This is a genomic window from Paenibacillus sp. JNUCC 35 (genome assembly GCF_058269095.1).
Genome location: NZ_CM177771.1, coordinates 3,907,912 through 4,023,254 on the forward strand (window position 1 = coordinate 3,907,912; position 115,343 = coordinate 4,023,254).

At 51.7% G+C, this 115,343-nt stretch carries 107 protein-coding genes and 3 pseudogenes (2 of these 110 only partly in view); 30 read left to right on the forward strand and 80 right to left on the reverse strand.

Features of this window, described 5'->3' with window-relative positions; genetic code table 11:
• The 5 genes from AC2TF6_RS17415 to AC2TF6_RS17435 form a co-directional block, all read right to left on the reverse strand.
• On the reverse strand, positions 1-787 hold the beginning of the coding sequence (locus AC2TF6_RS17415; protein ID WP_491307829.1) for a permuted SH3 domain-containing protein. The gene continues 941 nt to the left of window position 1, outside the view; the window shows 787 of its 1,728 coding nt (coding positions 1-787); the start codon lies at positions 785-787; the stop codon falls past the left edge of the window.
• A gap of 3 nt (positions 788-790) precedes the next feature.
• Positions 791-1,477 carry a hypothetical protein gene (locus tag AC2TF6_RS17420; RefSeq protein WP_491307830.1) on the reverse strand — a complete coding sequence of 229 codons (687 nt, stop codon included), beginning with the start codon at positions 1,475-1,477 and terminating at the stop codon, positions 791-793.
• 164 nt (positions 1,478-1,641) lie between these two features.
• Entirely contained in the window at positions 1,642-3,171 is a 1,530-nt protein-coding gene (locus AC2TF6_RS17425; RefSeq protein WP_491307831.1) for a sensor histidine kinase, read from the reverse strand.
• On the reverse strand, positions 3,158-3,886 hold the full coding sequence (locus tag AC2TF6_RS17430; protein WP_491307832.1) for a response regulator transcription factor: 729 nt from the start codon (positions 3,884-3,886) through the stop codon (positions 3,158-3,160). The genes AC2TF6_RS17425 and AC2TF6_RS17430 overlap by 14 nt, the downstream gene beginning before the upstream one ends.
• Positions 3,883-4,425 carry a DUF309 domain-containing protein gene (locus AC2TF6_RS17435; RefSeq protein WP_491307833.1) on the reverse strand — a complete coding sequence of 181 codons (543 nt, stop codon included), beginning with the start codon at positions 4,423-4,425 and terminating at the stop codon, positions 3,883-3,885. Before AC2TF6_RS17435 ends, AC2TF6_RS17430 begins: the two co-directional genes overlap by 4 nt.
• Before the next feature lie 233 nt (positions 4,426-4,658).
• Here AC2TF6_RS17435 and AC2TF6_RS17440 point away from each other — a divergent pair, with 233 nt between their 5' ends.
• The 6 genes and pseudogenes from AC2TF6_RS17440 to AC2TF6_RS17465 form a co-directional block, all read left to right on the forward strand.
• Positions 4,659-4,820 (forward strand): DUF1540 domain-containing protein, encoded by a 162-nt coding sequence (locus tag AC2TF6_RS17440; protein ID WP_218229964.1) that lies wholly within the window; start codon positions 4,659-4,661, stop codon positions 4,818-4,820.
• 214 nt (positions 4,821-5,034) lie between these two features.
• Positions 5,035-5,466 (forward strand): hypothetical protein, encoded by a 432-nt coding sequence (locus AC2TF6_RS17445; protein ID WP_326055684.1) that lies wholly within the window; start codon positions 5,035-5,037, stop codon positions 5,464-5,466.
• Positions 5,463-5,738 carry a DUF2653 family protein gene (locus AC2TF6_RS17450; RefSeq protein WP_009674362.1) on the forward strand — a complete coding sequence of 92 codons (276 nt, stop codon included), beginning with the start codon at positions 5,463-5,465 and terminating at the stop codon, positions 5,736-5,738. Before AC2TF6_RS17445 ends, AC2TF6_RS17450 begins: the two co-directional genes overlap by 4 nt.
• A gap of 132 nt (positions 5,739-5,870) precedes the next feature.
• The gene (locus AC2TF6_RS17455; protein ID WP_491307834.1) at positions 5,871-7,772 is read left to right on the forward strand and encodes a glycosyl hydrolase family 18 protein; all 1,902 of its coding nucleotides are present in this window, start codon (positions 5,871-5,873) and stop codon (positions 7,770-7,772) included.
• Between the two features lie 344 nt (positions 7,773-8,116).
• Positions 8,117-8,404, forward strand: a complete 288-nt coding sequence (locus AC2TF6_RS17460) for an IS3 family transposase (protein WP_491307835.1) — start codon at positions 8,117-8,119, stop codon at positions 8,402-8,404.
• Between the two features lie 69 nt (positions 8,405-8,473).
• Positions 8,474-8,932 (forward strand): annotated as a pseudogene (locus AC2TF6_RS17465) (IS3 family transposase); the annotation flags it as partial.
• A 320-nt stretch (positions 8,933-9,252) separates the two neighbouring features.
• Here the strand turns inward: AC2TF6_RS17465 and AC2TF6_RS17470 are convergent.
• Together AC2TF6_RS17470 and AC2TF6_RS17475 are read right to left on the reverse strand one after the other, a co-directional pair.
• Positions 9,253-10,230, reverse strand: coding sequence for an alpha/beta hydrolase (locus AC2TF6_RS17470; protein WP_491307836.1), 978 nt, complete (start codon positions 10,228-10,230; stop codon positions 9,253-9,255).
• Entirely contained in the window at positions 10,227-10,859 is a 633-nt protein-coding gene (locus AC2TF6_RS17475) for a TetR/AcrR family transcriptional regulator (protein ID WP_491307837.1), read from the reverse strand. Before AC2TF6_RS17475 ends, AC2TF6_RS17470 begins: the two co-directional genes overlap by 4 nt.
• Before the next feature lie 692 nt (positions 10,860-11,551).
• On the opposite strand from AC2TF6_RS17475, the gene AC2TF6_RS17480 reads away from it, so the two are divergent.
• Positions 11,552-12,253, forward strand: a complete 702-nt coding sequence (locus tag AC2TF6_RS17480) for a response regulator transcription factor (RefSeq protein WP_491307838.1) — start codon at positions 11,552-11,554, stop codon at positions 12,251-12,253.
• 6 nt (positions 12,254-12,259) lie between these two features.
• Positions 12,260-13,702 carry a sensor histidine kinase gene (locus AC2TF6_RS17485; RefSeq protein ID WP_491307839.1) on the forward strand — a complete coding sequence of 481 codons (1,443 nt, stop codon included), beginning with the start codon at positions 12,260-12,262 and terminating at the stop codon, positions 13,700-13,702.
• Between the two features lie 74 nt (positions 13,703-13,776).
• Here AC2TF6_RS17485 and AC2TF6_RS17490 read toward each other — a convergent pair whose 3' ends face one another.
• From AC2TF6_RS17490 to AC2TF6_RS17565, 16 genes and pseudogenes are all read right to left on the reverse strand, one after another.
• Entirely contained in the window at positions 13,777-14,130 is a 354-nt protein-coding gene (locus tag AC2TF6_RS17490) for a YxeA family protein (protein WP_491307840.1), read from the reverse strand.
• Positions 14,131-14,135: 5 nt separating this feature from the next.
• On the reverse strand, positions 14,136-16,055 hold the full coding sequence (locus AC2TF6_RS17495) for an FtsX-like permease family protein (RefSeq protein WP_491307841.1): 1,920 nt from the start codon (positions 16,053-16,055) through the stop codon (positions 14,136-14,138).
• Positions 16,042-16,809 carry an ABC transporter ATP-binding protein gene (locus AC2TF6_RS17500; protein ID WP_042228182.1) on the reverse strand — a complete coding sequence of 256 codons (768 nt, stop codon included), beginning with the start codon at positions 16,807-16,809 and terminating at the stop codon, positions 16,042-16,044. Before AC2TF6_RS17500 ends, AC2TF6_RS17495 begins: the two co-directional genes overlap by 14 nt.
• A 240-nt stretch (positions 16,810-17,049) precedes the next feature.
• The gene (locus AC2TF6_RS17505) at positions 17,050-18,198 is read right to left on the reverse strand and encodes a VanZ family protein (protein ID WP_491307842.1); all 1,149 of its coding nucleotides are present in this window, start codon (positions 18,196-18,198) and stop codon (positions 17,050-17,052) included.
• Between the two features lie 121 nt (positions 18,199-18,319).
• Entirely contained in the window at positions 18,320-19,246 is a 927-nt protein-coding gene (locus tag AC2TF6_RS17510; protein ID WP_491311680.1) for an MATE family efflux transporter, read from the reverse strand.
• Positions 19,220-19,735, reverse strand: a pseudogene (locus AC2TF6_RS17515) (MATE family efflux transporter); the annotation flags it as partial. The pseudogene AC2TF6_RS17515 and the gene AC2TF6_RS17510, both read right to left, overlap by 27 nt.
• A 36-nt stretch (positions 19,736-19,771) precedes the next feature.
• Complete coding sequence (locus AC2TF6_RS17520; RefSeq protein WP_491307843.1) at positions 19,772-21,511, reverse strand: ABC transporter ATP-binding protein; 1,740 nt, start codon at positions 21,509-21,511, stop codon at positions 19,772-19,774.
• Positions 21,511-23,349 (reverse strand): ABC transporter ATP-binding protein, encoded by a 1,839-nt coding sequence (locus tag AC2TF6_RS17525; RefSeq protein ID WP_491307844.1) that lies wholly within the window; start codon positions 23,347-23,349, stop codon positions 21,511-21,513. The genes AC2TF6_RS17520 and AC2TF6_RS17525 overlap by 1 nt, the downstream gene beginning before the upstream one ends.
• 102 nt (positions 23,350-23,451) lie before the next feature.
• Positions 23,452-24,399 carry an ABC transporter substrate-binding protein gene (locus AC2TF6_RS17530; protein ID WP_491307845.1) on the reverse strand — a complete coding sequence of 316 codons (948 nt, stop codon included), beginning with the start codon at positions 24,397-24,399 and terminating at the stop codon, positions 23,452-23,454.
• Positions 24,400-24,570: 171 nt separating this feature from the next.
• Complete coding sequence (locus AC2TF6_RS17535; protein ID WP_491307846.1) at positions 24,571-25,569, reverse strand: helix-turn-helix domain-containing protein; 999 nt, start codon at positions 25,567-25,569, stop codon at positions 24,571-24,573.
• Positions 25,570-26,257: 688 nt separating this feature from the next.
• Positions 26,258-26,617 carry a GIY-YIG nuclease family protein gene (locus AC2TF6_RS17540; protein WP_491307847.1) on the reverse strand — a complete coding sequence of 120 codons (360 nt, stop codon included), beginning with the start codon at positions 26,615-26,617 and terminating at the stop codon, positions 26,258-26,260.
• 39 nt (positions 26,618-26,656) lie between these two features.
• Positions 26,657-27,532: a vWA domain-containing protein gene (locus tag AC2TF6_RS17545; protein ID WP_491307848.1), complete on the reverse strand. Its 876-nt coding sequence runs from the start codon at positions 27,530-27,532 to the stop codon at positions 26,657-26,659.
• 230 nt (positions 27,533-27,762) lie between these two features.
• On the reverse strand, positions 27,763-28,866 hold the full coding sequence (locus AC2TF6_RS17550) for an AAA family ATPase (RefSeq protein ID WP_491307849.1): 1,104 nt from the start codon (positions 28,864-28,866) through the stop codon (positions 27,763-27,765).
• A gap of 24 nt (positions 28,867-28,890) precedes the next feature.
• Positions 28,891-29,370: a DUF6530 family protein gene (locus AC2TF6_RS17555; RefSeq protein ID WP_042228856.1), complete on the reverse strand. Its 480-nt coding sequence runs from the start codon at positions 29,368-29,370 to the stop codon at positions 28,891-28,893.
• 616 nt (positions 29,371-29,986) lie between these two features.
• Positions 29,987-30,781, reverse strand: coding sequence for a hypothetical protein (locus tag AC2TF6_RS17560; RefSeq protein WP_491307850.1), 795 nt, complete (start codon positions 30,779-30,781; stop codon positions 29,987-29,989).
• A gap of 153 nt (positions 30,782-30,934) precedes the next feature.
• Positions 30,935-31,345, reverse strand: a complete 411-nt coding sequence (locus AC2TF6_RS17565; RefSeq protein ID WP_491307851.1) for a GNAT family N-acetyltransferase — start codon at positions 31,343-31,345, stop codon at positions 30,935-30,937.
• A gap of 80 nt (positions 31,346-31,425) precedes the next feature.
• Between AC2TF6_RS17565 and AC2TF6_RS17570 the strand changes: the two genes are divergently transcribed.
• Together AC2TF6_RS17570 and AC2TF6_RS17575 are read left to right on the forward strand one after the other, a co-directional pair.
• Entirely contained in the window at positions 31,426-31,881 is a 456-nt protein-coding gene (locus AC2TF6_RS17570; protein ID WP_491307852.1) for an SMI1/KNR4 family protein, read from the forward strand.
• Between the two features lie 270 nt (positions 31,882-32,151).
• Positions 32,152-33,027, forward strand: a complete 876-nt coding sequence (locus tag AC2TF6_RS17575) for a deoxyribonuclease IV (protein WP_491307853.1) — start codon at positions 32,152-32,154, stop codon at positions 33,025-33,027.
• A 134-nt stretch (positions 33,028-33,161) separates the two neighbouring features.
• On the opposite strand, the gene AC2TF6_RS17580 is transcribed toward AC2TF6_RS17575, so the two are convergent.
• The 19 genes from AC2TF6_RS17580 to AC2TF6_RS17670 all read right to left on the reverse strand — a co-directional run bounded on the left by AC2TF6_RS17580 (position 33,162) and on the right by AC2TF6_RS17670 (position 52,222).
• Positions 33,162-34,982 carry a helix-turn-helix domain-containing protein gene (locus AC2TF6_RS17580; protein WP_491307854.1) on the reverse strand — a complete coding sequence of 607 codons (1,821 nt, stop codon included), beginning with the start codon at positions 34,980-34,982 and terminating at the stop codon, positions 33,162-33,164.
• 441 nt (positions 34,983-35,423) lie between these two features.
• Positions 35,424-35,837, reverse strand: a complete 414-nt coding sequence (locus AC2TF6_RS17585; RefSeq protein WP_491307855.1) for a hypothetical protein — start codon at positions 35,835-35,837, stop codon at positions 35,424-35,426.
• A complete protein-coding gene (locus AC2TF6_RS17590) occupies positions 35,812-36,345 on the reverse strand; it encodes a MauE/DoxX family redox-associated membrane protein (RefSeq protein ID WP_491307856.1) in 534 nt (177 codons plus the stop codon). Before AC2TF6_RS17590 ends, AC2TF6_RS17585 begins: the two co-directional genes overlap by 26 nt.
• Positions 36,346-36,391: 46 nt before the next feature.
• The gene (locus AC2TF6_RS17595; RefSeq protein WP_491307857.1) at positions 36,392-36,787 is read right to left on the reverse strand and encodes a hypothetical protein; all 396 of its coding nucleotides are present in this window, start codon (positions 36,785-36,787) and stop codon (positions 36,392-36,394) included.
• A 305-nt stretch (positions 36,788-37,092) separates the two neighbouring features.
• Positions 37,093-37,548 (reverse strand): TlpA family protein disulfide reductase, encoded by a 456-nt coding sequence (locus AC2TF6_RS17600; RefSeq protein WP_491307858.1) that lies wholly within the window; start codon positions 37,546-37,548, stop codon positions 37,093-37,095.
• A 25-nt stretch (positions 37,549-37,573) separates the two neighbouring features.
• Positions 37,574-39,292: an ATP-binding cassette domain-containing protein gene (locus tag AC2TF6_RS17605; RefSeq protein WP_491307859.1), complete on the reverse strand. Its 1,719-nt coding sequence runs from the start codon at positions 39,290-39,292 to the stop codon at positions 37,574-37,576.
• Positions 39,293-39,339: 47 nt separating this feature from the next.
• Positions 39,340-39,834: a hypothetical protein gene (locus AC2TF6_RS17610; RefSeq protein ID WP_491307860.1), complete on the reverse strand. Its 495-nt coding sequence runs from the start codon at positions 39,832-39,834 to the stop codon at positions 39,340-39,342.
• Between the two features lie 247 nt (positions 39,835-40,081).
• A complete protein-coding gene (locus AC2TF6_RS17615) occupies positions 40,082-40,282 on the reverse strand; it encodes a hypothetical protein (protein WP_491307861.1) in 201 nt (66 codons plus the stop codon).
• 222 nt (positions 40,283-40,504) lie between these two features.
• Entirely contained in the window at positions 40,505-41,503 is a 999-nt protein-coding gene (locus AC2TF6_RS17620; protein WP_491307862.1) for a phage lytic cycle repressor MrpR family protein, read from the reverse strand.
• Positions 41,504-41,508: 5 nt separating this feature from the next.
• Positions 41,509-42,813 carry a DNA sulfur modification protein DndB gene (locus tag AC2TF6_RS17625; RefSeq protein WP_491307863.1) on the reverse strand — a complete coding sequence of 435 codons (1,305 nt, stop codon included), beginning with the start codon at positions 42,811-42,813 and terminating at the stop codon, positions 41,509-41,511.
• A 251-nt stretch (positions 42,814-43,064) separates the two neighbouring features.
• Positions 43,065-43,649: a hypothetical protein gene (locus tag AC2TF6_RS17630; protein WP_491307864.1), complete on the reverse strand. Its 585-nt coding sequence runs from the start codon at positions 43,647-43,649 to the stop codon at positions 43,065-43,067.
• A gap of 362 nt (positions 43,650-44,011) precedes the next feature.
• Positions 44,012-44,980: a GNAT family N-acetyltransferase gene (locus AC2TF6_RS17635; protein ID WP_491307865.1), complete on the reverse strand. Its 969-nt coding sequence runs from the start codon at positions 44,978-44,980 to the stop codon at positions 44,012-44,014.
• 286 nt (positions 44,981-45,266) lie between these two features.
• The gene (locus tag AC2TF6_RS17640; RefSeq protein ID WP_491307866.1) at positions 45,267-46,127 is read right to left on the reverse strand and encodes a carbohydrate ABC transporter permease; all 861 of its coding nucleotides are present in this window, start codon (positions 46,125-46,127) and stop codon (positions 45,267-45,269) included.
• A gap of 18 nt (positions 46,128-46,145) precedes the next feature.
• The gene (locus AC2TF6_RS17645) at positions 46,146-47,048 is read right to left on the reverse strand and encodes a carbohydrate ABC transporter permease (RefSeq protein WP_016424014.1); all 903 of its coding nucleotides are present in this window, start codon (positions 47,046-47,048) and stop codon (positions 46,146-46,148) included.
• An 87-nt stretch (positions 47,049-47,135) separates the two neighbouring features.
• Positions 47,136-48,557 (reverse strand): ABC transporter substrate-binding protein, encoded by a 1,422-nt coding sequence (locus tag AC2TF6_RS17650; RefSeq protein WP_491307867.1) that lies wholly within the window; start codon positions 48,555-48,557, stop codon positions 47,136-47,138.
• Positions 48,558-48,589: 32 nt separating this feature from the next.
• Positions 48,590-49,504, reverse strand: coding sequence for an N-acetylmuramic acid 6-phosphate etherase (gene murQ, locus AC2TF6_RS17655; protein ID WP_491307868.1), 915 nt, complete (start codon positions 49,502-49,504; stop codon positions 48,590-48,592).
• 390 nt (positions 49,505-49,894) lie between these two features.
• A complete protein-coding gene (locus AC2TF6_RS17660; RefSeq protein ID WP_491307869.1) occupies positions 49,895-50,758 on the reverse strand; it encodes a MurR/RpiR family transcriptional regulator in 864 nt (287 codons plus the stop codon).
• 448 nt (positions 50,759-51,206) lie between these two features.
• Positions 51,207-51,713 carry a pantetheine-phosphate adenylyltransferase gene (gene coaD / locus AC2TF6_RS17665; RefSeq protein WP_491307870.1) on the reverse strand — a complete coding sequence of 169 codons (507 nt, stop codon included), beginning with the start codon at positions 51,711-51,713 and terminating at the stop codon, positions 51,207-51,209.
• Positions 51,710-52,222 carry a metallophosphoesterase gene (locus AC2TF6_RS17670; protein ID WP_491307871.1) on the reverse strand — a complete coding sequence of 171 codons (513 nt, stop codon included), beginning with the start codon at positions 52,220-52,222 and terminating at the stop codon, positions 51,710-51,712. The genes coaD and AC2TF6_RS17670 overlap by 4 nt, the downstream gene beginning before the upstream one ends.
• Before the next feature lie 469 nt (positions 52,223-52,691).
• Between AC2TF6_RS17670 and AC2TF6_RS17675 the strand changes: the two genes are divergently transcribed.
• From AC2TF6_RS17675 to AC2TF6_RS17685, 3 genes are read left to right on the forward strand one after another with little or no spacing between them, the layout of a single operon-like run.
• Positions 52,692-52,946, forward strand: a complete 255-nt coding sequence (locus AC2TF6_RS17675; RefSeq protein WP_491307872.1) for a FeoA family protein — start codon at positions 52,692-52,694, stop codon at positions 52,944-52,946.
• Entirely contained in the window at positions 52,943-53,674 is a 732-nt protein-coding gene (locus AC2TF6_RS17680) for a FeoB small GTPase domain-containing protein (protein WP_491307873.1), read from the forward strand. The genes AC2TF6_RS17675 and AC2TF6_RS17680 overlap by 4 nt, the downstream gene beginning before the upstream one ends.
• A complete protein-coding gene (locus AC2TF6_RS17685; RefSeq protein WP_491307874.1) occupies positions 53,652-55,058 on the forward strand; it encodes a nucleoside recognition domain-containing protein in 1,407 nt (468 codons plus the stop codon). The genes AC2TF6_RS17680 and AC2TF6_RS17685 overlap by 23 nt, the downstream gene beginning before the upstream one ends.
• 428 nt (positions 55,059-55,486) lie before the next feature.
• Here AC2TF6_RS17685 and AC2TF6_RS17690 read toward each other — a convergent pair whose 3' ends face one another.
• From AC2TF6_RS17690 to AC2TF6_RS17700, 3 genes are all read right to left on the reverse strand, one after another.
• The gene (locus AC2TF6_RS17690) at positions 55,487-56,671 is read right to left on the reverse strand and encodes an anhydro-N-acetylmuramic acid kinase (RefSeq protein WP_491307875.1); all 1,185 of its coding nucleotides are present in this window, start codon (positions 56,669-56,671) and stop codon (positions 55,487-55,489) included.
• Positions 56,672-56,887: 216 nt separating this feature from the next.
• The gene (locus tag AC2TF6_RS17695) at positions 56,888-58,327 is read right to left on the reverse strand and encodes an amino acid permease (protein WP_491307876.1); all 1,440 of its coding nucleotides are present in this window, start codon (positions 58,325-58,327) and stop codon (positions 56,888-56,890) included.
• A gap of 537 nt (positions 58,328-58,864) precedes the next feature.
• Positions 58,865-59,398 carry a hypothetical protein gene (locus tag AC2TF6_RS17700; RefSeq protein WP_491307877.1) on the reverse strand — a complete coding sequence of 178 codons (534 nt, stop codon included), beginning with the start codon at positions 59,396-59,398 and terminating at the stop codon, positions 58,865-58,867.
• A 172-nt stretch (positions 59,399-59,570) separates the two neighbouring features.
• Here AC2TF6_RS17700 and AC2TF6_RS17705 point away from each other — a divergent pair, with 172 nt between their 5' ends.
• Both AC2TF6_RS17705 and AC2TF6_RS17710 read left to right on the forward strand, forming a co-directional pair.
• Positions 59,571-60,035, forward strand: a complete 465-nt coding sequence (locus AC2TF6_RS17705) for a MarR family winged helix-turn-helix transcriptional regulator (RefSeq protein ID WP_491307878.1) — start codon at positions 59,571-59,573, stop codon at positions 60,033-60,035.
• A gap of 13 nt (positions 60,036-60,048) precedes the next feature.
• The gene (locus tag AC2TF6_RS17710) at positions 60,049-61,350 is read left to right on the forward strand and encodes an MFS transporter (RefSeq protein ID WP_491307879.1); all 1,302 of its coding nucleotides are present in this window, start codon (positions 60,049-60,051) and stop codon (positions 61,348-61,350) included.
• Between the two features lie 143 nt (positions 61,351-61,493).
• Here AC2TF6_RS17710 and AC2TF6_RS17715 read toward each other — a convergent pair whose 3' ends face one another.
• Positions 61,494-61,946 (reverse strand): NUDIX hydrolase, encoded by a 453-nt coding sequence (locus AC2TF6_RS17715; protein ID WP_491307880.1) that lies wholly within the window; start codon positions 61,944-61,946, stop codon positions 61,494-61,496.
• A 301-nt stretch (positions 61,947-62,247) separates the two neighbouring features.
• Here AC2TF6_RS17715 and AC2TF6_RS17720 point away from each other — a divergent pair, with 301 nt between their 5' ends.
• Complete coding sequence (locus tag AC2TF6_RS17720) at positions 62,248-62,475, forward strand: hypothetical protein (protein WP_009675610.1); 228 nt, start codon at positions 62,248-62,250, stop codon at positions 62,473-62,475.
• Between the two features lie 106 nt (positions 62,476-62,581).
• Here AC2TF6_RS17720 and AC2TF6_RS17725 read toward each other — a convergent pair whose 3' ends face one another.
• On the reverse strand, positions 62,582-62,737 hold the full coding sequence (locus AC2TF6_RS17725; protein ID WP_491307881.1) for a hypothetical protein: 156 nt from the start codon (positions 62,735-62,737) through the stop codon (positions 62,582-62,584).
• A 244-nt stretch (positions 62,738-62,981) separates the two neighbouring features.
• Between AC2TF6_RS17725 and AC2TF6_RS17730 the strand changes: the two genes are divergently transcribed.
• Entirely contained in the window at positions 62,982-64,466 is a 1,485-nt protein-coding gene (locus AC2TF6_RS17730) for an aldehyde dehydrogenase family protein (protein WP_491307882.1), read from the forward strand.
• 188 nt (positions 64,467-64,654) lie between these two features.
• Positions 64,655-65,125: a DinB family protein gene (locus AC2TF6_RS17735; protein ID WP_491307883.1), complete on the forward strand. Its 471-nt coding sequence runs from the start codon at positions 64,655-64,657 to the stop codon at positions 65,123-65,125.
• A gap of 355 nt (positions 65,126-65,480) precedes the next feature.
• Here AC2TF6_RS17735 and AC2TF6_RS17740 read toward each other — a convergent pair whose 3' ends face one another.
• Positions 65,481-66,395: an NADP-dependent oxidoreductase gene (locus AC2TF6_RS17740; protein ID WP_491307884.1), complete on the reverse strand. Its 915-nt coding sequence runs from the start codon at positions 66,393-66,395 to the stop codon at positions 65,481-65,483.
• Between the two features lie 174 nt (positions 66,396-66,569).
• Here AC2TF6_RS17740 and AC2TF6_RS17745 point away from each other — a divergent pair, with 174 nt between their 5' ends.
• The gene (locus AC2TF6_RS17745) at positions 66,570-67,466 is read left to right on the forward strand and encodes a LysR family transcriptional regulator (protein WP_491307885.1); all 897 of its coding nucleotides are present in this window, start codon (positions 66,570-66,572) and stop codon (positions 67,464-67,466) included.
• Between the two features lie 266 nt (positions 67,467-67,732).
• Positions 67,733-69,031, forward strand: a complete 1,299-nt coding sequence (locus tag AC2TF6_RS17750; protein ID WP_491311681.1) for an NCS2 family permease — start codon at positions 67,733-67,735, stop codon at positions 69,029-69,031.
• Positions 69,032-69,171: 140 nt separating this feature from the next.
• Here the strand turns inward: AC2TF6_RS17750 and AC2TF6_RS17755 are convergent, their stop codons facing one another.
• Positions 69,172-69,372, reverse strand: coding sequence for a hypothetical protein (locus AC2TF6_RS17755; protein WP_009675561.1), 201 nt, complete (start codon positions 69,370-69,372; stop codon positions 69,172-69,174).
• Between the two features lie 133 nt (positions 69,373-69,505).
• Between AC2TF6_RS17755 and AC2TF6_RS17760 the strand changes: the two genes are divergently transcribed.
• Positions 69,506-70,003 carry a Crp/Fnr family transcriptional regulator gene (locus AC2TF6_RS17760; RefSeq protein WP_491307886.1) on the forward strand — a complete coding sequence of 166 codons (498 nt, stop codon included), beginning with the start codon at positions 69,506-69,508 and terminating at the stop codon, positions 70,001-70,003.
• 42 nt (positions 70,004-70,045) lie between these two features.
• On the opposite strand, the gene hmpA is transcribed toward AC2TF6_RS17760, so the two are convergent.
• Positions 70,046-71,275 (reverse strand): NO-inducible flavohemoprotein, encoded by a 1,230-nt coding sequence (hmpA, locus tag AC2TF6_RS17765; protein WP_491307887.1) that lies wholly within the window; start codon positions 71,273-71,275, stop codon positions 70,046-70,048.
• A 193-nt stretch (positions 71,276-71,468) separates the two neighbouring features.
• Here hmpA and AC2TF6_RS17770 point away from each other — a divergent pair, with 193 nt between their 5' ends.
• Complete coding sequence (locus AC2TF6_RS17770) at positions 71,469-73,103, forward strand: glycoside hydrolase family 10-like protein (RefSeq protein WP_491307888.1); 1,635 nt, start codon at positions 71,469-71,471, stop codon at positions 73,101-73,103.
• A 121-nt stretch (positions 73,104-73,224) separates the two neighbouring features.
• On the opposite strand, the gene AC2TF6_RS17775 is transcribed toward AC2TF6_RS17770, so the two are convergent.
• The 3 genes from AC2TF6_RS17775 to AC2TF6_RS17785 all read right to left on the reverse strand — a co-directional run bounded on the left by AC2TF6_RS17775 (position 73,225) and on the right by AC2TF6_RS17785 (position 76,808).
• Complete coding sequence (locus AC2TF6_RS17775; protein WP_491307889.1) at positions 73,225-73,752, reverse strand: GNAT family N-acetyltransferase; 528 nt, start codon at positions 73,750-73,752, stop codon at positions 73,225-73,227.
• A gap of 430 nt (positions 73,753-74,182) precedes the next feature.
• A complete protein-coding gene (locus tag AC2TF6_RS17780) occupies positions 74,183-74,890 on the reverse strand; it encodes a DNA alkylation repair protein (RefSeq protein ID WP_491307890.1) in 708 nt (235 codons plus the stop codon).
• 559 nt (positions 74,891-75,449) lie between these two features.
• Entirely contained in the window at positions 75,450-76,808 is a 1,359-nt protein-coding gene (locus tag AC2TF6_RS17785) for an MFS transporter (protein WP_491307891.1), read from the reverse strand.
• Positions 76,809-76,974: 166 nt separating this feature from the next.
• Here AC2TF6_RS17785 and AC2TF6_RS17790 point away from each other — a divergent pair, with 166 nt between their 5' ends.
• Positions 76,975-77,634, forward strand: coding sequence for a helix-turn-helix transcriptional regulator (locus AC2TF6_RS17790; protein WP_491307892.1), 660 nt, complete (start codon positions 76,975-76,977; stop codon positions 77,632-77,634).
• Positions 77,635-77,736: 102 nt separating this feature from the next.
• Here AC2TF6_RS17790 and AC2TF6_RS17795 read toward each other — a convergent pair whose 3' ends face one another.
• The 5 genes from AC2TF6_RS17795 to AC2TF6_RS17815 all read right to left on the reverse strand — a co-directional run bounded on the left by AC2TF6_RS17795 (position 77,737) and on the right by AC2TF6_RS17815 (position 82,302).
• Positions 77,737-79,215 carry an Lsa family ABC-F type ribosomal protection protein gene (locus tag AC2TF6_RS17795; RefSeq protein ID WP_491307893.1) on the reverse strand — a complete coding sequence of 493 codons (1,479 nt, stop codon included), beginning with the start codon at positions 79,213-79,215 and terminating at the stop codon, positions 77,737-77,739.
• 345 nt (positions 79,216-79,560) lie between these two features.
• On the reverse strand, positions 79,561-80,217 hold the full coding sequence (locus AC2TF6_RS17800; protein ID WP_491311682.1) for a formylglycine-generating enzyme family protein: 657 nt from the start codon (positions 80,215-80,217) through the stop codon (positions 79,561-79,563).
• A gap of 370 nt (positions 80,218-80,587) precedes the next feature.
• Positions 80,588-81,001: a hypothetical protein gene (locus AC2TF6_RS17805; protein WP_491307894.1), complete on the reverse strand. Its 414-nt coding sequence runs from the start codon at positions 80,999-81,001 to the stop codon at positions 80,588-80,590.
• Positions 81,002-81,217 carry a hypothetical protein gene (locus AC2TF6_RS17810; protein WP_009675574.1) on the reverse strand — a complete coding sequence of 72 codons (216 nt, stop codon included), beginning with the start codon at positions 81,215-81,217 and terminating at the stop codon, positions 81,002-81,004. It abuts the gene before it with no gap.
• Positions 81,218-81,333: 116 nt separating this feature from the next.
• Positions 81,334-82,302: a helix-turn-helix transcriptional regulator gene (locus tag AC2TF6_RS17815; protein ID WP_491307895.1), complete on the reverse strand. Its 969-nt coding sequence runs from the start codon at positions 82,300-82,302 to the stop codon at positions 81,334-81,336.
• A gap of 253 nt (positions 82,303-82,555) precedes the next feature.
• On the opposite strand from AC2TF6_RS17815, the gene AC2TF6_RS17820 reads away from it, so the two are divergent.
• A complete protein-coding gene (locus tag AC2TF6_RS17820; RefSeq protein WP_491307896.1) occupies positions 82,556-83,431 on the forward strand; it encodes an SDR family oxidoreductase in 876 nt (291 codons plus the stop codon).
• 95 nt (positions 83,432-83,526) lie between these two features.
• Here AC2TF6_RS17820 and cysK read toward each other — a convergent pair whose 3' ends face one another.
• The 5 genes from cysK to AC2TF6_RS17845 all read right to left on the reverse strand — a co-directional run bounded on the left by cysK (position 83,527) and on the right by AC2TF6_RS17845 (position 89,011).
• Entirely contained in the window at positions 83,527-84,462 is a 936-nt protein-coding gene (cysK, locus tag AC2TF6_RS17825; RefSeq protein ID WP_491307897.1) for a cysteine synthase A, read from the reverse strand.
• 104 nt (positions 84,463-84,566) lie between these two features.
• Positions 84,567-85,340 (reverse strand): ankyrin repeat domain-containing protein, encoded by a 774-nt coding sequence (locus AC2TF6_RS17830; RefSeq protein WP_491307898.1) that lies wholly within the window; start codon positions 85,338-85,340, stop codon positions 84,567-84,569.
• Between the two features lie 65 nt (positions 85,341-85,405).
• Positions 85,406-86,719, reverse strand: coding sequence for a hypothetical protein (locus AC2TF6_RS17835; RefSeq protein WP_491307899.1), 1,314 nt, complete (start codon positions 86,717-86,719; stop codon positions 85,406-85,408).
• 113 nt (positions 86,720-86,832) lie between these two features.
• Complete coding sequence (locus tag AC2TF6_RS17840; RefSeq protein WP_491307900.1) at positions 86,833-87,522, reverse strand: response regulator transcription factor; 690 nt, start codon at positions 87,520-87,522, stop codon at positions 86,833-86,835.
• Complete coding sequence (locus tag AC2TF6_RS17845; RefSeq protein WP_491307901.1) at positions 87,500-89,011, reverse strand: sensor histidine kinase; 1,512 nt, start codon at positions 89,009-89,011, stop codon at positions 87,500-87,502. The genes AC2TF6_RS17840 and AC2TF6_RS17845 overlap by 23 nt, the downstream gene beginning before the upstream one ends.
• Positions 89,012-89,292: 281 nt before the next feature.
• On the opposite strand from AC2TF6_RS17845, the gene AC2TF6_RS17850 reads away from it, so the two are divergent.
• A complete protein-coding gene (locus tag AC2TF6_RS17850) occupies positions 89,293-91,188 on the forward strand; it encodes a sensor histidine kinase (protein ID WP_491307902.1) in 1,896 nt (631 codons plus the stop codon).
• A 67-nt stretch (positions 91,189-91,255) separates the two neighbouring features.
• Here AC2TF6_RS17850 and AC2TF6_RS17855 read toward each other — a convergent pair whose 3' ends face one another.
• Complete coding sequence (locus AC2TF6_RS17855) at positions 91,256-92,008, reverse strand: L,D-transpeptidase family protein (protein ID WP_491307903.1); 753 nt, start codon at positions 92,006-92,008, stop codon at positions 91,256-91,258.
• A 4-nt stretch (positions 92,009-92,012) separates the two neighbouring features.
• Positions 92,013-93,194, reverse strand: coding sequence for a hypothetical protein (locus tag AC2TF6_RS17860; RefSeq protein ID WP_491307904.1), 1,182 nt, complete (start codon positions 93,192-93,194; stop codon positions 92,013-92,015).
• A 246-nt stretch (positions 93,195-93,440) separates the two neighbouring features.
• Between AC2TF6_RS17860 and AC2TF6_RS17865 the strand changes: the two genes are divergently transcribed.
• Together AC2TF6_RS17865 and map are read left to right on the forward strand one after the other, a co-directional pair.
• Positions 93,441-94,199 (forward strand): TetR/AcrR family transcriptional regulator, encoded by a 759-nt coding sequence (locus AC2TF6_RS17865; RefSeq protein ID WP_491307905.1) that lies wholly within the window; start codon positions 93,441-93,443, stop codon positions 94,197-94,199.
• A 26-nt stretch (positions 94,200-94,225) separates the two neighbouring features.
• Entirely contained in the window at positions 94,226-94,972 is a 747-nt protein-coding gene (map, locus tag AC2TF6_RS17870; RefSeq protein WP_491307906.1) for a type I methionyl aminopeptidase, read from the forward strand.
• Positions 94,973-95,377: 405 nt separating this feature from the next.
• Here the strand turns inward: map and AC2TF6_RS17875 are convergent, their stop codons facing one another.
• The 8 genes and pseudogenes from AC2TF6_RS17875 to glgB form a co-directional block, all read right to left on the reverse strand.
• Complete coding sequence (locus tag AC2TF6_RS17875) at positions 95,378-95,527, reverse strand: hypothetical protein (RefSeq protein ID WP_491307907.1); 150 nt, start codon at positions 95,525-95,527, stop codon at positions 95,378-95,380.
• A 97-nt stretch (positions 95,528-95,624) separates the two neighbouring features.
• The gene (locus AC2TF6_RS17880) at positions 95,625-96,242 is read right to left on the reverse strand and encodes an NUDIX hydrolase (RefSeq protein WP_491307908.1); all 618 of its coding nucleotides are present in this window, start codon (positions 96,240-96,242) and stop codon (positions 95,625-95,627) included.
• A 129-nt stretch (positions 96,243-96,371) separates the two neighbouring features.
• Positions 96,372-97,625 carry a hypothetical protein gene (locus AC2TF6_RS17885; RefSeq protein WP_491307909.1) on the reverse strand — a complete coding sequence of 418 codons (1,254 nt, stop codon included), beginning with the start codon at positions 97,623-97,625 and terminating at the stop codon, positions 96,372-96,374.
• Positions 97,626-97,904: 279 nt separating this feature from the next.
• Positions 97,905-99,560 carry a glycoside hydrolase family 13 protein gene (locus tag AC2TF6_RS17890; protein ID WP_491311683.1) on the reverse strand — a complete coding sequence of 552 codons (1,656 nt, stop codon included), beginning with the start codon at positions 99,558-99,560 and terminating at the stop codon, positions 97,905-97,907.
• A 312-nt stretch (positions 99,561-99,872) separates the two neighbouring features.
• Positions 99,873-101,246 (reverse strand): annotated as a pseudogene (gene glgA, locus AC2TF6_RS17895) (glycogen synthase GlgA); the annotation flags it as partial.
• A gap of 109 nt (positions 101,247-101,355) precedes the next feature.
• Positions 101,356-102,465: a glucose-1-phosphate adenylyltransferase subunit GlgD gene (gene glgD / locus AC2TF6_RS17900; protein ID WP_491307910.1), complete on the reverse strand. Its 1,110-nt coding sequence runs from the start codon at positions 102,463-102,465 to the stop codon at positions 101,356-101,358.
• A gap of 7 nt (positions 102,466-102,472) precedes the next feature.
• Positions 102,473-103,621, reverse strand: coding sequence for a glucose-1-phosphate adenylyltransferase (locus tag AC2TF6_RS17905; RefSeq protein ID WP_491307911.1), 1,149 nt, complete (start codon positions 103,619-103,621; stop codon positions 102,473-102,475).
• Complete coding sequence (gene glgB / locus AC2TF6_RS17910) at positions 103,611-105,560, reverse strand: 1,4-alpha-glucan branching protein GlgB (protein ID WP_491311684.1); 1,950 nt, start codon at positions 105,558-105,560, stop codon at positions 103,611-103,613. Before glgB ends, AC2TF6_RS17905 begins: the two co-directional genes overlap by 11 nt.
• Positions 105,561-105,811: 251 nt before the next feature.
• On the opposite strand from glgB, the gene AC2TF6_RS17915 reads away from it, so the two are divergent.
• Both AC2TF6_RS17915 and AC2TF6_RS17920 read left to right on the forward strand, forming a co-directional pair.
• Positions 105,812-106,678 (forward strand): class I SAM-dependent methyltransferase, encoded by an 867-nt coding sequence (locus AC2TF6_RS17915; protein WP_491307912.1) that lies wholly within the window; start codon positions 105,812-105,814, stop codon positions 106,676-106,678.
• A gap of 3 nt (positions 106,679-106,681) precedes the next feature.
• Complete coding sequence (locus AC2TF6_RS17920) at positions 106,682-107,419, forward strand: RluA family pseudouridine synthase (protein ID WP_491307913.1); 738 nt, start codon at positions 106,682-106,684, stop codon at positions 107,417-107,419.
• Here AC2TF6_RS17920 and AC2TF6_RS17925 read toward each other — a convergent pair.
• Positions 107,384-107,788, reverse strand: a complete 405-nt coding sequence (locus tag AC2TF6_RS17925) for a MarR family winged helix-turn-helix transcriptional regulator (protein WP_009675620.1) — start codon at positions 107,786-107,788, stop codon at positions 107,384-107,386. The genes AC2TF6_RS17920 and AC2TF6_RS17925 overlap by 36 nt on opposite strands.
• Before the next feature lie 303 nt (positions 107,789-108,091).
• Complete coding sequence (locus tag AC2TF6_RS17930) at positions 108,092-108,235, reverse strand: hypothetical protein (protein ID WP_491307914.1); 144 nt, start codon at positions 108,233-108,235, stop codon at positions 108,092-108,094.
• Between the two features lie 124 nt (positions 108,236-108,359).
• Between AC2TF6_RS17930 and AC2TF6_RS17935 the strand changes: the two genes are divergently transcribed.
• Entirely contained in the window at positions 108,360-108,527 is a 168-nt protein-coding gene (locus tag AC2TF6_RS17935; protein ID WP_009675479.1) for a hypothetical protein, read from the forward strand.
• An 18-nt stretch (positions 108,528-108,545) separates the two neighbouring features.
• Here AC2TF6_RS17935 and gyrA read toward each other — a convergent pair whose 3' ends face one another.
• The 5 genes in view from gyrA to AC2TF6_RS17960 are tightly spaced (at most 48 nt apart) and all read right to left on the reverse strand, a layout consistent with a single transcriptional unit that may run on beyond the window.
• A complete protein-coding gene (gene gyrA / locus AC2TF6_RS17940) occupies positions 108,546-111,008 on the reverse strand; it encodes a DNA gyrase subunit A (protein ID WP_491307915.1) in 2,463 nt (820 codons plus the stop codon).
• Positions 111,009-111,032: 24 nt separating this feature from the next.
• Complete coding sequence (gene parE / locus AC2TF6_RS17945) at positions 111,033-113,006, reverse strand: DNA topoisomerase IV subunit B (RefSeq protein ID WP_491307916.1); 1,974 nt, start codon at positions 113,004-113,006, stop codon at positions 111,033-111,035.
• Between the two features lie 48 nt (positions 113,007-113,054).
• Complete coding sequence (locus tag AC2TF6_RS17950; protein ID WP_009675515.1) at positions 113,055-114,047, reverse strand: ABC transporter permease; 993 nt, start codon at positions 114,045-114,047, stop codon at positions 113,055-113,057.
• Positions 114,040-115,029, reverse strand: coding sequence for an ABC transporter ATP-binding protein (locus AC2TF6_RS17955; RefSeq protein WP_491307917.1), 990 nt, complete (start codon positions 115,027-115,029; stop codon positions 114,040-114,042). The genes AC2TF6_RS17950 and AC2TF6_RS17955 overlap by 8 nt, the downstream gene beginning before the upstream one ends.
• A 15-nt stretch (positions 115,030-115,044) precedes the next feature.
• On the reverse strand, positions 115,045-115,343 hold the 3' end of the coding sequence (locus tag AC2TF6_RS17960; RefSeq protein WP_326054922.1) for a GDSL-type esterase/lipase family protein. The gene runs 511 nt beyond the window's last position; only the last 299 of its 810 coding nucleotides appear in the window; its start codon lies beyond the right edge, outside the window — the gene reads right to left on this strand; the stop codon is at positions 115,045-115,047.

A 115,343-nucleotide genomic window follows, 5' to 3' on the forward strand; every position in this document is an offset into this window, starting at 1 on the left:
CCGGCGCCGATTTGGCATATTCCAGCGAGCTCTCGGCCACCGCATCCATAGAAACATTTCCGATCCTTGCGGATGCCTTCACTTTCAGTCCGGCATCGAGCGTGCCGTCGTTTTGGATACGGATCTGCACTTCAAGCGCTTTTCCGCCTTTCCCATCGGACTTGGCTGTCTTGTTCACAGCGTCCACCCTGCCTGTTTTGGTTATCGAAAATCCGTCGACGGCCAGGTCGATTTCTTCTCCGCTGCGGAGCTGCAAAGCTTCCTCGTACGGGAAAAGCGCCGAAGCCAGCAGATTGGTCGTATCGTTGACCGTCGCGATTTTTGTATTTTTATTGACGTTCGAGCCGACTTCAATATTGGGAGCGAGCACAAGCTGTCCGCCGATTGGAGCGGAAGTTCCCATATTGGCCTGCTGCCGCCGCAGCTCGGCGATCTGTTTCTCGATGTCCGCCTGGGTCATCAGCGCCTTTTGTAAATTATTTTCCAGTGTCGGACTGCTCAGCTCTACAAGCACGTCCCCCGCTTTAACGGGCATATTCCTCGTAAGATGCATCACTTTAATCGTGGCGTCCGCAGGAGAGACGATCGTCTGTTTTTCTTTCGGCTCGAATTGGGCCGTCCCCGAAACCGTGGAGCGGATATCCCCTTTCTTGACGGCAACCACGACCTCTTGAGCGGCGGCGCCCGCCATCGGCTTTTTAACGGCTCCGAAAGCAAAATAGCCTCCGGCTCCGACCAGCAGAACGCCGGCCAAGCTCATTCCGATTACTTTACCTGACCATTTCATCGTCTATTTGTTCCTCCCTGTGATGGCCGCTGATTTTTGGCGGTTCAACATATGCAGTGTCTGCTGCTCCAGATTTAGTTCCGGCTCGTCCTTAAGCGGCCCGCATTCCGTAGGCCGGAAAGCCGAAGATTCCTCGGCCGGATCTGTCCCTCCGTTAGGAACGCTGTCGTAAAAATAGGGAGCGGTATCGCCGCAGTGCTCCCGGTTTCCTCCGGTTTCGAGGGCGCGCCCCTGTAAACTTCGTTTGGCGTCGTCCGCAAAAACTTTCTCAAACATATCCCTCTGCTTTCCCGTAAGCAGGCGCTTGGCTTCCTCACTCTCCTCCTGCGTCATTTCACCGCGGCCGATGCTGCGCTGAAGGATCCCGGCAAGCTGTTCCGCCTGCGCGGGGGTAAGTGAAAAGCCCGGTTCTTTCCCGACCTCGAGCAGCGTTGCGCAAAACAAAACCAGAAGGCGTTCCCTGCTCGTCTGTATGGCAGGTTCCGTATTCTCCGGGCGGTTCCCGGTTTGAAAGGCGGCAGCCCCGTTTGCTTCATAAGCGGGCTGTGAAGCGGATAATGCTGCCGCCGGTTCAAGCGTACCCGTATGAGGAGACCGGCTGCCCGCAAACGCAAACGTGAACGCAAATGCAAGAGGCAGCAGGCAGGCCGCCCCTATCCAGCGCGAATGAAGCTTTCGGCGAAAACTCATGGCCCCCTCCCCCAACGCAAAAAATCCTGCCCCGAAGGGCAGGATTGGTTTGACGACGGTCCGGCACTTGCTTTGCCTTGCCGCCAATCTCAACCTGTCCCTATGAACAGGATAAGAAAAGGCTTTGATGAAAAGATGCTCGATTTGTAAAAGAAATGTGAAAATCATCCAACAGAGGAATCCGAATCGCCCGGTTTTCCGCCCGGATGCCCGCCGCTTCCGCTTACACGCGCAAACTCCACGTAAAAAGCAGTGCCTTCACCGGGCCGGCTCTGTACGGTAATCCGGCCGTTCATGGCCTCAACCAAATGCTTCACAATCGTCAGACCGAGTCCGACGCCTTCCGTCGTACCTCCGCGGGTGCGGTCGACTTTGTGGAACTTCTCCCAGATCCGCTGGGTTTCCTCCGTCGTCATCCCGATCCCCGTATCGCTCACGGTGAGAACCGCTTTGTCCGCTTTCCGCTCCAGTCGGACCTTAACCGCACCGCCTTCGGGCGTGAATTGAACCGCGTTGTACAGCAAATTGTGCACAATTTGCGCATAGCGGTCGGCGTCGAGGCTGGCGAACAGTCCTTCCCCGGCGGGCACGTCGACCCGCTCGGCCAGCACGAGCCGCTTGCGGGCGAAAATCTCCCGCATCACGTCCAGCACTTCCCCGGTCTGGGCCACCATGTCCACCGGCTTCAGCTCGCGCAGTCCGGCTCCGTTCTGGATGCGGGCCAGATCGAGCAGTTCCTGGACGAGCCGCTCCAGACGACGGACCTCCGACTCGCAGATCCGGAAGTAGTGGCCGTACTTGTCCGGCTCGATGATCCCGTCCCGCATGGCGGAGATCAGCCCTCTGAGCGAGGTCAGCGGGGAGCGCAGCTCGTGGGAAACCTGGGCCAGGAACTCCTGGCGCGTGCCTTCCCACTCCTGGAGCCGGTCGACCACGCGGTTGAAGCTCTCCGCCAGCTCGCCTACCTCGTCCTTCGAGGTGACAGGCACACGCAGGGACAAGTCTCCCTGCTCGATGGCCGAGGCGAGCTCGTTCATCTGCTTCAGCGGGGCCGTCATCCGGCGCGAAATGAAATAAAGCAGCAGTCCGACGGCCAGCAGCGAGAACAGGAGCGGCAGCAGGATGATCAGCCGGATGACCGAGATCGTCTGCCGTATTTCCGCCACGGGTACCTGCAGGAAGACGACGATCGTTTCGCCGCCGATCTGGGCCGGCGCATAGTACGTCAGCAGCGTGTCCATCGGGCGCTTGTCGCCCAGCCGCCTCTCGCTCGGCGGCTCATCGAAGAAGAAGCCCGACTTGCCTTCCAGGCCGCTGCCCAGCGATTTTTCCAAGGTCGGCGGCAGCTTGAACGTCTCGTATTCGGTGGACCCGTTCAGAATAACTCCTTTGCCGTCCACGAGAAAAATCCGCCCGTTCACTCCGCGTGCGACGATGCGTGTCGCCATCCGCAGCTCCCGGGTGGACAGGGTTCCTTCCTGGAATGGAGCCAGCAGCTTGGTTACCTCCACGTAGCCCTTCTTCAGAAATTCCTGCTTGTCTTTGTAAAAGAAATTTTGGAAATACATGTTCCAGAACAAGGCCAGTCCCATGAAAAACAGCACGCACACGGCAAGGAACAATAGAAAGACCCGCAGGTACAAACTGCCGAACCGCCCCCGCCAAAACTCCAGAAGGCGCTCAGCCCTTCTCATGCGCCGTCACCTCGAACGAATAGCCGATCCCCCAAAGCGTTTCGATCCGCCATTCGGGTTGGCTGCCCAGCTTCTTGCGCAAATTTTTGACGTGGGCATCCACCGTTCTCGTGCCGCCCGGAAAATCAAACGCCCAGACGCCGGCGAGCAGATCGTCCCGTGAAAACACCCTCCCCGACCTGCTGGCGAGGAAATAGAGAAGCTCCGTCTCCTTCGGCGTCAAATCGATCCGGCTCCCGTCCAGCTCGACCCGGTAACGGGCGAAGTCGATGGTCAGGGTACCGATGCGGATCGGCTGGGGCAGCGACGGATCGACGGGCGCGGCGGCCGTTTCTTCCGGTTTGCTGCGCCGGAGAACCGCTTTGACGCGCGCGATCAGCTCGCTGGGATCGAAGGGCTTCACGAGATAGTCGTCCGCTCCGACATTGAAGCCCTCCAGCTTGTCGAACGCTTCGCCGCGCGCGGTCAGCATAATGACCGGGACGTCGCAGAGCGGCTTGCTCATGGAGCGGATCGAGCGGCACACGTCGAAGCCGGACCCGTCCGGCAGCATCACGTCGAGGATCACGAGCGACGGATTGTGCTCGCGCAGCAGAGGGAGCACCTCCGACGCGTGATCCACGATCAGCGGCTGGTACCCGGCATGCTCCAGATAGAGGCGGGCCACTTCGGCAATGTGCGGCTCGTCGTCGACGACCGCGATTTTGTCCTTCATCGGTCCTCGCCTCCCTTCCGGCGCAGCTTCCTGGCTTCCAGCTGGCGCGCTCTTTCCTCCACGACATCGCTGCGGTCCCGCAGCTTGTGGCGGTCGATCAGCATGAGATTGCCCGCGTCGCTCGCCGTTCCCCAACCGAATCCGCGCAGAGCGCACTCACGCTTGCACGCTTCCAGCAAGGAAGGATCTACTACGGGAAGATCCAGATCCGCGTACGGCACCGCATCAAGCTCCGCTTCCCGCACTCTTTGCCGCACCCGGGCAACCAGGTCTTCCCCCGCCATGCCGAGACCTTTCAAATCTTCCTCTTTCAGATAAGCAAGAGAACTGCCCAGCATTTTAACGGCCCCCGCCTTGTTCCCTCTCCGTTGATGGTAGAGGCCGACGGCCACCTGGATTAAACCGACCAAAGTTTCCGCATACGGAAGGCCCGGATTTTCTTTCCAGTATTCTTCCAAAATCTCGTGACATTCAAAAAAATCACGGTCCCCGTGAAAATGAACCAAATAATCCAGTACCTCTTTCGGATAATGCTCCATAGTCCGTTTCCCCTCATCCCAAGTAATCGCCGACATCATGCTTTCAATTCCATGTTAACCAAAATACGCGGCATCGTCCAACGTCGCTTTAGACGGATATCCTCAGAGACCGGAACATCGCTAAAAAAACTTGCCGGATGCTCGCAAAATTTAAAATTTTATTGACCGGGCACGTATAAAACCATGCCGAATACGCCCACCCTAATAAAGCTGGAAAAGGGAGGTGAATCCGCATGGCTAAAGATGTTCTGTGTGAAGTAAATTCCTGCAAACACTGGTCCAACGGAAACAAATGCGCGGCCGAATCGATTTATGTCGTGAGCCACCACGGCGGCAATCAGGCTCGTCATTCCGAAGAAACCGACTGCAAAACCTTCGAAACGAAATTGTCCTGATGCTTTCCGGAAAAGAGAGGCCTTTCACAGGCCTCTTTTTTTGTTTTCCTAAAGCCATTGTAACCAATAATGATAATTATTATCAGTGATTGTCGAAATTTTGAGCCTTCCGCGAAAATTTTTATAAAAAAGTGAAACCGTCTACCGCTCCGGCACGTATAGCATGTTTGCAGACGAACATCGTTCGCATAATTATTTAAGGGGGACATATATTTTGAAGAAATGGTTGCTTTTAGTTATGGCCTGCATGCTTACGTTTTCGGTGACTATGCCTGGAACCGTCGAGGCCAAGAAGTCGTACAGCTCCACCAAAAAATCGTATACACCGTCTACAACCAATAAATCCAACGATACAAGCGTGAACAAATCGACACCAAGCAATTCGTCCAAAACGACGTCTACCGCTCCGACTCAAAAACGCGGATTTTTCAGCGGCGGTCTGATGAAAGGCCTTCTAATCGGCGGTCTGGCCGGCATGCTCTTCGGAGGATTGTTCGGCGGCATGGGAATGCTCGGCAACGTACTCGGCTTCATGGTCAACATGCTTGCCATCCTGCTCATCGTAATGGTAATCCGCCGCATTGTCGTCTACTTCATGGACAAGCGTAAAGCCGATAAGCTGAAGGAGAAGCACAACCTGACATGAAACTGACCGAACAGGAAATCACGAACGCATTATGCGTCAACATGGCGCAGCGCAAACAGCTCCACCCTTCCCAAGTCGAGGTTGTCCTCATGTGGGACGAGGATCTCGGATTCTCGGCGGAAGTATTTGCGGAAGGCCGCAATCAGATTCTGATCGAGGCTAACATTTATGAGGCCATCATGCAGTATCTGAGCCAGCAGCAAATCCGCGTTTTCCGCGATCAGATCCAGCTCGATCTCGAAGACGAAATCGTCGCTTATATCCACGAATAGACGAAGAGATTGAAAAAAGCCTTTTCCGGCAGAAGCCGGGGAGGCTTTTTCTTTTTTTATCCCGAAAAACGCAACTAAACGGCCCGGCCGAACGTCAAATAGTAGGAAGATTGATAGAAAGAGGCGTGATAAATGAAAGCAGTGCGTTGGATACTAACAGGAGCCGTCGTCGTCAGTCTTTGCTCCCCCCTGCAGGCTCAGGCGGCGGACAAAACCACGAAATACCGGGTTTACCAGAACAACAAAATCGTAACGGAGCTCTCCGACTACAGTCAGGCCGAGGCCTACGCCAAGCAGTTCAAAAATTCCCACGTCGAAGAAATCTCCACACGCAAGTGGCTTTGGAACAACTTTCCCCGTTATCAGGTGTTTCAATATGATTTTACACAGCCTCAGTGGACGTTTCCTACCCTGGACGCGGCCGTTGCCGAAGCTAAGCGCTGGGGGCATGCAAGCGTAAGAGATTTGCAGAGCGGCGGCTGGGTTTGGAACAACTACCCCAGATACCGTGTTTATCAAGGGGACAGCACGCAGACATCGTGGGAATTCACGACGCTGGCCGACGCAACGGAGGAAGCCCGTAAGTGGAGGCACGCTCATATCATCGACCTGAGCACGAACAAGTGGGTCTGGGACAACATCAGTGCCGCCGACAAAAGCTCGCTCCGTTCCGGAACGCCTGTTTACCGGGTCTATCAGGATACATATTCGGCGCCTGCCTGGAGCTTCGCTTATTTGGAAGACGCCGTTAACGAATCTCTCAAATGGGGAGGTTCCAAAGTCGTCAGAACGACCGACAATGCGGTTGTGCATACGAACGAGGCTTCCTACAAAGTGTATCAGAGCGACAATTTTCTGAGTGAATTCCAGTCGCTGGACGCGGCTGCGGCATACGCTTCCCGCTGGGCACACAGCGAAATCTCTTACAACGGCAAAATTATCTGGAGCAATTATCCGTATTATCAGGTTTTGCAGAACAATACGCTGATCGGAGATTTTAACACCATTCCCCAGGCGCTGGAGTACGCATCCAAATATTCGAACAGCACGATCCGCACCCTGGACCGCAACGTCATCTGGGATAACCTCCGCAAAATGCAGTACTGGGGCTGGACGGGCTCTTCCGCGGCCTCGACCATCCAAGCGCAAGCATCCGGCACCGTCGGACTTGATGTGGTATCGCCTACCTACTTCCAGCTTGCGGATGCGAGCGGCAAAGTCGACGACAAGTCCGAAGCGGCTACGGTCGACTGGCTCAAAAAGCAGGGATTTACCGTGTATCCCCTGATCAACAATCAGTTTAATGCGGAAATGACCTCGGCTTTCCTGGCGAATCCCGCTGCGCAAACCGCCTTCATCCGCCAGATCGTCGACAAAGCCGCCGCTTTGAAAGTGGACGGGCTCAATCTCGACTTTGAAAGTCTGAGCGCCAAAGACCGGGCGAGCTACACTGCTTTCGTCAAGCAGTTTGCGGATGCCGCTCATCAGAAAAAACTGAACGTTTCGATCGATCTGCCGCGGGGAAGCATCAAATGGAACGACAAAACCGCTTATGATCATGAGAAGCTCGCTTCGTACGTGGATTACATCGCCATCATGGCCTACGACCAATATTGGAAAGGCAGCACGGAGCCGGGCTCCGTATCCGGTCTTCCCTGGGCCGAGCAGGGCGTGATCGAATTCCTGAGCTACGGGATTCCGCGGGACAAGCTGATCATGGGCATCCCCTACTATGTCCGTGACTGGACCCTGGATGCCGCAGGCAAGCCTGTAGAGAACAAGGCGATTCTGCTCAAAGACATCCCCGCGCTCATCACGGCCAAGAAAGCCGCTAAAACGTGGGACAACGAGTTCAAGCAGTACCGGGTCGACTATACCGAAGACGGCAAAAAGCACGTGTTCTGGCTGGAAGACAACGACACGGTCAAGCAGCGCCTGGCTATCGCGCGCAAGTACGACCTTGCCGGCGTCGCCGCCTGGCGTCTCGGCTACGACACCCCGCAGTTGTGGGAAATGATGCTGCAGGAGAAATAAAAAAAGGCTGGCACCTTTGATATTATCCCCTTTAAGTAGACAGTGTGTGAAAAGCGCACTATGGTTTACTTGGAGGGGATTTTTCATGGGAGAAATACGGAAGACGTATGACATAGATTTGCCCATTACGAGCGTGAAGGCATTGACGGGCTCAAGGAAAAGAGAGGTACGGTGAGCGGCCCGAGAAAGGGGAAACCGAAGAAGACCCTGACACTGGAGGAAGAAGTTCTGCGGCTACGAGCAGAGAATGCACTGCTAAAAAAGATACGGGAGTTGCAAAGGGGGGAAAAGCAAACCGACGTCAAAGCTACCAAGCCATCGAAGCATTAGCCGGGGAATATCCAGTGAGCTTGCTCTGTCAACTGACAGGGATCGCCCGAAGCAGCTACTACAAGTGGGCGGCCAGGAAGCGAACACCATCGCGTAAGCAGATTGAGGATCAGGCATTGAAAGAGAAGATTCTGGAGTGTCATACGCGGCTTTACGGGATCTATGGGTACCAGCGTGTTCGTGTGTGGCTGAAGAGAACCTACGGGCTGAACGTGAACCACAAACGCGTGTACCGGCTCATGAAAGAAACTGGGGATACGATCACGGATCAGCCGCAGGAAGCCGTATTTCGGCCGGCGTGAAACGACCGTGTTTCGACCAATGTACTAAACCGGGAATTTTGTGCGGCTGCACCGAATAAGAAATGGGTCACGGATGTGACCTACCTGCCGATTGGTGCTCACTTCCTGTACCTGTCGGTCATCTTCGACCTGTACAACAACGAGGTAGTTGCCTTCCGGATCGGCCGGCACAACAACCTGAAGCTCGTCCTGGACACTGTCAAAGTGGCCGTACATAGACGCAAAGTCACGAAGCTCTTGCTCCATAGTGACCAAGGTTTTCAGTATACCCATAAGCACTACCATGCGCTCTTAAAGCGCAAGAAGATGAAAGCGAGTATGTCACGCAAGGGAAACTGCTGGGATAACGCCTGCATAGAAAGCTTCTTCGGACACCTCAAGACGGAATGCCTCCGTCTCCATACCTTTTCGTCCGAAGTTCAACTCACGGAAGCAGTTGAACGTTACATCTATTTTTACAACCACGAGCTTTTTCAAGAAAAACTAAGCAACCTTAGTCCGGTGGAGTACCGAACTAAGGTTGCTTAGGAAAAGCTTTTTTAAGGCTGTCCACTTGACGGGGGTAACTTCAGGTGTCAGCTTTTTTTTGGGTGGAACTAAGTAGAATCTTAGGCGAAATCTCATACACACTCGCTTAATTATGCAAACTACCGTCAATATCTTCAGCAGCTATTATATTAACAAATTAATAAGAACATCTCATCAATGACATTTAAATGTTGGTCACCATTTTATAACCTAAGCTAGTAATAGCCAATGAACAAAAATACTGGCTTACCATTTTATCAAGTGACAACAGAAAAGCCGGTTTTCCCCTACTATAAGGAACACCGGCTTTCATGTCGTTTCTACTCTTTTCCTATATACTTATCCATAAAGCGATCTACTCTTTGGAAATATTCAGTGGGGTAATGATTGATGGCATCGATGTGCTCCGTATTATGCGGGTACCATGCTTCCACATATGGGTCATCTTTTAATGACTCAAAAATTGCTTCTGTATTTTTATAACTAATTTGCTGATCTCCAGTTCCATGAATCAGCATAACTGGCTTGTCTTTCATCTTCTTTGCTGCATCCATAGGAGATACGGAATCAAGATCAATCTTTAAGACCCATTTACCCACCCATATCGATGTATAACTAAATGGAAAAGAAGGTAAACCTGAGAAGAAGGGCAAACCCTCTCTCAGAAATAGACCTGCATTACGAAAAGGACTATCTGCAATTACAGCTTTGATGTCAGCACTTTCACTTGCGGCTAGCAAAGAAGTAGCAGCACCCATTGAAAAGCCAATAACTCCAATGTTATCACCAGCATGGTCTCTGGATTTTAAATAGCTTACAGCTCCAAGCAAATCATATTTTTCATTGAGGCCAAGTGTAATCATGTTACCATCGGATTTACCTTGCGAACTGAGGTCAAATGCCAATACATTATAGCCTTTCGGAACGAAATGCTCTACTAACTTGTTGGTCCGCCCTTTGACTAAACGATTGCTTGTATATCCATGGACGACAATAATCGTCTGATCACTTGCCTTATTGGAAAGACCATTTGCATGAAAGAAGGAACCTCTAATCGTATTATCATTTTTCAAGCTCTTGAACTCAACCTCTTCGTAGGGAGTTTTATCGATATTCAAGTCGTAGCTGACATTCGTGTCTCTAGGATGGTGCAGCAAGGTATCCATTACTTTATAGGATATAAAAAATACTAAACCCACCACAAGCAATAGCACGATCCCTAGAATCAATAAAATTTTCTTCCGTTTTTTCGAACGAACGTTTAATGTCAAATTTGGTTGTAATGATGTTTCACTCATTCAGATTCCCTCGCTTTTTTAGGTTGTGTAGGTGCGAACAAATATAAGGCATGCTCCTTCAAATTTCCCCACTCGGGGTGATGGATAATACTTCCTCCAAGAGTTAAGCCTACCCCATTTAAGAAAGAGATATAGGCGCGAGAGATCATAGCTGGTGAAAAGTTTTTGTTGAATTCCCCCATTAACTGTCCCTTGGCATAGACGCATTCGATAGTATCTGTCATTACTTTTGTACTTTCAAGGACCTTCTGTGTAAGTTCAGGAAACCTTATCCGTTGTCCTAAGACATATTGAACAAGCCGCAATTCATTTGTATAGCAATAGATATGATTGAATTGTTCTTCTACCATGTTCTTAATTAATACGCCCGGTGTCCCCTCTTGTTTGAGACAAGCAAGCGACTTCTCCTGAATATCAGCAAGCGGCTCAAGGACAGCGGCGTTGAATAAAGCTTCTTTGCTAGGGAAATATTGAAAAATGGTTCCAGCAGTCACTCCCACACTCTGCGCAATGAGAGCCGTTGTGGTATTAGAATATCCATTTTCTGCGAACAGGACAACGGCTTCTTTTAGGATACAACTACGCCGCTTCTGTCTTTTTTCTTCATTGATTGGTCTTGCCAAATTCATTCCCACTCTCTGTAGATTTAATTATCATTAATTAAATGATCAATCAATTAATTAATACTATATCTCTAATTACTCATTATTGCAAGAGTGAATTCATCTTACTCATGAGTAGGATGAAATTTCACAAATAAAAACAAGCCAGAGCGCTGCCCAACATGCGCTCCGACTTGTTTTTTTATATTACTTTGTACGAGTACACGCTCCGACTTCTTTAAGTATTTCAGCAGATTTCCCAAAGGTATAAATGTATAAAGTACGCAGCAGTTTCAGCTTCATACTATAATCTGGAAATACATTATAATTGATTCACGCGAACATCTTATCAATGACTGGTACGTGTGAATCAACAACTAGCTATTCCCAATGGATGTATCTGGGACTTACACTTGGAATCATCCAATGGATCTTCATCATCGGGAACATTCGTGTAGCATCGATCTTGACCGCCCTCCACAACCATAGGTACGGATTCCAGCCTGACGATGAACGGCTTTATGGATGAGGTTAAGCTCTACAATTACGCATTGACCGCTACGGAGGTGCCGGGTCTGAATTCATCGAATAAAACAGGGATTTATTCCAATACTTGAAAGTGTTCAGCGGCTTCATGGGTATGAACCGTGAATTTTTTTACGAAAGAGTTAAAGGGTACTTTATAATGTAGATAAAGAGTGTGTTATGGAGGGAAACAAATGGTAAGTCATAAATGGGTTTTAATCATTGACGATGAAGATGATTTAGCGCGTCTGATGAAGACAGTTTTACATAAAGAAGGTATTGCAGACGTTGTAACTGCCGGGACCGTTGCGGAGGGTTGGGAAAAGTTTCAGGAGTATAATCCTGAGCTTATTTTGCTAGATATTATGCTGCCAGATGGAGAAGGATATGATTTATGCAGGAAAATTCGAGAAACGTCAAATGCACCGATCTTATTTATGTCTGCAAAGGATGAGGAAATTAATAAGCTTTTAGGACTGGCGATAGGTGGCGATGATTATATTACTAAACCGTTCAGTCCGAAAGAAGTCGCTTATCGGGTAAAAGCACAACTGAGAAGGGCTGGATTTTCAGAGGAAAAAAAGGCTCCGAAAAGTTTGCAAGTTGGCCCCTTTGAGCTTAGTACCAATGAGACAGAATTAAAAAAGAATGGCGAAGCCGTTGTGCTTACCGCCAAAGAAGTCGGTTTAATGAGCTGTTTTATGCATCATCCGAATCAGATAATAAGCAAAGAAACCTTGTTTGGACAGGTGTGGGGTGAAGATTTTTTGGGTTCCGATAATACAGTGATGGTACATATTCGGCGCTTACGCGAAAAAATTGAGGTAGACCCTTCAAAGCCTTCCTTTTTATTAACGGTTAAAGGGTTAGGTTATAAATTACATACAAAGGGGTGAGACAAGTTGAAATGGAAATTGACACTCCGCTTTTTAAGATCGGTTATGACTATTGTTGTGATCGTTGGTATTGTAAACGCGATTTTGTTCCTTTCCCTATTCTTTATGCAGCTAAAGTATAATATTTTCGGCACTGAAGAAGCGTCTGCAGAAACCTTTAGCCGGACCTTTTCACAATATGTTGAACTACATTCCGGCAAACCGGTTGTGAACGAAGAAGGCCTCAAAAAACTACAAGATATGAGCGCTTGGGTACAATTCTTGAATAACCATGGGGAGCAAGTATCAGCATTTTATACACCTGAAGAATTGCAAACAGAGTATTCCCCTATTGAAATTGTACAAATGTATAAATATAAAGAATTAGATGCAAGCACGACTGTTTTTGTCAGCAAAGCTCAAAATTTTAGTTACTTTTTAGGGATTAAAAATCCGAAAGTAGCCCGCTACGTAACGACCTATGACTATGCTAAAATTTTTAAGGACGTTAATGTTTTTCTTTCCATTTTTTTTATCGTTGATGTTCTTATTGTAATCATCGTTGGATTTTTATTTGGGAAAAAGTTAACTGCACCACTTCATACCTTAATAGATGGTATTCAACAGCTTAGGGAACGACGTTTTAAGAAAATGCCTACACCCAGAGGCGTTTATGAAGATGTTTTTCGTAATATGAATGAACTATCTGAAAAGCTCGATCGACATGAAGAGGAACGTAAGCGTCTCGACCAAATGCGTGAGGAATGGATTAGCAATGTTTCGCATGACATGAAAACACCACTTGCTTCTATTCAAGGTTATGCGGAATTTATAAACGACAGTGCCACAGATTTAACAGCCCAAGAATTACAGGAATACACATCCATTATCAAGAGTAAATCTATGTATATGAAAGATTTGTTAGATGACCTCAACTTAACAATGCTTTTGCGTAATCACCAGCTATCCCTGCAATTTGAAGAGGTGAATCTCGTTCAGTTTCTACGAGAAATGACGATTGAACTTTTAAATGACCTGACATTTGGTGAACGGCAGGTAGAGTTTGAAGCAAATGTGGTTAAAGCCGTGCATAAAGTGGATAAAAAATTACTAAAACGAGCGATCCTTAACTTTATCTACAACGCGCTGGTGCATAACGATGAAAATGTCGTGGTGAAGATTCGAGTGGAAACCATTCATCCAAAATATGGACAAGAGCACCCGTCCGGCAGCCTATCTCCAGGTCCGGAATTTCATACCCAAATTTCGATTTCTGATAATGGCCATGGTATTCCAGCTAAAGATCTGGAACAGGTTTTCGAACGCTACTATCGGGGTACAAATACGGCAAGCAAGCATGGTACTGGGTTAGGAATGGCAATCGCAAGAGACATTATTTGGGCTCATGAGGGGAAACTCGATTTGAAGAGCGTTGAACATATTGGAACCACCATTACTATCCTTTTATAATACAATTGCCTTACTTACTCATTAGGCAGAGAAAAGGGCTGTTCTTTTTTGGAGACAGCCCTTCTTCAATTTCATTAGTTTTTTTGCGCCTTTTGCGGAATATCCTCTAATTTCACTTCATCGTATGAGGATACTTGATCGCCTTTTTTTACATACATTTTCAAGTAGGCTCCTTTACGAAGATTTTTTTGTGCATTAAATTCAAGCGGAATTGTTTTACCTTTGGCATTTGTAGCATCTAGTGTATACGAATAGGAGGTCATCACTGTACCATCGCTCAGTTTATATTCATGGGGTTTCCCGTCCTCTGTTATTTGTAAATAGTAACTTTCGGCATTGAAGCGATTGAAGTCAATTTTAGCTAGAGCAAAGACACCTACAGCTCCTATAACAAACAAAATACCCATAGTAATTAGAAATTTTCTCATCTCAATCATCCTTCTGTTCTATTATTTAGTGTGATAATACGATTGTAAGAAGCTACGGTTAAGAAATAATACAACCCGTAAATTACGGTATAAGCAATCATCCAGAGCAACACAGGTTTTGCTAAATCTATCATCAGTAGACTAGAGAATGCTTTTAAAGCCACTACACTGTGCAATAACCCTACTGCCAACGGTACAACAAAGATAACGAATACCTGTGACGCAATGGATTTTCTCATTTCTTTTGCACTGACACCCATTTTATGCAGCATATTGTACTGTGATTTATCTTCTTCTGCCTCTGTTAAAACTTTAAAGTAAATGATACTGCCTGTTGCAGCCAGAAATACGAGGCCAAGGAAACTTCCGATAAAAAGTAGAGAACCCACACTTTCCAAGCTTGTTTGGTAATCTTGAGGAGCACTGGAAAATAGCGCTTCTTCAGGTAATTGGTTTGCAATTTTTTTAGATAAATCTACAGAGGCATGATCTACTCCAAGAACACGATAGTGTAGCACTTCTCCATCATTTCGCAATACTTTATACTGGTCATCCGAGACCACCACTGTTATACCTGCTGTGCCTCCATTCAATACGGTTTGTGTTTTAAAGCTTTGGAATGTGAGTAGATGGCCGTTTCCTGTTGTTATCGTTTTTCCTGTATATATAGGTGAGAACCTCTTATCATATCCGATATCTAAAATAACCGCGTAGCCATCATTTACATTTAATTTTTCTTTATGTTGTACACTTGCTAATTTGTTGTATGTTTTTTCATCGATAACTGTATATCCTCTTTTATCAGAGCTATCGAATGTTGATGGCGAGTTTAATTCTTTCGTATGAAACGTAATGGATAGTGCTTCGATATTTTCATCGTATTTTGTATCTGATAGTACAGCACTCACTTGTTTATCAATTTCTGCATCTGTTGATTGATACATAAAGGTATTCGGATTAATAGTTTTCGCCGAGTCATTCGTATTGTAATAAAGACTATACACCGCTCCACCGGCAGTTACTGTCGTAGCACTTAACACGGCAATCACAGTTAATGTACGTGCATTCCCACGGATACGATAGAGCAGTTGCGAAATGGTTATTACATGAAGGCCTTTCCACAGCCACTTTTCATTTTTCTTAATCATTGCTAACACAAAGCCAGTCACACTGTGGAACAATAAAAATGTACCCATAATAACCGTTGTTAAAATAATTAATACGGTCATGAGAAATCCAACTTTTTCCCATACCTTAGAAGTGAAAAGGTCCTGCATCGCCAACCAATAACCCAAGACAATTAGTAATACTCCAAGAACAGCTACTATCATAGATGATTGGGGCGCCACTTCTCCCTTTTTCGAAGCATGAAATAAATCAATCAGCTTAAATTGATAAATCAAACGATAGCCTTGATACGATGTCACTAAGAAAATAACCAGAAATACGATAGCAGTGTTCATCGCTGCCGCCGCTGAAAATGTAAAGGGTGCTACAACGTCATAACCCATTAAATGAATCAAAATCGTCATAAATCCTTTTGAACAAAGGAACCCAAGTACAATCCCTACTACTAAAGAGAATAATCCTAATAATAAATTTTCAAAAAAGAGCATAAAGCCTATTTGACGATTACGTACACCCAGCAACGCATACAATGCCACTTCTTTTTTACGTTTTTTCATAAAAAATGAATTGGAATAAGCTATAAATATGAAAACGAAAAAGATGAGAATGACTGCCGCCCCACTCATTAGTGAACCTAGTTTTTGGGATGAAGCCGTCTGTTCTGCTATCGTATCACTATATTTTAATGTCACAAATGTAAAGTAAATGATGATACTAAACACCATCGATGCAATGTATAAAAAATATTGAGAAAAGTTTCGTGCTATATTTCTTCTTGCTAGACTATATAACGTCATCTACCTCACCTCCAATTGCTGCATGAACATCTAAGATCTCTTGGAAGAAGGCTTTGCGTGTCTGATCACGACGATATATTTCTGTTGAAAATGAACCATCCTTGATGAAAATAATCCGGCGGCAGAAGCTTGCGGCAAATGCATCATGGGTCACCATCATAATGGTCGAATTGTTATTTTCATTTAAAGTACTTAAGCTTTCCAATAAATCTGTTGCTGATTTGGAGTCAAGCGCACCTGTCGGTTCATCAGCCAAAATCAGTGCAGGCTCTGTCACAAGCGCTCTAGCGGCAGCGGTTCTTTGCTTTTGACCACCCGAAATTTGGTAAGGATATTTTGTCAGTAAATCTTCAATACCAAATACTTTAGAGATCTGAGTCACGAGGTGATTGATTTTCTTCGCTGGAATTTTAGCAATCGCCAGAGGAAGCAATATGTTTTCCTTTACAGTCAAAGAATCGAGTAAATTGTAATCTTGGAAGATGAAACCGAGATTATCACGTCGGAAGTCTGCCAAAGCTGCTTCCTTCATGTCATGAATACTCTTGTCCTTCATATAAATCTTCCCTTCAGTTGGAGAATCAATGGTTGCTAACAAATTTAGCAAGGTTGATTTCCCCGCTCCGGAAGGTCCCATAATCCCTACAAACTCACCTGCATGAATGTCAAAAGACACGTTTTCTAACGCTGTGTAAGCAGCACTTAACTTCCCGTACACTTTTTTTATATTTTCTACTTTTAATAATGGTTCCATTCATTTCACCTCTTAATTTGCTGATACTTATACTATAGGCTGCGAACCTTACAGCAAATTCATACCAACCTTACAACAAGCTTAAATCCACAAAAAAAAGGGTACCCCGTAGCCATTTAAGACTACGGGGTACCCTTTTGCTATTGAATAGGATTTAGGTGAGTGTTTTGAGCGGGCGCTCCGTGGGGACTTTCTCGGCAATCTTCTCTAAAAATAACAAAAAGGAATCGCCCTTCTGCATTATTTTTTTCTGGTTGTATATAAATCAGAAGCTTCATCAAAGTAAAAACGGCGTTTTTCTTTGCCAAACACGACTAATACAATATGGATGAACAACACGATCGTTAAAGTGATAAAGGTCAATCCAGCACCTAGCGTTAAGAATACAGATGCCTTATAAAACGGAGAATCCATTGATATTTCCACGTTATTCAAAGTATTCGCAATTGCTGTTGTGAAGTACATCGCGTAAATAGCACCAAAGCGTTTAAATAATCGCTTGTTTGTTTCCACTCGACTTACTTTACTGTCATAGCGATAGCGCATAATTTTCGTACCGACTGTCGATCCGTTCCAAATCCATGGAATAATAAAAAATGTTACAGAAAGTGTAATTGTACTCGCAATAAATTCACTAATCATATTAACGTTGGTCATACTCAACACAACTTTAACTACCATGTTGCTGATAAATAGATCAATAATAACAGCCAGCAACACAGACATCCCTCTTACTTCATCAAGAGCCAATAATCTTTCTGCTTTCTCATTAATTTTCTTTTTTGATGGGAATAACGCCAACACAGCTGGAGCAATAAAGAAACCCAGTACCCCGCCAGTAGTATTCAACAATAAATCATCCACATCAAAAATACGATAAGGGCAATTATAAATCCCGTAAATGCCGGTTACCTGTGTTACCTCATAAAATAATGTTAATAAGAACGTGATTCCTAGAGCTTTCTTCCAGTATTTCTTGTCTTGAAAAAAGTATCGCAAATAAACACCAAAAGGTAATAATAGCAAGAAATTGAAAAACGCTTGATAGAATGATGGTTGGTTAAATAACAGTCTATAAGTTGCAGGCTGTGATAACACGATACCACTATTCCCAAAGGTGTCCACTATAAATTGAAATGGCAGAAGTGAATAATGTTGTGTACCCGGTTTTTGTAGCGAACAAGTATTGCGTATTTCTGGCAAAGGCAATAATACTAAAAATAACGCGGCTAAAAAGTAAAAGATAAATGAAAATGAAATTAATGTGGTAGAAAATGGCAGAAAATTATATTTTCTATATGTATAAATGAGCCATGGGATAACTAAGGCAAATGTTAAAACAACAAAAAAGATCGCTGCCACAAAGATTGGTTGAGTATATGCTGACATTGTTTCTCCCTCCTTTATAGGAACTTTGATATTCCGCCCTTAATTCACTCACTAAATTTATTTAGTATTAATATTTACCATAAAACTGATTCTAATTCAAATGGAGTTGGAACATTTTATCCTATTTAAGGATCCTGTAATGTTGGCATTCATTTAATGTAAGGTTCGCATTATCTTTTGTCCTGAGCCTCGTAAATTCTTTTCTGACCATAACAACAGTCCAGAGCACAATAATGGCATCAATCGCAAGCGAACCAAAATAAATGCCGGAGACTCCCATCATTTTAGGTAAAATCAGCATGACCGGTATATAGAAAACGAGCTGTCTCGCAATTCCGATAATGGCTGCCGGTTTTCCTTTATTAATAGAAGGGAAAAATGTCATTGCCATAAAAATCATCGACAATAGCGGTAAAATAGCCATGTGAATTCGGAAATACATCGATTGTGTTCCCGTAAATACTTGATCCGGCAACATGAAGCCCAGAATCATTTCGGGAGCGGCCATGGAAAAGATCCAAAAAGGCAAGGTCAACAGCATGGAGGCAACGGTAAATATTCTGTAGGATTTTATAACTCGCTCATATTGCCCAGCGCCGTAGTTTATACCAATGACCGGCTGCAGTGCACGCATTAAACCAAAGATCGGCGTAAGTAAAAAAGTAAACACACGATAGACCACGCCATAAAAGGCAATATCCAGCATCGTACCAAATTTAGCAAGTGCGTTGAAAACGACAACCCCCTGCACCAGACTCATCACATTCATAATTAGCGAAGACAAGCCCAGTCCAATGATCGATTTGACAGTGGCGGCATCCCTATAAATGGAGAAGACCTTTGTTTTGAAGGAAGCGAAACCTTTGCCAAAGTAAATCCAGCCCAGAAGCGTGTAGACAAACATGCTGATATTGGTTGCCCATGCGGCCCCTTCTACACCTGAATCAAGAACTACCACCAGAATATAGTTGAACAAAATATCTGCCGCCAGACCGACTCCCATCATGACGGCCGCGGACTTCATCTTTCCTTCCCCTCTTACAATCATGTTGGCTGCCAGACCATAGATCCAGAAAAACGAGCCTATGACTGTAATTCTAAAGAAACGGTCCCCCAGGAATAACACTTCGCCTTCTCCTCCCATCATCCTTATTAATTGAGTGGAGAATAGCAGACCCAGTATCATATAAATCACGGTTACGATAAGGGAAAGATAGTTGACATGCCCGAGCAACCGTTCCTGTGTGTGCTTGTCCTATCGGCCGATGGCCATACTTAATACTGAGCCGGCGCCAACCCCGATTAAGGAGCCTAAACCGACACTGATCTGGGTTAGAGGATAGGCTACGGAAACCCCAGCCAGAGCGCTTTCTCCGATATAACGACCTACAAAAACGGCAGCAATGACCGCATTTAATCCATAGAGAACCATGGCAATAATCGCCGGCCATGATAATTGGAGCATGACTTTCCACAGATTTACATTCAAGATGAAATACTGCTGTTTTCCTTTTTCATCTACGGTTGTTTGACTCATATAAAGTCCTCCTAACTTGCTAGATACATAGCGTCCTTATTTGACTCGCCATCCGTCGGATTCATGCTGCAAGCTCCACAAATCTGCATATAATCCCTTTCTTTTCAACAACTCCATGTGAGTACCTTCTTCAACAAGCTGACCTTGATCAAGTACAAGTATCTTATCCGCATGTTGAACCGTCTTCAATCGATGCGCGATAAGAATGACGGTTTTATCGGCGACCAGTTCGTTAATAGCCTTTTGTACAGCTGATTCATTTTCAGGATCAAGTGAAGCGGTTGCTTCGTCGAGCAGCACGATCGACGCGTCTTTCAGCAAGGCACGGGCAATCGATATCCGCTGCTTCTCTCCGCCGGACAGCGTCGAGCCGCCCTCTCCTACCGGCGTATCATAGCCTTGAGGCAATTGAGAGATGAATTCATGGCAACAAGCACGCTTGGCCGCGGCTTCCACTTCTTCTTGAGTAGCGTCCATCTTTCCGATTCGGATGTTGTTGCCGATAGTATCCTGGAATAAATAAACGTCTTGGAACACCATAGAAATATGTTTCAAAAGATCCTCCGGATTTGCATGTCGAATGGATTGACCACCAATCTCGATCGTCCCCTGTTGGATATCCCAAAATCGTGCAATCAAGCGCGTTACCGTACTCTTCCCGCTGCCTGACGGTCCCACCAAAGCCGTAATGGTTTGCGGTTCAATCGTAAATGACAAGTCCCTAATGATAAGTGCATTGTCATCATAGCCAAATATGACCCGGTCAAAAACAATCTGCCCCTGAGGTTGAATGCTTTCTGTCCCCTGCATCGGTTGTTCCTGCTGCACGTCCATGATACGTTGGGCGCTATAGGCCGAATACCGCATTTCTCCATAGTTCATCAACACCACAGTCAGTGGCTCGAATACTCGGGTACCCACCAGCAAGAACAGGAGAAAAACGGGAAGTGAAAGTGTTCCGCCTACCAGCAAGTAGCTGCCGACAAAAATCATGATCGTCATCCCAGAGCGGGTCAGTAGCATCGCTCCCATAATCAAGGGTCCCATAACGCCTTCCAAGCGGATGGACGCACGCATTAACCGATCAAATGAAAGACGCAATCGCTCAAACCGCTTCCCTCCCATATTATGGGCCTTGATCTCGCGTATTCCGGTTAAATACTCCTGCAGCCGGCTGGCGGCTTCATTCTTGGCCTTGACATGAGTTTCGCTTAAACGCGCCTGAAGCGCGTCCGTCAGCCAAAGCAGCAGTACGCCGAACGGAACAGCCACGAACATCGCTAATGCCATTTGCCAATCCAGAAACACAAGTCCCAACAATGCCAGGAAGGGCAGTATGACAGCGCTGATAAGTTGAGGCACATTGTGGGAAATCGTGTGCTCAACTTGCGAGTAGTCACTTAATAATAGGTTGGTAACATCCCCCGGATCACGTTTGCCAAAATATCCGAGCGACAGATGACGCAAATGTTCGGCCAACTTCAGCCGGCCGGATGCAGCCAGGCTATAGGCTGCTTTGTACGACTTGTCGTAAAGTAAGGCGTACGCCCCATAGGACACCATCAGCCAAAAAAACAAAAAGGCGCATACCACCCATAACCGTCCGGTACTCAAGCCCGCCTCCGGTTCCGCAAAGGAGCTATATATCGTATGAAAAATATCAACAAGCAAAGCTGCCGGAATGACTTTAGAGATCCCATCCAGTAAGGCCGCAAAGGAGGATGGCCATAAGTTTCTGATGTTTCCTCCTGAGATGTTAGTAAAGTAACGGTTCATTAGCCTAAGCCCTCCTTTGCAGCGACTGCATGTGCCGGCGAGTTGTCTTTCGTGCCGAGTCTCCATGAAGCTGCGCTGATATGAGCTTGCCACATCTGCTCATACAGGCCGTTTAATTTCCGCAGTTCGTCATGCGTTCCCCGTTCCGCAATTTCTCCCCGCTTCACGACTAGAATTTGATCTGCCGCGCGAATCGTAGACAGGCGGTGAGCAATGATGAGGACGGTTTTTCCTTTAACCAGCTCGGCCAGACCCCGCTGGATCTTCTTTTCGTTCCCAGCATCCGCATAAGCTGTTGCTTCATCCAATACGAGGATCGGCGCATTTTTCAGCAATGCACGGGCAATCGCAATCCGCTGCGCCTCTCCGCCGGATAAATAGGTTCCGCCTTCCCCGATTTTGGTATCGTACCCGTACGCCAGTTTCTCGATGAATTCATGACAGCAGGCCGTCTTCGCAGCTGCGATGACCTCTTCATTGGAAGCGGTCGAATTTCCCATCCGGATATTCGCTTCGATCGTATCATAGAACAGATGCACATCCTGAAACACGAAGGAAACCGTATCCATCAGCTTTTCCGTCCCCATCTCACGAATCGGAACGCCCCCAATCGTAATGTCGCCCTCCTGAACATCCCAGAAACGCAGCAACAGATTGGCAATGGTCGATTTCCCACCGCCTGAAGGACCGACCAACGCGGTCATCTCGCCCGCTCGCGCAACAAAATGGATACCGTTAAGAACTGGCTTAAAATCCTTGCTTTCTTTGGTTTCATAAGCGAAGGAAACCTGCTTAAAGGCGATATCGTGCGCTGTTGGAACATGGGGAGACACCGGTTCCGTCACCATCGCTTCGGAAAAAATGGCCTCAATACGTTTATTGCCTTCAACAATTTCTCGCATCCCGCTTCCCGCATGCATCAACTTCAATAACGGTACCGATAAGCTCGGTGCAATGATCAGAAACAGAATAAAAGTAATGGCAAACGATTGACTTCCGGAATGACCATTTCCAAGAAGAATGCCCACAGGTACGATAAAAGTGAACAAAGAACTGACAACAACGAAAAAAAGACTGTACGGCGTCTTGCATAAATCCGTTATTTTTAATGAGATATCACGGTATTTGGCAACGGATTGCTTAAACGTCAGGAAGGATTCGGCCGGAATACCGAATATTTTCACAGCGGGCATTGCACGGACATATTCGACACCGGTTGCATTCATTTCTTCCACGGCGTATTGAAATTCGCGATACGCTGTTTGTCCTCTTTCGCTCGTAAACATACGGGCCTGAAGCCAAAATCCGAATCCGATCGGAATGAGCAGAACCAGCGCCAAGCGCCAATCCAGCCAAAACAAATAGCCTATCAATAAAATCGGTATCATGACCGCACTGACGATATCGGGTAATTGATGGGCAATAAATTTCTCGATTTTTTCGACACTGACCTCAATAATTTTTTTCAATTCGCCCGTAGTCGTTTTCGTATGGTAACCCATTGGCACTTTGGCAACATGCTCTGCCAGACGCACCCGAAGCTGATAGAGAATAGTAAACGCAGCGATATGTGAGCACATCCCGCCGATATACAGAGCTACCAAAGCCCCAATACAGGCTATAAACGCGACGCCCCCCCAATACAGAATAAGCTCCTTGTCTGCGCCCTCAGGACTTTGTGCATGGTTCAACAATTCCTCGACTATCTTATACATCGCGACAAAAGGAACAAGCTGCAACAAACTGGAAAAGAAGGAGAACACGCTTGCGACCGTCAACAGCCCCTTTTTCTCGCCGGCAATATGCAACAGGCCCGACACTTCGGACTTGAAACTCATCTTCCTACACTCCTTTCCTTTTATGTACTGAAAAACGAAATCATCCCTGCCCGAAAATCAGGCAAGGACACCCAGAGCTTCTATGCACAAAATTGGAGCTATCTATTCGTTGCTTTTATGGTTTTTTAATATTTGCTTTCCGAGTCGGTCGAGCAACTCCATACGACCAATCGCCGTGAAGGAATAATTGTAATTGTCGATATTCGTTATTTTGTAGACATTCCCTTTCTGTACGGCTTTGAGATTGTTCCAAACTTTACTGTCGTTCATTGTGTTTTCGCTGTTCTCCATTAGTATCAAGTTGTCAGGATTGATGGTCGCTAAGGATTCAAGGTTTATTTCCCGCCCTCCCCAGCTTTCAGGTTCCGGAATGCCGACCGTACGCTTCAATGCTAGATCCGTATAAATAAGCTCAGCTGTTCCGGATGAGGAGTAGATGACAAGATTTTTAGGATAGGTTTCGATTACAGCAAAGGTTTCGTTCCCAAGAACAGGTTCTAATTTTTTGCTCCATTCTTCTACCTTTCTGTCATACTCAGACAACCATTTATCCTTCTTCTCTTCTTCTCCAAAAAGATCCGCTAAAAAGGCAAAACGGTTTCTCCACTCGTAATAGGGATATGGCACAATCACTGTCGGGGCAACCTTGGATAGCTGCTCGTACAGATTTTCATTAAATAAAGTTCCCAGAATAATCAAATCCGGTTTAGCGGATACGACTAACTCCAGGCTGATCGGCTCTGCGTACCAACCCAAATTAACTGTATCTGCGCTTAAAAGATCTTTAATCGTTGGAGACAATACGGCTCTATTGCCGAAATCCGTATTTCCTGAAGCGATCGGTTGTATTCCAAGTAACAGAAGCTCCTCCGTCGATCCCGAAAGGTCGGCGATGCGCTTAGGATGGATCGGAATTTTAACCTTGCCGCCCTTGGCATTTTCAACCTCTTTAAATTTTTGTTGATTCTCCCCGTCGCGGGTCTCCTGGTTTCCGCATGCGGTTAATACCAACATGCAACATAGGATGGCCAAAACTATTCCTCGTTTCATCGTCTCTCCCTTTCATTTATAGATAATGATAATCATTATCAATTATTTTTTTAAAAAAAAGGCCTTGACGATTGCTTCATAGCAACTGTCATGAACCAGTATCCCACTTCCTGCCTTGATCCAGATACCCAAATCGGGAGTAAAAACCACAAATACGGATTTTGTTCTTTCTTAACGGCGAAATTGTCGGAAGTACTCAGAGGGATTGACACCGTATTTCCTTTTGAATTGTTCGGAAAAATGTCCTGTCTTCCCGAAACCTGCCGCATAGGCCGCCTCCGTAATCTTCATTCTGCCTTCTTCTAACATGTGGAAGGCGGCTTCCAGCCTTCGGTCGATCACATAAGCATGAACCGGCAGGCCAAACAGCAATTTGAATCCTTTTTTTAGTTTGAATTCGTTCAAACATACCCGCTTGGCGAGTGCTCCCAGACCAGGTGGGGACATCAAATCGCCGTCCAGTATGTCTTTGGCGAGATGAAGGCTTGCAACCTCTGTTCTGGACAGACCAAGCGGCGGAGAGGAGGTGTTCTTTTCCAAAATAACTTCATATAAATACAAGGCGATGAGCTCCAATATTTTTCCTTCCAAGTAAATATGCTTGATATCGCCATGGTAATAGCAGTGAATGATATCATGAACAATGCGTTTCATTCCGGATGTCATTTGACTATTATAGAAGAGTCGGGAATCTCCAGATAAAGCGGACGATATTTTGTGTAGCGGAAGATGGTGCAGGGGCCCAATGGACTCCATGTGATTAAGCTTTAGAGAAAGACCTTGAAAGTGACTGTCGACGTCATACTGACATCGATTGCTCGCTTGAATACTGCCAAAAGCGGAGACCTCCCATGGATCGAGTCCAAATTCGCCCTTTCTTCCTTCTACACTCCAACGGATGCTGTCTCCGAGACAAAATCCAAGGTTTATGTTATTCCCTCCTTCTCTACTGCTCAAGGTCATATTTTTAGTAAAGCGCACGTCGCATATTACCAGGTCTATAGAAGAATACGTACGAATACATTTCCAGTACCCCTTGCCCATCTCTTCAGGCACCTTCACTACCTGTTCAAAAGAGCTTGTTCGATACATTTCATTTAGATTAAATGTGAGCTCGCAGTTCCTATTTTCTGCATTCATAATCTCACAATATCGCTCAGCGCTTTCCATAAATTCAACCCCGTTTCTATCAGAAGCCGCCCTTTTCGGAGACCACATATTTTCAAATCCATGGATATTATGCGTACAGGAGTTTCCCGATTGCGTCCACGAATGCTTGTTCCTAACAATTGGAAACTCATCATAAAGTAATGATAATCATTATCAATTGATTAATCAATAGCAACCCATGTATAGCCTTTTGGTCCCCATTTTGATTTATGGCCAGAAGGGTTCCCCTATGCTTTCAGAGAACGTCTTCAAATGCTATCTATGCTCCGGCTTGTTCTATTTCAGGTTATTTTGAATGAATTCTCGTACTCTTTGTGCCTTGCGAAGGCGTTGTAAATCGTGTACCAGTTCCTTGTCTTCCGCATCAAAAAACAAAAAAGAACGCAAACCTCGGAAGTGCATCCGAAAATTTACGTTCTTCACAAACTATATTTTCATCTGAGTTCAATCATCTCATGAACTTAAAGTTTCGCCGCTAATTAGACAACGTCGCCTGATATTGACTCCAAAGCGTGTTCACGCCTGTTCCGGTAATCACTTTAAATTGGCGTTCTTTCCACAGCTGAACTTCATTTGCATTCCCGATGATGTTGTAAGGGATCGGAGCCGCGTATATCATAATAGGATTGAGCTCTCAATTGACGAGAATTACGGAAAATTTTAATAGATCATAAAAGAGTTCCGTTTATCACCCTACAGGCGGCTTATTATATCCCCTGTCCCCAAAAGGCTCCAGCTTCTCCAGCCACCGCTTTTTCAGCTGCTTCCGCTCCCAGCGCATGTCTGTAATTTCTGAAGCCTCTTTTTGCTCCAGCACCTCGAAGGCGAAGTTTTCTGCGCCCAGTTCCTTCCAGTCCTTCTGAAGCTGCAAATTGGCAAACCTGCCCATGTCCAGCTGGGCCTGCAGCGTGATCCATTTGTTTTTCAGATTGGGATAGGTGTCTACGAATATTTTACCGTTGGTCTTGTTGAGAATTTGAATAGCGCCCATGTAGGTCTTCACCTGCTTATACTCTTCCAAAAGCTCCTTGCGCTTGGTTTTATCCATGTCTTTCTCTCCTTTCGCCTCTATCTAATCCATACACCTTTACAAATACCGGGCGATAATCCGGACTAGCTTAGCCGGCAAATCTGCCAGATCCGTGATATCCAAAAATCTCTCGCTTCCATAGATCTGATGTATGACATCCTTATCCTGGCCTATCGCGGCTGCTAGGAAGGTGATTCCTTTGCGTTCATATTCGGCCATGGTATGCTGCATGTCCCGGATGGCGAAGGTTCCGGTATAATTCTCCATCGCTTTGGGCTGCCCGTCGCTTATGCTGATGAGCAATTTGGTCTGCTGCGGGGACCCGGCTAACCGGTCTGCCATTATACGAAGAGCCATTCCGTCGCGGTTGTTGCTTCTGGCGCGAATTCCCGTGAGTCTGTACCGATCGTTGGGATCAGTTCTGTCCAAATCGGTATAGGCGTAAATCGACATTTGTTCCAGCCTGGAAGCATCCGCCGTATCCCCGTAGATCAAGACGGGTATCCGGCAGATTTGGCAGAACTCATAGACGGCTATCACCGCACGCTTTGCGGCCTCCAGCCTCCCGAAAGCGGACATGGATGCCGATTCGTCCACCCTTAAACCGACCACAAGAGAGGGAGAATCGGTTGGGGGAAGTTTCTTGGCAAAAGTCCTGAAATCCCGGTACGCAATGCTGTCTGCCTGAAATTTGCTGCCGTAATATTGATGCCTCGCAAATTCCGAAGAAGTCTCATGTTCCAGCAGCGGAAGTGTTTTTCTGGCAATCTCCCGGACGACAGGCATAAGTTCCTCACTTAGGCGGGCATATTCCTGCTCGGAATCGTTATCGTAATCCGGACGGTGAACAATAAGCTTCACCTTGTTATGAATGGAACCGGACACGATCTCACGGGTGTCGCGATTCAACTTTTTACGGTAATCCCGCTCCATTTGCCGGGCTTCGTCAGGCTTCGTTTCAAGATTGGCCTGATGATACTTCGGAGCCCCGTCCTCTTCCCTATCTGAAAATTCCGTGTCGGTGGAGTCATCCGAAACCTCGGATATATTTTCGTCACTATCGGTGGATTTTTTTAAAGCGATCCCTTGTTCTTCAAGCTCATTGTCCTGTTCAAACTCCGTGTTGCCGATCGTTCCCTCTGTTTTTAGTTCCGCTTCGTCCGTTATTCTTTTTTTTTTGCTTCCGCATCGACTTGGTCAAGCACGTCCAGTAATCCCCGGTTTTTTAACGCTTCTTCCAATAGGCGGATTTCTTCGGAATCGGTCGTTATTTTGTAGATGACTTTGTGGTAAAGGGATTCATTGGCTGGAGCGCCGCCGGCAACCGCATCCGCCCAGTAAAAGAAGGAACGCATACCCGCCACGCCTTTAATCGCATGGGCCCGGGCGGTTTTATCCAAAACCACAATGACATCCGCTAAAATATCCAGTACCTTCTCATTCTTGTAACCGGTCTTAGACATGGCCCGTTCTACCATGATTTCTTTGGTCGGCAGGTCCATCTTTTCCGAATGCTGAACTCTGTCGCGCAGGGCTTCGTTTAACGGTCGGGTTCCCGCATAACTGCGGTTGGTTGTGATGACCGCGATGAAATCGGGGTGTCTGCGTACGATTTCCGTGGGAAGGTTAATGCTGCCATCCGGCTCCAAGGCGGAGTTGAGCGCCATAAGCACCGCGGCGTCCCGGATAACGGTCGGTTCCTGAATTTCGAGAAGATAGCCGTTTCGATAGGCTCTGACGATTTCAGAAGGGTAAAACCGGTACTCCACCACATCGTCACCGGAGTTTTGCTCCATCTTGTTCAGCAACTGCTTCATCGTTAAGGCAGCCTGTTCCCGGGTAACTCCCAGCACGTTCATCACGAGTTCAGCCGCGCTTTGAAAACCGTCGCTGTCATATAAGGCCTTCAAAACGGTTTGCTCCGTCGGCTCCATGTTCTCAACTCGATCCGATGAAATAACCGGCAATATGGCCCCGATAATATCGGATTTATCCATATCGGCAAAACAGGTCACTTTCGTATAAGGCAGCCCCAAATCAGCCGACAAGGCTTTGGCAAGCTGGGTTTTACCGGAGCCGGCGTCCCCTTCTAGCAAAATAGTGGCGATTTTCATTTCTCCGCGGTTCCAATTGCGCTTGATTTCTTGGCATATACGAATTTCCTCTTCACTGATCTTATGGGAAACCGGCTTTTTCCAAACCAGCGCTTGTTCCGCATCCGTCAGCTGCCTGTCGGGAGACACGTAATAATCCTGGTTGACGTTCATCGCTTTTCACCTCTTTATAGGGGGTCAATACCCCATTTCTTCCAATAGCCGGGATAACACGCGAAGCCGCTCCCCGATCATTTCGCCATCCTCGCTGAGAGCCTGGGCAAACAGCTTAATGTCTTGATCCAGCATGGGATTGTCTTCGCAAACGGACACACTCATCGCATCCCCCTGGAGCCCGATACGGTCGATCATGGGGTTCTCGGGATCATACAATTTCGGAAACCGGTAGGCATCCTGAAAATATAAGCTGCTTCTGCAAATCAGAATAGCAAGGTCAAGAACACGGTGCATAGGCAGTTCTTCGGATTGTCTAGACCATTTCTCTCCCGTGTGTCTCCATACTTTGGCCGATATATCGACCTTGCCTCTATCGTTCCACTGGGCCAGCCCCAGGGACAATCCTTTGGCATCCGTGTTCCGGGCGAGGCGTCCGTCGACCTGCTCGTAATTTTCCGATACGATGACCGGCTTATGTTTTAACGTTGTCGGGATTTTCATAATTAACACGCTCCAATTGGGTTTCGTTAAATTCACGATTTACTTATTCACTAATTTAGTAATTTACTAAATCTAAAGTCATCATACTCTTCTTTCCATGGTCTGTCAATCGGGGTTAGTTGCTTAAAACAAAGATCCGCTAAACCAGTCGGTTCAGCGGCCCTGTATGATTTGGATTAAAGTGAAAGGGAGGATTTATTGCTACTTCGGAATATTTGTTTTGTAAACTGAAGTGCAAAATAAAAAATCATTGAAGCAACTAATCCCAGCTTCAGGACAAATTCCTCCAAGAATCCCAAGTAAATGTTATACACCATTGAAATCACCGTACCTGAAATTAAAAACATAATGAGCAAAGCTAACTTCCTCTTATATTCTTTCTGAAAAAAACGTTGGCTAATTTTATCCAATACAAAAGAAACAGGGGTACCGATCAACAAAATTAAAGGGGTACCATAAAAACCGAATAAGATTAATAGATCTGGAAAATCAAATAACACCTTATTCAGAAAGTATGCACTCATGGAAAAAGTAAAAAGGACAGATGTTATTAAAGCAGCCGTAAGATATTTGATTATTATTACTCCTTTCAAATTCCTAACTTAATACTCTTTCCTTACAAATACGCCCCGAAATAAAACTCCAGCGCTTCCCGCGAATAGCGGTCATCCCCCTGCCAAACCGCCATGGAATTGAAATCATGGTCTCCGCCGCGACGCTTGCGAGGTGTGTCCCGCGGCACCAGCAATCCGGCAAATCCCCATATTTCCATCACCATATCCCGTTCATTCTTGCTCGAAGGGAATATATCCTTCCAGCGTTTTTCCAGCTTCCGGGCACTGTCATGTTCCTCACATTCCTGAATCGCTTCGATCATGTTGTGAAGGATGGTCCTATCCTCCGCGGTAACCTCGAAGGCTTCTTCTTTGCTGAACAATTCGAGATCCAGCCAGCAATAAAGAAGTTGGTTCAAACGGACTCCTCCCCATTTGATCCGCTCGAAATTCAACACGTTCAGATCCGCATTTACATATTCGCGGTCCGACATGATCCCCCGGTAATTGCAGTCCCCGCAGCTGCTGTAATTGGGCCGCACCGCGCTCCGTTCGCCGTATGTATGAAGGGGCAGCTTAGTTGTCAAAGCCCAGCTTGAAAGGGCGCTTCGCAAATGGACTTTTTTGGTAGAGAGACTATGCAGAAACGCGGCGGCGACCTGTTCTTTCGTGAGGGTCTGGTGGAGGTCGTCAAGCCGCTTGACCAGTTCATCATGCTCCATTGTAAGGGGATCGAACATGAGGCCTTTGCTTTTGGCATACTCGAAATCCTCACCGGCAAAAACTTCCGGTCTGTTTTTCCAGCCCGCGGCAGACCAAAAAGTGGTTGCCAATATTTTTTTCGCTTTTTTATCCACTCGATTCACGTCCTTGTCCGTTTCTCCATTGCCCGAACCCTTGTTTCACGGCTTATCCGGGCTTCCGTCTCTCGTTCCACCCCCAAAGGTTGCAAAAGCACGGCTGTCATACCGGCCACTTACAATTTGTCGTGATTTAGAAGATGAAAGGATCTATAGCAGTCTCTTTGTCATGATAATTTCCGTAGGTTCGTTTTCGAGCAGCAGACATCCCGCGTCCCGGTATCCCAGCTTTCTGTAAAAATGCTGCGCCTCTTCATTAGCCAAGGTGGATGTCATAACCAGCTTGAACCCGCGTTGTGTCATTTCTTTTTCCCAGAAAAGAACAACTTCCTTTCCGAAACCTCCGCCCCGATACGGTTCGTCGATCCAGAGCATGTTCATAAACGGTGTGTTATCCCAAAAGTATCCGTATCTCATCCAACCGATGTTAACGTTCTCTTTATTCCGCAAGATATAAATTTCCTTGTTTCTAATTTTGGGCAGAATCAGATCCTCATTAATATGAGAGTCGCGATCACGCAAGTAATCAAAATCCGCAACGGCTGCCGAAACAATTTGCATGGTGTTCTCCTCCGTTTTTAATAGGGTATACTTTACCTATCATATAACATACAAGTGTGAAAGAAAGAGGTGCACAGTCTATGAAAAACAATACTGTGAAAAAAATCGAGCAGCACTATGGAATCGTCTTCCCATCCGATTATTTGAGCTTTCTGCAAAACGCGGAGAAGCAGGGATATAATTTCGTTGAAAACGGAGACGTTACCGATTGGGAAGTCCGGTTTTCCGAGCTGGATGAACGCTTTATCGAAACAAACCGGAATCTTGTGGATGATGTGAATCCCGATCCCAAACGCCTCATTCCTTTTGCATGGAGCGTAAGCAGCGGCAACAATTACTTGTTCGATTACCGCACGAACCCCTCCTCCCCTTCCGTTGTTCTAATGGATCACGAGGAAGCGATGGTGCGGGAAGACGCGGAAAGCGAGTCGGAAACGCTCGAAGAGGCGCAGGAGCTGATGGAGCAGAACGTCAGGGAGGCAGCTGGCAGTTTTGCCGAATTCGCTGCCCGCCTGCAAGCTTATACAGCCGAGTAACTCTATTCCGGGGATAGCCGCCTCATTTCTGTCGCAAAACCGGCACATTCATTATTCCGATCAGGTATTGCCACAATAGGCCACGGAACTTTCCTGGCCTTTTTCGGTTTCCCTGCAACTCCCTCTAAACGCGAGTCACATCAGCTGATAGACTAGTATTGAACGGTTCGGATTCACATGCCGTCAGGCTGTTCCGTCCAAGCATAAAGGACGCCTGACCGGACGTTCTTTCATCACCAAGACAACTTACAAGTGACAGGGGGCGAGAACATGTCTCTGCTTATCGGTTCGCATGTCTCCATGAGCGGGACAACGATGCTGCTGCGGGCAAGCGAAGAAGCGGCATCGTACGGCGCAACGACTTTTCTGATTTACACGGGTGCCCCGCAAAATACACGGCGCAAACCTATTGAAGCGTTCAACCTTGAAGCGGGAAAAGCGCATATGAAAACCCATGGCATTTCGAATATCGTGGTTCACGCCCCTTTTCTCATTAACTTGGGAAATACCGTGAATACGCGGACTTTCGAGCACAGTATCGAGTTTCTGCGTTCTGAGATTCAGCGGACGGAAGCGTTGGGATCGAATCAAATCGTCCTTCACCCCGGCGCACATAGGGGAGCCGGAGCCAAAGCCGGGATTCGGAGAATTATCGAGGGATTGAACGAGGTTCTGGCGGAAAAAAGGGACGTCCAAGTTTCACTCGAAACGATGGCGGGCAAAGGAACGGAATGTGGCCGAACGTTCGAAGAGCTTGCTGAGATCATCGACGGAGTCACCCATAATGAGCGGCTATCCGTCTGCCTTGATACGTGTCATATCCACGATGCCGGATACAATATCGCCGAGGATTTCGACGGAGTTCTGCATGAATTCGATCAAATCGTCGGGCTGGACCGCATTCAGGTCATTCATGTCAATGATTCCAAAAATGAATGTGGGTCCCGCAAGGACCGGCATGAGAACATCGGACACGGTTTCATCGGGCTTAAAGCCCTTGATTATATCGTCCATCACCCCCAGTTCGATCGTGTGCCTAAACTGTTGGAGACACCCTCCATCGGTCCCGTTAAATATAAAAACGCTCCGTACAAACATGAGATCGCTCTGCTGCGCAGAGAGGTTACGGATCCGATCGTCAAGTAATCAAGACATGCGGAAAAGGCGGTACTCTAAAAACGACTTTGTTGCCCTATAAGAAGAACCACAGCCTCGGGCTGTGGTTCTTCTTGTCTGTAAGCAAAATCGGCAAATCCTAATCGCAGACGCTGCTCGCGTATTCAGTTTACCCGCTTTTCCACCTTCGCCAGCAGGTTTTCCATAACAAAATCCAACTGCTTGTCCAGCGAATAAATATCGTTGTAGTACGACAAACCGAAACTGATCTCGGTTAGCCGCCCTCCCTTCACCGCGGGAATTTGATTCCAGACAGGATTTTGGGACAAATCCTCCATCCCTTCGTACGCCGAACGGAACACATAATCGCCCGAATATTGATTGAGCACTTCCAACGAGACGTTCTTCGAGCTCGCCCCTTTGCTCCCGGCATCCATTTCTTTTTGAAGGACAGCAGGTGCTTTCATGCCTAAATATTCATAGATGACCTGGGAACCTCGGCCGTAGTTTCGGGATGAAATGACAGCCATGCTGCCTTTCCCGCCTTCCATGATGGTAACGGTTTTATCATAAATCCCCGCCTGTTTCAGCTTTTGTTTGCTTTGTTCCACCTTCTTATGGAAGTTGTCCAGCAGTTTGGCGGATTCCTTCTCCTTACCGAGCGCTTCCGCAAGCTTATTCAACCGTTCCTCCATCGTCATCTGTTCATAAGGGAGGTAGACGGTAGGCGCAATTTTGTTCAACATTTCGTAGGTCTCTTCCGAAGGGGCGATAATTAGATCGGGTTCCAGGGCAAGCACGGCTTCCGGACTCGGTTTGAACCATTCGCCGAGCGACCGGACTCCCGACAGTTCCTTTTCAAACGCCGCTCCTTTGTAAACGTCCGATATCCCCACGGGCATCACATCGAAAGCCAGTACATCGCCCAATAAATACAAAACGACGACCCGTTTGGGATTCACGGGAATTTCGACGTCGCCTTTGGCGGTGGAGATCAACTTAGTCGCAGGCTTGCTTGGCGCAGTCTGATTGCTGTCGGTGTTGGCGGCAACAGGAGCCGGACTAGGCGAAGTAAGCGAGTTGCTGTTCGCGGATCCGCTCGTCTTTCCAGTCGAACAGGCACTGAGCAGGATCATCAAGCAAAGCAGCAAAGTGATTGCCGCGGAAGGTCTTCTGCTGTATAACATGGGGAAGTTTAGCTCCTTTTTATATTGAGAATGATTATCATATTCAATATAATTCAAGCTATCTCTTCCCGCAATGTCAAATACGGCCGTATCCGATGGCAAATCGGGACAACTTCTCCTGGTTCTTTTTTCCGTCCGGTAGCGGATCGGCGCAATTCCTACCTGTTTTTTGAACATTTTAGCCAATGAATAACTGTCGGGATACCCGATGCTTTCGGCAATCTCCTGTAGTGTCATCTCCGTCGCCAGCAGCATTTCCTTCGCTTTGTTCATGCGGAGCCGGATCATATAATCAATCGGGCTTGTGCCGGTTTTGCGTTTGAACAACCTGGTTATATGCCGGGGGCTGCTGTCCAGCAGTTCCGCTAAATTCTCCAGGGTAATAGGCTCTGTGTAATTCTCCTGCAAATAGCGGCGGGCTTGCTCCGCGACATCCGCTTTTGCTGCCGGAATGTTGCGGGCGTGAACCTGGGCCAACAATTCATGCACGAACTGGTAAAACAGCGCTTTGACATGAAGCCGCTCCAGATTTCCCTGCGTCACCCATTCCTGATGCATAAGCCGGATTTTGCTCATCAGAGAAAGAGGATGATGCGGCGTAAGGCCATACTGCAGCTGAAACGGATTACAGCCGTCCGCTATCTCAGCCGCTTCTTTTCGTAAAGGGACAGGAAAATATGCTTTGTAATAGAGAAGATAATAGCTGAACGGTTCTTCAACCGCATAAATATCTACGCGGCTGCCTTTGCCCCCATGCAGAACATGAAAACCGCTTATCTGAAAAAGCTCGCCATCCATTCGTACACACGCTCTCCCACTCACCGTGTACATAAAACAACAGGCCGGCATAATCCATGACCGAATCTCCTCGTCCGAAATCAACACTATGCAGCGGACGTCCAAGATTTTAACGGAAGCCTGATTCCAAAGGAATGAATGGTTGTCTGCCCGCATCGATTTCACCAACTCCTCGGAACAATGCTGGTTTCATTTTCCGTTTATTATAATTGATAACGGTTCTCATTATCAATTATAAGTTTTCCATAAGGCTCAGCCTTCCGGAAGCTTTTGTTGGTATTTCGCAAATTAGGAGGAGACTTTTTTGCCCGGTTTGGTTTTCTGTCGGACAAACGTAAAGCACACTCATTCCTTTACAGGAATTTGCGTGCTTTGTTTTTTGCTCGTCAAGAAGGCAGCTATTACAACCGCGAGTGAGATTATTTTATTTACCTTTACTGCTTACGATGACGTGTACGCCAGATATGCAGCCGCTTCGTCGTAAACGGCGTACTTTCCGCCGCGAGTCACAATAACCCCGCTTTTGCGCGTGGATGCTATCATTCTAGCATCTATCGCCTCGTGTCTCGTCCACTTCTTTTCCCTGGCCGCAATCAGCCAGGACGGAGCATCGATCACCACGATAGTTTCGGGACCGTCGGCACTCGTCGAGAGCAGAGAGTCGATCTTTTGGAATGCAGGGTCCTTATAATCCGCGAATAAAATCCTCGTCACGCTTCGCTGCCTGCTCGAAAGTCGTTTGATTTCTCCGATCAATGCGGTTACTTCGTCACGCTCTTTTCGCTTTTGAATGAACAAGAGCAGCACACAAGCAAGGAACCATACCAGATTACATAGGAACAGCAGATTGCTCACGGCGCTTCCTCCTCTTCCTATAGTTCCATGCGGATTGAAGCAGCCCGATTGAAATCGACAGAGCCATTACAAAAAGAAGCGAATTGATCCTGGCGTATCCATCCTGTTCGGGAGCAGGCAGCAGCAAACCCGCCGCCAGCAATCCGATTAGAATGGCGTTACGGTAAACCGGGGATCGATTCAGAAATGCGATCTCTCCGTAACAAGCACAAGTATCGACACCCGTAAGTTTTGTTTTCCGCCATGAAAAGAAGGCAAACGCAGCAAGCAGAACGATTGCGGCAAGCTCCCTCCACCCTCCGAGCAGTCCGATGGCAAACAAAAGAAACAGGACGAACTCCACTGACAATACGACCAAAGCCGCTATCGAAACGAGAGAACGGGGAAGTATGCCGTAGGAGTACAACTCGATTCGGAAATTGCGGAACCGGCTGGCTTTTATGTAAAACGGCATGAAAAACAGAACCGACATAGTCATATCCAGAACATAGCCTAACCACTGAATCAATGTATAATCACCCATTTCTCTATAGCGCGGCCACTGTAACCGGCATTCAAGAGACTTTTTGTTCTTGCAGACGAATCGTTAACGGGTACCAGGCCGCTTCTTCTCCGTTTATCATACACCGGATGTAAATAATTCCCGGTTCCGTCACAATCAAGTGAAGGGAGACATCCTGATCGACTCCGGGAACCTGATCTTCCCCTCTGTAATTACGCAGAACGGTAGCCGGAGTACGATCAATCATTTCGCCCGACGAGTTTGTGATGATCAAAGCGGTATCGACAAATTCATCACGCGGCAAATCAAACAATTTGATTAAGACATGCATTTCTATCACATACGGCAGCGCCGGAATAGACACTTGATTCAACACAGTGCCTAAGACATGGCCTCCCAGTAAAGTATTGTTCGTAATCTGATCGCAGACAAGTAATTGAGCGTTCAATACACGCAACCCCTTTGAAATGGAATAAAAGAGAAGGGACAATCGCCCTTCTCCTTTGTAGTGCTTAGTAGCAGCAGCCAGCATTGAACGTGCAAACTACTGGTGGTCCACCGTCATTGCAGCCAACACTTTTAGTAGAAGTCAAAATTTTGGGGTAAGAAGTACCGTTAGCCGTGCAGTAGCCAGTCAAACAAGCTCTGGATTCACTCAAAACTACTCCATCCGGACATTTACAAGCCATCGTATTCACCTCCTTTCATAGGTGGATTTGTATCATAAAGGTGACAAGCACCGTGATACCGCGTTTAAGTCAAATGAATTCCGCTGGTTCGCAGGATCTGTTCAAAATCATCGGCATTGTAGATGACACCTTTGGCCGCTATAATGTCCGACTTGTCGATGAGCATCATAAAAGGCAGCGCGGTAACTTGGAAATAAGCTTCCATATCGCTTTGATCCATCGTATTCACAGGGAAATCCCAACTGAAATACTCCTTCATGCTGCGATGGTCCTCTTCGTCTCCGGTAGTGAAGAGACCGAAAGAAAAAGTCGGATGATTCTCCGCGATCGTTTGGAGATGAGGCAGCAGATCTATGCAATGCGTGCAATAAACGGAGGCGAACAGCAGGACTCGAATGGTGCACGATTGATTCCAGGCTGCCCCCATGCCTTCCTTCAAGTAGTCCGGAAGTTCAGGCAGCGAGGCGCCTAAAGGCAGACCGGTATCGGACAATCGGGACGGTTTGGCAGATGACGTCATGGATATTTCCCTCCTTGTAAGTTCGTTACACATACCACTGCTTCTGCTGGTTCCATATCTCGTTGTAGAGACCTTGACGTTCCAGCAGTTCCTCGTGATTTCCGGTCTCGGCAATTCGTCCGCGTTCCATGACGATAATGCGGTCCGCATTACGCGCGACTCCGACCCGATGGGAAATGAGGAGAACGGTTTTGCCTTTAAAATGGCTCAGAAGTTCATTCATCAAGCGGACTTCGCTAAGCGGGTCCAAAGCGGCGGTCGGTTCATCGAACACGACAAGGTCATCGTCGTCTCGGACGAAAACGCGGGATAAAGCGAGTCTTTGCCATTGTCCTCCCGACAGATTGACGGCACCGTCATCCAGAAACCCCAATCGGCTGTTCAGACCGTGTTTGAAGACGTCGGCCAAACCGACTCTGGCAAGCATCTGTTCGAGTTTCTCCGAATCTTGGATTTCGCCTATATTGCCGACAGCCACATTTTCTCTTACATCCGTCATGTAGCGGATAAAATCCTGAAATACGGCACTGCTTTTTTGCCACATTTGAAATCGGTCCATGTTCTTCAAACTGACACCGTCATAAAAGATTGAGTCTTCTTCCGTCTGATACAGCCCGAGAAGCAGCTTAATGAGCGTCGATTTACCGGAGCCGTTCTCGCCCAGAATGGCGACAACTTCTCCTTTCTTGATTTCAGCGCTGATCCCGTTTAGAGCAGGCTGATCCTGGTTCGGATACCGGAAAGATAAGTCTTGAATCCGGATGTCCTTTTCGAAAACAAACGGTTTGCTCCGGACGTTCTTCTCGACACCGACGGCCACCTCGTTGTTCTCTTCAATCACCTTCAGCTTCTCGATGTGCGTGCAGTATTCTTTTAATCTCGAGTAAGAAGTGAACAAGGAGCTGATATTGTTTTCCGTCATGCTGAGCGCCATCGTTATCGCTACGTAATCGCCGATACTCAAAGAACCTTTATAAATCAAGTAAGCGGTTATGACCGTAACTGCCGCAGTGTTTAAGATCGAGAGAAGTTCGCCGCGAAAAGTCCGTTGATGATTCAATTTATCAAGCTTGATTTGCAGCTCCGCGGACTCCATTTTCTTTTCCAGCCAGCGCTTTCTAAAGTAAGGGAACAACCGGAACAGCATCATTTCTTTCTGGGTCTCGGAATTTGTAAGGAGATCGTAATAATAATGATGGCTCCGCGTGTTCCTCATAAGCTGCTCATCGATTTCAACCCGCCGGCGTACGGCCAGCAGATCGTAAACACCTCTCCACGTACCGACCAGAAGAGCGAGAATTCCCGTAAGCCAATAGGAGTGAAGAAGAAAGAACAAGCTCAATGATGCAAGTATGATTTGTTTTAATAGGCCGATAGCGATTAAGTATGTATCGTAGTATTTATTGTTGCTGTAAGACCAGTAAGAAAAATCGCCTTTGAAACGCGGATGTTCTTTCTCGATCAAGTCCGTCTTCTCTACAAGATCGATGAGCTTGCCTTCGCACTGGATGGCAAACATCAGGCTCATCTTACGGCTCTTCAGCTGAGCGTACGCATCCAAAACCACCCGCAGCAGTTGAAACAAGATTAAAAGTACAATACCGCCCATCAGCAGATAGAAGTTTTTAATCGTCAGCTGATCTACTATTAACTTGCTGAGATAAACGCTTACATTCGCTTGAACAGCCGAGAAGACGTAAACGAACAAGGAGAAAAGAACGATGATTTTGTTAAACGCGTACACCCTGGAAAAAGCGCTCCATGTCGTCCGAATTGTGGTTGCGAGCGATTTCATTTGTCCGGATTCAGATTGTTATACACCCGGATCAAGGGGGCAGCCGCGCGGTTCAAGTTTGCTATCTTGTCAAAAATATCCGCCCCTACAGCCTGTCCGACTTTGTTGAGCACAATCGCATAAGGAACCGCATTTACCTTGAGCTGGATTTGCAGTTTTACCGTTTCGCACCGGTGAATCCGTACCTCCGGATCGAGTTCCTTGCGCAGCTCCTCCACCGACTCTTGGCTTCCTTCGAAAAGGATGCAGTAGTTAAATCCGGGGTGACTGTCCATAAAGGAAACCGCATAATCCATGTTGCAGGCGGAACAGGTGGCGCTCATCAGGAAAACGATCGTCCCGTGTTCGGTATGCCTCATCCACTCAAAGCTTACAGGATCAGATTTGGCAAGAAGAATCAGTTCTTCGGGAAAATATTTTCCTAGTTTGTAATGCTCAATCGTTTGTTTTAAGAATCTTCTATGGTCTTTTTCCTCTTGTACCGAATGCACTTTCTTCCCTCCCGGTAGAACGGAATGTGAATTCAACTATTTGCTTTGTTTTCCTTTATTTGACTTCCTTGTTTAGATCTTACCTTTTATCCAATTTGAATGTAAGCGGGTTTCGATTACTTTTTATGGTAATATCATTACTTTTTAGGATTATCACACTTATTTTTATATAAAAATACATATTATCCTTTTCAGTTGATTCCAATCCTTACAAAGGATAGTTCCGTTCTTAAACAATCATAGGAACTTACAGAGCATAAAATTTGGCTTGTGGTTTCTCTTTTTTATAATAGTCCAGCTGCCGATTCATCAACCCTTCGGTCTTATACAGTTTTCCGTATGGCCTGTCCTCCGCAACCATCAACTTTTTCACCACTCTCTCTTTGGGGCCGTAATAAATATCGCAAGTACGATCCGAGTAAATAAGTCCAATGGCGTATGTAAACATGGTATGCTCCCCTTTGAGTCAGCCAATTGTAGTCGGTTAAAACAATAAATGATCTCTATTGTATTTATTTCTTTTCATTGAGATTGTTCATCAAATCAAAAACACGAACACAAGTTCCTATATAACTCCATTATAACACGAACGAGTGTTCTTAAAAAGTCATATTTCCAATAACCTGCAATTAAAAAACCCGCTTCAGCGGGTTTTGAAAAATGTATTTTTTTATTCGCTATATATTCTTTCTATCGTCTCCGGGTTCAAGAAGTCTTCTTTAAGCCGGTGATAGTTATAAACTTCGTAACCGTTATTCATTACTTTGGAGATGCCGAACTGTTCGCATATTTCTTCATAATGCTGTTTGTTTAACTCTTTATTCCGGTCAAAAAGCGTTTTGGCCATGTACAGCATCCCCGAATTTCTTATGATATAGGGCGTTAGAACTTTAACCCAGTCTTCATGGTAGCTTTTCACGGCTGTGATTCTTCTCTGAATCAGAAAACGGTCTGCTTTACCGTCCGTCTGACTCCTCGTGATCACGTTCCTCAGCACATAATCGCTCTGTTCGAGGTCCGCGGAAGCCGGCGATTTCATGGTAACTTTAGCCGCACCGTTTTTCTTTACGTACGTTTTCTCTTCAAGCGCTTTTTTGATAATGTCCATGCACCTGTCCGAAACCCGGATTATTCTTGCTGTTCCGTGATTATGAAGTTCAAGCATGTTATTAGGGAGCAGATGCTCTCTTTTCAAGTTAAGAAGCTCGTCATAGCCTGTCCCATACAGCCCTTCAAATAAACCCACGACAGGAAAAGCATCCTGCGCATTTAAGCAACAGTCTACCATTTTATCGATTTCATCTTTCGTGTACAACATCTTTTTGGAAGCGTCTATAAATTTTTTGTAAAACGTATTTTCAGCCAATACATCCAACGGATTCAAATTTGTTTCCCGGAAGCCTTGTGCGATTCCCCATCGGATATAGTTTTGAATCAAATAAAAATTAGCCCGGCTGGAATTGAGTGTAGAGGGGTTTAAGTAATACAAGAGGCTTTCGATCTGGTCCAGGTTAAAATTCGCTAAATCCGTCTGATATTTTTCCTCCAGCGATTTCGCCCTTGAGAGTACCCGCTCAGCTTGTTTGGCTGAAGTTTCAGGTAAAGACGCAAGATATCTGTTTTTTGGGATTTCGTTATAATATCCGCCTTCATATATCTTATTAGACATGTGGTTTACCCCTCTGAATTGGAATACAATTCGTGTGCTAATTTTTCGGCATGATCTTTAATGAGCCGGTTCACGGAGGATGAGTTAGTTCGGCCGGACGCAAGGAATCTTCTCCATTCCGCTTCTCTGTTCTTAATGTCGTCTATCGCAGACGTTAGTTCGGGTAACGGGACTTGCTTCTGCTCTAATTGCTGTGCCAGCGCCACATAACCGACAAACATTCCGGGATGACGCAATATGCTGTCTTTCTTATGAAAATCCTCCCGGTAACTATCGATTAGGAAATTAAAAAAGTCAGTCAGATAGCTGCCGATTTCTTTGGCTTCAAGTAAACTTTTCGGAGCAAATGTCAGATCAATTGCCTTGGCCAGGATATTTGTAGTCGTAATGTGCCCGGCCAATTCGCTTATTTTGGATTTCGAGGAAATTTTTCCTTTGAGGCCGGAATTTAAATGAAGTTGTTTGACTATGACATAAGCAATGTTCTCCTGCTTCAACTCCTCCAGTCGTTCTTTTCTGACAGGGTTGATCGTATTAATCTGCCCAAAATATTTTCTGGCGGTCTCCGCATTAAAGACCCGGATGCTTAAAATAATATCCTGCTGGAGTTCCGGATTAACCCCCAAAGCCCTGGCCGCTCCCTGCAGACGGTGGAACCCGTCCAAAACGGAAACATCCGCTCCTTCCAGTATCGTCAAAACTCGGGTCTTCGGATCGAAAGCCACCGGGGAATCCGCTTCCGAATATACGTTAAGCGCAATCATATCGGGGATATAAGTCCCTTCCAGCATATGCTTGGCAATATCTTTCACACTCTTGAGATTGATATCGGGAACGGCGATTACATCCTCTTTCTTTTTTTTATACTTGGCGCTTCTTTGCGTTTCAAAATGATAAGTAATGATTCTGTGATGGTACCATTCCACGATTTTTACGATTTGAATTGCCGTAACAAAATTTTCATGATCGATCTGAATTACATTCGTTAATTCAACCGGAAGCTGAACGGTGCTTTCTTCCGTTTTATTATATTTTTTTGTTTCTTTAATCTCTTCCGGAGTGAAATAACGCTCCATATTCAGGTCAGCTGTTCTTTCCAACTGATAAAGAGCCATCGTAAGGAGACACAGCAGAAGGGGGCTTAGTTGGGTCAGCAGGAATGGATTAGCGGCTATTTTATTAAAAAAACCGGTTTCAACATTGTGTTCTGATAATTTTTTATTTATTATTTCAACGTTTTTTCTTTTGTATTTTATTTTCTCGATAGATTGTTCCAAAATTTGTTCGAGTTCTTGCCGTTCTTTGATCACCCAACCGCTCCCTACCCTGAAAACAAGCTTGTTTATAGTGATTATAACATATCGAAAGCTGCAAAGATAAGCATGGAGCTGGGATTTATCAGATAGATGTATAGCTTTTATTATTTATTTATAGCATTATTATAGCCCGAGATGCTAGGCTAAAACAGACTCCTTGTTCGTGTTAGTTTCAAGAAGAGAGCGCAACTGCAAAAAACACCGTATGAATCCGGTGTCTTCTACTGCCGTCCCCACCGCTCCGCTCAGTTCACACTCGCGTTATAAACTTCCTGCCCCGCAGGTATCTCTTTACCTTCGAGCATCCGCGGATTGAAGTATTCCAGCAGATGCAGACCCGGCGTATTGAACTCTTCAAAAGTGATTGTGTATTGTTTATACGGAACGGCCGGGTTGTCCGCAAAGGTAACGGAATAAGGATTTCCGGTCAGATCGGTCGTATGCTCCGGCTTTCTCCATCCGAAGTCCAGAATGGTTCGGGTGTTGCGGATGTTCAAATCCCGCATGATTTTGCCGATGCCTTCCTTTTTTTGCGCAAGCTTTAAATTGATCGGCAGCGGGATAAAATCGGGATACATCACCGCGATGTTCTGGGAAACGACAAGGCCGCTTTTTTCCGTGCGAAGAAGCGATTCTCTAAGTACCGCATCCCGCGTCCCTTCTTTCACCGCCAATAAGGGTGCCTGAGTGGCCGTTGCCTGCTTCAGAACCGAAGGAATCATGGTCTCTCCCGTAATCAGTTCGAGAAAATCCGTCGTCCGGTTCTCCGTCGTTAATAAGAGTTGAAAAACGAGCCGTTTCAACCGTTCCAGTTCCGCTTCCATTCCCATCGTTCCTTCCCTCGCGCTTATTTGTACAAGGAGCCGGTCCGGGTGATTTCAATCTCAAAGGAAGTGCGTCCTGACCGGTTCGGTAAACTGTTCTAAGCTGTACCGTTTGCGGCTCATCGTAAACTAAAAAGCCTGCTAACGCCATTATAAGAAGGAATCCATGATTATTAAAGGGATTTCATTAAAATATTAGATTATTTTTATATTTTTTCCTTTTTTTACGCCACTCTTGTCATCGTGTTATTAAATAGAAAAAAGACATCCTTCCAATAGGATGCCTGTTACGGATGGTTAAAACCAGCTGTCCCTTAAAGCCGCATCGGCTGAGGACCTGACCAAAGCTGCACGGAGCGGAGAACCGCCTACAATGCCTTTCGCATGACGGCGAATTGTTTCACGGTCTTGAAGCCCGCCTTCTCGTAAATTCGGATAGCCGGGTTGGTGCTGCCGGTATAGAGGGACATGTAATCCGTCCCTATGCCCTTAAAGGCTTCGCACAGCCTGAAGAAAAGAAGGCTGCCCAGCCCGTGCCCTTCATGATCGGGATGAACGCCGATGCCGGCAAAATAGCCGCGGCCGCTTTCCTGCCGGATAACGGGGCCGGCGAAGCCGACCGCTTGTCCCCGGCGGGCCGCGATAACGACGGGCACGCCGTTTGCCGTACCGGCGGCAATTTCTTTCTGCCACAGCGGGTTGTCGAAGCCCTGCAGCATGGCCTCTATGCCCTCATGCCGGGCGGGATCGAAAAGTCCGACCGTATATCCGTCGGCGGCGGTCCTCTCTTCCTTGGCCCGGATTTCGTCCGGAATAGAAAATCCCGACAGATTCAGGTACATGGCGCATTCCCTGGCGCGTTCGATATACCCTTCGCCGAGCAGAAATCCGTACAAACGGCTGTCCGCCGGAATCCCCGGAGCATTGTTATGTTCATGCCCCGGCGTATCCGGGATGTACCACGGCAGCATCATCGGATTGAAGAAAAGAACGTCGGCCTGCTTTTTACCAAGCTGCCGGAATCGCCCTTCAAGCGCTTCCAGCAGCAGCCGGTAATTCGCATCTGTCTGACGGTCCTCTGACAACACGATGCAGGTGATATAGCCGGCGACGGCGCCCAAAGGCAGGTCGTCGCCTGTGCAGCCGCAGGCGAAACCCGTGACGGTTCCGTCCTCTTCGCGCATAACGAACGTATTGTCTTTGTCAAAGTATGGACTGGACAGGAAAATCTCGTTAAAGCTCCGGCCGGTCAGTTCTTTGTAGCCGTCCTTAACGGCTTCCGTGTTCCACAGCCGGATCACCGCGTCCGAATAGGATTCATTCCATGATTCGATCATGTCGATACTCCCTCCTTGTGCCTCATAAACCTGTTATGTCCGCCGCTGTATGCCCATCCGGCTTGAAAATACCGCAGGCCCCGATCTCCGCCTATAAAAAACGGGCTCCTGTAATCCGCCGAGAGTCTCGGACAAAGCACCCGCACCGGCATCGAAGGAAAGTTCGGATGCCTGCATGCGGGCCGCTTTTCGGAACAAAAGCCCGTCTTGGTTTAGTACGCTGTGATCCGACCAACCCGCTATTTACGTTACGATTAACGGAGATAGCCGAATCGGCGCGCTCGTGTTACCCCTTCACCGCACCGACAGTGACACCTTCAAGGAAGTATCTCTGCAGGCTGAAGAAGAGAACGAACATCGGCAGGGCGGAGATGGCGGCACCCGCCATCATCGGCGCAAAATAAGTCGTGTTTGCAAACCGGAAGTTTTTAAGTCCGACTTGAATGGTCTGCATATCCATCGTATTGGTTACGAGGAACGGCCAGAAGAACGTGTTCCAGCTGTCCATGAACGTCAGGATAGCCATGACGGCCAATACCGTTTTGGACAACGGAAGAATGACCCGGAAATAAATCTGGAACTGATTACAGCCTTCAATCTTGGCGCTTTCGATAATCTCATTCGGAATGCTGCTCATGAACTGCTTGGCAAGGAAGATGTTATACACCGTTACCAGACCCGGCAGAATGAGTGCGCTATACGTATTTTGAATATGAAAGATGTTTACGATCAGGATATAAAGCGGAACTTGCGTAACCTGATACGGAATCATCATCGCGATCAATAGGATGGTAAACAGCATCGCTCTGCCTTTGAATTTGATTTTCGAGAAGGCGTAACCGGCCATACTGGCGAAAATCACATTGGACACCATCACGGTCGTGGCTACGATCAGAGAGTTGAGCAGCCAGCGGATGGAATACTCGCTATAATCGAAGAAAAACTTGTAAGATTCCAGTGTAAATTTGGTTGGAAGCAGGGAATAGCTCACCGCGCCAGCCTCGATCGGATCTCCAAAGGAAGAAATAAGCATAAAGTAAATCGGGAAAAGCGTAGCCAGAGCAAACAGGGTAAGGATTACGATAATGATCGTATTCCGGCTGTATCTGGCCGCGCGATTTCCTGCGTGATTGTTATAGAGCGCCATATCTCGCCCCCCCTTTCCTCAATATTCCACTTCTTTGCCGAGGAATTTGAACTGAACCAGTGAGATCCCCGCGATAATAAAGGCCAAAATCAGGGACTGTGCGGCCGCTTTGCCGAAGTCGAAGTATTTGAATGCATTGTTGAATACGAGCAGGCCAACCATCGTCGTCGCATTGTCCGGACCGCCGCCCGTCATGAGATATGCGTTCTGGAAAACCTGGAACGAGCCGATAACGCCCGTTACGAGCAGGAACAAAGTAGTCGGTTTCAAACATGGAATAACGATATACCAGAGCTTTTTAATAAAGGACGCTCCGTCAAGCTCGGCTGCCTCGTAATAACTCTCATCAATACCCAGCAGCGCGGCCAAGTAAATAATAATGCTTGTGCCGTGACTGGAAAGCCAGGCCATGAGTACCAATGAGAACATTGCGGTAGCGCTTGATCCAAGCCAGTTCTGGTTGCTGATTCCGATGTAGCTGATCAGTTTGTTCAGAATACCCGACGGCATCGGGTCGAAAATCCACAGCCATACGACCGACAAGGCAACGCCGGAAGCTACGGCAGGCAAATAGTAAATCGCTTTGAATGTCGTCTGCAGCTTTTTCTTGAGCGGAAGAATCAGAATCGCAACCGCAAAAGAAAGGAACAAGGCGACAGGCACCGTCAAAACCGTATACACGATCGTATTTACGACGGATTTCCAGAACAGCGGGTCTTTAAAGGTCGCCGTATAATTGTCGAACCCGATAAAGGTGGACCCCAGCGGTCTGTATTTCTGAAAGCTAATGATAAAGGCACTAATAACCGGGTAAGCCGTAAACAGCGCATAGACGAGAAGCGCAACCGCGATAAAGGCATAGCCCCAGGCGCCGTCTCCTCTGATTTTCCGTCTTTTCACCGGTTTAGCTGGTTGAGTCATCTCTCGCACCCCTCTCCATCCTCTAATTCATTCTACATATTCAGATAGCCGCATGTTGAGGCACACGGCTATCCGAATCAAAACTCTCTATTCTTTTACGACACCGTCCGCGCCGAACGTTTGCACGGCTGCCGATTTAACCGCTTCGTACATCGCTTCCGGAGTCATTTCCCCCGAAATTAACGCCTGCAGCTTAGGAATGATGACTTCTTCTTCCAGCTTGATTGCTTTGGCGCCCAGGTCGGCCGGGATATCCGGACGGGCAGGAGCCGCGTTTTTCAGCATCGTTTCAACCGCCGCTTTGTTATCGGCATCGCGGTTAACAGTCATGCTTTCGGCTTCTTTCTTGCCGCTCTTCGTAATGTGAGCGACAAACAGGTCGTTGTTCGTCGTTGCCGCTACTTTACCGCTTGCAAGGAAGTAGGCCGCTTTTACGACGTTGGCTTTATGCTCGGCCGTCGGTTCTTTCGAGCCGCGGAAAGTCACGTAACCGTCGACCGCTACGCTGGACTGCGGTTTTTGTCCGGCGAAGGTCGGAACCGGCAGGACCGTGTATTCAACCGGGATGCTTCCTTTGACGGCGCTGCCGTCTTTGGCTTGCAGCTTCTCGTTGTTTTTCTTGGCGGAGTTCTCGAACGTCGCCAGGCCTTTGCCCGTAATCATGGTTTGACCGGTCAGGAACATGTTCCAGCGTTTACCGGCGTCGATGGAGCTGAGCTCTTTCGGCATGGAGCCGTCATCGATCATCGTACGGATATCTTTTAACACTTCGAGATAGTTTTTGCTGGTGTACGCGTATTTCAGATCTTTAGTGAACGGCGAAGGCATGCCGGCATTTTTGATCAGAATGTTGAGATAGTCTTTGGACGCTACGCCCGCAGTCGCAAACACGAAGCCGTAACGGGATGTTTTGCCGCCTTCGGAAACGACGCCTTTCTTGATCGCTTCGCGGAACTCGTCAAACGTCCATCCTTCTTTCTGGACTTTCTTCCAGTCAATGCCCGCTTTCTCGAGGTATTCGCGGTTGCCGCCGATCGCGTGAACTTCCATATAGCCCGGGAAGCCGTAAAGGCCGTCGCCTTTCTTCATATACTCAAGCGGAGCCGGATCGAAATCTTCCACCATTTCTTTGGTGGCCACATCCTTGATGTTCATCATCATATCCTGCTGCATATACTTGGAAATGCCGTCGGAACCCATGAACGCGATATCAGGAGGGCTTCCGGCATTCACCTGCGTATCGAGCTTCTGTGTAATGTCTTCCCAGCTTGCCGGTTCGATTTTCAGCGTCAGGTTCGGATACAGCGCATTAAAGTCTTTCGCCATCTGGGCAAAATTGTTCTGGTAGGTCGCGGAAACCGGCGGAAGCAGGGCCGTGATGGTGTCTTTGGCGTTCGGATCGCCCGCCGCGCCGCCTTCTTTTTTACCGGAATCTCCGCAAGCCGCCAGTGTGGACATTGCCATGGTTAACGCCAATACCGATGCTGCTGCACGCAATTTTCTTTTCATGAATAACAAGCCTCCCCCAAGGATATGAAAATTTACACCACGTTGGTTGTGGTTCGTATTGCCGCTTTTAAACTTCCCTCGCACTGATCCAGCACCCGCTGCGCCGAAGCCGCGTCCAAGCCGCTTTTGATCATCATGATCGCCAGCTTACAACTCATGGAAGCGCTTTCCAAAACCGCAGCAGCCGTCTTGTCATCCACGCCCGTGGCCGCTTTTATGATGCGTACGGAGCGGTCTTTCAGCTTGATGTTGCTGGCTTTCAGATCCACCATCAGATTGTTGTAGGTTTTGCCGAGCTTCACCATCGTACAGGTCGTAAGCATATTCAGGACCAGCTTCTGTGCCGTACCCGCTTTCAACCGGGTCGATCCCATAATGACTTCCGGCCCGACAACCGGGGCAATGCACACGTCGCAAACGGATTCGAGTTTGGAATGTTGGTTGTTCACAAGACCGATGGTCGCCGCTCCGATTTCCCTTGCCTTGTTCAAGCCGGCAATGACAAATTGCGCGCTTCCGCTGGCCGTGATTCCGATTACCGCGTCTTTGTCCGTTATGCCGCACCGTTCGATAAGGGCGATTCCCTCATCTTTATTGTCCTCAAAACCTTCAACAGCTATTCTTAGTGCCCCATCTCCTCCGGCGATATGCCCCTGCACCCGCAGAGGATCGATACCGAAAGTTGGAGGACATTCAGATGCGTCGAGTACACCGAGCCTGCCCGAAGATCCCGCTCCGATATAGAACATTCTGCCGCCGCTTTTAAGCACTTCATGCAAAATATCAACCGCTTTCACAATTTGCGGTATTTCAGCCGCAACCGCAGCCGGAACCGTCGCATCCTGTTCGTTCATCAGACGCAGCATCTGTTCCGTCGTATATTCGTCTATCCCTTGTGTTTTCTCGTTGATCTCTTCGGTCGTTAGTCTCGCCAGATACTCATCCACAGCTTTCTCCCCCCCATCTGTTTCGTTCAACTTCTTGATTTCATCTTAACGAGAAATTTCAGTTTGGTCAACAGTTTTTGAAATAATATTTTATGATGAAACATTCTATCGTTGTTTTATTTTCTTTTTCTCCTTGCCCTGCGGCATTTCCCTCTTCTTTTCGCGCAAAATAAAAAGGACCTATTCGGTCCTTGATTTGTCTTATTCGATTCGACGGCGGTTTATGCCAGGATTGCAGTCGGCAGGCCGAGAGGTCAACGGCCGTTGTCGTCTATCCGGCCGAAATCGACTTCCGAAGGCAGGTCCTTGTCCTTCATCACGATCAGCAATTTCTCCTGGAGGCGCGCAGCCGACTCTTTCGTCAGAGGCATTCAGCCCCTCCGATTTAAACTAGCGCCGCAGCTTGCCCGCGACGATATTGTGCGTTTTGGTTAAATATTTTTTCACGTGTTTGTATTCCGCGCTTGCTACCCCCGCGAAAAGAATATCCACGACGGTCAGCATGGCTATCCGGGAACCCATCGCGCCGCTGCGGATCGTAATTTCCGGCGTGGAAATGCTGAGCAGGATGTTCGCCTGATCGGCCAGCCGGCTTTTCGTGTACTTCGTTACGGCGATCAGACAGGCGCCGTTCTTTTTGGCGATTTCCAGCGCGTCGAGAATCTCGACCGTTTCTCCCGAATTGGAGATGAAGATGGCCACATCGCCTCTCTCCAGAAGCGTTGCCGCCGTCAGCATACTGTGCCCGTCCGTGTATGTATGACACATCTTGTTGATCCGCGAAAATTTCTGCTCCGCATCGATTCCGACCAGACCGGAGGCTCCGATTCCGAAGAAGGCAATCCGCCTGCACGAGCGAAGCACATCTACGGCCCGCGCAATCTCCCTCTTGTTGATCACCTGGAGCGTATCTTCAATGGACTGGCTGTTGGTGCGGGAAATATTCAGAATAATCGTGGACAGGTCGTCTCCCGGCTGGATATCCCGGTACGGATTCGTATCCTCTTCATGCATAGAGCCGAGGGAAGCCGAAATGCTGACGATAAAGCTGCGGTAGCCCGAATATCCCATCGTTTTGCAGAACCGCAGCACGGAGGCGTCGCTGGTCTTCGTCAGCTGGGCCAGATTTTTGATCGAGAGATGCGGGATTTCCTCCACGTTCTCCAGGATGTACTCGCCCACCGCTTTCTCGACGGGAGTCAGGCTCGTTTTCATTTGGCGGATTTTAATTAAAACGTTATCATTTATGGCCATATTTTTCCCTACTCGCTATAAATTCTTGAAGCTGAACCGGTAAGAAAAGAAGATGAAACGATGTAAACATGGTTGACCTCTAAAACAATTTCATCATAAGCGCAATTATTATAAAATACAAGATTAATAGCTAAAAATGAAAAATAATAGAAATAGAGGGGGAAAGCCCCCTGCCGGAGAGATAAAATGCCAATGAATAGCAGAAAAAGCCCGCAGAATCCGTTCGGACGGACTTGACTGCAAGTTTCCCGGGAATTCCGGAGCAGATACCAGCCATAGAGAAATGACCCGTTGAACCTGGCCGAGATTTCGCCGGATAAGCCATGATCGCAGCCTACACGATCACACGATCCATCCGGGCCAGTACCGCCCCTCCGCCGCAGCGAATGCGGGCGTACCCTCTTGGTGAACGGAAAAGGAACAGAAAGGCCCGGGTCCGGGCCTGGTCTTACCCGTTTCCGCCGCGTCTCTCATTGTTCTCGCTCTCATACATTTGCATCTGCTCGAAAGCGGCCTCGACCATAAAAACTCTGGCCGGTTCGACTTTTCCCGTCGCAATAAACATCCGGACCAGAGAACTGCTCGTCTGCATGTTCGGCGTATACGGCGATAAATAGACGGTATCGGCTTTCGTCGTGTTCCGGATGTACTGTTCCAGCTGCAGTTCGTACTCGAAATCCGTCGCGTTGCGGATGCCGCGGACAATCGCCTTGGCTCCCGTTTCATTGACATAGTCCGCTACGATGCCTTCGAAAGCGACGATTTTGATCCTTTTGCCCGGCGGAATGGAAAGCCTGACCAGCTCGGTCCTCTGCCCGATCGTAAAATGATGCTTCTTGGCACGGTTGTTGGCAACCAGAATGTGAAGCTCGTCGAACAGATTGGTAGCTCTATCAATGACCGACGTATGTCCGAGGGTAATGGGATCGAAGCTTCCCGCGTACACGGCTATCATGCCTGTTCCTCGCTGACGACTACCGCATCCCGGATCTGTTCGAAGGTCAGCGGAGTATAGTCCCAGTGCTCCACGCACACGTTGAAATAGTTCTTGCCCTCATACTTCTGTCCATGGATATGACCGTGCACATTGACGTACGGCATGTGTTTGTTCATATAAACCGGTTCGTGCGACAGCAAGAAGAAATCTTTGTACAGGACCGGGTATTCGCTCACTTCGTCAAATCCGGCTTCCAGCCACCAGGACCGGGACCTGCCTCTGTCGTGGTTGCCCAGAACAAGAAATTTATAGCCGTTCAGCTTTCCGACGATTTCTTGTGTCCTTTCCTGATTCAGAAACGAAAAATCCCCCAGATGAAACACCTTGTCTTCGCTTCCGACTACGGCATTCCATTTTTGAATCATGACGTCTGTCATTTCGTCCGCATCCGTAAAAGGCCGGGACTCGAAATCGATAATAAGTTTGTGCCCGAAATGATGGTCCGAAATAAAAAAATCGTTAGGCATCTCTTACTCCTCCTTACATAAATTTCCGGAATGTTATTCCAATCAGCCGCTTCATACCTGTTAGTTTACCAACTTCGCCGCAAAAAGGCACTAACGTTCAGTTAGTATCCGAACGCCCGGCACGAAGCTGTACCGCTTCTCCGTCCCCCCTGCAAAAACGGAACGGCCCCGCTCCGTGCCCTATCGTTTCATTCAAAATAAAATCAAGTTTTTTAGGGCGAACAAGGTTCCCCCTTTTTGCTTTCACATAAAATGTGGCTAACTAATTAGGACATTCGTTTACGGGCGGCCTTCCCCGCCTTATTCCTATCCCTAAAAGTTTTTCCCTCGAGAAACTTTTTGTTGACAGTCAAAAACTGTTTGCCTATACTAACATCATAAAGCAACGTTAACGGAAGGCGTATTTTCATAAATAAAATTTTGCACTCGGCAAACAGTTTGTCCAAAGGGAAAAAGGAAGGTGAGCCCTATGTCTTTATCGGAATTGTCATTGGACCAGGTCAAGGTAGGAAGCGTTGTCCGGTTAAGCCGGATCGAGGTACAGGGAGGAATGCGAAGACGGCTCCTTGATCTCGGATTCGTCCCGGGTAACCGCGTGGAAGTGATCCAGCGAAGCCCGCTCGGCGATCCGACCGCTTTCCGTGTCAGCAATACAACCATCGCGCTCCGGAAAGAAGAAAGTTCGCTCATTTACGCGGAGCCGGAAGGAGGCGACAGTCTGTGAGAACCTATACCGTAGCACTGGCCGGCAACCCGAACACCGGCAAAAGCACGCTGTTTAACCGGCTGACGGGACTTCGGCAGCATACGGGGAACTGGGCCGGTAAAACCGTGCTGACCGCCGAAGGCGAATTTGAGCGGAACGGAATTTTATACAAGCTCATTGATCTGCCCGGCACGTATTCCCTGTATTCGAATTCGGCGGATGAGGAAGCCGCCAGGGATTACATCATTTTCGAGCAGCCGGACGTCACGCTGGTCGTGCTCGACGCGACTTCGCTGGAGCGGAATTTGAATCTTGCGCTGCAGGTCTTAGAAATGACCAGCCGAGCCGTTGTCTGCATCAATCTGATGGACGAAGCCGAGAAGCTCGGGATCAAGATTGATCTGGATCAGATCCGCGAGAGGCTCGGCGTGCCCGTGGCCGCTATTTCCGCACGCAACAACAAAGGCATCGGCCCCATGCTCGACCTCGTCGAAAAGGTGGCGGAAGGCGTCATTCATCCCGAGCCCCCGCCTATCCCCTACAGCGAAGAAATCGAGCGCCAGGTCCGGGAACTGGAGCCTTTCGTCCGCGAGACGCTCGGAGCCCGTTTCCCGGCCCGCTGGGTCGCGCTCCGTCTGCTCGACGGGGACGAGAACCTCATCGCCTCGCTGAAACAGAGGCTAAACGGCGCGGCGGCGGCACAAGGACAGGGGGTGATGAGCTATGGCCACACCGCATGCAACTAACCGGCCGGATCCGATCGATTCCCTGCTATCCATGGCGCAGACCATCACGAGCGACAGTTCCATCCGGGACGAAATTGTAAGCGACATCTATAAAACAAGCTGCGACATCTGCAATGCGGCCGTCCGCTACGAAGACAGGAAAAAGCTTGCGAGCACACATAAGCTCGACAAAATTCTGACTTCCAAGCTGTGGGGCTACCCCATCATGTTTGCGGTGCTCGGCGCGATCTTCTGGATCACGATTGCCGGGGCCAACGTTCCTTCCGGCTGGATCGCGGATTTCTTCGGTGTAATCGAAGGCTATCTGACGTCAGGTTTCCAAGCCGTCCATGCGCCCGCATGGCTTCACGGCATACTCGTTCTCGGCTTCTTCCGGGGTACCGCCTGGGTAATCTCCGTCATGCTTCCGCCCATGGCGATCTTCTTCCCGATTTTCGCGCTGCTTGAAAATTTCGGCTATCTCCCCCGGGTCGCGTTCAACATGGACCGCCTGTTCAAGAAGTCCGGCGGGCACGGCAAACAAGCCCTGACGATGTCGATGGGCTTCGGATGCAACGCGGCGGCCATCTTGTCCACGCGGATCATCGAATCCCCGCGCGAAAGAATGCTGGCCATCCTGACGAACAACTTCGTCCCGTGCAACGGCCGCTGGCCTACGCTGATCCTGCTGTCCTCTCTTTTCATGGCGGCTGGCGCCTCAGGGGGCTGGCAGACTTTAGGAACCGCTCTGTTCGTCATGGGGCTGGTGCTATTCGGCATCGTTGTTACCTTGTCCGTGTCGTGGGCGCTGTCCAAAACGGCTCTGCGCGGTGTACCCACGCACTACACGCTGGAGCTTCCCCCGTACCGGAAACCCCAGATGTGGAAAACGATCCTGCTCGCCTCCCGCGACAAATCGTGGGCCGTGCTCAAACGCGCGGTAATCGTGGCGGCTCCCGCCGGAATCATCACCTGGATTCTGGGCAACATCATGATCGACGGAACGAGCATCCTTGCCCATACGGCGGCCTTCTTCGATCCGTTCGCCCATCTGATCGGTCTGGACGGCTATATCATCATGGCATTTATACTCGGCCTGCCGGCCAATGAAATCGTTCTGCCGATTCTGCTCATGGGCTACATGTCTTCCGGCGCCATGGTCGATGCGGACGGGCTGGACAACATCAAAGACCTCTTCCTGCAACATGGCTGGACCTGGCTGACGGCTCTTAATATGATGCTGTTTTCGCTGCTTCACTATCCGTGCGGCACGACCCTGTACAACATTTATAAAGAGACCAAGAGCACGAAATGGACCATTCTTTCGGCCCTTATCCCTCTGGCTATCGCCATCCTGGTTACATTCGCCACCGCCCAAGCGGCCAGAGCGTTCGGATGGGTGTAAGCAATCTTATACAAAAAGAGAACGGACTGGACCGTGTAAGGGCCTGAACCGTTCTCTTTTTAGTTTGCCGTTCGAGAAACGATCTACATCTTATAATTAAAGAAACAGCCCAAAATGAGGATACGGGCGGGGAAATGTACAGCAAAATCGAAAAACGGTGAGCACGGATAGCCCGCACCCCCCGCCCCACTTTAAAAGCACAAAAAGAGACCGTCCAACCGGCGGTCTCTTTATGCTGTTTCCCTGAAGTTCATGGAGTCCCCCTGCGCAAGCACAAAGAGACACCGCCATAATCAGCTGTGCCTCCACCTATCTTTATAAGCTTTTCTAACAATCGTCTACGGCTAATAACCGGCTACGGTTCGCTTTTTAGCAGCTCTGCTTAGGCGAACCGCCTGGCTTGCCGCAGCAGAGCAGCAGCGGGATTTTTACGGAAGCGCAAGCTTCCCCATCACGGTCGGACGCGCCGCCCCCGTTGCGGAGGGCAGATTGTTGGGAATGCCGCGCAGGAAGTCATTGCCGAGCAGCGCGAAAATGACGGCTTCCTTGGCGTCGTCATGCACACCGAGCGAGCCCGAGGTCGTTACATGCTGGTCCGGCAGCAGCTCCGCGAGCATCGACAGCAGCGTCCGGTTGTGGGCACCCCCGCCGGAAACGATGACCTCGTCCACGCGGCAGCGCGGAAACACGAACCGCCGGCAGCCTTCGGCAATCGTGCGGGCCGTGAACGCCGTGGCCGTCGCCACGATGTCCGCCTCGGCCAGTCCGAGGGCTTTCGCCCGCGCGATAAAATCGGCCGCGTACGCTTTGCCGAACACTTCGCGGCCGGTTGATTTGGGCGGCTTCACCCGGAAGTACGGATGCGTCATGGCGTCTGCGACAAGCCCTTCATCCGCACGTCCCTGCGCCGCCCACGAGCCGCTTTCGTCATAGGAATGCCGGCCGCCCGACAGCTGATAGACCACCTGGTCGATCACCATGTTGCCCGGCCCCGTGTCGAAAGCGAACACATCGGACGGCCCCGCCTGAGGGGGCAGGACCGTGCAGTTGCCGATGCCGCCTATATTCTGAAGCAGGCGGCCTTTCGTTTCATGGCGGAACAGGATGAGATCGCCATAAGGGACCAGCGGCGCGCCCTGTCCGCCGACCGCCATGTCGGCCGGACGGAAGTCGCCGACGACAGGGACGCCCGTCCGCTTGGCGAGGACGGACAGGTCGCCGAGCTGGAGCGTCGAGCGGACGAGGTACGGATCGGCAGCATCACCCTCGGGGATGTGCCAGACCGTCTGTCCGTGAGAGGCGATGAAGCCGATGCGGTCCATGGTCAGACCCGCTTCGCGCACCGCCTCCAGCGCGGCTTCCGCCATCCGCTCGGCGAGGAAAACGTTCATTCCGCAGACGAGCGCAACGTCCGAACGGGCGACGGAGCAAAGATCTTTCAGCTTTTCCCGCAGCGCGTCGTCGTAGGGCCTGCTGTGGAAATGCAGCAGCTCCAGCCGGGTATCCAGCCCGCTTCCGTTTATCCGCACAACCGCGGCATCGATCCCGTCCAGCGAGGTCCCGGACATCAGCCCGATTGCGATTACTTCCTCTTCCTTTATGCCGAGTATCATGTTTACCCCTCCCAAGTTCGTCTCCGTGCATCCGAACAACTATGTGGAACCGGCCGCACGGGTTCCAGTTGGCTTCATTATAGAGGGGCAGAAATATTTTTTCAATGAAATTATATTTTGTAAATTTTTATTTCATTATCTTCGCTCCAATCACTTGTCCAGCTTCTTACTATGAATCGGCTATAGAGAACGTTTCGTTTGTCCGCTTTCTTTCTCTCATCTTGACTTTTTGCGAAAAAACACATCCGTTTTCTCACCCATCGAAAGGGCGGGCGTGAACACCCATTCCTCCTCGGCGCCCGGAGCCGCTTGTCCCTGCCGCCCCGAATTGTCCCCGGCTTTGTTCCACTTACGGACCCTCATCCAGGTAACCAATCCGATAACGCCGATAAAACCCAAACTGACATAGAAGCCCGGGCGGCTGCCGTGGTGCGCCAGCGTCCCGCTGACGGCAAGTAAAATAAGGACGATGCCCGCGATCCGTTTCGATTGTCCCAGCGCCTTCAGACGAAGCAGTTTTCCCGCCGTGATCAGAATAAACAGCCAGTTATAGAGGAGCAGCAGTCCTGCGGCGGTTGTGATGTATTCGTACACGCCCTCGGGCATAAACAGCGCCAGAACGATCGAAGCCGCCATCCCGCAGGCCGTTAGACCGAGCGCCGGGAGCGGGAGATTTTTTTTCCACCGGCGGGCGAAAAGTTTGGGGGCATCCTTATCTTCCGCTAACGTTACGAGCATGGTGGTCACGGCGAAAAGCGATGCCGCCATCGTGGAAAAACCGGCGATAATAAGCACCCCGTTGAAAACGTGCGGGATAAACGGCAGCCGGTATTGGTTCAGCGCCAGCACAAACGGGCTTTCTTTCGTATGGAAAACGCTCCAGGGCAGAAGCGTAACCGCTAGTCCGATCGACAGAACATACACGGCGGCGAGCAGCAGCAGCATGATTTTCCCCGCCTTCGGCGCTTCTTCCGGCTTCTGCAGCCTGAGGGCCATCAGCCCCATAATTTCGATGCCGCCGAATGCGTAGAATGCGAAAATAAGCGAAGACCAGAGGCCTGTCGCCCCTGCGGGAAACAGCGTCGAAGCTTCTGCTGGAAAACTCGGCGCCCGGCTTCCGCGAATAATGCCGAACAGGGCCAGCGCCGCAATGACGAGAAACATCACGATGGCGGAAATTTTGATCACAGCAAACAAATTTTCCATCCGTTCGAATCCTTTTGTGCCCAGCATAATAATCCCAAGCCCGAGCACGCCGTATCCCGTCGCAAATCCCCACATGGGGACTGCCGGAAACCAGAAACGGGAAAACAGGGACAAAGCCGTCAGCTGACTTCCCGTGATGAGCAGCTCCGAGCTCCAGTACACCCACCCGCTGCTGAATCCGGCCCAGCGGCCGTAAGCTTTTTTGGCGTAAGAACGGAAAGAGCCTTTGACGGGGTCCGCAGCGGTCATTCTCGCCAGCACGTCGAATACCATATAGGTTCCGATTGCGGCCAGCACGAACGAGATCAGCACGGCGGGACCGCCGATCGTAATCGCCAGACTGGAGCCGAGGAAATAGCCGGTTCCGATCGTAAACGCCACTCCAAGCAGAGAGAGCTGCCACCATTTCAGCTTCTTTTCGTCTTCTCCGGCCGTCTCCTTCTTTTCCACGGGAAGTCTCTCCTTTGTAGTTGAGCCATGAAGTTCTTTTAAAAAGAGTTCCCCCGGGGCAACATTTGTATGCCGATATGAGACTTCCGGTTGGACCGTCATGCGACGCCACACGACGTGGGTGCTGCACTCGGTAAGAAGAGGTGTAAGGTTGGCGAAGTCGAGGGGAAAGCCGGGACAAAACCGACCGAAGACGCATGCGGATACCCCGTTTTATTTTCAATTCTTGTGAATCCCGCGTAAGCGCCGAATCCCTAGAGAACAGCCGGTTCCGTCGGCCTTATACCGATGCTGCGTGGCGATTGACCGGCAGGGGCCGCAGCAAAAAACAACCGCCTGCATGTTCGCAGACGGCTGTTGAAAATTTTTGTAGGTTCCAGGTGTTGTGTAGGTTCCTTTGTGGATGTTCCGTTTGTAGGTTTTGTTGGGCACGTTCGTAGGGCAGATTCCGTTAGTTTGGCAGGTTCATTTTGATTGTGATTGTAATTGGTATTTTGGCCTTATTCGTAGAGGGATTAGGGCTTAGCGGCTCGTCGTTTACCGGGTGATGGGGTTAACCGGTTTGCCTTTCGCCAAGTAAACGGTCACCCAACAGGATACGGCAGCAGTCAGGGAAATAACGACGCCCATCAGGAGCCCGACAAACTGCATGAAAGGATCTTGTTCCGGAGCGGAAGGCGGCAGCAGGAAGATCTGCAGGAGAAGATAGACGGTGAGCACCCAGTAAAAAGCGCTTCCGATCCCGCCGATGATCCTCTTCTCTTTCTTCGTGCCCTTGCGCGAAATGCTCATCTGGATCCAGATCATAAAGCTGATAAACACGCCGGCACCCGCAAACAAAAACAGGGAAAACGCGACATTCATCATGATGGTGAGCACCACAAGCGCCGTCATGACAAGGAAAATAACCATGTTCACGATAAATAAAAAGCCTCCGTACGCGTAGGGGGATTCCAGTCTGGCCGAAGCGGCCATTCTGGTAAACCACGGAATCGGACGGAACGTAATCCTTCTGACAAGGATGATTTGGATAAGGACAAGAACCAGACCGAACATTAAAAGAACAGTCACTTCCAAGCACTCTCCCTTTCAACTCTGCATGTTTTCCTGATTATAGCAAAGGCGGATACGGTGCAACAAGACTTGGCTGCTTTTGCCGACTTTCGGCGGTTATTTTCCATTGACAACAATAGTTGTTTAACATATAGTTGTTAAGACAATCATTTTAGCGCGGAGGGATCAGATGACAGCGGAACCCATCTTATACAAGAACGGATTGAACGATTCCTTGGGCTTTTTGCTGGGCGTGGCTTACCGGAAGATGTCCAATTTCCTGTCGCAGCGGCTGAAAGAGTACGACATCACGCCCGAACAATGGTCGGTGCTTTACCGGATCTACGAGCAGGATGGTCTCATCCAGAAGGACATCGCCGCCAGGGCGGGCAAAGACAAGCCTACGACGACACGCATTTTGGATGCGCTGGAGGCGAAGCAATTTATAAGGAAGCAGGTCGGGCAGGGCGACCGGCGTTCTTTTCATATTTATAGTACGGACAAAGGCCGCTCCCTGATCGAGGAAACGATTTCGATTGAGCAGCAGACCATCCGGGATGCCGCCGCGGGCTTGTCTCAGGAGCAGTACGACCAGCTCATTACTTTTTTGCACGGGATTATTGACAACCTTACTTTGACATCAGAAAGCGAATAGGAGTGTCTGCATCATGTCTAAACATCCAGAACAGCTGGAACTGCTTCACCATCCGGATGCGGGGAAAAGTGAACCGCTCTGGACGAAATCGTTTATTATGCTTACGTTTTGCTATTTTCTTCTGTTTCTCTGCCTGCAAATGCTGCTGTCGCCCTTCCCCACCTACGCGAAGGACCGGTTTCATTCGGGCGATTTCACGTTGAGCCTCTTAACCAGTCTCTTCGCCATTTCGGCGATTATCACCCGGTTCGTAACGGCTGCCTTGATGCGCCGTGTACACCGTAACACGCTGCTGTTCTGCGGTGTGGCATTCGCCGCCGTATCGACGGCGGCTTATTCGTTTGCCGGCTCCATGAGCGCGCTGCTGGCGCTGCGCGTCTGCTTCGGCATCGGCTTCGGGATGGCCAGCACGGTCATGCCGACGCTGGTATCCCAGATCATCCCCCGCCGCAGAATCGGCGAAGGGGTCGGGTACTTCGGGCTGTCGAGCAGCCTGGCGATGTCCATCGGGCCGACCATCGGCCTCGCAATGATCGGCAGCTACGGCTTCGGCCCGCTGACCGCCATGGGCACGGCGGCGGCCGCCCTGATCGTGCCTCTGCTGCTCGGATCGCGGAGCATTCCGCCCCAGCCGGCGGCAGCGGCGGCTTCGCCAGCCGGTAAAGCGGCAGGCGGTCAGGCGGCAGGCTCCTCCGGCGGAGCCGCGAAGCGCAGCGGCTTCAATAAGAAGCTGCTGCTGCCGGCCCTGCTCAACGCGCTGCTGTCGGTGACGTACGGCGGCCTGCTCAGCTTCATCGCCTTGTACGGCAAGGAAGTGCATCTGGAACAGATCGGGCTGTTCTTCCTGTTCAACGCGATCACCGTTCTCGTTGTCCGCCCGATCTCCGGCCGCCTGTTCGACAGCAAGGGCCACGCCGCGATTCTCATTCCCGGCGCCCTCATTCTGATCGCGAGCCTGCTCGTTCTGTCCGTGGCGACAACGATGCCCGTGCTGATCGTCTCGGCCCTGCTCTACGGTCTCGGCTTCGGCGCTCTGCAGCCGACGACCCAGGCCTGGATGCTCCGCGAAACTCCGCCGGAGCAGCACGGGACGACGAACAGCCTGTTCTACAACTCCATCGATTTCGGAGTCGCTGTCGGCTCCATGCTGCTCGGCCTCGTCGCCTCCGGCACCAGCTATGCGGTCATGTACCGTTATGCCGCCGGAGTGATGGTGCTGTTCCTGCTTGTGTACGGCGTCTACCTGTTGACGCGCCGCCGGAATCCCGGCTCTTCCGCCGTTCCGGCTGTGACGGAGATGGAAATTTCCTCTTAACAAAAAACAAGGTCGGATAGGTCCTCCGGCCTTGTTTTTTTGTTTTTATATCCACTCCAGCTTAAACATTCACAAAATGACATCAAGCCGCCCACAATTACCCTGAACCAAACGGCCTCCCCTTAGTGAGCTCCCCCATTAAATTATACCTGCACAGGATCGCCCGCCCAGCCGAAACTCTCGAACCACAGGCTCTCCTGCCGGTTCAAAAGCGCCTCGCGCACATAGGGCACCATCTCGGCGGGAAGCGCGTCTTCCGGGAACCAGCGGAGCTCTTCGCACTTATGAGGCTCCATGTTGCCGATCTCGCCCTGCCAGCTGCGCGCCCTCAGGAAAAAGTCGATCCACTCCGAATTCGTGTTTTTGCGGTGCATAATACCGGTGATTTCCAGATCCTTGGGCCGGATGTCAATTCCCGCCTCTTCCTTCGCTTCCCGCACGGCGGCGGCTTTCACTTCTTCTCCGCCATCGATTCTTCCGGCTACGACACTCCACTTCCCGTCCGCGAACCCCGTATTTTTTCTCTTTAATAGAAGCGTTTCCCCATTGCGGGACAGAAAAACATGAACGGAACCGTAAAATATAGGTGTTCTCATTTTAAAACCTCCACGGAATTGAACATTAAGCAAAACTTTTCTGAAACATATTTCGTTTCATATTATGAAAAACGGTTTAGTAGTAAGTGGATCTTTGCAGATTGACCTGCAAACTCCTAATTTTTGACTTTAAATTTATGAAAACAAACGCTTTTCCCCTTAAATTTCAAACATTCTGTGGCGGAGGTTGATCGTTCCAAAAAAAAAATTGAAAAATCTATCGTTTTTTTAAGTTTCCTTTAATATTCGTAATTTATACTATTTTCAAAGATTGATCTATCTTACAGGAGGTAGAAATCACATGAAAACCATTATCGTATTTAACAATCAAAAAATACCCGTCTTTTATACAGAAGCGAGCAAAAAAGCATTAAGCTTATTGAAAATTGCCCTGGAAGCGAAGTGGAACAACGGAAAACGCGCTGTAAAGACGTGTCTGGAGAATCTTATCTCCATCGAAATCGAGGGAACGGAAGCGATTCTGCACTCCCGCCGCGAAAGCGATACGCTTGCCTTGTCTCTTTATTAAAAACTCAATCACGAATAGTTGAGCCGGCCTCTTACATACGGCCCCGCGAAAAAGATCCCGTCCGGGATCTTTTTTGTTGTTTCCCTACTGAGGAATTTTCACCCGCTTAACGCTTTTCGTTAATCGCTTCATTGCGGAGCGCCTGTTCGAAATCGGCGATGGTCTTTTTAAGCAGCGGCCCTTTATGGCCCGAAACCAGCCGTTTATTTTCCTTCTTCAACACCGCCAAAATGAGCTCTTTCTGATCCCGGCTGAGCAGCATGATCCCAACCTCCCTTTCCCCGGCAAATCTGTTGTACGCCCGCCGTCAGGCCGACTGCCTTCTCTTCCCTTCTAACGAGGGTCCCATTATTTTATCATGTTCGCTGCCCGGCGGGATAGACCCGGAAACTTTGCAAGACTTCTGTCATATTTTCCGCGCTAGTTTGATATAGATACAATATCACGGATGACAAGCTATGCGAGCTGAGCCGAGCATGATACCTTTCCTAAGGAGGCAGTGTGAAATGAACGAACTGACCCTGACAGTCCGACCCAAAATCCAGCGGTTCCTGAACGGAACGAAGCGGCTTTTCATCGACGGAGAATTCGTCGATTCCGTTTACGGAAGCACCTTCACGACCCCGAACCCGGCAACGGGCGATATTTTGGCGGTCGTGAGCGAAGCGACCGAAGAAGATATCGATCTGGCCGTTAAAGCCGCCAGACGCGCTTTCGACGAAGGCCCCTGGCCCGGGTTAAGCGCCGCGGAACGGAGCCGGCTTATTTACCGGCTGGCCGATCTCGTCGAAGACAACCTGGAGGAGCTCGCCCAGCTCGAAACGCTCGACAACGGCAAGCCCATCGCGGAGACGCGTACCGCCGATCTGCCGCTGGCCGTCGAGCATCTCCGCTACTTCGCCGGCTGGTCCACGAAAATCGTCGGCCAGACGATCCCCGTCAGCGGCGGGTACTTCAACTACACGCGGCATGAGCCGGTCGGAGTGGTCGGGCAGATTATCCCGTGGAACTTCCCCCTGCTCATGGCGATGTGGAAGCTCGGCGCCGCGCTGGCTTCCGGCTGCACCGTCGTGCTCAAGCCGGCCGAGCAGACGCCGCTCTCGGCCCTCTATCTCGCCGGGCTGATCCAGGAAGCGGGCTTCCCGCCGGGCGTGGTCAACATCGTGCCGGGCTACGGCGAAACGGCGGGCCAGGCGCTCGTCAACCACCCGCAGGTCGACAAGATCGCCTTCACTGGCTCCACGGAAGTCGGCCGCTCGATCATGCGGCAGGCCGCCGACCGTCTGAAGCGGGTGACGCTGGAGCTGGGCGGGAAATCCCCGAACATCATCCTGCCCGATGCCGATTTGTCCCGGGCCATTCCGGGGGCGCTTTCGGGGATTATGTTCAACCAGGGGCAGGTCTGCTGCGCGGGCTCCCGCCTGTTCATCCAGAAGAAGATGTTCGACAACGTCGTCGCCGACCTGGTCCTGTATTCCCGCAAGCTCAAGCAGGGCGCGGGCCTCAGCCCCGACACCCAGATCGGGCCGCTTGTGTCGGAGGAGCAGCAGAACCGGGTGCTCGGCTATATCGAGCGCGGCCTGGAGGAAGGAGCCGAGCTGCTGACGGGAGGGACGAATCCGTTCGAGGAAGGCTATTTCGTGGCGCCGACGGTTTTTGCCGGCGTTCAGGACAGCATGACCATCGCCAAAGAAGAAATATTCGGGCCCGTCGTCACGGCCCTGCCTTTCGAGGATCTGGACGATGTGATCGCCCGCGCCAACGATACGGATTACGGACTGGCCGCCGGGCTGTGGACGGAAAACGTCAAAAATGCCCACTACATAGCGGGCAAGCTCCGAGCGGGCACCGTCTGGGTCAACTGCTACAACGTGTTCGACGCGGCTTCTCCGTTCGGCGGCTACAAGCAGTCCGGCATCGGACGCGAGATGGGGTCTTATGCGCTGAACAATTACTGTGAAGTCAAAAGCGTCTGGATCAATATGAACTGAACCGGATTTTACGGCTCAACCGAGTCAAGCTCTGTCCCCGTGCGGGATAGAGCTTTTTTTCAAATAAGAGCGGCAGGGTTAACGATCGAAAAATACGATTGATTCTATCAAAACTTTCGAATTTCCCGATTTCATCTTTCCTTGTATGCTGGAGTAAGAAATCAGTCCACCCTACGGAGGTATTCCCCATGAAAGAAATTGCTGCAAGAATTCACGACAGGACGTATGAGATTGCGTCCCTTTTGGAACCGGTAAATGAAACGCTTCTCGCGACGCGGCCCGGAGTGGACAAATGGTCCGTTAACGAAATTCTCGGTCATCTTTGCGACTCGGCTCTAAACAATCTGCCGCGTTTTATCGTCACCCGGTATGCCGAACAGCCTGCCGTGTTCCAGCCCTACAAACAAAACGAGTGGGTAGCGATTCAGGATTACCGGCACACTCCTTCCAAGGAAATTATCGTCTTGTGGGGGAGCCTGAACCGCCAGATTGCACGGGTAATCGCATCCGTTACCCCCGAACAAGGCAGTCTGCTCTGCAAAATCGGGGAGCACGAGCCCGTTACTCTCCGCTGGCTCATCGAAGATTATGAAGAACATCTGGAGCATCACCTGGGACAGATTCTCCGGTTGAAAGAGCGCCTCGAAGGAGAAATTTGAGACCTGCCGCTTCAGGAAACACCTCAGTCGTTTTTTTGTACCGCGCAGTTCTCCATGCGCTGTGATTCGCCGCGTGACGGCAGTCGGTCGATCAAACTGCGGTTTTCCGCACCGCGCGAGGCTCTCGGCGTGAGGTGCTTGCTGCGTGACGTGGTCGGTCGAGCGCAACCACGGTCAAATGCCGCCGCTCCGCACGCCTTACGGCGCGGAGCGGAGTGTGAATCCCTGTCTATCCGTCCGCTCGAAACCGCACCCCGCATAGGCAAAACTCCTTCGCCGGTTCGTTAGATCGTCCCCGGCGCCGAAAAGCCTGTTGAATGTTTCAACAGGCTTTTCTCTCTGCCTCCGAGAAGGTTCAGTCTTCCATCATCAGCACGATTTTACCGCGGCCGTGGCCGATCTCCATCTCCCTGTGCGCTTCGGCGGCCTGGCTCAAAGGGAACGTTCGCCGGATGTGAATCCGGAGCTGTCCCCGGGTATACAGCTCAACCAGCTCGGCCAGCCGCTCCGCCGACCGTCTGCTGCGGATCCAGCGGACGCCGAGCTCGCCGGTGAGCTCGAAGGCGACCGTCGTCGCGATCCGGTTCCGGTTCGGAACGAGTTCCACCGCCGCAAGCAGCCCGTCCGCTCCCCCCGCGTCCAGAGCGGCGTCCACTCCGCCCGGCGCGAGTGCCCTCACTCGCTCGGCAAGTCCCGGTCCATACGTGACCGGAATGGCCCCTATCGAGCGCAAATAGTCGTGGTTGGCGGGGCTGGCCGTTCCGATCACGATTGCTCCCTTCGCGCGGGCGGCCTGTACCGCAACCGTTCCCACTCCGCCTGCGGCCCCGTTGATCAGCAGCGTATCCCCGGGTCCGACGGCCAGCTCTTCAAGCGCCGTGAGGGCCGTCTGTCCCGCTCCCGACAGGCCGCCCGCCGCCTTCCACGGCATCGTGTCCGGCTTCCGGACGAGCTGCTCCTGAGGGACGACGACATATTCGGCGTACGTGTACTGCACGCGGAAGCCAAGCACCGCGTCCCCGGGCGCGAACGCGGTAACGCCGCTCCCCGTCTGATCCACGATGCCTGCGAATTCCCCGCCGGTCACGTGAGGCAGAGCGACGGGAACGCCCTGGGGCTGGAACCCCGTACGGATCGCACAATCTACCGGCTGGACGCCCGCCGCCCTAACCCGCACTCTTACTTCGCCTGCGCCTGCCTGCGGCGCTGCAATCTCCATCGGCTCCAGAACCTCAGGAGGGCCGAACTTTTTAAACCCCATTGCTTTCATCCTTGTTTCCTCCTCTTTCTACGGCTGCACGTGCTGCACTTATAGGCCGCCTGCCGCTCAGTTTCTCAGCTGTTGCCTGCTCCCTTACCTGCATTTTATAATGGAGATCTCCTAATAAAAAATACATCTTACCGCATATCACTTATTCCACCCAGTATATAAGAGGAGGGGCGTATGGAAATTTTGCAGCTCCGGTACTTCCGCACAGTCGCCAGGCTCGAGCACATGACCAAAGCCGCCGAAGAGCTTCACATCGCCCAGCCCGCGCTGAGCAAAACGATCGCCCGTCTCGAGGACGATCTGGGCGTGCCTTTATTCGACCGCCAAGGGCGGAAAATCACCCTCAACGCGTTCGGGATAGCCTTCCTGAAAAAAACGGAGATCGCCCTCACCGCGCTGGAAGAAGGCCGCAAAGAAGTCGCGGATCTGGCCGGTATGGAGCAGGGAAGCATCTCCGTCGCTTCGCCGATCCTTAACCGGCTGTCAAGCCCTTTGGGCGAATTCCTCGCGCTGTATCCTCATGTCCGGCTCCGTCTTACGCAGGCACCGACGGAAGAGTTGGCCGGGATGCTCGAAAGCGGGGAAGCGGATTTCTGCTTCACCGCTTATCCGGTCGGCCGGCCCGGTATCGTCGAGGAGCCGGTCCTCAGCGAGGAAGTTTTTCTGGCCGTACCGCCCGGGCACCGGTTGGCGGACCGTACGAGCATCGCATTGAGCGAAGCGGCCGGGGAGCCTTTTATCGGATACAAAAAAGAGCACGTCTTCCGTAAAAGGGACGACGCGCTGTTCCGGCAGGCGGGCATGACACCCGATTTCGCGTGCGAAGTCAACGAACCGTCCGCCAAAGCGGCGCTCGTCCATGCGGGTCTCGGCGTCGCCTTCGTAGGAGCCTGCAACCGCAGCGAAGAGCCGCCGACGGCTCTGATGGTGCGGATTCCGATTACGGCCCCCGTCTGTTTAAGCTCTTACCAGCTGGCCTGGCACGAGAAGCGCTATTTGTCCAAAGCCGCGCAAAAATTCCGGGACTACATCCGTCATTATTTTTCGGCCGGAACGGAAACGGAGAATTGATCCGGGGCCGCGATAGGGCTTTTTGTCATCGTCTTACACAGTTTCCCTGTTCAGGACGATCCGGACCGGGCTGTGATGGAGTTCGGCCGCGATTAGGGAGCTTGTCCGCCCTGCGATACTTTGGGGAGAAAGCTGCCATACTAACACAATAACGGTAGCTTCCTTGGGTGTTTCTGGTTATAATGATTCAAGCGAAACGGATACGGATGTACATACCCGGCGTTTCGAGGGTGGGCCGAGGGATACTTCAGAAAGAAGGATGAATGTTGGTACGTTTTCTCGATCGCCGGTTCGGGCTCAAAGCCCACGGAACGACCGTGCGCCGCGAGCTCATGGCCGGATTGGTATCATTCGTGACCAGCGTCTATATTATTATTGTCAATTCCGCGATTCTTGCGGATGCCGGAATTCCCGTTCAGGCGGGGATGATCGCCACCATCGCCACTTCGTTCGTCGGCTGCTGGCTGATCGGCTGGTGGAGCAACACACCGCTCGTTATCGTGCCGGGCATGGGAATCAACGCCCTGTTCACGTACACGGTCGTGCATACGATGGGACTGTCGTGGCAGGAAGCGCTTGCAGCCGTCTTCGTCTCGGGGCTTCTCTTCTGCCTGGTCGCCTTCACGGGGCTGGCCGGGCGGATCTCGCAATCGGTCCCGCATACGCTGAAAGAAGCCATCGGGGTCGGGATCGGGCTGTTCCTTACGTTTATCGGCCTGCAAAAAAGCGGGATCGTCGTGCCGAGCGCCTCGACGTTTATCGCGCTGGGCGATCTCGGCAGTCCCGAAGCGGTCGTCACCCTGCTCACGCTCGCCCTCATGGCCGTGCTTTACGTCCGCGGGGTGAACGGCAGCTTCCTCATCGCCATCGTGTTCGGAACCGCCGTCGCCTGGCTGCTCGGCCTGGTCAACCCGGCTGCGGAGGGCCCCGGGTTCGGGCTTCGCGATGCCGCCGCCGTCTTCGGCGCGCTTTCCTTCGGGGGCCTATGGTCGCTTCCGTTCTGGATCGCGGCCTTCTCGATGGCGATGGTCATCGTCTTCGAGAATCTGGGCCTGATCCACAGCCAGACGGCCAGCTTCGGGCGCCCGGATACCTACCGCCGCGCGTTTCAGGCCGCGGCGGTGTCGAACGCGGCCGCCGGTCTGCTCGGCTCGAGTCCGGCCGTATCCGCGGTCGAAGGCTCGGCCGGCATCGCTTCCGGCGGACGCACGGGTCTGACCGCCGTTTTCACCGGCGTGCTGTTTCTCGGCTCCTACTTTGCGGTGCCGCTGCTTCAGGCCATTCCGGACAGCGCGATCGCGCCCGTGCTGATTATCCTCGGCTCGCTTATGCTCGGCAGCATTAAAGCGATCCCTTTCGAGGATTTCAGCGAAGCGTTTCCCGCTTTTCTCGTGATCGCGCTGATCCCGCTGACTTACAGCATCGTCGACGGAATCGCGTTTGGCTTTATCGCTTACCCGGTCGTGAAGCTTGCGGCCGGTAAAGGCCGCCAGGTTTCCGCGACCCTGTACGTCATTGCCCTGCTCTTTCTCCTGTACGAAGTTTTGCAGGTTATGAACAAGTAACGGATTCCGCGGACAAATCCGGTTTACCCGGGTTTACCGGCTGGCTATGCGCACTTCTTTTGTACGGCACAAAAAAACGCCTGTCCGCACTTCCTTCTCGGGAAGACGGGCAGGCGAATTTTTTAACCGGAGCCGGACGGTTACGAACTCCATCCCGAAGCCATGACGATGAACGTAACGAGGGCCGCCAGGCCGACTACGAGGTAGACGGTCCCCTGGACTTTCTTTTTCTGAAAAAACCGCATGATGCTCATGCTGACCATCGACCCGATAAAAAGGATCAGCAGCAGGCTCGTTACGAACATGCCGGTTGTTAACGCGTCCAAAGAAGTTGTTGCCACGACGTTTTCCACCTCGATAAAATTGGTTTTCCGGTATCCTGTAAAGATCCTTCCTCGATTATAACCGGAAACAAGGCGAAAACGGTACATTCTTTCTACATTTCTATGAACAAAAAGAAAGGCGGGTGCCCGGATGATTTTGCATAAAGGCGAGGTGTTGTTCAGGCAGGGGGAACAAGGCCCCTTGTTCCGCATCCGAAGCGGTCTATTTAAAGTCGTTCGCCTTCAGGAGAACGGGGAACAGTTTCTGTTCAACCTTCTGAACCCCGGCGAGCTGATTCCGCACCATTCCCTGCTCACGCCCAAAGAATACCACGGGACCGCGATTGCCCTGATTACAAGCGAAGTCGAGGTCATTCCGGCCGCGCAGTGGTACGCCGGGCTTGAAGAGAATCCCCTCCGCTACCGGGATGCCGCTCTTGTGCTGCAGGACAAGCTGAGGGCGATGCAGCAGCGCATCGATCAGCTTACCGCGCTCACTCCCGCCCGCAAAATCGAGCTGCTCGGGCAGTGGTTCGCCCGCTATGTCGGGGACATTCCGCTTGGCGATGTGCTGACCCAGGAAGAGATCGGGCAGCTCGTCGGCCTGCGGCGCGAAACGGTCAACCGGCTTCTCCGGAAGCAGCGATGAACGCCAAGAAAACGGGTCCGCCATGGCGGACCCGTTTTCTTATTACAGGGAAAGGGACGGCCCGAAAAATTCATAGTGGACGGATTCCGCCCGAACATCCAGCTTCTGCAAATACCCGATCATGTCACGCATAAACGAAACGGGGCCGCAAATATAATAGTCGGCATGCCCGCCGGATTCCGCCGTTATTTCCTTCAGCTTCTCCGCCGTCAGGCGGCCTTCCGAATGAAAGGCGCCCGCGGCTTTGTCTTCTTCCGTCGGCTGCGTGTAGCAGATATGCGTGCGCAGACAAGTTTCGTCCGCCGCTGCAGTCCCCTCGTCCTTCATCGCATCCTTCATGGCGTGCAGCCCGCCGTCGGCCGCGCTGTGGATGAAAGTAACGGACCGCTCCGGCTGCTCGGCCCGAATCGTTCTCAGCATGCTCATCAGCGGTGTCAAGCCTACTCCGGCGGACAGGAGCACGACCGGCGTATCCGTGGAACGGTTCAGCGTAAAGTCGCCTGCTGGAGCGGAGAGCAGAAGTGTGTCGCCTTCCCGCACGGCTTCGTGCAGATAAGTCGAAGCCACTCCCGGCTCGCGGGTATCCGTGCCCGGCTCCTTCTTCACCGAGATCCGGTAATAAGGCTGTCCCGGACGGTCCGACAAGCTGTACTGCCGGTTCACGAGATGTTCCCGTCCGGGGATTTTCATCTGCACGGTCACATACTGACCCGGCTCGAAAACCGCCAGCGCTCCCCCGTCCTCCGGCACCAGGTAAAACGACGTAATGTTCCCACTTTCCGCCGTTTTCCTCCGCACCGTAAACTTGCGGAATCCCGCCCAGCCTCCCGGCTGATGGAGCGCCTCATCCGCCATTTCCGTCTCCACGCCGATAAAAGCCGCGGCGATCACGGAGTACGCCTCTTCCCAGGCGCCGAGAATCTCCGGCGTCGCCGCATCGCCCAGCACCTCGGAGATCGCGCCGAGCAGATTCTCGCCGACAATCGGATACTGCTCCGGCGTCACTCCGAGACTTACGTGCTTGTGGGCAATCCCCTTAACGGCCGGCATGATTTCATGAAGCCGGTCGATATGAACGGCGGCCGCATACACCGCGTTGGCCAGAGCCGTCTGCTGCCGCCCCTGCTTCTGGTTGCCGTGGTTGAACAGATTCAGCAGCTCCGGGTGGCTTTTGAACAGCTTTTCGTAAAAACGGGTCGTAATGGCTTTTCCGTGTACTTCCAGCACCGGTACGGTGGACTTGATGATCTCAATCGTTTCGGGTTTCAGCATAATTAATCTCCCCTTCGTGTTCGTTCTTGTTCTCAGTATAAAAAATCACACCCCTTCCCCTGGTGATTCCAATCACACCGCTTATTGCAGCTTTGTGAACACTCTAGCATCTCTCCCTTCGGCTTTTTTCGTCATAGAGTCGGTTTTCCCCTCATAGAATGGGGTATCACCTGCAAGGAGGATGTCTTCACTCATGAACAAAAAGCACATCGCCGCACTGGTCGCATTAGCCTTTACAGCAGCCTTGCTCGTGCTTCTGACCGGCTCCCTGGGGGGCCGAAAATCGCTTCTTGCCGAAACGCTGAGCGCCGCCGCGGGCTCCAAGGCAGGTTCGATTACACAGGCGGAAAATCAGGCTTTATCCGCCCCCCGGCAGCTCCGGGCCGTCTGGATCGCCACGGCCTGGAACATCGACTGGCCGTCGAGCCAAGGGCTGTCCGCCGCCAAACAACAGCAGGAGTTCATCGCCATGCTGGATGAAGCCAAGAATGTGGGAATGAACGCCGTCATCGTACAGGTCAAGCCCAACGCCGACTCTCTTTATCCGTCCGAGTACGGCCCCTGGTCGGATATCCTGACGGGCAGGCAGGGCCAGTCCCCCGGCTACGATCCGCTCGCCTTTATGGTCGAAGAGGCGCATAAACGCAACCTTGAGTTCCATGCCTGGTTCAACCCCTACCGCATCGGCAAAACCAAAGACGCCGGCAAGCTGGCCGCCGATCACCCGGCTCTGAGGCACCCCGACTGGGTGGCGGCTTACGCGGGAACCCAGTATTATAACCCCGGCATACCGGAGGTCAGGGATTTTGTCGCGGCCGGCATTACCGAAGTCGTCCGGAAGTACGATATCGACGCCGTTCATCTCGACGATTATTTTTATCCGTATCCCGAGAAAGGCAAAGATTTTCCCGACGATTCCGCCTACCAGAAATATGGTAAATCGGAGTTCAGCTCCAAGCCCAATTGGCGCAGGGATAACGTTAACCGGCTCGTTGAAGCCATTCATGCCGCCATCAAAAAGGAAAAGCCCTACGTCAAATTCGGCATTTCTCCGTTCGGCGTATGGCGCAACCAGAATGCGGACCCGACCGGATCGGAAACGACGGCGGGCACCACGAATTACGACACGCTTTTTGCGGATACGAGAGCGTGGATCAACGCCGGCTGGGTCGATTATATCGCCCCGCAGCTGTATTGGAACTTCGGCTTCAAACCGGCGGCCTACGATAAACTGGCCGACTGGTGGATCAAAGAAACCGAGGGCAAGCCGGTCCAGCTGTACATCGGGCACGCGCCCTTCAAAATCGGCCAGCAGGACCCGCCGGGCTGGCAAAACCCCGACGAGCTGCCGGATCAGCTCAAGTTCAACGCCCGCAGCGCCGGCAAAATCAGCGGCAGCATCCTGTTCAGCCTCAAGGATATCCGCCGCAATCCGCTCGGATTCCGCGACCGGCTGAACACGGAGCTGTATGCCAGCCCGGCGCTGGTGCCGCCCATGCCTTGGCTGGGGAGCGCGGCGCCTCAGCCGCCGAAGGCTCTCTCCGCCGAGGGCACAGCGGACGGCGTCCGGCTGGACTGGCGCGACGGCGGCGGGAACCCAGCCTACTACGCCGTCTACCGCGCCGAAGGCAGCGGCTCCGAGGCCGCACGCCTGATCGGCACCGTCCGCAGCGGCGGAAGCGGGCCCCAGACGTTCACCGACCGCGCCGCCCCGGCCGGGAAACCCCTGCGTTACGTCGTGACCGCGCTGGACCGGCTGCATAACGAAAGCACGACGAGCCGGACCGCTTCCGCCGACGTGCCGGGCAGGTTCGCGAAGGCGAAGTAACACGAATACCCTCCATCCGCTTATCTGGGATGGAGGGTATTTTTATGGGCGGAACATGGCGGGAACGGCAAGCGGCTTATCCGTTTCAATGCCCGGCCTGTTCACGCGTCCGGTAAATCGTCTACGTGCCGGTTGATCCCAGCACCCGCCCGGCGGGGACGTGGTACCGGCAAATGCCGTCGATGTTGTCCTGCAGAACGCCCCCGCAGCTTTCGATCACTCGGCGCGACGGCACGTTATCTTCGTTGCAGGTCAGCAGCGCCTCACGTATGCCCTTGCCGGCCGCTTCCCGAAGAAGGAGTTGCAGCAGCAGTTTCGCATAGCCTTTTCCCCGCTCCGAAGGGCGGATAACATAGCCGATATGGCCGCCCCGTTTCTTGAGCTGGCCATTCAGCGCGTGCCGCATTTTCCCGTATCCGACGGGCCTGCCGTCCGCATAAAGCCAATAAACCGTTTGAGGAACGAGCCCTTCCGGCAGCTGTTTGGCCCGCGCCATGTTATAATTTTTGACAAGCAGATTATGAAATTCGTCCCGGGTTTCGCTGTAAAAGCTGTTCACAAACCCGTTCGCTCCCAGACCGATCTCACGCGTCATTTCAAAGATGTCCGAGCCTTCCTCCACATTCAGTTCGCGCAGTTCTTCATTCATACGGGCAGCTCCTTTACTCCTTTTGAAAAATATACGGGATTTCGAGAAAGAAAAAAAGACCCTTTTTCATAAAAGGATCAAGCTGCGCACCAAAAAAACACCGCAGCCCAGGAGGAGCAAGGCAGGTCAATCAAACTAAGAACAGGAGATGTTTATGCTGGGACCAAGCAATCATAAGAAGAAATGGTACTTAAGAAACGGTTTTGTACTCGCTTTATGTGCTATAACACCGCCTATAGGGTACATTCATGTTCTAGTAAACCGGAAACATTGGGAACGCAAAGAAATGCTAAGCTACTTGGTCTGGGCAACCGTGTTTACATCCTTCTGGCTCTTAAAATTTATCTCTAAAGAATTGCAGCTTGTCGCATTGATCCTAGCCTTGATTTTCTTGTCTTCAGAAAAAAAAGGTAGCGCCCGGCCTTACCTCTTAACACCTTACATATTTACGTTTGAAACCAAGTTGGCCTTTGTTTACTGCCTTTTGAATATTTTCGGAAGCAAGCAGAAACTTACTTTTTGATTTGTCCCGATTAACTTCTACCGGGCCTACTGCGTTTGCGGTCTCGACCGCCTTATCATGGAGAGGCAAATAGGAGACTCCCACTGTGTAAATAAAATTGTTCATAGCATATTTAGCTCTTTCGGGAGAATCATGAATCGTATTTTTCACAATTTCAAGCATATCGGCAAGTTTGCTTTCGGAAAATTCCCCGTCATGCCGACTCCCCAAAAGCCAGCAGTAACAACTCCAGCCCGCTGACATCCTCAACTCTTGGCCGCTTGCGATCCATTTATCCGCAACTTCTTGCGCAATATCAGTTTCTGCCAAGGTTACGGCCACCACATAATCGGACAGCATATAAAAATACGCGGCGTCTATCCAACGCTCAAAATCCGCGGCAGTCATGGCTTTCGGGTCCGCTATTACGCCGGCAAAATACATGGCGTCATAATTCCCCGTGTTGTAAAGCTCCTCGGCCAAAGGCTGGTTTTTTTTAATTTTCTTAGCCATGGGCTTCATTGCGCCTGTAGCCACACCAAAGAGCGGTTCGCGCGCGCCATTGGAAACGTAAATTTTTTGGGTTCGTTCCTTGCCGAGACTTTCAAGTTCCTGCATGACCGTTTCGAAATTCATTGTTTATCACTTCCTTATTATTGAAGGATTTCATCACGTTTAGTATAGCCAATACGGGATAAAGATTATCTGCTGTATGGCCCGATTTAGAAGCTTCACTGCTTATTATACAGACATTTTTCTGTTGCAAAAAATTATTGACGTATATTCATGTCTTAAATCTGTGACAAGAACATACGTCAATAAGTTAATAAGGCTAATCACATTTTTTAACTTCCCCACGGTGATTTTCCATTCTGAAACTAGCTCCACATGAAGCTCTTGCATTAGGGTTATTCAAGGTGAAACCGCCTATCATCCCCCTTTCTGCATCCCCCCTCTTCAACGCCTATTCTAAGGAAAGAATTTCGGGTATTAGCACTTGATAAGATTTCGACGATTTTTTCTGATGCTGCTTCACTGACCTGTATCATCATTGCATTTCTCCTTTGAACGTCATTTTTGGTTAGCCGGTATGTTTGTAACGAGAGCAGATCTATAAATGGTTTGTATGGACCGTTCCCTGTCACAAAGGACATGGAACGGCTGTTTTTGTATGTTTAGAAGGCTTGTTTATAGGTTAGTTTGCCGGTCTAATCCGGGTGCTGGCGAATAAACTCGTGACGATTAACAAGAGATGAAAACCCATCGTTACAATTAATCCGGTTTGCAGGGACATCCCTGCAGCTTGACAAACAACAAGAATGGAACCGCCTATCCCGATGACCACGCCCGGTGTAAAAGAATCCGCGAATTGCAGATTTGCCGAAGTTTCTCCAACATCTCCATTCCCTGTTTGGGAAAATGCCACAACGCCGCTAATGGGATGCGCAAGTCCAATTCCAATTCCAGCTATGATTTGTCCGATAACCGCAACGGCAACTGTCACAACAGGTACCCAGAAAACCAAGGCAATTCCAATTGCAAGCAATAGCACACCCAGGATAATTCTTGTATGACGTCCGCGGCCTTGGTCTGCCGAATCCCAACGTCCTTGCAAATAGGCAATGAGGCACCAACTTAGCGCAGCGCTCGCTACAATTAATCCGGCCTGAGAAGGAGTAATACCTTTCACATCTATTAAAGCCAGTACCAAGAAATTCTGTGTGCTGGCATAGGCGGCGAAGAACAACCCGCGTGTTGCTAGAATAGCCGGCATGCCTCTTCGGAAAACAAGCGTTCCCTTGGGCAGCAATTTGCGCAGCGGATATCCCATTAGCGCTAAGCCGATCATGACTAAAACAACCCCTGTAAGGATCGGCAGCATGCTTAGACCGACTAAGAAGATTCCCGTACCTATCGTTAACAGCAAGGCCAGCCATGCAGCTGAAGCCCCGTTGTCCCCTTGCATCCTCTGTGTTTTTAATTTCCTAAATGCAGGTAAACTAAGCAGTGCTGAAACAACCAGGATCGGTAAGATCCCCCAGAAAACAAACCGCCAGGACCATTGATCAGCGATAAGACCTGCAACGTATGGACCGAGCATGGACGGAAGAACGTAGGCAGTACCGAAGGCTCCGAGGATTTTGGCACGTAATTCATCCGGATAACTTAAGGATATTGCCGTGTACACGCAAGTCATCATAGCTCCGGCACCTAAACCCTGCATAGCCCGCGCCCCTATCATGGTATACATATCTCCTGCTGTTGCGGCAGCGATCAGCCCGACGACAAACAATATAAGTGCGAAAGTGAACGGTGCCGCAGGTCCTTGTCTATCAATGATTCGACCGACGACCAAGGTGCCGATAATCTGCGCAAGCAGATAGGTACTGAATATCCAACCGAATAGGTCGAGGCCGTTCAAGTCACCGGCAATGGAAGGGGCAATCGTCGTTACCGATAAGCCTTCGAATCCGACTGCCATCACCGACAGTATGATTCCTATGGACAGTGCAAAATAACGCGGGCTGAAAATGCTTTGAGGATTAGACGACATGAAATTTGACCTCCAAGAAAATTTTTATGTATACACTGTATCCGGATACTTAGTAAACATATATGTTGACAAAGTTTAAATTACAGTCCGATTTTGACTTTGTCAACATTTTTGTTTAAAATGTAGACAGTGAACTAGATCCGGTTGCTTAATAAGGAGGTTCATCATGAGCCCAAATCGAACGAATAAGGATGCCTCGACCCGTACACGGAGAGCGATCATTGATCTGCTAAAGCAGCAGGGAGGAATGGATGTTGTGGCACTAGCCTCCAAATTTTCGCTATCCGGAATGGCTATTCGTCAACATTTAAATGCGCTGAAAGAAGAAGGATTCGTTACTTATGAAGAAGAAGCCCGCCCCATGGGTCGGCCAACAAAGCTATGGAGATTAACTCAGGAGGCTGATCAGTTTTTTCCAAGCGGATATTCTGAGTTATCCGTCAGTCTGATCCATTCGATGAAAGAAGCTTTCGGAAACGAGGGACTGGACAAGCTGCTGGCTGTCCGGAATAAAAAGTTGCAAGAGCAATATCTCCAGTACATTGGCGGCGCATCTGACGTAAGAGAGAAACTGGACAAACTGGCCGAAATTCGAACCCGCGAAGGCTATATGGCCGTGGTCAAGGACCAAGGCGATGGCAGTTTCTTGTTTATTGAGAAGCATTGTCCGATCTGTGAAGCTGCCGTTGCATGTACCGGGTTATGTAAGAATGAGCTGCATTTATTTCATACAATTCTTGGGAAACATGTTCTTGTTGAACGTGTAGAGTATATTTTGGCCGGGGGAAGAAACTGTGTATACAGAATTAGGGAAAATAATCTGTGACCAAGAGAACAAGGCACAACAATTGAACCGAATGAATTGAAGCTGCGAACAAAAAACACCGCAATCCAGAAGGACTGCGGTGTTCGAGTGTGCCAATGAAAGTTAAAGCTCCACTACCTTGGTCGCAATATTGTTGCAAAATTCTCGGTCATGCTCCACAAAAAGAAGGGTTGGCTTGTGTTCGAGCAGCAATTCTTCAATTTGCATTCGCGATACCACGTCGATAAAATTAAGCGGCTCATCCCAGATATGCAGATGAACGTGCTCGCACAGACTTTTGGCGATCAGCACCTTCTTCTTCTGCCCGCCGCTATAAGACGAAATGTCCTTCTCGAATTGAACACGAGCGAAATCCAGTTTTCTCAAGATCGATTTAAACAGGCTTTCGTCTATTCCGTTTTCCCGAGCGTAGTCGGATAAGCTGCCCCGCAGATGCGCGGTATCCTGCGATACGTAGGATATTTTCAGCTGGCTCCCCTTCCGGAAAGTGCCGGTATAGTCGATATCTTCGCCGAGAATCAGCTTCAGAATACTTGATTTTCCAGAGCCGTTTTTACCCGAAAGCGCAATCCGCTCTCCCTGCTCCACCGTAAAGCTGATATCGCTGCACACCGTCTTATCGCCGTAACGAATCGACACACGTTCAAGCTCGGCAAGCTGGTTTTTGTGATAAACAAGCTGGGAAATCTTCAAGCTTTCGGAGCTTTCGATATTTTTCAGGAGATGTGAACGATCTTCAATCGCGGACTGCTGTCTTTGCTCGATGGTTTTGGATCGTTTCATCATTTTGGCGGCTTTATGACCGACGTATCCTTTATCTACCTTGGAACCGGAATTTCGTGTCCCGTTCTTCGTTTTCTCCACTTCGTGCGACCAGCCGCTTGTCCGTTTGGCCGCTTCCGACAGCCGCTTGATGTCTTTTTTCAGCTTTTCGTTCTCCGCAAGCTCAAATTCGTCCTGCATTTCTTTGTTTGTCCACCAGTCCGAGAAGTTGCCTTTCCGGATTTCGATGTTGGTTTTGTTGATGGACAAAATGTGATCGACGCAGTGATCGAGAAAAGCTCTGTCGTGAGAAACCAGAATATATCCGTTTTTGTTCCTCAGATAGCTGCTGACCAGTTTGCGCGCTTCCATGTCGAGATGGTTGGTCGGTTCGTCAATGAGCAGAAAGCTGTTCTCCTTAAGAAACAAAGCGGCCAGCATCACTTTCGTCTGCTCCCCGTTCGACAACGAGTCAAAGGGCCGGTCCAGCACATCCTCCGTAACCTTCAGCAGGGAAAGCTCGCGCAATAGTTCCCAGTGAACATAATCCGGAAAAATGTCACGGATCACATCCAACGTCAGATTTTCCTTGTTATCCACCGGATAAGGAAAATATTCAAACTGGACCTGAGCGGAAATCGTTCCGCTGTATTCATACTTGCCCTGCAGCAGGTTCAGAAACGTGGTTTTCCCCCGGCCGTTCCTCCCTGTAAAACCCAACTTCCAATCGGTATCGATCTGAAAGCTTACCTCTTCGAATATGTTATCGTAACTGCCGTCATAAGCGAAAGTCAGGTTAGAGACTCTAATCAATGACATGATTGAATCCTCCTCCTTTGAATAAAAAAATGAGCTGCAAGAAAGTTATACCTTTCCCGCAGCTCAAATATTATATCAAATCCAGCCCGCGACGGGGCCAGACCTGAATATCCGATTTGAGTGAAAAGGAGATGTAACTTCTTGCAGATAATAAATAAAACAAGCGAAAAACTTCGCTTTTTGTTTTATCATTACGCGCGCAAGAAATTTTACATTATCCTCTTCAACTCCATTCCGTAAATTACTGACATAGTAGCATACTCACCCTATATTTGCAACCCGCCGCCGTTAGCGCGATTCCCCGTGCCCGATTGCCGCTCCCCTTCAAAAAAGGCCGAAGTCAAGTTACCCCGACCGGGCCAGGCGAAATCCAAGATCGTCTATGCCAAAGGTCGGATGGCTCCGGCGGCGGCACGTTGCCCCGCAGCCCCTGGCCTCTTCCGCCCAGCTGCCTCCGCGGAAAATCCGGTAGGAGCCGTACACCTCTTCATCATAGACATCCCAGCACCACTCCCAGACATTCCCCAGCATATCGTAGAGTCCCCAGGCGTTCGGTTCCTTGGTCCCTACTTCTTGAGCCCCTCCTCCCGAATTTTCGTTGTACCAGGCTATCTCATCCAGCTCTCCGTATCTGTAACCGGCAGTCCCCGCTTTGCATGCGTGCTGCCACTCCGCTTCCGTAGGAAGCCGGTAGCCGTCCGCCTCCCAATCGCACCGGATCGTTTGACCGTCGCTACTTATCGAATAACATTCTTTCAGCCCGGCCTGCCGTGAAAATAGATTACAGAAAGAAACGGCTTCCTCCCAGGAAATATTCACGGCCGGCTTCAAATTTTCGTCCGGTGAGTAGGGTGAATTCGTCGTAACTGCCTTGTAGAGCCCCTCGGTTACAGGATAACGGGCAAGCAGAAACGGTCTTAGTTCAGCTTTCCATTTGGTATCGACCCGGTCGTCTCTTAATTCGATTTCTCCGCCCGAAATATTTACCATCGGCTGATCCATGTATGTTTTTCGTTCATCGGACAAACGGCCTTCCTCCCAACGACTATGATTTTACAAATCTTACCGTGCTTGGAACCGTTAATCAATATAAAATTAGCCGTGCATGGATTTTAAGCACGGTTTATGTTTCAGACTCACACGACGATCTGCAAAATGCGGCTTGCCGGCCGCATACTAAACGGCATGATAAAGTCGATCCCCGTCCAAAGAAAGGAGCGCGTTATCCGCACCGCTATGATTACAGGTTAACGCCATGGCGACGGTATTAAAAAAACCGCGATAATCGCGGTTTTCTCAGGCATATTAGGGTTCTTTCGATAGGAGAGCCTTTGGTTCCCTGCCGTTTGGCCGGGTGAGGCGAACCCGAATCCTAAGAGGACAAGGAACTCTCCTCCGGAGGGTTGTCCGACCGGAACCGGGCGGCGATGAGCTTTTCTAGCAGCAGATGCCCCGCATACAGCCCTCCCATAATAAGCAGCATCCCAAGCGACACTTTCTGCAAGGCCGTCTGCCAGCCTTCGTAATAAGCAAAGACACCGGTTAACATACTTAGGCCGAGCACACCCACGAATATCTTCTTTTTGCGGGATTCTTTTTGTGGAACAAACAATAGCTTTTCACGAAGCCGGATATTCATCCCCGCCAGAGAGATCAGGACAAAATAGATCGTTTGGGCCGGGTGAGACGAGTCGAAGAAAATGAACTGGTGCACGAAATAAAAAGGGACTCCGAACGTACCCAGAAAGATGGCGTTATAAGCCAGCCTGATTTTCAGCGGAACCATTCAGCTCTCCTTCGTTTCCGGCGGAAGCACCGCCGTATTCGGTTTGGATGCCATGTACGTATCGAGAGCTTTGTTCGCTTTGAGGGCGAGCCTGATTAACACGATCAGAAGAACGATCCCTAGTACAAGCAGGACCGCGTACCCCGCCATCATCAGCATTTGAATCAGTACGAACGGATTTACCGCCGCAGCAGTTGCAGATGCACCACTATCCATTTCCATCTTCCTTCCTGTAACTAAAGCTTAGATCCATCTTACGAAGCTTTTGCGGGTAAAAGCGATGTTCCGGGCCTCTGCCCACTTGTTATATTTTACCACCTCTTAAATCTTCTTCACAGCTCTTTATTCCCCTTATTGTCGTAAAGCTCCAATATCCCTCTCGTTACCGCGACTAATCCCGAACGCAGTTCCTCCGGCGCGAGAACATAAACGCTGCTGCCGTAACCGAGCAGGATGCCTATAGCCGATTCCAACGTATTGAATTCGGTGTCCGCTTCCACCCAACCGTTATCGGCTTCGCCTGGATGCCGTACTTTTGCAAACCGTTCTCTGGAAAAACGGTGAAGCTCCGTCTCCCTGATCTTAATTTTTGCGGGATAGCGCGGAAGCTTTGCCGCAAACTCTTTCAGGGACTGTTCCCAGTACTCGGCAAGATCGAATGACGTCGGCCTAGTAAAATGTTCCTCCGAGAGCTCCGCGTCAAGCAGCCGGGAGATTCTGTAGGTTCTCATCTCTCCCTCTGTCTCGGCAACCGCATACCAGATGCTGCCTTTGGCGACGAGGCCGAGCGGATGGATGATCCGCTCCGCGATCCGGTCGTCGCGCCGGTAGCGGATGCGCAGCTTCCTCTCTTCCCACACCGCTTGCTGTACGAGCGGAAGATGGGGAAGCTGCTCGGCCGAGCGGTGCCAGCCTGCGCCGTCGATATGGATGCGCTGCCGGACGCGCTCCGTTTCCTGCCGCAGGGACTTGGGCGAAGCCGCCAACAGCTTCTGGAAAGCACTGTCGTATTCGCTGCTCATGCCGAGATCCGACAGCAGGGCCGAAGTGTTCGCGATCAGAAGCGTCGCGATTTCCTCCGCTTTCATGCCGGTCAGCCGGGTGCGGTATCCTTCCGTCAGGGACCATCCGCCGCCCGAACCCCGCTCGGCATAAACCGGAATGCCCGCCGCGCTCAAGGCCTCCATGTCCCGGAAAATGGTCCGTTCCGACACCTCAAGCTTCTCGGCGAGTTCGCGGGACGACATTTTTCCGTGGTTTTGCAGCAATAATAAAAGAGACAGCAATCGGTCGGCTCTCATCGTTATTCCTCTTTTCTTCCCTGTTCGGCATCCCCGGCCGTTCTCTTTTCTCAGCGGTCTTGCTTGGCCGTTTTTCCCGATCGGCAGTTCTGAACGGCGCGGGGCTTTTCGTTCAATTTACTATATCAATTATGACAGGGGTTGTCATATATCCCCTCTTATACTGGGTACAGGATGCGGGCGGCTAATCGATCCGCTGCCTGCATAGACACAGCAATCCAATATTATTTGAGACACAAAAGGAGAGATCGCGATGAAATCGAAATCACTGGAAGGAACGATCGCCGTAGTGGCAGGAGCGACGCGCGGCGTCGGACGAGGCATTGCAGCCATGCTCGGGGAGGCGGGAGCGACCGTGTACTGCACGGGCCGCAGTGTCCGGGGGAACCTCTCCAACATGGGCCGCAGCGAAACGATTGAGGAAACGGCGGAGCTTGTGACCGCTAAAGGAGGGCGGGGAATCGCCGTCCGCGCGGACCACACGGCAGAAGAAGATGTGAAGGCGCTCTTCGAGCAGGTAAAACTGGAGCAGAACGGCAGGCTTGACCTCCTAGTGAACGATGTGTGGGGCGGAGATCCTTTGACCGAGTGGGGAAAAACGTTCTGGGAGCATTCACTGCCGGACGGACTTCTCATTCAGGAGCGTGCGGTTCGCTCGCATATGCTCACCAGCTATTACGGAGCTCCCTTGCTGGCGTCCCGCAAGCAGGGCATGATTCTCGAAATTACGGACGGTTTCGATTACCGTTACCGGGGGAACCTGTATTACAGTCTGGCCAAAATTTCCGCCATTCATCTGGCGGAGGCGATGGCCGCGGATCTGCGACCGCACGGAGTAACGGCGGCAGCCGTCACACCGGGTTTTCTCCGCTCGGAAGCGATGCTTGATCATTTCGGCGTAAAGGAAGAAAACTGGAGAGACGCCATCGCGCAGGAGCCTCATTACAGCGAGTCCGAAACGCCGTTCTATATCGGACGAGGAATCGCCGCACTCGCGGCCGATCCGGACAAATTCGCGAAGTCGGGCAAGGTGCTGACGAGCTGGGGATTGTCCGACGAGTACGGCTTCAGCGATGTCGACGGCAGAAGACCCCATTGGGGCCGGCATGCGGCGGAGCACGGCTTGTAAGACGAGCGGCAGGACACTAAAGACGCCAAATAAGGCAGCCACGATTTCGGTGGCTGCCTTGAAGTTTTTATGCGGTTTGAAAGAGGGTCCCCGCGCTACTCTTCCTGGAACAAATCGGTAGACAGGTAGCGTTCCCCGGTATCGGGAAGCAGAACGACAATGGTCTTGCCCTTATTCTCGGGGCGCTCCGCCAGCACGGAAGCCGCGTGAACGGCCGCACCGGAAGAAATTCCGACGAGAATGCCTTCGTTTCTCGCAAGCAGACGGGCCGCCGCAAGTGCTTCCTCGTTTTTCACGGTCAGAATCTCGTCTACCACGGAAGAATCGAAATTCCCCGGTACGAAGCCCGCGCCGATTCCCTGGATTTTGTGCATGCCTCTTTTCCCCCCGGACAGAACAGGCGAATCCGCCGGCTCCACGGCGACGATGTTCACCGCGGGATTTTTCGCTTTAAGCGCCTGCCCGACCCCGGAAACCGTTCCGCCCGTACCGACTCCGGCGACAAAAATATCGACGGCCCCGTCCGTATCCCGCCAGATTTCTTCGGCAGTCGTCCGGCGGTGTACGTCCGGATTCGCCGGATTCTCGAACTGCTGAGGAACGAAAGCGCCCGGCAGTTCGGCCGCAAGCTCCTCCGCCCTGCGGATCGCGCCTGACATCCCCTCTTCCGCCGGTGTCAGAACAAGCTCCGCGCCAAGCGCCGCAAGCAGTTTCCTGCGCTCGATGCTGAAGCTCTCCGGCAGTGTGATGATGAGCTTGTAGCCAAGGGCCGCGGCCGCGAAAGCAAGGCCGACGCCCGTATTGCCGCTCGTCGGCTCGATAATGACGGAATCCGGCCGGAGCAGCCCCTTCTCTTCCGCGTCTTTGATCATCGCGTATCCGATGCGGTCCTTTACGCTGCCCGCCGGATTAAAATACTCCAGCTTGGCCAGCAGCCGCGCCTCAACCTGCTGTTTTTTGCCGTAATTCACCAGCTCCAGCAGCGGTGTGTTTCCGATCAACTGCGTCAAATTCGTTGCAATGTTTGCCATGTATCTATCCCCCGTTTGAGATGCTTTATCCCTATCATGTTAGTCGGTTATCATTCTACGATACCACCAACGGGGGAAGATGACAAATGGGCGCAGCCTGCCTTTTACCGGCCTCCGGCCGCTTCCAGCATCGCGGCGATTGCCGTGAAATTCCGGGAGACGGCGTGCCGGTAAGCCGTGACACCGTCCCCGTCCGGCAGATGGACATCCGCCCCATGCTCCAGCAGCAGACGGATAATCGTCTGGTGAACTTCTCCTCCGTCGCCGAGGATGACGGCTTCCAGAAGCGCCGTCCAGCCCAGGCGGTTCACATGATTCACGTCCACTTGGGTCCGGGTGAGCAGCTCCCGCACAATGTCCGCATGCCCCCGTTCCGAAGCGGGAATGAGCGCCATCCCCCCGTACCGGTTGGTGAGGGCGGGATCGGCACCGGCGGATATGGCCAGCCGCAGCAGCTCCATATCCCCTTCGGCTCCGGCATACAGGAACAGGTTATCCGAGCGGTCATTGCGGATATTCACATCCGCCCCTGCTTCGAGCAGAACGCGGACGGCTTCCGGGTGCCGGTTGATCGCGGCCGCCATGACCGGAGTATTCCCATCGCTGTCCTGCGCATTTACACCGGCCCCTTCCCCGATCAGCGTCCGGACCTTCTCCGCGTCGCCTTTCGCAGCCGCCTCCAGCAGCTGCGTGTTTTTTTCACTGGGCATTTCCATTTTTCCAATCCCCTCCGTTTCTAGTCCTTGCGATTTTTGATAAACCGGCGTTTGCTCCGTTCCCGGGTCCGGGCTGCCGACCGTCCGGCATCCGGTCAGCGCCGCGGAGATCAGGACCGGGATGATCAGAACCGGGATGAAGCTATGGATCCGCTTGAACATCGGCATCCGCCTCCTTAAACTCTATAGGCAAAAGACCTCCGCAGAGGTCTTTTCGAAGCTTGCGTTTAGCTGCTTTTCAAAGCATCGGTATTCAAACTGATCTTGCCCTGCTGGGTTGCCCACGCGCCGGACGCCGTGACAGTGTAAGACTTGCCGGGATTCAGCTGCGCGCCCGTTGCCAGCTCGAACGTGCCGACCGCTCCTTTGCGGCTCGTTACCTTGTAGACGGCCGTCAGCTTCTTGCCGTCCTCGTCCGTCAGCTCTACACTGCGGCCGGAGAACAGTTCGTCACGCGGATCGGCCGCAAGCGTAATGTCGACGGCGGTCCCGCTGACGGCTTTGGCGGACGCGATTACAAGCGGCGCCGCGGCACGGGCGGTGAAAGACGCTTCCGTCACGGTCGCCCAGTCGGCCGTAACGGTGTATTTTACGCCGGGAATCAGCGTCTGTCCGGCCGGAAGGCGGAATTTGGGCGCCTGTCTGTCATCCGTGGCCTGCGTATACGGAACATATGCGGCGCGGATCGGCTGTCCGCCCTCCGGCGTGAGGGTAACGGACATATCGCGGAGAGAGGAAATGATGTCGTACGATTTTCCGCCGCTTGCGTTGCGGTCGTTCAGGTACATTTCCAATCCGCCGCGCGTACCGAAGTACGACTCGACCACATACCCGTAATCGACGACTCCGTCCTTGCGCAGCGATTCCAGCTCGAACGTGTCTGCCGTCACCTGCCGAGCTGCCGCCAGTTTTACCGTATGGGCGGAGCCCGTAAACTTGCCCGCGGCTTTGCCTTTGTACGTCAGACTGTAAGTTTTGCCCGGCTGCTGAACGGTGACGGGAACCACATACGTGGAGCGGGCCCCGTTCTTAAGCTGCGGAACGTTGCGGATCGTCATCCCGTTGTCGAATTGAAAATTCGCTTTCGCTTTGTCCAAATTCACGTCGGCCGCCGTCAAGGGGGAGTCAAACGTGATTTCAAGCGTTGCGACAGATAGCACCTTAATGTTTGTCACGGCCGCGTGCTCCGAAGGAATATAGGCAATCGCCTTAAATCCGAGACGCGCCGCCTCCCCGCTGCGGACACGCGCATCGGGCTCGTAGTTTTTCAGCCACTGCTGAATGACCAGCGGTTTCTTCTCTGTGAGCTGGGCGATCCGGCTGACGAGCTCCTGCTGGGTCAGCATCAGTCTTCCGCGGTCCGAAACGTGCCCCGCAGCGAAATCGTTACCGTTCATCCCCGGCGCCGGCGCAAGGTTCATGATCCGCGAATCGGCCGGAGACTTGGCGGATTGAGCGGCAGCGGGAGCGGCATTCAAGGGAAGCAGTACCGAAGCGGCTACAGCCGAAACCGTCAGCAGTTGAAGCAACGTTTTTTTCATAAAAGTTCCTCCTGTAGGGTGAGTAATTGTGATAAGTTCTTGATTTCATCCTACAGAACGAAACTAAACGGCCCGGAAACAAATTCGAAACTTTTTCTAAACAGCTCTTCCCGTCAGCCCGAAAACCGGTAGCCGACTCCCCAAATCGTCTCGATATATTCCGGCGCGGAAGGATCGGCCTCGATTTTCTCACGGATACGTCGAACATGCACGGTTACCGTCGCGATGTCCCCCATCGAATCCATGCCCCATATTTTTTCGAAAATTTCCTCCTTGCGGAAAACCCGGTTGGGGTGCCGGGCGAGAAATAGCAGGAGATCGAACTCCCTGGCCGGAAGCGGCACTTCTTTCCCCCGGGTGTAAACCCGGCGGGATTCCGGTTCAATGGCCAGCTCACGGATGCGGATTTCTCCCGGCGCCGTCTCCTTCAGCCCCACCAGCCGTTCATAACGCGTTAAATGCGCCTTCACGCGCGCAACCAGCTCGCCCGGACTGAACGGCTTCGTCATGTAATCGTCGGCGCCCATGCCCAGTCCGCGTATTTTATCGAACTCGTCTTTCCGGGCGGATACGATGAGAATGGGAACTTCCATGGCCGTACGGATTTGACGACATACTTCGAAGCCGTCTTTTCCGGGAAGCATCAGATCCAGGACGATCAGATCGAAGCCTTCCGTAAGCGCCTTGTGCAGCCCGTCGTCCCCCCGGGTTGAAATCTCGACCTGAAATCCGTGCAAGTTCAAATAATCCCGGTGCAATTGGGCGATCGTCGCCTCGTCTTCAATGATCAGAATTTTTTTCATCGGTGTGATTTCCTTTCAGCAGCGGGAGCCGGATTACAATGCGCGTGCCTGTCTGCGGATGTCGCGTAGACGCGCTGTCCGAGGCATTCTCCGCGCAGATGCTTCCCCCGTGGTTGTCGACAATCTGTTTGGCGATGGCGAGCCCCAGTCCCTGGCCCCCCGACTCCCGGCTGCGGGACGTCTCGGCCCGGTAAAACCGGTCAAATACATGAGGCAGCGCCGCGGGATCGATCCCGGGACCGGTGTCGGTTATTTCAAGCACGGCCGCTGCCCCGTCCCGCCGGAGATCGAAAGCGATCGTTTTTTGCGGCCGCTCCATGAACTTGAGGCTGTTTCCGACTACGTTGTTCACAACCCTCTTCATGTGCATGGGGTCTATCCGTACGTACAAAGGACCCGGAGAGTGTCCGCCGGTTTCCAGTCCGACGCCTTCTTTTTCCAGCTCGAAACGCAGTTCATACACCACGTCCGCGACAAAACGCGTCAGATCCACTTCCTGCAGGGCAAACGGAACTTTATTGAGATCCAGCCGGGAATAAAGAAACAGCTCCTCTATGAGATGATCCATCTCCTCCGCTTTGCTGTAAATGATATCCACATAACTTTCCAGTTTGTCGGGCGTATCCGCCACCCCGTCCCGGATTCCTTCCACATAGCCGCGTATGGCGGACAAGGGCGTTTTCAAATCGTGCGAGATGTTGGCGATAAGCTCCTTGCGGTTGCTTTCGTACTGCTTCTGCATCTCCTCGGATTCCTGAAGCTTCCCCCTCATTTCCTCGAAAGCCGCGGAAACCTGCCCGATCTCGTCGTCGCCCGGTTGAATCCGGAACCGCAAGTCTCCCCGCTGGATACGCGCCGCCGAAGCGCGCAGCAGGTTGAGCGGCCGGATCATCCGCCTGGTGAGGAACAGATAGATGTAGATGTTCGAGCCGACGAGCAGCAGAAACAAAACCGACACGAACAAAGGCAGCAGCTTGCTCATCAGAACGGCGAACGGGCTGACCTCCCGGAACACGAACAGCCTTCCCTGTTCGCCATCCGCAAACCGGAAGTCGTATTTGGCGTAGCCGAAAAAGTTTTTCCCCGTCTGCAAAGTGCTTCTCATGTGCACGTTTTCCGCTTCGTACGGAGGCAGGACGGCTTCGGGTTGGTTTTCCGCCAGAGCCGGTGAAATAAACGCGCTGCCGGACCCTTTGCGGATCAGAAGGAAAGCCTTGGCGACCTTCAGCTGAAAATCGTATTCTTTGTAGATGTCCGGTACAAGCAGTTCCTCCGGCTTCGTTTTGGCAAGATGCTTAAGATCGAGAAAAAGCGTCTCCTGTTCGGGCGTAAGCGGCTTCAATCGGAGATGGACGTTGTAAAAAGAAGATATGCCCCTCACATCCCCCGTTACGGCTGTCGTTACGATAAAAGCGGCCGCCGTGAAAAGCAGCACCGTGGCGACGAGCAGCAAAGTGAAAGAAGCAAGTAGGCGGGCACGGATGGACATGATTGTTTTTGCCTCCAGATGATTTAAATCGTGAAGATTTCCTACAGTCTACCAAGGAATTTTGCGGGGATCAAAATAAAATTTCTGTTCCAAGAGATCAAGCACTTCTTGATATAATCAAGTTTCTTTTGATGAAAACGGTTTATTTTCTCTTAAAATTTCTAATTTTATGCTTTTTTATGTAAGGATTAGTCGAAAAATAAGCGATTTCAGGTAGACTTCCCACCCTTGCATCCTTTACTATGGGAGGTACAGGAATACTAGTTATAGGAGACATGCGAATGCAACATGAAGCTGGGAATTATGATGCGCTGCTGGTCATTCTCTCGATCCTGATGTCCATGACGACCTCCTGTACCGCGCTGGACATGGCAGACCGCCTGCTGCGCGGCGACCGCTCTTTCCGTAAAATGCTGCTGACCGCTGTCGTAACGGGCTTGGGCGTCTGGTCCATGCACTTCTTGGGCATGCTGGCCTTGAAGCTCCCTTTCGAAGTCCATTATCATCTGCCTTTGCTCGCCGTCTCTTTAATGCTGCCCATTCTCGCGGTTTTCCTGTCGCTGCTAATCCTGGCCCCGGAACGGAAACTCGGAAAACGATTTTTCACAGCCGTCGGCCTGCTGGCCGGGCTCGCCTTCGTTTCCATGCACTTCTCCGGCATTCTCGCCATGAAAATACCGGCCGTGTATCACCAGGCGCCGGGCAGTCTGATCGTTTCGATCGTGCTGGCCCTGCTCGCCTCGTATCTTATGCTCGCTCTGGCGATCTATGCACGCGAGCTGCCCGCTTACAACCTGCTTTCGCCCTGGAAAACCGGGGGCGGCCTGCTGGTTGGAGGCCTCATTGCCGGCATGCATTACACCGCGATGGCAGGGGCTTCTTTTACGCCGTCCGACCACGAGCTTTCTCTTACAAGCAGCTCGATTATAGGCCATACGCTGCTGACGGTTCTTGTCGGTTGTACGGTCTGCTGCGTGCTTTTCTGGGTTGTGCTCGTCCTGTACCGCGACCGGCAGAACGTGCTTACCGCCTCACGGTTCAACGAGCAGAGATATACCGCTCTGTTCGAGCATAGTCCCGATCTTGTCGTCTGCATGGATCCCGTCAAAAAGATGATCGTCAGCGCGAATCCGTCCGTGTTCGCCAATACGGGCTACACGCAAGCGGAGCTTATGGTCATCTACCTGCACGATCTTCTTTACTCTCGGGACGAGAAATTGAAAGTCATGACCGCCCTCGCGGAGGCGGCTCAAGGAAAGCCTTCGAAAATCGAATTGTCCATCCGCACGAAGCAGGGAGCGCGAAAATATCATCGGGCCTCGGTTTTTCCGCTCGAACACAACCGGCAGCTTCTCGTCTATTTCGTATCCAAAGATATAACCGACAGGATCGTGGTCGAGCAAGAACTGCGGAAAGCCAAGGACTTGGCTGAAAGCGCTGTCAAAACGAAAAGCGAGTTCCTCGACACGATGAGCCACGAGATCCGGACGCCGCTGACCGGCATTATCGGGATTAACCAGCTGCTGGCGGAGTCCGCGGAGTCCCCGGACGATCAGGAGCTGCTGGCGCTTCAAGCCAAAAGCTCGCAAGCGCTCCTGAGGGTCATCAACGATATTCTGGAGCTGTCCAAAATGGAAGCCGGACGCATTTCACTTCACCAGGAGCCGTTTCAACTTCGCGAGCTTATCCAAGAATGCCTCGATTTCTTTGCGATTATTATCCGCAACAAGGAGCTCGCCATGGACACGTCCATAGACCCGGGTGTGCCGGAAATTCTCGTCGGCGATTACGGCCGTGTCCGCCAGATTCTCGTAAACTTAATCGGCAACGCCGTTAAATTTACGGATCAGGGCCTTATCTCTCTCGAAGTCCGGCTCTCGGAACGCGGCGATGAAGGATGCCTCCTCGAATTCGCCGTCAGCGATACCGGTATAGGTATCGACTGCAGCAAGCTGGACCGGCTGTTTCAGCCTTTCACCCAGCTCGACGGGGCATCGAACCGTAAATATGAGGGGACGGGCTTGGGGCTCGCCATCTGCCGAAAGCTCGTTATGCTCATGCAGGGCCGGATTTGGGCCGTTCCCGGCCGGAGTGTGGGGACGGAATTCCGGTTTACGATCCGGCTGCGGGAGCTCCGCCATTTTATGGACGAAGGAGACGGCCAGGAAGCCGGGTAATCCCTATCCGGGATGACCGCCGAATAAAAGAGAAACCTCCAATCCTGACCGGTTGGAGGTTTCTCTTTTATTCCATCAGGCCGAGCTTTTCATAGACGCTCACGGACACGACGCCATCCGCTCTCAGTCCGTGGTCCCGCTGGAACCTCCGCACCGCTTCGGCCGTCGAAGCCAGAAACTTCCCGTTGCAGACTCCGCTGTAATAGCCGGCGCTTGTCAGCCGGTTCTGGATGAGCTGGACATCCGCCCCGATATCTCCTTGGGCAAGCTTCCTCGGCTCATGGCCGGGATCGCCCAGAACGTGCCCCGCGATGGTCACCTTCGTACCCACCGGAATCAGGTCGTAAAGCTCCTCCACGTCCCGGTTTCTCATCCGGATGCAGCCGTGGCTTAAATGCCTGCCGATGGAGTACGGCTTGTTCGTTCCATGGATGCCGTACGCTCCCCACGGAACATTCAGGCCCAGCCAGCGCGGTCCGAAAGAAGGCCCCCAGTCTTTCCCTTTATAAATCACCTGATATTCGCCGACCGGCGTAGGGGTTGACAAGTTTCCGACCGCAACCGGGTATGTCTTGAAATGTTTCTTGTCTTTGAATACGACAAGCTTGTGACGGAGAGGGTACACCTCGATTGAATAAGGCCCCTGGTCCGCAACGATAGGAATAGAGGGTTCCGTCCCGCCTCCCGGAACCGGTGCGCCTTCTACCGCGGCTTTTCCCGGCAACAGAACATTCAGCAGGCATACAACGGTCAGCGCGATTCCCATTAACTTCAAAAACGTTTGTCCTTTGTTCATGTTGATCCCCGCGCCCGCATTCATTTTTTTACCGGCTTTTCCTTCCGTCTTCGGTACGCTTCCCCGGACGGCCGGGCTCCGGGTATTCGAACTGTGTCAGTTCCCATGGATCGTACAAAGAAGCTCGGGTGAAAGCGAAGCGGCAAATCGCTTTGCGCGGACGTTTCCCCGCTTCTTCGAAAGCAAGTTCAACCGGAAGTTCAAAACCATACTCCTGTTCCGCTTTACGCGCTTCTTCCGGCTTCCATTCCGTCAATCTGCGCACGGATACGAAAGACCGGCTGTCTTTCTTCAGCTCTTCCAGCCGTTCCCGGTTATGCGGACGGCCGAGAAGCTCCAGCATCGCGTCATCGTGCTGGTCAAAAGCCGTGACAACCAGATCGGCCAGCTCCTGAGGTGAAGCCTTCCCGACAAAACCGCTCGCCTTGCCTGCGGCTCTGTGAGCCATAAACTGGTGAGCGGTGTCTTTGGACCGGGATTTGTGGGTCGTGCTGCCCACAAAATGGATGCAGGAATGCCCGCTGAACCCGTTCTCCGGGATGCCGTCCCCCCCATGCGGCATTCCGTTCATGGAAGCGGCATAGCTGTGCCCGTCGTAACGGACGAGAACAGCCCTGCGGTTCCAGCTCCATTTGCCCCCGTAGATCGACTTCATGACCGCCGTATCCTTCTTCGTAAGCGGTTGAACGTCCGCATGCTGGCGCCCCGCTCTGCGCTGAACCCGGAACGCAAGTCCGGTTTCCAGATCAAGCACCTCGAATTTGGCCTGACGGGGGACGGCTTTCTGCGCGTCGTTCCAGGAAATGAGCTCTCCGTAATGCTTGCGGTGGAGAACCTTGATTTGCTTCACAAGTTCCCCTCTAAGCGCCTCGCCCGGCCGGATCACTTCGTGCCCCAATGAATCGTAGAACTCTCCCATAGCGCTGACCGGGTAGATGCGTTCTCCGCCTGCTTCCCTCACCTTCATAAACGTATCCGTATACGGGAAGGATTCCGCCTTTCTGCGTACGCTTTGGCCGAAAAGTTTGCGCACGCTCAGCGTAACCCCGGTTTCGCTCCGGTAAACCGCATCCGGCGTCGTCTGTACGGAAAGTACAACGCTCCCGTGGTCTCCGGCCTCTACAGCTTGCTGCATGTATGCCGCTTCGGGACGAAGTAAGATTCCCCAGACGGCAAGGAGCAAAAAGACACGCCGTTTTCCTTTTCCCATTCCGGTTTTTCACCCCGCTTGACTTTTTCGGTCTTTTTTAATCCTTTCAGATCCTGGCCTTCCTTCCTTGTTAGTTTTCGCCGAAGTTCCAAAAACATGTGAGGTCATCTGTAAATTTTTGTTCCGGGTTGCCGGGACATACTTAGGTTGAGCCGGAAATCCTCCGGCTAATCTCTTGTTATTCGCAAGCCGATGTTTTATATTGACATAAGAGTAGGTCAAAAATAAAAGAGGTGACCGGACGAGATGACTCCACGCACGAAGGAACAAAACGAAGAGATCCGGCGGCGGCGTCTGGCGCAAATCCGGAAAGCCGCTGCCGATGTGTTTTTGAATAAAGGGCCTTTACTGGAAATCCGCGATGTGGCCGCGCAGGCGGGACTCGGCTACGGCACGGTATACCATTATTACAGCAATAAGGGCGATTTGCTCCACGATCTGCTATGGGACGCGTTGGAGCGGGCCGGGGGATGGCTGGAGGCCCCGCTAGAGGTCCTGCTGGAGACTCAACTGGAGGTCCCGCGCACTTCGGCTTCGGGGGAGGCGCCGGCGGGCGGGCATTTCGGCTTGGCTGCTGCGGCGGACACCGGGAACTCGGCTGCCGCGGATTCCCGAAGCGGAAGCCGCGAAACGGCCGCTGCCGCAGAGCTTGGCCCCGCCGCCGCCGCCGGCGTCCGGCTGCTGCAGCTTTGGGCGGAGGACCACGCCCTGTACCTGCTGTATAAGCTGGCCGGTGAGGGCTTTACCTCGCTGCCTGAAGCGCGCTCGGCCCCGCTCACGGCCGCCTTTCGCCGGGAGGTGCTCGCGCCTTTTGCCGCACTGCTGGAAACCGGGCGTGCGGCGGACGGGGCTGCCGCTTCCGGCGGAAACGCGGCGGAGCCGCCGTATCGGATGCAGCGCGCGGAAATGCTGCTGGCCGCCTTGGTCGGCTGCGCCTCGCTCTCGCTTCGCCGCGGAAAGCTGCACGAGGAGGCCAGGGATATCGCCCGGTTTTTAAACTTATAGAATGGATAAGGAGCGAATAAACAAAGATGATCATTTTAAAATCACCTAGGGAAATTGAAGAGATGAAGCCGGCGAGCCAAATCGTTGCGGACTGCTACCGCGAGGTGGCCAAACTGATCGAACCTGGGATCACCACCCGGGAAATCAATGACTTTGTTGCCAGACACATCACCAAGCTGGGCGGCAAGCAGTTTACGAAAGGGTACAACGGTTTCCCCGCCGAAACCTGCACTTCGGTCAACGATGTGGTGGCCCACGGCATTCCTTCGAACCGGGCGCTTATGGACGGCGACTTGCTGAAGCTCGACATCGTCGTGGAATACGGGGGGTGGTTCGGCGATTCGTGCCATTGCTATGCGGTGGGCAATATCCGGCCGGAGGCGCAAAAATTAATGAAGGTGACAAAGGAATGCTTGGATCTGGGCATCGCCCGGGCAATCCCCGGAGGCCGGCTCGGCGACATAACGTCGGCGATTCAACAACATGCGGAAGCGAACGGGTTTTCGGTCGTACGCGATCTGCTGGCGCACGGAATCGGGCGGAGCCTGCACGAGGAGCCGAGCTACGAGCATATCGGCGTAGCCGGCAAAGGCATTCGGTTAAAGGAAGGCATGGTGTTTACGATTGAACCGATGCTCAACGAAGGTACGTTCCGTATCACGATCGACGACGATCAGTGGACGGCGAGAACGGCCGACGGCAAGTTGTCGGCGCAATATGAGCATACGATCGCAGTCACGCCGGACGGACCGCTGATTTTAACGGCCCAGTAAGAATAGAGGCGAACGGACGGGAATGCGTCATTTTAGGAAATAAGTCGCCAACCAGGCCTGCTTGGCCTAACGGAAGTTCGTAATCCGAAACGACGAAAAAGCGTTGGGCCCCGCCTGGGACCAGGGAAGCTAGTAGAACGATCCTGAAATAACGTAAAAGACATTCAACCTAACCCATGCTTTCAACGAAAAGAAACAGGATTGGCATTGACTTCTTGAAGATACAATTGCAGCCCGCCAAGCTCCGACAGCGGCCGGCAGGAAGCCCCTGCGCGTACTAAAAAAGCAGCCGTATGATTTACGGCTGCTTTTCCGTGTATAAAAACATCCCCTGCCCGTCATAAACGGCATTATTCCGGAGTAGACATCAGCGCTCTCTTGCATGACCCGGAAAGCTCGTCCCGTCTAATGCTCCCTGTTCTTTTCGATATCCAGAATGTCCGCGTTGGCTTGAACCGCTGCAGGTTGTAACCAATTCGTCTTGACCGCGACAAAAGGCATAAATCCGGCAAGAAATGCCGCCCCCATTAAAACGATCGCTAGCTTTTTGTTCACAGGATTGAACCACCCCGCTTCCCGAACCCGGTCAAGTCCGCTCCCACCCTGATGCCGCTCCGCCGGTTTGGCCCTTCACAATGTTCCCGCAGGGACCTTAATCCAGCAAAACCGGTCTGCCGGGGTTCTGGGCCATCTCGAACATGGTAAGCAGTTGGGCCACCGTGTTTCTCTCCGCCGACAGCTCGGGCAGCTCCTCTTTTCCGAAAAAAGCCGCCTCGCTCGTTTCGAGCCCTCCTTGGATCTCGCCCCCGGTAATGGTGCAGAGCACAAAAAATTTGTACACATGATACGGGGATTCCGGATGTTCGTGGAATTTTTTATCGAATACGGCCAGCAGCCTGTCCGCTTTCACTTCCAGCCCGGCCTCCTCTTTGACCTCCTTCACGGCCACTTCCGAAGGCGACAGTCCGATATCCGCCCAGCCTCCCGGCAGCGCCCAGAACCCGTCCAGCTTTTCCCGCACAAGTACGAGCTTACCCTCCCGGAAAACGACCGCGCGGATGTCCACTTTCGGAGTGGCGTACCCTGTTTCGTTCGCGAAAAGGTCCCGGATTTTCTCCTGATGAAGGTCCGTATACTCGCTCATAATCTCCAGGCTCAAATCCCGGAGCATCTCATACCGCTCCAGATCGTACACGTCCTTGCTGTAGGCCAGCCCGATTTGCGAGATGGCTTGTATCTGCTTGGCCCATTCCAGCCATTTGGCGCTCATGCTGACGTCCCTCCTTGTTTCGTTGATCTCGTAAAAAAAGACGAGCACCGGGCTATCAGGTGTCGTCTCGCAAGTATGTCCATTTTAGCATGTCGGTTCTATAAATAAAAATGAACGTTATGGTCCGCTTTACCCGGATACCGCTGAAATCATTTCCGGCTCTGCCGGCTGTTCGGCGGGTTCTTCGGCATCATTCTCCGGAATCCACCAATCGTCCCAGGTACCGTGAACATGATACCAGGCGATCCCTTCGGGAGACAGCCACTTTTCGAAAGCTTTGACGGTCTGCGGGGCAAAAAAGCCCTTCATATTGTGGATACGGCTCCAATCCGGGTACTTGTACGTTGCCGAACGCGAGGTCAGCGGAATTTCTTCGTCCGTCGGAATAATGCCGGCAGGCCGCACTTTGAGCGCCAGCCCGGGATTGACCCATAACGCTGCGGACTCCGTCCGGATGTGCACCCACTCCAGCTCTCCGTCCTTCCACGTTTCGAATGCGTCGTAGCTGCCCGGCGCGACTTCCGCATAATTTTCGTCGTCGTAATAAGTCGGCTTCGCGAACCCTTTGCCGCCGGTCGGAAGTTCCGCCTTGCCCGTCGTTTCCCGAACACCCGCCAGCTCGCCCTCGGGTAAAATCCAACGATCCCCTTCCGGGAGGGAAACTTTATACCAGGTCGGGCTGCCGTCGCCGAGCGTAGGCGGAAGCTCCCATACGGCCGTCACCGGGTACCTCCCGGTTTTCAGCGTTCCCGTTTTGACTAGCCCCGTGTGAGGCAGCTCGAAGCTGTCCGTATCTTGGAAAAGGTCGACGGTCGTGGAGACCGCTTTTTCCTGAACGGCTTCCTTATAAAAGCTGTCGTAGATCCACTTGTCTCCCAGCCATGTCTGGATGCGGTAAAATTTTATCGTCCGGGGAGGGCCGAAGTCCGCTCCATCCCATTCGATCGTTCCCGTGACCGTTACCTGCTGCGGAGATATGACCGTTCCGCTGGCCGCTTCCTGAAGAGGCTCGTCGTACAGCTCCTGCTTATCTACCAGAGTGATCGTCGCGGTTTCGGCCTTGTACTTGCCGGGAATGAGCGTTTCCGGATCGGCTTTGATCCATTTCTCCCCCTGCCACGTTTCAATGAGATATCCCTTCTCTTCCCTGTTATCCGCCATGTTCCACTGGCTGTCTCTCTTCGTAATATGGACGGTCTGAAGAGGAGCCAGGCTGCCCGCAGGCTTGGTGAACGCTTCGTCTTCGTACATAGTCGTCTCCTGGATCAGCGTCACGTCCCACGGAACGTTTACTACCATAGCCTTCGCCCGGACTGGGGCCAGAATGGAGGCGGAGTTTGCGAGCAGCAGGAAAGCCGCACCAGACATCAACCACTTTTTCAACGGGTTTTCCTCCTCCTTCAACGAATATTTATCCCGAACATTCTTAAGAATCTTGACAATGGCCGGATGCCCCGTGCGCCACAACCCGTTCGTTCTTCACGGACGGCGCAGCTTGAGACAGCCTTAACCGGCGCGATTGCGCTCGACGGAACTTGCGACGTATGCGAATCCGCTCCACCTTTTTTTTGTTAAAAAGCACCTGAAACCGCCGTGGCCTCAGATGCTTTCAACAGGATGCGGGAACGGCTTTCGGGTTTTCGTATCCAAGCAGGGGACCGATTAAACGGCCTTCAGCAGATAGACCCTGGCTTCAAAGGGACGAAGCTGGAGTTCCGCGTCCAGACCGCTCGTCTCGCTTCCTTCCCCGACGGGGTAGTTGGCGATAAGCAGCTCACCGCCGCCCCCGGCCAGAAGCGGGTACGGGCTCGCGAAGGAAGCCGTTTCTCCGGTAAAGTTGAGCAGTACGAACAGCCTGTCGTTTCCGAGCGTGCGGGTATACGCGTAAATGCGCTCGTCTTCCTCGGCCACGATCTCATAGCTGCCGTACACGATCACCGGGTGAATTTTGCGAAGCGCGATCAGCTTACTATAATAATGAAAAATAGAGTCCGTGTCGGCCAAGGCCGCTTCCGCGTTAATCTCCGTATAGTTCGGATTCACGTGTAGCCACGGCGTTCCGGTCGTAAAGCCTGCGTTTTCCTCCGTACTCCACTGCATCGGAGTCCTGGCGTTATCCCGCCCTTTGATGCGGATCGCGTTCATAACCTCGTCGTGATTGCCGCCGCCTTCGGTGACGCGCTCCCGGTACATGTTCAGCGTCTCAACGTCCCGGCAATCCTCAATCCCTTTGAAGTGCACGTTCGTCATGCCGAGCTCCTCGCCCTGATAAATGTAAGGCGTTCCCTCCAGCGTATGAAGGAAAGTCGCCAGCATTTTGGCCGACTCCACGCGGTATTCGCGGTCATTGCCGAACCGGGACACCATTCTCGGCTGGTCATGGTTGTTCAGGTACAAGCTGTTCCACGCGCGTCCGTGCAGCCCCGTCTGCCAGCGGCCGATCGTCGCTTTCAGATCCTTCAGCTTCCAGGCGCACGGGTCCCATTTGCCGCCCCGGCCGCTGTCCAGCTCCATATGCTCGAACTGGAACACCATGTTCAGCTCGGTGCCGTCCGCATTCGCATAACGGGCCGCGTCATCTGGGGTTACACCCGGTGTTTCGCCGACCGTCATGATATCGTAACGGGAAAGCACCTTCTCGTTCATTTCCCGCAAAAACTCATGCACCCTCGGGCCGTTCATAAAATAATCCCCGCCCCATGCATACCGGTCGCCGCCCGCGCTTGGAAGTCCCTCCGTCTTGGAGATCATGTTGATGACGTCCATGCGGAACCCGTCGATTCCCTTGTCCAGCCACCACGTCATCATGTCGTAGATTTCCTCGCGCACCTTGGGGTTCTCCCAGTTTAAATCCGGCTGCTTGCGGCTGAACAAATGGAGGTAATACTCTCCGGTTTGCTCGTCATACTCCCACGCGGGACCGCTGAAGATGCTCGTCCAGTTGTTCGGCTCCTGTCCGTCACGGCCGGGCCTCCAAATGTAATAATCCCGGTAGGGATTCTCTTTGGAGGAGCGGGATTCCAGGAACCAGGCATGCTCGTCCGACGAATGGTTAACGACGAGATCCATAATAAGCTTCATGCCCCGGCCGTGCACTTCCGCGAGCAGCTTCTCCCAATCCGCCATCGTTCCGAAATCGTCCATAATCCCGCGGTAATCGCTGATATCGTAGCCGTTGTCGTCATTGGGGGATTGATAAACCGGAGACAGCCAGATCACGTCGACGCCGAGCTCCTTCAAGTAATCCAGTTTCGAGATGATGCCCGGAATATCCCCGATTCCGTCTCCGTTGCTGTCTTTAAAACTGCGCGGATAAATCTGGTAGACGACGCTCTCTTTCCACCAGACTTTGCCTCCGGGGGCCCCGCCGCCGTCGTCTTCTCCCGCCTCGCTGACGGCAGCGGACTTCGGTCCGACGGAGGTCCGGCCGCTCGCCGCGGCCGGAGCCGCTTCCCTCAGCTGAGCCGCATGAGCCGCAGCCACCCGGAGCTGAGCTTCCTGTTCACCGCGCCGCCGCTCCGCTTCCTGCCAGGCTCTCTGGCGCTCTTTGGACGCGTCCGCCGCCTCCCCGATGAGCTCCTGGTACAGCGACTTGTACTGCAGGGCCGATTTTTTCCAGCTGAAATCGGTCTTCTTGATGTTCGCCATCAGGTTGCGCCAGGCATCCTGGTCATGAAGATAGAAGTGCACCGCACGTCTGACCGTATGCAGCATATCGTGAGCGTTGTACGAGTTGAAGCTGAAGCCCGTGCCTTCACCGGTAAACTCATTGTAAGGCTGCACCGTATCCTTCAAGCCGCCCGTCTCGCGGACGATCGGCACCGTGCGGTAGCGCATCGCGATGAGCTGACCGATTCCGCAGGGCTCGAAGAGCGACGGCATCAGGAAGAGGTCCGAGCCGGCGTATACCTGACGGGCAAGCCCGTCGTCGAAAGCGATGTACGCAGCCAGCTTGTCGGGATGCCGGGCCGCCGCCTCGCGGAACAGCCGCTCGTATTCGTGATCTCCGGTTCCCACGATCACCCATTGGGCATCCAGGGACAGCAGCTCCGGCAGCACGTGACGGATCAAATCGATCCCCTTCTGCTGCACCAGCCGGGTCACCAGCGATATAACCGGCACGTCGTCGCGGACCGGCAGCCCCAGCCGCTGCTGAAGGTGCGTTTTATTCAGCCGCTTTTTGGACAAGGAGTCCCGGTACGTGACAGCCAGATGGGAATCAGTCATCGGATTAAAGAGATCGTAGTCGATCCCGTTGACGATGCCCACGGTCGCCTCGCTGCGGTAGCGCAGCAGGCTGTCCATATGCTCGCCGAAGAACGGCGTGCGGATCTCCTCCGCATAAGTCGGGCTAACCGCCGTAATGCGGTCGGAATACAGCAGTCCGCCTTTCAGGAAGCTGCCGCCGTCGTACATTTCGAGCTGATCCCCGTTGAAATAGCCCGCGTCCAGGCCGAACAGATCCATCATCGTCTCTTTGGAGAAAAGCCCCTGGTAGCGCAGATTGTGTATCGTAATGACCGTTTTGATATCTTCATAGAACGGATAGTACGGGCTGTACTGCGCTCTAAGCAAAACCGGAATCATCCCCGCCTGCCAGTCGTGACAGTGAATCACATCGGGCTTGAAGCCGATATGCGGAAGCGAGTCGATTACCGCCCGGCAGTAAAACGCGAATCTTTCGGCATCGTCGCCGTATCCGTAATGCCCGCTTCTGCGGAAATAAAACTCGTTGTCCACGAAATAAAACGTGACGCCTTCGTGTTCCAGGGTTTGTATGCCGCAGTACTGCGAGCGCCAGCCCAGATTTACGCGGAACGTAACGAGGTTCGCCGTCTCCATCTTGTCTTTGAATATTTGAGGAATCTCGTCATATTTGGGCAGAATGACCCGGACATCCGCTCCGTTGCGTTTAAGTTCCTTGGGCAGGGACCCGATTACATCACCCAATCCGCCCGTCTTGGCGAAAGGCGCCGCTTCCGAAGCCGCAAACAAAATGTTCATGTACGTCTCCACTCCCGTCTTCTGAGTTTCTTCTAAGGTCTATTTGAAAAAGCCAAACCGGAACCGCTCGGCGGCGTCCGGTTACGGCTTTTGATTGTCGGAATCCGTTTTAGATGACTTTCATTTTCGCCGCGATGAACGGTGCCCGAACATCCCCGGTCAATACACGCCCGCGGCTGATGAACACATCCTTGTCGAGAATGGCGTTCTCGATCACGACATTTTCTTCAATGGAGCAGTTCTGCAGGATAATGCTGTTTTTCACGACAGCCCCCTTGCTGATTTTTACACCCCGCGACAAGATGCTGTTATCGACCTTGCCTTCAATGACGCAGCCGTTGGCGATCAGGGAATTGCGCACGCTCGCGTTAGCCTCGTAACGGGCAGGCGGTTCGTCCTTTACCTTGGTGTAGATGAGATCCTTGCGGAAGAACAACTCCCGCAGCACCGACGGGTCCAGCAGTTCCATGCTGTGCCGGTAGTAGCCCTGAATCGAATTCACGATTCCGAGATAGCCGTCATGGCGGTAGCCGATCACGTTCAGCTTGTCGACGTTCTTCATGATTCCGTCCCGGACCAGATGATCGTAGCCCTGCGCCAGGCAAGTCTCCACCATGTCCAGAAGGAGCGATTTGCTCATGATATACATTTCCATGGACACGTTATCCGTACGCAGACGTCCGGTCTGGTCCTCTATGACCGTCACTCTGCCGTCCGGACGTACCGCAAGGCGGCGGTAGCTTCCGGAGTATTCCTCTTCCGCCTCTTTATAAATGACGGTAACATCCGCTCTCATATCTTCATGGTAGCGGACGGCGTCTTCGAAATTAATGTTGCATACCATATGGCTGCGTCCGATGATGACCAGTTCTTCCCGGCCCCGGTAGAAATAATCGCGGTGGGAATAGAATTGGAACAAATCTCCGCGCGACATGCCCGCCGGATCGTCCTGGACGGACGGCAGCACGAACAGGCCGCCTCTCTTGCGGTCGAGGTCCCATTCCTTGCCGGAACCCAGATGGTCCATCAGGGAACGGTACTTGTGCTGGGTAAACACAGCCACGTTGCCGATCGAGGAATTCACCATGTTGGATAAAACAAAATCGATCAGCCGGTAACGGCCTCCGAACGGAACCGAGCCCGCACAGCGGTGAAGCGTAAGCTCTTCCAGATCGTCCGGCTCGTTCACCAGATTGATAACGCCCATTACATGCTTCATGCTATCCTCATCCTTTCGACTCCGTAGTGGCCCGTATGTGTTCTCCTCCGCCGATCAGCACGATCTCTTCCCCGTCTCCTACGGTCGCCCCGTCGTCCACGATCGTATTTTCCCCGATGATCGCTTTGCGGATGGTGACATTGCTGCCGATTCTCGCTCCCGGCATAATGACGGAATCCCGGATGACGCTGCCCTCGCCGATATGGACGCCGTAGAACAGGACGGAGTGGTCCACATCCCCGAACACGGAGCAGCCTTCGTTCACGAGTGAACGGCGAACTTTGGCCCCGTCCGAAACAAACTGGGCAGGCTGATAAGGCGTCACGGAATAGATGCGCCACGATTTATCGTTCAGGTTCAGCTGGGTCGGATCGTCCAGCAGGTCCATATTCGCTTCCCACAAGCTCTGAATGGTGCCGACATCCTTCCAGTAGCCCTGAAACGGGTACGCTACGAGGTTCGCCCCTTCTTCCAGCATGGTCGGAATGATGTCCTTCCCGAAATCTTTGCTGGAGATCGGATTTTCGTTATCCTGGATCAGATATTTTTTAAGCGCCTTCCAGGTAAACATATACACGCCCATGGAAGCGAGGTTGCTTTTGGGTTCTTTCGGTTTTTCCGCGAACTCCGTAATTTCGCTTTCTTCGTTTACGCTTAGAAGGCCGAAACGCGACGCCTCTTCCCACTTGACCTCGATCACCGCGATCGTGGCGTCCGCACCCTTCGTTTTGTGATAAGTGAGCAGCCGGTCGTAATCCATTTTATAGATGTGGTCCCCCGAGATGATCAGCACGTACTCCGGCTCATAGCGGTCGATAAACCCGATATTGCGGTAAATCGCGTTCGCCGTCCCCTGATACCAGTCGCCGCCGCCCTGCTCCATAAAAGGAGGCAGCACCGTTACGCCTCCGTTTTTTCGGTCCAGATCCCAAGCCCCGCCAATGCCGATATAAGAGTTAAGCACGAGAGGCTGGTACTGGGTGAGCACCCCTACCGTGTCGATGCCCGAGTTCGTGCAGTTGCTGAGCGTGAAATCGATAATGCGGTACTTTCCGCCGAAATGAACGGCCGGTTTCGCCAGCTGCTGCGTCAGCACGCCGAGTCGTCTTCCCTCTCCTCCGGCAAGCAGCATGGCAATACATTCTTTACTTCGCATCTTTCGATTTCCCCTTTCGTCGCGAGGTACGTTCGACTTGTGATCGTTTCAGATAAACTGCGGCAAGCGGAGGTACACGAAGCGACAAGCTGTAGTCAAAACCGTGCAGCGGCACCGCTTCGCTCGCAAGCGGCTGCCGGTTGGCCTGGCCCGACCCGCCGTAAGCTTCGTCGTCGCTGTTGAAGATTTCGGCATACGTCCCCGGTCCGGGAACGCCGATCCGGTAATCCGGATGGACGACCGGCGTAAAGTTGCACACGACGATGAGATCGTCCTTGGCCTTCTTGCCTTTGCGGATAAAAGCGACGACGCTCTGGCTGGAATCGTCGGGCGAAATCCACCGGAACCCGTCGTGGCCGTGATCGTTCTGCCATAAGGCAGGCTGCTCCAGGTAGAAGCGGTTCAAGGCCCGGACATAGGTCTGCATTTTGCCGTGCAGCTCATAGTCCAGCAAAAACCAGTCCAGATCCTCCAAGTCCTTCCATTCGTCGAACTGGGCGAATTCGCCGCCCATGAACAGAAGTTTTTTCCCCGGATGACCGGACATATAACCGTAAAGCACGCGGGTGTTGGCAAACTTCTGCCAGTAATCCCCCGGCATTTTATGCAGAATGGACCGCTTGCCATGCACAACTTCGTCATGCGAAAGCGGCAGCACGAAATTTTCGTTGAACGCGTACATAAACGAGAACGTGATCAGATTATGATGATGTTTCCGGTGTATCGGATCCATTTTCATATAGTTCAGCATGTCGTTCATCCAGCCCATGTTCCACTTGTAATTAAAGCCGAGCCCGCCCGCATCGACAGGCGCCGTGACTTGAGGCCAATCGGTGGAATCCTCGGCCATCATCAAGGCGTTCGGATAGGAGCCGAAGACGACGGTGTTTAATTTCTTCAAAAACCGGATCGCGGCCGGATTCTCGTCCCCTCCGTGCTCGTTCGTGACCCACATGGACTGCGGCTTGCCGAAGTTCAGATACAGCATGCTCGCTACCGCATCGACCCTTATGCCGTCAATGTGATAGTTGTCCATCCAGAACATCGCGTTGGAAATAAGGAAGCTGTGAACCTCCGGCTTGTTAAAATCAAAGGCCAGCGTCCCCCATTCCGGCTTTTCGGCCAGATTGGGCTCATCCGGTTCATAGAGCGGTTGTCCGTCAAACTGGCGCAGGCCGTGGGCGTCTTTGCAGAAATGACCCGGCACCCAGTCCATGATGACGCCGATGCCCGCCTGGTGACACCTATCCACGAAATACATAAAGTCTCTCGGTTCGCCGAACCGGCTCGTCACCGAAAAATAGCCCGTCGCCTGATAGCCCCAGGAACGGTCGAAAGGATGCTCCGCAAGCGGAAGCAGCTCGATATGGGTATACCCCATTTCGAGAACGTAGGCGACAAGTTCGTCCGCAAGCTCGCTGTAGGAGAGGAGTTCGTCCTCTTCGCGGCTTTTCTTCTTCCAGGTTCCGAGATGGACTTCGTAAATGTTTAAAGGCTGATCGTATGCCGGTTTGCGGGCTCGCTGGCGCCGCCAGTTCTGGTCTCCCCACTTGTACCCGTCCAAATTATAAAAGCGGGAAGCGGTTCCCGGGCGCAGCTCCGAATAAACGGCATAAGGATCGGCTTTCAGGATGATCCGGCCGTCCGGTGTGTGGATTTCATATTTGTATAGGGAGCCTTCCGCCAGACCGGGAACCGCAAGCGTCCAGATGCCACCCGATTCCGGCACGGTCTCCATGCGGTGGTTTTCTCCGTTCCATTCGTTAAAATCGCCGACGACGCGCACTTCACGGGCATGAGGCGCCCAAACGGTAAAGCGTACGGCCGTTGTCTTACCCCTTTTCTCTGCGTGTGCCCCGAATAGGCGATAACTGTGATAAGAAGTTCCTTCATGGAACAAGTAGATGTCTTCGGAGCCGGGGATCTGTTTACCCGCCATATGCTTCAACCCATCCCCCTCTTGTATAGTCATCTTTTTGTACCCGATTCGGCACTCCGTGAAACGAATAGCCGCTTTATCGGGCACACTCCTTATATTGGCTTCCATCAAGGGATGTTGTACAATAGATGCTTAGAAGAAAACGGTGTTAAAAACCGCAAGTTATACCGGCATCCGCCCGCGGACGGATTGCTGTTTTTGAATGAGGAACCGCTGTACATTTTGACGCGAGGAAAGAAGGAAATGAACCGATGTATGTAGCTAATCGCTGGAACGACTATGAACTCCTGGACACCGGCGGAGGAGAAAAACTCGAACGCTGGGGTTCTTATGTATTGCGGCGTCCCGACCCGCAAATTATTTGGCCGCTGACGGCCGAAACGGCAAACTGGAAGCAGGCCGAGGGGCATTACCGGCGCAGTTCTTCCGGAGGCGGCAACTGGGACTTCCGCCAGACCCTGCCGGAACGCTGGACGATCTCGTATGACAACAAACTCCGGTTTCATATTAAACCGACCGGATTCAAGCATACGGGCCTCTTCCCCGAGCAGGCCGCCAACTGGGACTGGATGATGGACAAGATAAGCAGTGCCGGCCGGCCCATTAAAGTGTTGAATCTGTTCGCTTACACGGGCGGCGCCACTGTCGCTTGCGCCCACGCGGGCGCTTCGGTCGTCCATGTCGACGCTTCGAAAGGCGTCGTGCAGTGGGCGAAAGAAAACCTCGAGCTGTCCGGCCTCGCAGACCGCCATGTTCGATTCATTACGGACGACGTATTCAAATTCGTCCAGCGCGAGCAGCGCCGCGGCAACAAATACGACGCCATCATTATGGACCCTCCGTCCTACGGACGCGGACCGAACGGGGAAACCTGGAAGCTTGAGGACGATTTGTATCCGTTTATCGAGACGTGCATGACGATCTTATCGGACAACCCGCTGTTCCTGCTCGTCAATTCGTATACGACCGGCATCTCTTCCACGGTGCTCAAAAATATTTTGACCCTGGCGATGCACAAGCGTTACGGCGGACATATCACCGCAGGCGAAATCGGGCTTCCGATCACCGCAAGCGAGCTGACGCTGCCGTGCGGGATTCTCGGCCGCTGGGAGGCGTAAGCCATGGCGGGACCGAAGCATGCGGCGGACGGGGCGGCGATTCCCGTCCTCTACGAAGACAACCACGTGCTTGTCGTGGAGAAGCCCGTCAATATGCCGACGCAGGAGGACAGCTCGCGCGATCCCGATCTTCTGAGCGTGCTCAAGGAAGACCTAAAGCGCAGGCATCATAAGCCGGGCAACGTCTTCCTCGGGCTCGTGCACCGGCTGGACCGGCCTGTCGGCGGCGTCATGGTGTTCGCCAAAACGTCCAAGGCGGCTTCCCGCCTCTCCGACAGTGTGCGAACACGGACGTTCGACAAAACGTACGCGGCCGTCGTGCGGGGCAGACCCAAGGAGCCGCAGGGCTCTCTGCGGCACTGGCTGCTCAAGGATACGCGGACAAACACCGTATCCGTGGTCAAACCCGGCAAGGACGGCGCCAAAGAGGCGCTCCTTGACTACCGGGTGCTCGGCAGCGCCGAAGGGCTCAGCCTCGTCCTGGTGCAGCTGCACACGGGCAGGCCGCATCAGATCCGGGTACAGCTGGCGGCCATCGGCTGCCCTCTGTACGGGGATCAGCGGTACGGCGCCGGAGCGAACGAACCGGGCCAGCAGCTTGCCCTCTGGTCGGCTCGTTTGTCCTTCCCGCACCCGACGCAGCAAGAGACGCTGACCTTCCGGTCGGTGCCTCCGGAGCGCCACCCCTGGTTCTTGTGGCAGGAACTAGTTCGCAACCTTCCCGAGCAGGTAAACGAGTAGCTGCTGATTGTGGGAGGAAATGCGGCTGAGATAGGCATCCAGCACTTCCTCACGGATCTGCAACCCGCGCTCCCGCTCGGATTTTCCTTTGTCCGTCGCGTCGACCCATACGACGCGGCGGTCTTTTTCATCCCGACTCCGGGTAATGAGCCCCGCCCGCTCCATGCGGTCCAGCAGAGTCGTCACGGCCGCCGGCGTCGTAGCCAAATATTCAATAAAATCGGAAGGCTTCATCGTGCCGTTCGCCGCAAGCAGCTCCAGCACGTGAAGCTGGCCTTCCGTTATCGTCGGTGCAAGCTGGTCTTCCATATTGGATTTGAGCTCCTTGGAAAGCTTCGTCCACAGTTTCGCAAATTCTACCGAATACAATTGCAATCACTCCTCCGATTCAAGGCTCATCCACTCTTCCATCCAAGTATATCACGTGTCCAATGGCGAAATATAGGTTAATGCCGTTAATACTTTAAGACAATAAGTCAGGCATTTCGCGCCTTTTCGCTAAGTTACGGGCTCTGCCGGCGGAAAAGTTGTCCGAATTGCGAGAACCAGCGTCTGCGTCTTTAGCCTCGTTTTTGCGCTTCTCATTTTCCTCTCCGGCGTTTCCGCTCCTTCCCCCGGTATCTTTTAAACGATTGAATTCCTCTGATTTTCCATCCCTCCGCTTATGTTCGCCTAACGTTCGCACAAAATCCCGTCCACCTGCTTCTGGGCGATTTGGTAAGCACGCTCCGATTCGGACCGGATCAGGTCGATGACCGATGCCGCTATCCTATTTCTTACTCCTATTTCATACTCCTTTCTACTTTCAGTCCGCATCCCTTTCCTATTTCCCCTCTTCTGCACGCTTCTCTTCCCCTGTTCTCTAAAACGCTGGATGTCCTGCACATTTCTGGGCGGATGCACATACACTGTAAGTAAACGGTAGAAGGAGGGATTGCCCGTGCACATAAAAAAAAGCGCGCTGGGACAGCGCGCACTTGATCTTGGTTTATTGAAGGACCCGGGCTGGCTCGAACGTCTGGACGAACAAGTGCCTCTGTGGGTCGTACTGGAAATCGCTTTTCAGCTCATGGAAACGATGGATCCGCCTACCACCAGCTATGATTGATTTTTAATGGGAGATGTGTCACGCGTTCGGCGGACGTTTATCCAGGCTTGCGTTCTTAACAAGGGCGGCAATGCTCTCGCCTTTAGAAACCGGCACAAGCTGCTTTCCAATCGATTTACGGTCATCAAGCGGGGCCTGGTTGGTTTTGAAGACAGTTTTCTCTCCGCTGCTGTTCCAGGCAGTGATTTCGTAGTCCTGTTTGAAATAGAACATGCCGACCAGCTCGCTGCCGTTAGATTTCACGCGCTTGCCTTCCTTAAATTCAAACGTGCCGATACCCTTGCCTCCGCGTCCCTGCAGCGGGTAATCCACCAGCAGTGTACGTTTGGCATAGCCGAGATCGGAGATAACGAGCACCTCGCCCTCATCTCCGTATACCCAATCCGCCGCAACCACTTCATCGCCTTCCCGCAGCTGAAGCCCGCGGACTCCCGCCGCGGCGCGCCCCATCGGATTGACTTCCTCCTCGCGGAAACGGATGCTCATCCCCTGCTTCGTCGCCAGCATGATATCCTTCGTTCCGTCGCTAAGCTGGACATGCAGGATCTCGTCGCCGGCTCCTACTTTACAAGCGACAATGCCGCTGGAGCGGTTCGTGTAATACTCCTTTAGGTCGGTCCGTTTGACCTGCCCTTTACGGGTAATGAAGACGAGCGATTTGCCTTCTTCGTTAAAATCTTTCACGGGGAATATGTCCACGATCCGGTCATCTTTCGCAATCGGAATAATGTTCACGATAGCGGTGCCGTTATCTTTCCATTTGTACTCCGGAATGAGATGGACGGGAAGAAGGAAATACTGCCCCTTGTTTGTGAAAATGAGCAGGCTTTCGATCGTGTTGACTTCCTTCAGATGACGGAGATAGTCGCCTTCCTTAAGTCCTGTGTTGTCGACCGCGCCGCCCGATCTTGTATAAGAGAGCATGCTTGTCCGTTTAATATACCCTTCGTTAGACAGCGTAACGAGAACGTCCTCCGGGGTCACCATCACTTCCAGGTTAACCTTGATTTCCTCAACCTCGTTCTGGATATCCGACCGGCGCTCAATGCCGTACTTTGTGCGGATTTCGTTCATCTCGTCCTTGATCACGCCGAGGAGCTTCTTCGTGCTTCCCAGAATGCCGCGCAGATGATTAATCGTCTTCTGCACGTCTTTCAGTTCTTTTTCCAGCGAAGTAATTTCCAGGTTCGTCAGCCTGTATAACTGGAGTACCAGAATCGCATCGGCCTGACGCTCCGTGAAACCAAACTGGGTGACGAGATTTTTCTGGGCATCGAGACGGTTTTTGGACGCTTTGATGGCCGCGATGACTTCGTCCAGAATATTCAGCGCCTTGACAAGCCCTTCCAGGACATGCGCACGGTCTTCCGCCCTCTCGAGATCGTACTGGGAGCGGAACGTGACAACTTCCTTCTGATGCTCAATGTAGGCCGACAGCATGTCTTTCAAACCGAGCTGCTTCGGCGTCTTGTTCACGATAGCCACCATATTGAAATTATAGGTGACCTGGAGATCGGTCTTTTTCAGCAGATAAGCCAGAATCCCCTGGGCGTCGGCTTCCTTCTTAAGCTCCACGACGATGCGCATGCCGTCTCTTCCGCTCTCGTCGCGGACTTCGGCAATGCCTTCGACTTTTTTCTCCAGACGGATATTTTCAATGGCGGTAACCAGTCTCGACTTCACGACTTGGTACGGAATTTCCGTCACCACAATCTGCTGCCGGCCCGCTTTGAGGTCCTGAATCTCCGTCTTGGAACGGACGTAAATGCGGCCCTTGCCCGTATTGTACGCGTCCCGGATGCCTTCCTCGCCCATGATGATGCCCCCCGTCGGAAAATCAGGGCCTTTCATATGACGCATCAGCTCTTCCAGGCCCATGTCCGGCGCATCGATCAGCGCGGTACACGCATCGATAACTTCCCGAAGGTTATGAGGGGGAATCTCGGTTGCAAATCCCGACGAAATCCCGCTTACGCCGTTGACAAGCAGGTTCGGATACCGGGAAGGAAGAACCACGGGTTCTTTGGTCGTATTGTCGAAATTATCTTTGAAAAGCACGGTCCGCTTTTCGATATCGCGAAGCAGTTCCATCGCAATGGGCGATAGCCTTGCTTCGGTATACCGCATAGCGGCGGCCGGATCGTCGTCGATCGAGCCCCAATTGCCATGGCCGTCGACGAGCACGTGGCCCATCTTCCAAGGCTGCGCCATGCGTACCATACCCTCGTAAATAGGGCTGTCCCCGTGAGGATGATAGTTACCCATGACATCCCCGACCGTCTTCGCCGACTTCCGGTACGGCTTGTCCGGAGTATTCCCGGAATCGTACATGGCATACAAGATGCGGCGCTGCACGGGCTTCAGTCCGTCACGGACATCGGGAATCGCCCGGTCTTGAATAATATATTTAGAGTAGCGGCCGAACCGGTCCCCTACTACTTCCTCCAGAAACGCGGGTAAAAACTGTTCCAAACTGCTCAACTCGGTTCACCTCTAGACGTTCAGTCACTCTTCGGATTCAGTAAAGTCTACATTTTCGATAATCCATCGTTTGCGCGGATCGACTTTGTCGCCCATCAGCGTCGATACCCGGCGCTCCGCCTTGGCCGCATCCTCAATCTGCACCTGCAGCAAAGTGCGGCTTCCCGGATCCATCGTCGTTTCCCACAACTGGTTCGGGTTCATTTCTCCCAGTCCTTTATAGCGCTGCAGTTCGATGCCTTTGCCCAGCTCCTTGTGGAGCGCCTGCAGTTGATCATCGGTCCAAGCGTAGTGGACCGCGCTGTTTTTGCCTGCTTTCTTGGTCACTTTAAAAAGCGGCGGCTGCGCGATAAAGACTTTGCCGTTATCTATTAAAGGTTTCATGTACCGATAGAAAAACGTCAGCAGCAGCACCTGGATATGAGCGCCGTCCGTGTCGGCATCGGTCATGATAATGATTTTGCCGTAGTTGCTCTCCTCGAGAGCAAATTCGGAGCCGACTCCCGCACCGATAGTCGCGATGATCGCCCTGTATTCGTCGTTCTTGAGAATATCGGCAAGCTTCGCTTTCTCGGGGTTAAGCGGCTTCCCTTTCAGGGGCAGAATCGCCTGATGCTTCGAATCGCGGCCCTGCTTCGCGGAGCCTCCCGCGGAATCGCCTTCCACGATGAACAACTCGTTGCGGGCGTAATCTTTCGACTGCGCCGGCGTCAGCTTGCCTCCGAGATTGGAGCTTTCGCTGCGGCCTTTCTTGCCGCTGCGCACTTCCTCGCGCGCTTTGCGGGCCGCTTCACGGGCCTTGGCCGACTGGATCGCTTTTTTCAGCATGCTCTGGGCGATTTGCGGGTTTTCCTCCAGGAATACGGCCATTTTCTCCGACACGATAGCGTCTACGGCGCTTCTCGCCGATGCGCTGCCAAGCTGGTCTTTCGTCTGGCCGACGAATTCGACCTCGCCCATCTTGATGTTGATTACCGCCATCATGCCTTCCCGCAGATCGGTTCCGTCGAGATTTTTTTCTTTTTCCTTCAAAATAGCGGTTTTGCGGGCATATTCGTTCATCGCCCGCGTATAGGCGATTTTAAAACCGGTTTCATGGGTCCCGCCGCCCCGTGTCGGAATCGAGTTCACGAACGAAGCGATCGTTTCCGTGTAGCCGTCGTTATACTGAAGCGCGACTTCCACCTCGATGTCGTCCTTCTCGGATGCGAAGTGGATCACGTCGTGCATGACCGATTTGCCCTCGTTGAGGAACTTGACGAACTCGCTCGCTCCGCCGTCGTATTTGAACGTTTCGGCCTGGTCCGTGCGCTCGTCTTTCAAAATAACTTCCAGCCCGGAGTTCAGAAAAGCGATTTCCTGAAGCCGTTCGGCGAGGGTATCGTAGCTGATCGCAATGCCGTTCTGGAAAACGCGGCGATCCGGCTTGAAGGTAACGCGCGTACCTGTTTTGTTCGTGGTCCCCGTCACCTCTAGTCCGGTTCTCGGTTCCCCTACATGCTCCACGCCCTTCTCGTCGACCCAATATTCGAAACGCTGTTTATGTATCTTGCCGTCTCGAAAGATCGTGACTTCCAGCCACTCGGACAGAGCGTTCGTTACGGAAGCGCCGACGCCGTGAAGGCCGCCGGACTTCTTGTACCCGCCGCCGCCGAATTTTCCTCCGGCATGAAGAATCGTAAATACAACCTGCGGCGTAGGTATGCCGGTCTTGTGCATGCCGGTCGGGATGCCCCGGCCGTTATCCTGTACGGTGACGGATCCGTCTTTATGAAGCGTCACGTCAATTTTGGAACCATGCTTCGCGAGGTGTTCATCGACCGCGTTATCGACGATTTCCCAAACCAGATGATGCAGGCCCGAAGTACTTGTGCTGCCGATGTACATGCCCGGCCTTTTGCGGACAGCCGTCAGCCCCTCCAGTACCTGAATCGCATCGGCATCGTATTCCGCCGGCTGGTTCGGTTGATTCGTCATCATCTCTAGCTGCTCGGTCATCGAAGCGCCTCCTTCTTTCCTTTTTCCATTCCCGAACGGGTTCATACGTTAATTTAAAATATCTTTACGGGTAAATACCCCAAACGAAACAAAAAGTGAGATCACAGCCCAGACCGACAGAACGGCCAGCGAAAACCCGAGGCTCATGCCTTTAATCGGAGGCAGCGCGCCCGTCATGTAATCGGTCAGCTTCAGATTCACCATAAACAAATACTTGGCCGCTTCCCAAGAGGATACCATATTGGTCAGAATCGTGCCGGAAATAAGCACGGCCAGCATAATACCCATTCCGGCCGCCGTCGAACGGATGAGCACGGATAACATCAGGGAAAGTATGGCGACCACAATGCCGACAAACCAGACAAGTCCGGTTTCCATCAGCAGGTATTTCCACTGGTCAATGGCATGGACCCCGCTAAGATCCACATCTCCTCCGCTCGTCTTGAAGCCGACAAACACCGGCATGTTCCATCCCCCGTACCCGAAAACAAGCCCGGATATGAGATAACTGAGCGCGGCGGTTGACAAAACAACGAGCGAAACGAACAGGATCAGCGTGATCAACTTGCTCATTAGGATTTTCCATCGCTTTACGGGTCTTGTCAACAACAATTTGATGGTGCCGCCCGAATGCTCGGATGAAATGATATCCGCCGCGATGACCATAATGATGAGCGGAATGAACAGCGAGATGGAGTTATTCAGAAATTCTCTGGTGAAAGTGACACCGTTGGGAGATTGCGGATTAATATCATGATCCAGATAATACTGGGATATTTTTATTTGTGCCCGCCTGAACTCTTTCCATTCCTCCGGAACGCGGGCGGAGCTGAGACTCCGCTGGTAATCCACGATTTTCTGACGTTCCGAAGCTCTCCAGTCCGTCGTACCGAATTGCTTGATTGTATTCTGGGAGACACGCATCTGTGCATAAGTAAACATGGGAATGAGAGCGAGCAGGATCAGGATGACCACAAGAAAACGCCGTTTTTTTACCATTTTGATGCTTTCATTCTGGACTAGCGCCGCCAAGTTACCCAATTTTCTCACCCTCCGTCAGACTCAGGAACAGATCCTCCAGTGTCGGATGTTTCATTTCGATAGCGTAGATCCGGATTCCTGCATCCACCAGACCTCGATTTATTTCCGGAATCCGCTCTTCGCTCAACTGCGTGACAATCGTTCCCGTCCTTCCCCCCGCATGAAGCGAAGATAGTACGGCAGGCTCGTCTTCCTCAGCCGCCAGCTCTTCTCGCCGGCCGAGCACCGTGACTCCCTGCTGCCTGCCCAGCCATGCTTCCGCTTCGTCAGCCGGGTCCACGGACCAGAGAACCGTGCTGCCGGACTGCACGATCAGCTCGTCCACTTCCCCGACCGCAATCACCTGCCCTTTGCTGATAATGGCGACGCGGTCGCAGAGTTGCTGAATTTCGCTGAGCAGGTGGCTGGATACGAACAGGCTCAGCCCGCCTTTGGCAAGTTTGCGGATAAAAATCCGCATCTCCTTGATCCCTTGCGGGTCCAAGCCGTTGGTCGGCTCGTCCAGAATGAGCAGCTTGGGCCTTGCCAGAAGAGCCTGGGCGATCCCGAGACGCTGACGCATGCCGAGCGAGTAGGTTTTCACCTTATCGTGGATGCGCGCATCCATCCCTACCAGCTCGACGACTTCCCTGATTCTCTCCTCGCCTGTATCGGGGAGCATCCGCGCGAAGTGCTCCAGGTTCTCCCAGCCCGTCAAATAGCCGTAAAGTTCAGGATTCTCCACGATACAGCCTACGTACTGCATCGCTTCGTTGTGCTGCTTCTGGACATCGAAGCCGCAGATCGTCACTACTCCCGAAGACGGCTTAATGAGATCCACGAGCATCCGGATCGTCGTCGTTTTGCCGGAGCCGTTGGGCCCCAGAAATCCGAAAATTTCGCCGCCGTACACATCGAATGAAATGCCCTTGATAATTTCCTTGCCGCGGATGCTTTTTCGGACATCCCGCACAGACAGCACCAGTTCCCGGTCACCAGCCACAGTTCACTCCCCCTGTCATTTCAAAATTTGCGCCATCCGGCTTGCTATCCGTTCGTACCCGTCCTGATTCGGATGAAAATGATCCGTAAACAAATATTTGTTCAAATTTTGTTCGAATAAATCGTAAGTGGGCACGAAAACGGCATTCGGAAACTTGTTCGTCAGCGCGAAAGCCCCGTCGTTAAACTTCTGCACGATCAGGGAACCGGCTTTCTTCGGATCGAGATCCAAAAAAGGATGATACAGTCCCACGTACATCACCTTCGCATCCGGATTCGCCTTGTTGATATTCGTCAGAATCTTGTCGAGATTGG

Excerpts from the sequence above, each read along its gene's own strand:
- AC2TF6_RS17650 (WP_491307867.1), bottom strand. The coding sequence starts at position 48,557 with ATGAAAAGAAAATTGCGTGCAGCAGCATCGGTATTGGCGTTAACCATG.
- AC2TF6_RS17855 (WP_491307903.1), bottom strand. The coding sequence starts at position 92,008 with ATGAATGCGGGCGCGGGGATCAACATGAACAAAGGACAAACGTTTTTG.
- AC2TF6_RS17430 (WP_491307832.1), bottom strand. The coding sequence starts at position 3,886 with ATGAAGGACAAAATCGCGGTCGTCGACGACGAGCCGCACATTGCCGAA.
- AC2TF6_RS17670 (WP_491307871.1), bottom strand. The coding sequence starts at position 52,222 with ATGCCTAACGATTTTTTTATTTCGGACCATCATTTCGGGCACAAACTT.
- AC2TF6_RS17735 (WP_491307883.1), top strand. The coding sequence starts at position 64,655 with ATGAAAGAAATTGCTGCAAGAATTCACGACAGGACGTATGAGATTGCG.
- AC2TF6_RS17440 (WP_218229964.1), top strand. The coding sequence starts at position 4,659 with ATGGCTAAAGATGTTCTGTGTGAAGTAAATTCCTGCAAACACTGGTCC.
- AC2TF6_RS17685 (WP_491307874.1), top strand. The coding sequence starts at position 53,652 with ATGGCCACACCGCATGCAACTAACCGGCCGGATCCGATCGATTCCCTG.
- AC2TF6_RS17830 (WP_491307898.1), bottom strand. The coding sequence starts at position 85,340 with ATGTTCAAGCGGATCCATAGCTTCATCCCGGTTCTGATCATCCCGGTC.
- AC2TF6_RS17690 (WP_491307875.1), bottom strand. The coding sequence starts at position 56,671 with ATGATACTCGGCATAAAGGAAGAGGAAGTAATCGCAATCGGGCTGATG.
- AC2TF6_RS17545 (WP_491307848.1), bottom strand. The coding sequence starts at position 27,532 with ATGGAGCGGGATTACCGTAAAAAGTTGAATCGCGACACCCGTGAGATC.
- AC2TF6_RS17745 (WP_491307885.1), top strand. The coding sequence starts at position 66,570 with ATGGAAATTTTGCAGCTCCGGTACTTCCGCACAGTCGCCAGGCTCGAG.
- AC2TF6_RS17930 (WP_491307914.1), bottom strand. The coding sequence starts at position 108,235 with ATGCGGACTGAAAGTAGAAAGGAGTATGAAATAGGAGTAAGAAATAGG.
- AC2TF6_RS17420 (WP_491307830.1), bottom strand. The coding sequence starts at position 1,477 with ATGAGTTTTCGCCGAAAGCTTCATTCGCGCTGGATAGGGGCGGCCTGC.
- AC2TF6_RS17715 (WP_491307880.1), bottom strand. The coding sequence starts at position 61,946 with ATGAGAACACCTATATTTTACGGTTCCGTTCATGTTTTTCTGTCCCGC.
- AC2TF6_RS17500 (WP_042228182.1), bottom strand. The coding sequence starts at position 16,809 with ATGGAACCATTATTAAAAGTAGAAAATATAAAAAAAGTGTACGGGAAG.
- AC2TF6_RS17565 (WP_491307851.1), bottom strand. The coding sequence starts at position 31,345 with ATGCAAATTGTTTCGGCAGCCGTTGCGGATTTTGATTACTTGCGTGAT.
- AC2TF6_RS17470 (WP_491307836.1), bottom strand. The coding sequence starts at position 10,230 with ATGAGTGAAACATCATTACAACCAAATTTGACATTAAACGTTCGTTCG.
- AC2TF6_RS17880 (WP_491307908.1), bottom strand. The coding sequence starts at position 96,242 with ATGAGCGCCAAATGGCTGGAATGGGCCAAGCAGATACAAGCCATCTCG.
- AC2TF6_RS17630 (WP_491307864.1), bottom strand. The coding sequence starts at position 43,649 with ATGGGAATGGAAGCGGAACTGGAACGGTTGAAACGGCTCGTTTTTCAA.
- AC2TF6_RS17810 (WP_009675574.1), bottom strand. The coding sequence starts at position 81,217 with ATGGATAGTGGTGCATCTGCAACTGCTGCGGCGGTAAATCCGTTCGTA.
- AC2TF6_RS17850 (WP_491307902.1), top strand. The coding sequence starts at position 89,293 with ATGCAACATGAAGCTGGGAATTATGATGCGCTGCTGGTCATTCTCTCG.
- AC2TF6_RS17805 (WP_491307894.1), bottom strand. The coding sequence starts at position 81,001 with ATGGTTCCGCTGAAAATCAGGCTGGCTTATAACGCCATCTTTCTGGGT.
- AC2TF6_RS17660 (WP_491307869.1), bottom strand. The coding sequence starts at position 50,758 with ATGGCCATAAATGATAACGTTTTAATTAAAATCCGCCAAATGAAAACG.
- hmpA (WP_491307887.1), bottom strand. The coding sequence starts at position 71,275 with ATGCTGAAACCCGAAACGATTGAGATCATCAAGTCCACCGTACCGGTG.
- AC2TF6_RS17505 (WP_491307842.1), bottom strand. The coding sequence starts at position 18,198 with ATGTCAGCATATACTCAACCAATCTTTGTGGCAGCGATCTTTTTTGTT.
- AC2TF6_RS17725 (WP_491307881.1), bottom strand. The coding sequence starts at position 62,737 with ATGCTGCTCAGCCGGGATCAGAAAGAGCTCATTTTGGCGGTGTTGAAG.
- cysK (WP_491307897.1), bottom strand. The coding sequence starts at position 84,462 with ATGGCAAACATTGCAACGAATTTGACGCAGTTGATCGGAAACACACCG.
- AC2TF6_RS17550 (WP_491307849.1), bottom strand. The coding sequence starts at position 28,866 with ATGAACGTCAACCAGGATTATTACGTGTCTCCCGACAGGCAGCTGACG.
- AC2TF6_RS17525 (WP_491307844.1), bottom strand. The coding sequence starts at position 23,349 with ATGAGTTTCAAGTCCGAAGTGTCGGGCCTGTTGCATATTGCCGGCGAG.
- AC2TF6_RS17475 (WP_491307837.1), bottom strand. The coding sequence starts at position 10,859 with ATGAATTTGGCAAGACCAATCAATGAAGAAAAAAGACAGAAGCGGCGT.
- AC2TF6_RS17555 (WP_042228856.1), bottom strand. The coding sequence starts at position 29,370 with ATGAAAATCCCGACAACGTTAAAACATAAGCCGGTCATCGTATCGGAA.
- AC2TF6_RS17645 (WP_016424014.1), bottom strand. The coding sequence starts at position 47,048 with ATGACTCAACCAGCTAAACCGGTGAAAAGACGGAAAATCAGAGGAGAC.
- AC2TF6_RS17540 (WP_491307847.1), bottom strand. The coding sequence starts at position 26,617 with ATGGATAAAACCAAGCGCAAGGAGCTTTTGGAAGAGTATAAGCAGGTG.
- glgD (WP_491307910.1), bottom strand. The coding sequence starts at position 102,465 with ATGAAGCATGTAATGGGCGTTATCAATCTGGTGAACGAGCCGGACGAT.
- AC2TF6_RS17820 (WP_491307896.1), top strand. The coding sequence starts at position 82,556 with ATGAAATCGAAATCACTGGAAGGAACGATCGCCGTAGTGGCAGGAGCG.
- AC2TF6_RS17535 (WP_491307846.1), bottom strand. The coding sequence starts at position 25,569 with ATGGAAAGCGCTGAGCGATATTGTGAGATTATGAATGCAGAAAATAGG.
- AC2TF6_RS17845 (WP_491307901.1), bottom strand. The coding sequence starts at position 89,011 with ATGTCCATCCGTGCCCGCCTACTTGCTTCTTTCACTTTGCTGCTCGTC.
- map (WP_491307906.1), top strand. The coding sequence starts at position 94,226 with ATGATCATTTTAAAATCACCTAGGGAAATTGAAGAGATGAAGCCGGCG.
- AC2TF6_RS17520 (WP_491307843.1), bottom strand. The coding sequence starts at position 21,511 with ATGAACCGTTACTTTACTAACATCTCAGGAGGAAACATCAGAAACTTA.
- AC2TF6_RS17790 (WP_491307892.1), top strand. The coding sequence starts at position 76,975 with ATGAGCCCAAATCGAACGAATAAGGATGCCTCGACCCGTACACGGAGA.
- AC2TF6_RS17815 (WP_491307895.1), bottom strand. The coding sequence starts at position 82,302 with ATGAGAGCCGACCGATTGCTGTCTCTTTTATTATTGCTGCAAAACCAC.
- AC2TF6_RS17705 (WP_491307878.1), top strand. The coding sequence starts at position 59,571 with ATGACAGCGGAACCCATCTTATACAAGAACGGATTGAACGATTCCTTG.
- AC2TF6_RS17450 (WP_009674362.1), top strand. The coding sequence starts at position 5,463 with ATGAAACTGACCGAACAGGAAATCACGAACGCATTATGCGTCAACATG.
- AC2TF6_RS17785 (WP_491307891.1), bottom strand. The coding sequence starts at position 76,808 with ATGTCGTCTAATCCTCAAAGCATTTTCAGCCCGCGTTATTTTGCACTG.
- AC2TF6_RS17800 (WP_491311682.1), bottom strand. The coding sequence starts at position 80,217 with ATGGATCAGCCGATGGTAAATATTTCGGGCGGAGAAATCGAATTAAGA.
- AC2TF6_RS17580 (WP_491307854.1), bottom strand. The coding sequence starts at position 34,982 with ATGGATGGCGAGCTTTTTCAGATAAGCGGTTTTCATGTTCTGCATGGG.
- AC2TF6_RS17615 (WP_491307861.1), bottom strand. The coding sequence starts at position 40,282 with ATGTTTACATACGCCATTGGACTTATTTACTCGGATCGTACTTGCGAT.
- AC2TF6_RS17915 (WP_491307912.1), top strand. The coding sequence starts at position 105,812 with ATGTATGTAGCTAATCGCTGGAACGACTATGAACTCCTGGACACCGGC.
- AC2TF6_RS17730 (WP_491307882.1), top strand. The coding sequence starts at position 62,982 with ATGAACGAACTGACCCTGACAGTCCGACCCAAAATCCAGCGGTTCCTG.
- AC2TF6_RS17570 (WP_491307852.1), top strand. The coding sequence starts at position 31,426 with ATGAAAAACAATACTGTGAAAAAAATCGAGCAGCACTATGGAATCGTC.
- AC2TF6_RS17710 (WP_491307879.1), top strand. The coding sequence starts at position 60,049 with ATGTCTAAACATCCAGAACAGCTGGAACTGCTTCACCATCCGGATGCG.
- AC2TF6_RS17530 (WP_491307845.1), bottom strand. The coding sequence starts at position 24,399 with ATGAAACGAGGAATAGTTTTGGCCATCCTATGTTGCATGTTGGTATTA.
- AC2TF6_RS17740 (WP_491307884.1), bottom strand. The coding sequence starts at position 66,395 with ATGAAAGCAATGGGGTTTAAAAAGTTCGGCCCTCCTGAGGTTCTGGAG.
- AC2TF6_RS17455 (WP_491307834.1), top strand. The coding sequence starts at position 5,871 with ATGAAAGCAGTGCGTTGGATACTAACAGGAGCCGTCGTCGTCAGTCTT.
- AC2TF6_RS17425 (WP_491307831.1), bottom strand. The coding sequence starts at position 3,171 with ATGAGAAGGGCTGAGCGCCTTCTGGAGTTTTGGCGGGGGCGGTTCGGC.
- AC2TF6_RS17720 (WP_009675610.1), top strand. The coding sequence starts at position 62,248 with ATGAAAACCATTATCGTATTTAACAATCAAAAAATACCCGTCTTTTAT.
- AC2TF6_RS17775 (WP_491307889.1), bottom strand. The coding sequence starts at position 73,752 with ATGAATGAAGAACTGCGCGAACTGAATGTGGAGGAAGGCTCGGACATC.
- AC2TF6_RS17835 (WP_491307899.1), bottom strand. The coding sequence starts at position 86,719 with ATGAAAAAAACGTTGCTTCAACTGCTGACGGTTTCGGCTGTAGCCGCT.
- AC2TF6_RS17770 (WP_491307888.1), top strand. The coding sequence starts at position 71,469 with ATGAACAAAAAGCACATCGCCGCACTGGTCGCATTAGCCTTTACAGCA.
- AC2TF6_RS17780 (WP_491307890.1), bottom strand. The coding sequence starts at position 74,890 with ATGAATTTCGAAACGGTCATGCAGGAACTTGAAAGTCTCGGCAAGGAA.
- AC2TF6_RS17920 (WP_491307913.1), top strand. The coding sequence starts at position 106,682 with ATGGCGGGACCGAAGCATGCGGCGGACGGGGCGGCGATTCCCGTCCTC.
- AC2TF6_RS17840 (WP_491307900.1), bottom strand. The coding sequence starts at position 87,522 with ATGAAAAAAATTCTGATCATTGAAGACGAGGCGACGATCGCCCAATTG.
- AC2TF6_RS17600 (WP_491307858.1), bottom strand. The coding sequence starts at position 37,548 with ATGACGTCATCTGCCAAACCGTCCCGATTGTCCGATACCGGTCTGCCT.
- AC2TF6_RS17905 (WP_491307911.1), bottom strand. The coding sequence starts at position 103,621 with ATGCGAAGTAAAGAATGTATTGCCATGCTGCTTGCCGGAGGAGAGGGA.
- AC2TF6_RS17480 (WP_491307838.1), top strand. The coding sequence starts at position 11,552 with ATGGTAAGTCATAAATGGGTTTTAATCATTGACGATGAAGATGATTTA.
- AC2TF6_RS17760 (WP_491307886.1), top strand. The coding sequence starts at position 69,506 with ATGATTTTGCATAAAGGCGAGGTGTTGTTCAGGCAGGGGGAACAAGGC.
- AC2TF6_RS17635 (WP_491307865.1), bottom strand. The coding sequence starts at position 44,980 with ATGATCGAATCATGGAATGAATCCTATTCGGACGCGGTGATCCGGCTG.
- AC2TF6_RS17860 (WP_491307904.1), bottom strand. The coding sequence starts at position 93,194 with ATGGGAAAAGGAAAACGGCGTGTCTTTTTGCTCCTTGCCGTCTGGGGA.
- AC2TF6_RS17620 (WP_491307862.1), bottom strand. The coding sequence starts at position 41,503 with ATGTCTAATAAGATATATGAAGGCGGATATTATAACGAAATCCCAAAA.
- coaD (WP_491307870.1), bottom strand. The coding sequence starts at position 51,713 with ATGATAGCCGTGTACGCGGGAAGCTTCGATCCCATTACCCTCGGACAT.
- AC2TF6_RS17575 (WP_491307853.1), top strand. The coding sequence starts at position 32,152 with ATGTCTCTGCTTATCGGTTCGCATGTCTCCATGAGCGGGACAACGATG.
- AC2TF6_RS17865 (WP_491307905.1), top strand. The coding sequence starts at position 93,441 with ATGACTCCACGCACGAAGGAACAAAACGAAGAGATCCGGCGGCGGCGT.
- AC2TF6_RS17490 (WP_491307840.1), bottom strand. The coding sequence starts at position 14,130 with ATGAGAAAATTTCTAATTACTATGGGTATTTTGTTTGTTATAGGAGCT.
- AC2TF6_RS17435 (WP_491307833.1), bottom strand. The coding sequence starts at position 4,425 with ATGGAGCATTATCCGAAAGAGGTACTGGATTATTTGGTTCATTTTCAC.
- parE (WP_491307916.1), bottom strand. The coding sequence starts at position 113,006 with ATGACCGAGCAGCTAGAGATGATGACGAATCAACCGAACCAGCCGGCG.
- AC2TF6_RS17495 (WP_491307841.1), bottom strand. The coding sequence starts at position 16,055 with ATGACGTTATATAGTCTAGCAAGAAGAAATATAGCACGAAACTTTTCT.
- AC2TF6_RS17795 (WP_491307893.1), bottom strand. The coding sequence starts at position 79,215 with ATGTCATTGATTAGAGTCTCTAACCTGACTTTCGCTTATGACGGCAGT.
- AC2TF6_RS17640 (WP_491307866.1), bottom strand. The coding sequence starts at position 46,127 with ATGGCGCTCTATAACAATCACGCAGGAAATCGCGCGGCCAGATACAGC.
- glgB (WP_491311684.1), bottom strand. The coding sequence starts at position 105,560 with ATGGCGGGTAAACAGATCCCCGGCTCCGAAGACATCTACTTGTTCCAT.
- AC2TF6_RS17675 (WP_491307872.1), top strand. The coding sequence starts at position 52,692 with ATGTCTTTATCGGAATTGTCATTGGACCAGGTCAAGGTAGGAAGCGTT.
- AC2TF6_RS17510 (WP_491311680.1), bottom strand. The coding sequence starts at position 19,246 with ATGATTGTAAGAGGGGAAGGAAAGATGAAGTCCGCGGCCGTCATGATG.